The organism is Micromonospora pallida, from assembly GCF_900090325.1.
In the GTDB taxonomy this organism is placed as follows: domain Bacteria; phylum Actinomycetota; class Actinomycetes; order Mycobacteriales; family Micromonosporaceae; genus Micromonospora; species Micromonospora pallida.
The window spans coordinates 6,112,735-6,224,939 of record NZ_FMHW01000002.1 but is presented as its reverse complement, the minus strand read 5'-3'; the positions used below and the strand labels follow the sequence as shown (position 1 = coordinate 6,224,939).

Here is a 112,205-nt window from a genome sequence, read left to right as displayed (position 1 = left end):
CCGCAGCCGGCCTTCATCATGACCACCGCGGCCGGATACGTCGCGCACCTGGGCACCGACCGGATCGGGACCGTGATGCCGTTCCGTACGCTGATCGACCACGGCCTGCCCGTTCCGGGCAACTCCGACGCGATCGGCATCACCGAGGACCAGCACCACCCGTTCCCGGCGATGCAGGCCGCGGTCACCCGGCGTACCAACGACGGGGACGTGCTGGCTGCCCAGGAGGCGGTCACCGTCGAGGAGGCGCTGCGGATGTACACCGAGTGGGCGGCGTTCTCGATCGGCTGGGAGGACCGGATCGGCTCGCTCGAGGTGGGCAAGTTCGCCGATTTCGCCGTCCTGTCCGGGGACCCGTTGGAGACCGAGCCGACGGAGCTGGCCGCCCTGACCGTCACGCAGACCTGGATCGGCGGAACGCTGGTCTTCGAGCGGAGCTGAGCCGCTGGACGCGCGAACTCACCCGGTGACGACACCACTTACCGCCGATCAGAGCCCCGCAGGTGACCCGAGACGCCTGCGGGGCTCGACCTGTGCTGCTCCGGACGGCCTCACCGGGGACGACGCGACGACGTCCAGCCCTGTTGTTGCAGCCGTTCAATGCCGTCCAGCAGCAGGTCCAGCGCGAACTCGAACTCGAACTGGTCGTCGCAGCCCTGCCCGACGACCGACGCGTCGTCGTGGGACGCCGCCGTGGCGATCTCCGCGAGGTGGGGGAACCGGGCCGCGGCCTCCGGCGGTAGGCCCGCCGGCGGGTCCGGGTTGCTCGGGCCGGACCGGCCGACGCGCCGGGCGGTGTCGAACAGTTCCTGGCTGAAGCCCAGGATCCGGCTGCCCATCGCGTGCATCACGTGGTGGGCGAGGTCAGCGGAGAACCCGCCGGCCCGGAACGTACCGACCATCGAGTCGAGGTAGGCGAGGACGGCGGGCGTCGCCATGTCCCGCGACTCGATCGCGAGCGGCGCCCAGGGGTGGCGTCGTAGCACCTGCCGCGCCGAGAGGATGCGCCCCCGAACCACGGACTTCCAGTCGGCGTCGGGCACCGCCGGATCGATCTCGCCGACCACCACGTCGATCATGCCGTCGAGCAGTTCGTCCTTGTTGGCCACGTGCTTGTAGAGGGCCATCGGTACGACGCCCAGATCCTGGGCGAGGTTGCGCATGCTGAGGGACTCGATCCCGGCCTCGTCGGCGAGCGCGACGGCGACACGCAGGATCCGGTCCCTGCTCAGCGGCGTCCGCCGCAGCGTCTCAGCCTGCTCAGCCATCGTGGTCCCTCGTCTTCCAGCGGCGGTTGACACCATAGCCACCTTGACAGGTGTACGGCGTACACCTACCGTGGTTCTCATCAGGTGTACGGCGTACACCACGAGGGAGGGCACGATGAAGGCGATCGTCCAGGACCGATACGGCCCACCGGAGACGCTCACGCTCGCGGACGTCGACACGCCGGTGCCGGCCGCCGACGAGGTGCTCGTACGGTCGAGGCCGCCGCAATCAACGCGTACGACTGGCATGCCATGCGGGGCGATCCCCGGATGGCCCGGTTGGCCATGGGCCGCTCGAAGCCCCGGGCGCGCATCCGTGGCCGCGACTTCGCCGGCCGGGTCGAGGCCGTCGGCAGCCAGGTCCGACAGGTACGCCCCGGCGACGCCGTCTTCGGCGACCTCGGCGACGCCAACGGCGCGTTCGCCGAGTACGTGTCGGTGCCCGAGGCCCTGGTCGCGCCGCAGCCGGCGAACCTGACGCCGCAGCAGGCAGCCACCCTGCCGCTGGCCGGGGTCACCGCGCTGATGGGGCTGTGCGACGTCGGGCAGGTCGCGCCCGGCCACCGCGTCCTCATCAACGGCGCGTCCGGCGGCGTCGGCACCCTGGCCGTCCAACTGGCCAAGGCGCTCGGCGCGACCGTGACCGCGGTCTGCCGCACCCGCAACGTCGAGCTGGTCCGCTCGCTCGGCGCGGATCACGTCGTCGACTACACCCGCGACGACTTCACCCGCGACGCCCGCCGCCACGACCTGGTGTTCGACCTGGTCGGCAACCGCTCGCTCACCGCGCTCCGGCGGGCGCTGACCCCGACCGGGACGCTGGTGCTCTCCGGCGGCGGCGTGTACGGCGGCGGCAGTCTCGTCGGACCGGTCTGGCTGATCGCGCGCGGGCGACTGCTGGCGCCCTTCGTCCGACAGCGCATCGCCGTCCTCACCACGGTCACCAGCCGGCAACACCTCGACACGCTCCGCGCCCACGCCGAGGCCGGCCGCCTGGTCCCGGTCATCGACCGGACCTACCAGCTCCACGAGGTGCCCGAGGCCATCCGGTACCTCGAGGGTGAGCACGCCCGGGCGAAGGTTGTCATCACCATCTGACCCCAAAGGTCCCACCGCGCCAATTTCCGCGATGCCCCGCCGGCCCGACTCCCGGTCTTGAAGGATGTGAGGGGCGGGCCCACCGGAGGGGGCGGCGGCATGGACCAGGAGGCGCGCGAGCAGGGGCTGCTCACCGCCCTGACCACCGAGCACTTCGTGCTCCAGACCTCGCGCAGCGCCACCATCACCGAGTCCGTCGGGCGGGCGACCGTGTTCCTGTCGCTGCTCTCCGCCGCGCTGATCGGGCTGGGCTTCGTCGCCAGCAGCGGCGAGCTGATCAAGCCGTACCTGGGCGCGGTACTGCCGACCCTGGTGATCACTGGGCTGCTCACCTTCGCCCGGCTGGTGCAGAACATGGCGGAGAACTCGCTGTACCTCAAGCGCATCCAGCACATCCGCGCCTACTACCACCACCAGCTCGCCAGCGGGCACGACTTCTTCGCCGACGCGGTGACCGGCGGGGGTGACACCCGGACGATCTCGGCGGCGGTCGGCAGCGGTGCCTCTCGCTGGCAACTGCTGTTGACCACGGCAGCCATGGTGGGCGCCGTCAACGCACTGCTGATCGGCCTGGGCGCGACCCTGCTGACCGGTCTGGCCAGCGGATCCACCACGTTCGCGGTCGGGCTCGGCGCAGCGGTCGCCCTGGTCGCCTTCGCCGCACAGCTCGCGTACGTCAAGCGCGCCTCGATCTGGCTGAAGGGCTCCCCGTCAGCGCGATCAACTCGGCCGGGAGGATACCGAGACGGTCGGACATGATGCCGCGCATAACGGCGCATTTTCGGATTCTTCGCGGTCAGAAAGTTGCCCGGCGCAACGATTCAATGTTTCAAATCGACCAGACGGCATGCTGTAACAGCAGGAGCCTCCCCTGCGCTGACCGGATGGCACCAGAACCGTTGTTTGGAGCAAACGGTCAGAACAACATCGTGCCCGTCGCTGACGAGCAGTCGATCGGGTGTGGACATAGCGGGAAAACTCGGACCGGAGGCATATATGATCGCAGATTTGGCATTCGAAACGCAGGAGCGAAAGGTGCTGGCAACCGTTGCCGACGGCATCGTCACGGCGGCAGCAGGACGGGCACTGCGCGTGGCGATCGCCTGCCCCCCGGCGCACCTGACGTTCGCCGGGCAGCTGACCAGGGCCCTGCACGCCCGCGGTCGTGCCTGTCATTGCATCGCGCCTGCGTCGACCAGCTCACCGTCGGACGACCTCGCCGCGCCACGGTCGACTTCCGTCGACCCGACCATCGCCGTGATCGTCGGTGGATCCGCCTCTGCGGACGACGAGGTGTACCGAGTCAGCGTGTGCCTCACCGAGGACCACCCGAAATTCCCAGCCGCCACGTCCGGTGACCCCACAGAAGAGAGTCACGACGAAACCGTTCCCGCCACAGACATCGTTCTCGACTACGGCGACCCCAACGGACCGGCCATTCGGCAGTTCATGACCCATGAGCAGGTCTTCGCCTGACAGGCTCGCCCCATAACCGTCCATGGAGGCCTGCCACAGCAGGCCTCCTGACAGGGCACGGCAGGGCAGCGGCCCGAGTTCCCATTACGGACACACAGGCCCGGCGACCAGTGGTGACCGTCCGAGGCCGCCGGGTGGGGCGATATTCGATCTCGCCCCACGGCACCCGTCGGCACAATGAACGCCATGCTCGCCGCCACCCGTAGCCTGCTGACCTCGCTCGATCCGCTGCCATATCGGAAGCGGACGAACCGCCTCGCGGAGTGGGCCTGCACCGCGCCCGACCGGGCCCAGGTCTGCGCCGACCTGCGCGAGCAGGGTCCCTACGAGCGGCGGCTTGCCCTGGTCGCCGCGTTGGTGACCCGGGACGGCGACGGCATCACCGTCGCGGCGCACGACCCCCAGCCGTCGATCAGGAACGCCGCGCTCACTGCGGCGCTGCGCGCCGGCATCCCGATCGGCGACGTCACCGACCGGCCGGCGGTGGAGCGGCGGCGGGTCTATCGCACGCTGCGCCGTCGGCATGCGCCGGCTGTCGCCGACACGTTGATCCGCGAGGTCCGTGCCCAGTTCGGTGACGGGGAGGCCGCCGCGCTGCTGCCGGCCTGCGGCGCCGACACGGTACGGGCGTTGCTGCCCGACCTGGAGCATGCGCTCGACCTCGAGCGGCTGGTCCGGTGGCATCCCGGCCCGTTGCTGGACCGGGTCCGCGAGCGGCTGGCCGGGGCCCCACCCGAGCTACGGGGCAGGATCTGGGGCGAGGCCGCCAGTGCGGTGTTGCGGTGTGACCCTGCTCAGACGCTCGACCTGATCGAACGGTACGCACCCGAGGAATCGCTGCCCGGCTCGCTCGACGCGTACGGGGTGCTCGCCGCACATGACGCGAGTCGCGTCGTCCGCCTGCTCACCGCGCCCGGTCGCGCGGCCTGGCTGCGGGGGAACGCGCTGCCGCCGGCCCTGCTGCGCCGGTTGGCGACGCTGCCGACCGACGAGCTGGCGCCGCTGGCCAGCCGGTTCCGGGAAAACAGCCGGACGCTGGCAGCGCTGCTCGACGCGGTCGCGCCGGCCCGGCGCGGGGAGCTGTACGACCGGGCGCTGGCCGAGGTCGACACGGAGGTGCTGACGCCGGCCGCCGAGATCATGGAGGTGCTGCCGGCTGCGGTCCGGATCCGTGAGGCGAGGCGGGTGCTGGGCCTGGCGAAGACCCGCGAGCGGGAGACCGAGGTACTCAACTGGAGTGCGTACCTGGCCTGGCCGGACGCATCGGCGGCGCTGCACGTCGCGCTGCGCTCCGGTGACGCCGACGAGCGGGCGCACGGCTACGTGCTGTTGGTCGAGGCCGCTCGCCGCTCCCGGAGCCGGCAGGCGGTGGCCGAAGTTGTCGTGCGACTCGGCCGGCTGCGCAACGAGCAGGATCCGGTACGCGCCGCCGCGCTCACCGCGCTGGCGAAGGTGGCACCGCTGCTCACGGCAGAGACAGCAGCCGGGCTCACTCAGCTGACCACCGACGCGGTCGACGCCCGCGACGCCTCCGCTGCCACCACGACAGCGCTGAGCACGCTCGCCGTCGACGTCCTACGGCACCACGTCGACGTGCCGCAGCTACGCGAGTGGGCGCTGCTCACGATCGACCTGGTGAGCAGTGGCGCAAGCGTGCCGGTGCTGCGCCGGTTCGACACCGTGCTGCGCCGGGGGCAGGAGACGATGGTCTTCGAACGGCTGCGCGGCTGGGTCGAGGCCGGCATCGCCCGTGGCCGGTACGGCCCGCTCTTCGCGCTCACCCACGCGCTCGGCAAGCGGGCCTGGCGGCTGCCACAGCTCCAGGAGCTGCTGCGGCGGGCAGCCGGCCCGAACACCCTGCCCTCGGTGGCCCGAACGGCGATCGGCCTGTGGCTCGACAACCCGCGTACCCGCGCGGACCGGGTCGCCGAGGTGCTCGAGACCGACCCGACGGCGGTGACGATCCACCAGGTGTGGGCCACGATCTGCGCGTCCCGCACCGACCTGCTCGACCCGGCGCTCGCTGGCCGCCCGCACGGCCGGTTCCTGGAATCGGGGACGCAGTGGGTGCCCGCCTGGGCGTTTCGCGCCGAGCGCTGGCTGCCCCGCCAGCAGGCCCGCTTCGTGAAGCTACAGGAGCTGGTCATCGCCGACACCGGGCAGGGGGTGTGGCCGCGCGCGGCGGCGGTCCGGTCCGCTGCCGGCATCCCCGGTGTGGGCCGTGACCTGGTGCTACGCCAGCTCGATGCCCCCGAGGTGGCGATCGCCGAGGCGGCGTTGGGCGCGCTGGTCTGGACCGACCGGCCGGACGAGGCGCTGCCGGTGCTGCTCCGGTACGCCGACGGCGACCGGGCGCGGGTCGCGCTGTACGCGGCCGGCCGGGCGGCCCGGCACGTTCCACCGTCCCGGCTGGCCGACGTGCTCGCCGAGGTGCTGGCCGGTCCCGTGAAGATCATGAGCCGCAAGGAGGCGGCCCGGCTGCTGGCCCGCTACGGGCCGCCGCAGGTGATGGCGACCCTGCTCGACGCGTACACGAACCCGGACGCGCACCGCGACGTGCGCGCGGCGATCGTCTCCGCCGCCCGGCAGCGGTTGCAGAGCGAGACGAGCTGGACCATCCTGCGGACTGCGGTCGACGGCAGCCGGGAGGAACGACGCGCGGTTTTGAACGTGTACCCGTACACGATCCCGGAGCGGCACCGACCGCGTTACGCCGCGCTCGTCGTCGAGGCCTGTCGGGCTGCCGACCGGGAGGTCCGGCGGGCCGCGTTCGGTCAGCTCGGGGAGTGGTCGCCGTGGCTGGCCGGGGTCACCGAAATGGTCGTGGAGCGGCTCACCGACCTCGACGAAACGCTGGTGTCCATCGGTGTCGCCAACCTGCTCAGGGCCGGCGGCGACGCGGTGCTCGGCGCCGCGCTGGCCCGACTGGTGGAGTGCGACGCGAACGACGACCACCCCGGCCACCCGGCTGCCGACCGCCCGGCCCGACGCCGGATCGACCTCCTCGTACGCGGCGCGATCGTCCGCTCCAAGGGCCGGCCGGCCAGTGCCGACCGGACCGCGCTGGTCGAGTCGGCGAGGTGGCTGGCCGGTCACCCCGCCTTCGCCGGCACCGCCACCGGGCTGTTGGTCGATCTCGGCCGGCTGGACAACCTGGACGAGGTCGCCGGACGCTGCGCGGGCCGGCCCGTCCTCGCGGTCCGTACCGCCGAACGCGTCGGCGCCCGCCTGCGCGGGCTCCGCGAGTGGCCCGAATCGGCGGCCCTCGCCGACACCGTCGCGCGGCTGGCGGGGCGCGGTGACCTGGCCAGCGGGCTGTTCGCGGTGGCACTGGTCCGGCACGGGGCCAGCTTCGGATGGCAGACGCCGTGGCGGGACCTGCTGATCGAGCTGCGCCGGCACCCGGACCCCGACGTACGCGAGGAGGCCTACGCCGTCCAGATGAGCTGACGGGTCGACCGGAGGTCCACGATCACCCGGCGCGGCAGCCGTCAGCCGTCAGCCGTCAGCCGTCAGCCGGTAAAGCAGACCTCAGCCGGCAAAGGCGAGGCCACGCTCGGCCAACGCGTCGGCCAGAATGCTGACCGCCTTCGGCCCGACCCCGTGCATGGCCAGTAGGTCGCGGCGGCTGTGGGCGGCGACCTGTGCGAGCGTCGTGACGCCGGCCGCAAGCAGGGCGCTGTTGGCGGGCCGCCCGATCGGGGGCAGGTCACCGATCTGCGCCGGCACGTCGCGGGTACTCACGCGATCACGATAGTCCTGCCGCCGTGCCACCACCGGTCCGCGAAGGGCGTCCGCGGCTTACCGGCCAAGGCGCAGGGATGGAAGGGGGCAGCTTCCGAAGCCCGGCTCGCTGGACGAAGATCTCCCGCCGGGCGACCGCATCACCCTTCTTGTCCACCTGGTACCCGTCGAGCCACAGCCATCCGTCGAACGTCGGCAGGTCGAGGACGCGGATGAGGCGGAACGCGATCGGTGTGACGAACTGGACGCTGGCCGCGCGGGTGATGTGGAGCAGGTCGCCGGCCCGGAGCGGGCTCACCACCGTTGGTTCACCCGACGCCAGGCCAGGATCCGGGCACGCGCCACCGCCACCCGAGGACACCAGCCGTCCGGATGGCACCGCCGGCACCGCTGGATGCGGTGGTAGTCGATCACCGCCCAGGACATCTCCACCAGGAACGGCACCTCGCGCCACTCATTCACGACCACGGCCCCGCCCGACGCGTCCCCGCAAGGGTCAACAGCGGCGGTTCCGGCGGGTAGACCACCCGAGCAACCCCCACCGCCCGGTACGCCCCGGCCCGCTCGGGGTAGGCGGTAGCCGGCCCCACGCAGTCGAGCGGGGGCGTACGGCGACGGCGTTTGAACGGCCAGAACTTCCAGAACAGACCGGAGTACGTCGGGTCCTTCGCATGCCGAGCCATCGAACCTCCCGAGATCGATTCAGTCTTTTAATTTAGGAGTCCAGAATCGATGCTACGGGTAGCACTCCTGGTTTGGGAACTCATGGCGTGTCGCCGTGCTGACGGACAGTCAGGCGGGATACTCGCCGCATGGTGACCCCGACGATCCAGAGGCGCCGCCTCGGCAATGCCCTCAAGCGAGCCCGAGAGGCGGCAGGGAAGACCCAGGACGAGGCCGCAGAGGTCATCGACTCAGCTCCCAGCAAGGTCAGCCGGCTTGAGCTGGGCCAGTCCGGCATCCGGCTCACGGACCTGAAGCTGCTGCTCGACTTCTACGGGGTGACCGGGGAGGAAGCCGAGCCGCTACGGGACCTCGCTCGGGCGGGACGACAGCGGGGACGGTGGAGCGGATACCGGAACGTGGTGCCGGACTGGTTCCGGCAGTACCTCGACTTGGAGGCCGACGCGACCGAAATCCGCTGGTACCAGGCCGAGGTCATCCCCGGCATCCTCCAGACCGAGCCGTACATCCGGGCGATCATCGACGGGGAGGACGTAGACCGGCAGACCGCAGTACGCCTCGAACGACAAAAGGTCATCGATCGCCCGGACGGGCCGGAGCTGAATCTCATCCTGAGCGAGTCAGCGCTACGGCGGAGGTTGGGCGACAAGGCAACGATGCGGGAGCAACTATCCCATATAGCCAAGATCGCCAACCGCCCCAACGTCACAATCCAGGTCTTTCCGATGGATGCTGAGACTTATGTGATTTCCTCATATAATTTCATCGTCCTCCGGTTCGGGGAGGAGGTGGCATCAGACGTCATCTACCTGGAGACGTTCACCGACGCTGATTACCTCGACAGCCCGGACGCCCTCCGGGCCTACAATCGCCTGTGGGACCGCTTGAGAGCTGCGGCCCTGGGACCGGCAGAGTCCCGCAAGCTCATCCTGCGTATGGCAGACGAGATCAAGTAGAGGTTGACATGACGACCCCAGACCTCACCGGCGTGGCGTGGCGGAAGTCCACCCGCAGCGACGGCAACGGCGGCGCATGTGTCGAGGTGGCGGACCTCCGCGACGGGGTCGCCGTCCGCGACAGCAAGGACCAGAGCGGCCCGACCCTCGCCTTCACCTCGCAGGGCTGGCGCAGCTTCGTCAACTCCCTCAAGGCCAGCTAACTACATGGCGTAGGCATAGCGGTAGGAAACTGCCCCGGCTTCCATCTCGGGAACCGGGGCACTTCGCTTCCGGGCAGCGGCCAGGCCAGCCGCATATGGCCAGCCAGAAAAAGCCCCTCCAGCCGTGCAGGCTGGGAGGGGGCTATCTGCGGCCTGCGGCCCGAAGGGCTGAGCGAAAGGAGCACCCGGCGGCGCTCGCACCGTACCGACAGATCCCACGGTTGCTAGGCTGGCGGGGCGGCGGAGACCGCAGCGAGGAAACCAGGGAGCGGATCATGGTGACGGGGGACGACGACATCTCGGGGTGAGCGACCCCACCGCCCGCCAACCAATGCCCGGGCGGTCTGTCTCGTCATGCTCCCGTCTGCCCGACCGGGGCGCCCTGTCGCGTTCCCGGCTTCTCCCCGAGGTCTCTCGATGCCCGACGCCTGCGTCATCTGTACGAATCTGTCCTTCTCCTGGCCGGACGACACCCCGGTCTTCGCCGACCTGTCCTTCACCGTGCCGCCCGGCCGTACCGGCCTGGTGGCACCGAACGGTGCCGGCAAGACCACCCTGCTCCGTCTGATCGCCGGCGACCTCACCCCGACCGGGGGCACCGTGACGGTCGGTGGCGTGCTCGGCTATCTGCCACAGAACCTCCCCCTCGCCGGTGACCTGACCGTCGCCGAGGTGCTCGGTATCGACGCGGCACTCACGGCACTGCGGGCCATCGAGGCGGGCGACCCGGCGGAGGAGCACTTCACTGCCGTCGGGGACGACTGGGACGTCGAGGAGCGCAGCCGGGCCGAACTCGACCGGCTGGGCCTCGGTGACGTGGCGTTGGACCGGCACCTGCACACTCTCAGCGGCGGGCAGGTGGTCTCCCTCGGCCTGGCGGCCCAGCTACTCAAGCGTCCTGACGTGCTGCTGCTGGACGAACCGACCAACAACCTCGACATCGACGCCCGGCACCGGCTGTACGCGGTACTGGCGGACTGGCCCGGGTGCCTGCTACTGGTCAGCCACGACCGGCTCCTGCTGGACCGGATGGACCGCATCGCCGAACTCGACCATGACGGGGTGCACCTGTTCGGCGGGAACTTCACCGCGTACGAGGAAACGACCCGGACGGCGCGCGAAGCGGCAGAGCGTACTGTGCGCAGCGCCGAGCAGGAGGTGAAGCGGGAGAAGCGGGAGATGCAGCAGGCCCGGGAGCGGGCCGAGCGGCGGGCCAGCAATGCCGCCCGCAACCTCGGCAACGCCGGCCTGGCCCGGATCGTCGCCGGTGGGCTCAAGCGCAGCGCCCAGGAATCGGCCGGCCGGGCACGGCAGGCGCACGCCAACCGGGTCAGCGAGGCCAAGGCGCGGCTCGACGAAGCCAGCCGGTCACTCCGCGACGAGCAGATCCTCACCCTGGACCTGCCCGACACGACCGTTCCCACCGGCCGCACCGTCGTCGCTGCGGAACGGATGCAGATCCACCACGGCGGCCGGCCCGTCTTCACCGGCGACGGTGTCGACCTGACCATCCGGGGGCCCGAGCGGATCGCGCTGACCGGGCCCAACGGTGCCGGCAAGTCCACTCTGCTGCGTCTGCTGCACGGTGACCTCGACCCGGACACCGGGCAGGTACGACGCGCCGAGGGCCGCTTCGCCTACCTCTCGCAACGCCTGGACCTGCTGGATCTGGACCGGACGGTCGCCGAGAACTTCGCCGCGTACGCCCCCGACCGGCCTGACGCCGAACGGATGAACCTGTTGGCCCGCTTCCTGTTCCGCGGCACCCGCGCGCACCTCCCGATCGGCGTGCTCTCCGGTGGCGAACGACTGCGCGCCACCCTGGCCTGCGTCCTCTACGCCCAGCCGGCGCCTAACCTGCTGCTGCTCGACGAACCCACGAACAACCTCGACCTGGTCAGCGTGGGCCAGTTGGAGAGCGCCCTCACCGCGTACCGGGGTGCGTTCGTGGTGGTCAGCCACGACGAACGGTTCCTCACCGCCATCGGCGTGCAGCAGTGGCTGCGCCTCGACGGCGGCCAACTGCGCGAGGTCCCCCCACCTGCCGGCGCACCAGGCGAGATCAGGTAGGTGTTCTGAATCTCGGGGAGGACGGACTGACGGGCCTGTCGGCGACAGGCCCGTCTGGAGGGTCGCGCGGCGGAGTGGGTGGAGGAGCGGTGGAAGTGACGACCCGTACGGCTAGCAACGAGCAGCCGGTGACCACAAGTACGGCGAGCCGTGGCGTACTCGCCTCGGTCGTGGCGTCGGTGCTCTTCGGGGTCCTGTTCTTCCTTCCGCCGTTGCTTGCGCCGCTGAGCGGAAACGAGGTGTTCGGCGCGCGGGTGATCCTGACGCTCCCGGTCGTCGCCGCGATCTTCATGGCCACCGGACAGTGGCGGGACGTCGTGGACGTAACCGCGCGTGTCCGACGCAGACCCACGCTCGTCCTCGCGGTCCCCCTCAACGGGCTCCTGCTGGGGGTGCAGGTTTGGCTGTTCGGTTGGGCACCGCAGTCCGGACACGGCCTCGATGCCGCCCTCGGTTACCTGTTGCTGCCCCTGGTCATGGTCGTCGTCGGCATCCTCGTCCACCGCGAAGGACTCTCGTTCCTGCGAGGTGCGGCGGTGGCGGCCGCTGCCGTCGGAGTGCTCGCTGCGCTGATCGCCAACGGCGGACTGTCCTGGGTCACGCTCGTGGTGGCCCTCGGGTACCCGCTCTACTTCACGCTCCGTAGACGCTGGCGACTGGACACCAGCGGTGCGTTGTGCCTCGAACTCGCCGTCCTCGTACCTGTCGCGGTGTGGTTCGTGACGGCGGAGTCCACGATCACGACGCTCGTGGAAACTCCGTCCCTCCTCCTCAAGGTCGTGCTTCTCGGCATCGTCAGCGGCGTGGCGCTCGTCCTCTATCTGGCGGCCAGCCGCCTCCTCCCGTTCGGTCTCTTCGGCCTGCTCACCTACCTCGAACCCGTCCTGCTCGTGGCAGTCTCGATCGTTCTGCTCGGGGAACGGGCGACGCCGTCAGACGCTCTCGTCTACGGCCCGATCGCCCTCGCGCTCGTGCTGCTCGCCGTCGAACCCGCACGCAACGCCGCCCGGCAGCAGCCGCCAAGCCATGCTCGTCATCCTGAGTAGGGTTGCGCTCCGGACGACAGCCAGAGGCCGGGCAGCTCCATGCCCTCGGGTACGCCATCGAGGACCAGGGAGGCGTTGACGCCCGCCGGCGCAACCCGTGGGTCGAGAGACCTGGCGCAGAGGTGCCGGATACCGCGCACGGTCACCTTGTGCCGCACCTCGCCCTCGTTCAGCCAGAGGAGATCGCCCTCGCGGATGTCCCCCAACTCCGGGCGCCCGGCGACCACGAGGCCCACCCGAGGAACCGTGAAGGAGTCAGCAATGAGCATCCGAGCCATGGGCGCCTCCTTCCTGTCCTGACTGAACGCTAATGGCACGCCACAGACCGCTTCTGGACGGTCGGCGTAGGCGTTCCCACTGCGGGTCGCGCAGCCCGCGCAACCGCAGGTTCGAGGGCGAAGTCGGCGTAGCCGGGCCGGGCCGTGTCATGACCTTGACACGATGTGGCGTCAAATAGCCTTGACGTGACACCACTCCGACACCATCATGGTGTCATGGACCTTGAGCGGTATGTCACGGAGCTTCGCGCACAACTTGCGGCCACAGCAGGGGCTGGCGACGCCGACGCGCAGGCCCTCGCTGAGCGGCTCAGTCTCGCGCTCGAGGCCGCAGCACGGTTGATGGTGCTCGAGGTGCTCAGCGACGCCGCAAGTGAGATCACCAGGGAGATCGCGCCCGGCTCGGTCGACGTCGTCTTACGGGGCCGCGATCCGCACCTCCTGGTCACGCGGCCGGCAGAGTCGGCGTTCTTCTCGGAGAGCACCACGGGAATGGCCGCCGTACCCCAGGACGCGGTGGTCCCGGCCGAGCCGCACGACGACACCGTCACGTCCCGCACCACGCTCCGGCTGCCCGACCGCCTCAAGGCCCGCGTCGAGGAGGCCGCGGCCGAGGACGGGCTGTCGGTGAACTCCTGGCTCGTCCGCGCGATCAGCACCGCACTCGAACCGAAGATCCGCCGCGCAGCGAAGCGCGAGACGCGTGGCGGAGACAACTTCACCGGCTGGGCCCGCTAGTCCCCGTCCCACTTCGTCGTCCCGCCGCGCGGCGGGACTGACCCGGCACGCCCTGCGGAGGTCAACTGTGCCCACTTATGACGTCTCCGGCCCGATAGACGTCGACGTCCATCTCAGCGTCGGCTACGTCGAGCTGATCGCCTCGGACCGCGACGACGTCTCCGTCGAGGTCTCGCCCAGCAAGCCCGGCCGCTCCGGCGACGTCTCGCTCGCCCGCGACGTCGTGGTCTCGCTCGACAGCGGCCGGCTCCGGATCACTGCGCCGCGCCGGCTCAAACTGTTCGGCCCGAGCGGCTCGGTGGACGTCCGATGCGAGCTGCCCACCGGGTCGCGGATCGCGGTCGAGACCGCCTACGGCTCGGTCGGTGTCCGCGGCAGGTTCGGGGACTGCCGCATCACCGCGAAGTACGGCAACGTCAACGCCGACACGGTCGACGGCCTGCTCCTCGAAGCCCCCTTCGGCACGGTCGACATCACCGAGGTGACCGGCCGGCTCGACGCCACCGTCGGCCACGGTCTGGTGCGCATCGGTCGGGTCGGGGGCGACACCCGGCTCCGCGGTTCCCACGGCACGATCGAACTCGACACCGCCGGAGGCGACGTGGAGGCGGCCACCTCCGGTCCCCTCACCATCGGCCGCGCCCTCGGCAACGTGGCCGCGCGCAGCGCCCACGGCCCGATCCGGGTCCGTGAGGTGAGCGGCGGAACGATCCGGCTCGAGAACGGCCACGCCAACGTGGAGGTCGGTGTACCGGCTGGCGTCGCTGCCTGGATCGACGCCGCCTCCACCCACGGCCGCGTCCGCAACGACCTCACTCCCGACCCCGACGCCGCGAACACCGGCCGGCACGTCGAGCTACGGCTACGCGCGAACCACGCCGACGTCGTCATCCGACGCGCTCCCGACGCACCGAGAAGGGAAACGACGCCATGAACAGCGCCATCACCGCCGTCGGACTACGCAAGACCTACGGCGACCAGACCGTCCTGGACGGCATCGACCTGACCATCGCCGCCGGCACCGTGTACGCCCTGCTCGGCCCGAACGGCGCCGGCAAGACCACGACCGTACACATCCTCTCGACCCTCGTCGCTCCGGACGCCGGCACGGCCATGATCGCCGGGCACGACCTGGCCCGCGATCCCGACGGCGTCCGCGCCGCGATCGGCCTGACCGGCCAGTTCGCCGCCGTGGACGGACTGCTGACCGGCGAGGAGAACCTCCGGCTCATGGCCAGGCTGCGCCATCTCGGTCCACGCACCGGCCGCCGCCGGGTGACCGAGCTGCTGGAACGGTTCGACCTCGTGGAGGCCGCCCGTAAACCGCTCGCCACCTACTCCGGCGGGATGAAACGTCGGCTGGACCTTGCCATGACCCTCGTCGGCAGTCCGAAGGTCATCTTCCTCGACGAGCCGACCACCGGACTCGATCCGCGCAGCCGTCAGACGATGTGGGACATCGTCCGCGAACTCCTCGCCGACGGGGTCACCATCCTGCTCACCACCCAGTACCTCGAGGAGGCCGACCGGGTCGCCGACCGCGTCGCCGTCCTGCACCGTGGACGCCTCGTCGGCGAGGGATCCCCGGCCGAACTCAAGGCCCGCGTCGGATCCGAGGTGCTCATCGTCCACGGCCCGGACGGAGCACCCGTTCGCGAGATCCCCACCGACGGCACCGCCGACGGGCTCCGCCACGCCCTGGCCGGCATCGGCGACGTCCGTTCCGCCAACGTCAGCGTGCGCGCGCCCAGCCTCGACGACGTCTTCTTCGCGCTCACCGAGGCCACTACCACCCCGACCAGGGAGAACGCATGAGCACCGTGACCACCACCGTCTCCGACTCGGTGACCATGCTCCACCGCAACCTGCTCCACATGATCCGCTATCCCGGACTCACCGGCTTCGTCGTCGGTGTCCCGGTCGTCCTGCTCCTGCTGTTCGTCTACGTCTTCGGCAACACCCTCGGCGCCGGCCTGCCGGGTGCCGGCGCCGCCAACGCAACCCAGGACTATCTCGCCTACGTCGTACCCGGCATCCTGCTCATCGGTGTCGCCGGCATCGCGTCCGGCGCCTCCATCGGGGTGGCCCAGGACATGACCGAGGGCATCGTCGCCCGGTTCCGGTCGATGGCGATCTCCCGCGCCGCCGTGCTCACCGGACACGTGCTCGGCAACACCATCCAGGGCATCATCTGCCTCGCCTTCGTCCTCGGCGTCGCCCTCCTCATGGGCCTGCGCCCGGCTGCCGGCCCGCTCGACTGGCTCGCCCTCACCGCCTTCCTCGGCCTGGTCTGCTTCGCGGTCTCCTGGGTCGCCATCGCCATGGGTATGAGCGCGGAGACGGTGGAGACCGCCAGCAACACCCCGATGATCTTCACCCTGCTGCCCTTCCTCGGCAGCGGTTTCGTCCCCACCGAATCCATGCCGGCCGGGCTGCGGTGGTTCGCCGACTGGCAACCGTTCACGGCCTTCATCGAGACCGCCCGCGCGCTGCTCGCCGGAACCACCCCCGGTCGGCCGGGCTGGCTCGCCCTCGCCTGGTGCGTCGTCATGATCGCCGCTGGCTACGCCTGGGCCCGCGCCCTCTACGTACGTAAGTCCGTCCGTTGACCTGAGCAGCGGAGGCGACATGACGCCGGCCGGGGGATCAGCCGCCGACGTGGATGCCGGGTCGGCGTGCCGGGTCCCGTTCCGCCTTGCGGAGGATCTCGCGCACGACCGGTGGGGTGTCACCGCGACCGAGGATGAGGTAACGCATGAGGTGGGCGATGGGGCTGCCTTCGGACCACTCGAAATGCGCGTGCGGGCGCACACCGGTGGCGTCGCGCAGGGCGAGCAGGACGGCGGCGATGGCGTTCGGCGCGGCCGGGCTCTGCGTACGCAGGACCCGGTGCCCGTCCACGTCGACGCCCTGCACCCGTAGGACGTCGCTGAAATCCGACGGGTCGATGACCTCGATCTCGAGGAAGAGCACGTCCGCCGCACCGGGCACCGGGTTCATGCCGCGCTGCGCGCGTTCCTTGGCCCGGTACTCGGCGCCGGTGCACACCTCGGGACGGTGGGCGATGATGTCCAGCCGTCCGTCGTACTCGATCGAGTCGGCGACGAATCGCCGCGCCGGCTCGTCGAACTCGATGCGTTCGGCGCGTAGTTCGGTGGTGCGGGAGACGCGGGACACCAGGGACACGGCAATGATGCCGGCGACGAACAGGCCGGAGATCGCGAGGCCGTCGGGTTTCTCGATGACGTTCTCGGCCAGCGCGTACAGCAGGACCACACTGAGCAGCGCGAACCCGGCGGTGGCGGCGCGTTGCCGACGGCGTAGCGCGGAGATGGTCACCGCGACCGCCCCGGAGACCATCATGGCGAGGATGCCCGTGGCGTAGGCGCCGGCCTGGGCGTCGACGTCGGCCCGGAACGTGATGGTGATGGCGATGCTGATGAGGGTGTAGACGATGACGACGGGGCGTACGGCCCGGCCCCACTCCGGTGCCATGCCGTACGAGGGCAGGTAGCGGGGCACGATGTTGATCAGTCCGGCCATCGCGGAGGCACCGGCGAACCACAGGATCAGCACGCTGCTGATGTCGTAGACGGTGCCGAATGCCTCTCCCAGGTACTCGTGGGCGACGTAGGCCAGTGCCCGGCCATTGGCCGCGCCGCCGGGTTGGAACTCGTCGGCGGGAATCAGCACCGTGGTGACCAGGGTGGTGCAGACCAGGTAGGCCGACATGACCAGCGCGGCGGCGGTCAGCAGCTTGCGGGTGTTGCGGATCCGGGCGGCGAGCCGGGCCTGGGCGTCCGGCCCGTCTCCCCGAACCAGGGGCATCATGCTCACCCCCGTCTCGAAGCCGGACAGGCCGAGCACCAACAGCGGGAAGGCCAGCACCGCGGGGCCGATGATGTCGCCGATCCCGTCGGTACCGGTGGTCAACGCGTCGGTCCATCCCGCGAGCAGGCCGGGGTTTCGCATCACCTCGACCATGCCGATGGCCACGACCACCGCGTTGAGCAACAGGAACACCGCGACCAGGGGAATCGCCACGCCGACGGCCTCGCTGAAGCCGAGCAGGAACACCCCGCCCAGGACGAGCAGCAACACGACGGTGACCGCCACCGCGGCGGTGGTGCCGTGCGGGAAGCCGTCGGGCAGGATCGGGTTCTCCAGCAGGTGCACGGTGGCATCGGCGGACGACAGGGTGATCGTGATGATCCACGAGGTGGCCACGAACCCGAGCAGCACCAGGACGAATATCTTGCCTTTCCAGAACGGCAGCAGGCGCTCCAGCATGGCCACCGAGCCCTGCCCGTGCGGGCTCTCCCGGGCCACCCGCCGGTACATGGGCAGCACCCCGAACAGGGTCAGCGCCACGATCAGCAGGGTCGCCAGCGGGGACAGCGCTCCGGCGGCCAGCGCGGCGATGCCCGGCAGGTAGGACAGGGTGGAGAAGTAGTCCACGCCGGTCAGGCACATCACCTTCCACCACGGGTGCGGGGCGGCGTGCGACTCGTCGGTCTCCGGTCCCGCCACCTGCACCCGGTGCCGCAGCAGCCACTGCGCCAGTGGGCTCGACACCGGGGTGCCGACGGACGGCGTGTCGACGCACTCCGGCACCTCCGGCCGGGCCGCGCCGGGCAGTCGCCCGTCGCCGTTCACGCTCCCGCTCGCCGCACCGCGTCTGGTGGCACGACGCGACCGTCCGCCGCTCATGCCTGTCGCCCCCGTCGGAGGGGGCGGCGCGGTGGGGTCCGGTTCAGCAGACCCGCACCGGCGGCCACGGTGAGGAAGATCGTTCCTACGAGAATGCCCACGTTGTCCTGCCGTTTCATGGCTGGTAGCGGTAGCCCATGCCGGGTTCGGTGATGAGGTGGCGGGGCCGGGCCGGGTCGGGTTCGAGCTTGCGGCGTAGCTGGGCCATGTACTGGCGCAGGTAGCTGGTCTCGGTCTCGTACCCCGGGCCCCAGACGTCATGGAGGAGCTGGCGCTGGCTGATCAGCTTGCCGGGGTTGCGGAGCAGTGTTTCGAGGACGCCCCACTGGGTGGGGGTCAGTTTGATCTCGGTGCCGTCGTCGCGGGTGACGGTGTGGGCGGCGAGGTCGACGGTGTGCCAGCCGAGCCGTGCGGTGGGGCTGGCCGCGTCGGCGCCTGTCATGTGCCGGCGGGTGACGGCGCGGATGCGGGCGAGGAGTTCGTCGACGCCGAAGGGTTTGGTGACGTAGTCGTCGGCGCCGGCGTCGAGGGCGGTGACCTTGTCGTCGCTGCCGGCGCGGCCGGAGAGCACGATGATGGGGACGGTGGTCCAGCCACGGAGCCCTTGGATGACGTCGACGCCGTCGACGTCGGGCAGACCGAGGTCGAGCACCACGAGGTCGGGTGGGTGACTGGCGGCGGCCTTGAGCGCGGCGGTGCCGGTGGCGGCCACGTCGACGTCGTAGCCGCGGGCGCGCAGGTTGATGCGCAGGGCGCGCAGGATCTGGGGTTCGTCGTCGACGACGAGGATCCGGTTCATTCCTGCGGGCCCTCCGTGGGTTCGGTCGGTGTGGTGGCGGGCAGCCGCAGCACCATGGTGAGTCCTCCGCCAGGGGTGGTCTCGGGGGTGATGCTGCCGCCCATCGCTTCGGCGAGACCGCGGGACAGGGCGAGGCCGAGGCCGACGCCGGTGGTGTTGTCGCGGTCGCCGAGGCGCTGGAACGGCAGGAACACCCGCTCCCACTGGTCCTCGGCGATGCCGGGGCCGGTGTCGACGACGCGTAGTTCGACCTGGCCGGAGTGGGCGCTGGCGGTGATGGTGGGCGGTCGCCCGGGTGGGCTGTAGCGCAGGGCGTTCGCGACGAGGTTGACCAGGACCCGCTCCAGCAGGCCCGGGTCGGCGGTGGCCGCCGGCAGGTCGGCGGGGATGTCGGTGGTGACGTCGGCGGCCTGCGGGCCGAGTTCGTCCAGGGCCCGGGGTACGACATCCTCCAGGCCGATGGGGATGGGGTGGACACCGAGGGCGCCGGCCTGCAGGCGGCTCATGTCGAGCAGATTGGCCACCAGCCGGCCGAGCCGGTCGAGGGACTCGTCGGCGGTGGCCAGCAGTTCGTCCCGGTCCTCGGCGTCGAAGTCGACGTCGCGGCTACGCAGGCTGGACACGGCGGCTTTGGCCGAGGCGAGGGGGGTGCGCAGGTCATGGCTGACGGCGGCGAGCAGCGCGGTGCGCATCCGGTCGGCCTCCGCCAGGGGCCGGGCGGCGGCGGCCTCCTCGGCGAGGCGTTCCTGCCGGAGCGCGACGGCGGCCTGTGCGGCGAACGCCTCGACGATGCGACGGTCGGCGGCCTCCAGCCGTCGGCCGGAGAGCACGACGGTGAGACGTTCGTCGACGGGTACCGCCGTTTCGCCTGCGCTCGGGCTGCCGGCTGGCGCCTCGCCGACACTGGCGACGACTCGCCAGGCGTCCTCCTCCCGGTCCCGGCCGGGGCGTCCGGCAGCCTCGGCGGCCAGTTCCAGGACGCTGACCGCACGCAGTGCGAAGGTCTCCTGGAGCTGTTCCAGCAGCGCCGGCAGGGGGCGCTGCCCGCGCAGGACGTTGCCGGCGACTGCGGCGAGGGTCTGCGCGTCGGCGGATGCGCGGGCGGCCTCCCGGGTGCGCCGGGCGGCGACGTCGACGACCCAACTGACCGCGACGGCGACGCCGACGAAGACGCCCAGGGCGAGCAGGCTGTCCCCTTCGGCGATGGTCAGGGTGCGGAACGGTGGGGTGAAGAACCAGTTCAGCAGCAGGGACCCGCCCAGCGCGGCGAGCAGCGCGGGCCACAGCCCACCGACCAGGGCGACGCCGACGATGGCGGCGAGGAAGATCAGAATGTCGTTGGCCAAGGTGAGGTCGGGCAGCGCCGCCAGCAGCAGGGTGAGCAGCGGCATACCGAGCAGCGCGAACCCGTATCCGAGCAGCCGCCGGCGGCGGGACAGCGCTGCCGGCACTCCCACCGTACGCCGGCCGCGTCCGGCCTCGGCGTGGGTGACCAGGTGGACGTCGATAGGACCGGACCGGGCGGTGGTGGTGACGCCGACGCCGCGGGAGAGGATCTGCGCGAAGCGACCGCGACGGCTGGCGCCGAGCACCAACTGGGTGGCGTTGACGCCACGGGCGAAGTCGAGCAGGGCGGCCGGGATGTCGGTGCCGAGGACCTGGTGGTAGGTGCCGCCGAGGCTCTCCACCAGCACCCGTTGTCGGGCGAGTTGCGCCGGGTCGGTGCCAGCGAGGCCGTCGCTGCGGGCGACGTGCACCGCAAGGAGGTCGGTGCCCTTGCTGCGGGCGGCGATCCGGGCCGCGCGCCGGACCAGGGTCTCTCCCTCGGGTCCGCCGGTGAGCGCCACGACCACCCGCTCGCGGGCCTCCCAGGTCGCGGTGATGCCCTGCTGGGTCCGGTACGCGTCGAGTTGCTCGTCGACCTTGTCGGCGAGCCAGAGCAGGGCCAGCTCGCGCAGGGCGGTGAGGTTGCCGACCCGGAAGTAGTTGCCGAGCGCCGCGTCGATCCGGTCGGGGCGGTAGATGTTGCCGTGTGCCATCCGTCGGCGAAGCGCCTCGGGGGTCATGTCGACGATCTCGACCTGTTCGGCGGCGCGGACGACCTGGTCGGGGACGGTTTCGTGTTGGGTGGTGCCGGTGATCTGGGCGACGACGTCGTTGAGCGATTCCAGGTGCTGGATGTTGACCGTGGTGAGCACGGTGATCCCGGCGTCGAGGAGTTCCTGGATGTCCTGCCAACGCTTGTCGTTGCGCGAGCCGGGCACGTTGGTGTGGGCGAGTTCGTCGACCAGGGCAACCTCGGGGGCGCGGGCCAGGACCGCGTCGAGGTCCATCTCGGTGAGCTCAGTGCCCCGACAGGTGATCGTGCGGCGGGGGACGATGTCCAGTCCGCCGATCATGGCGGCGGTGTGCCTGCGGCCGTGGGTCTCGACGAGTCCGATCACCACGTCCGTGCCGCGCTCGGCGCGGCGCCGCGCCTCCTCGAGCATGGCGTAGGTCTTGCCGACGCCGGGTGCGGCACCGAGGTAGACGCGCAGTTCCCCTCGTGGCACAGCAGGAAATCCTCTCCACAGCGTGACCGGCGGGTCGGGCGACGGGTGCCGCGCCGGGACGGTGCCAGCGTCCCAGCCACCTGTCGGCCGCGCCGAGCAATCACAACGCCATCCGCCCCGGCGACGACAGGGGCCATAACGCGACCATCACGGCGAGCCGGCGATTCTTAACGCCTTCTTCACGCTGCCCCTCGATCGGGTGACCCCGGTCACCGCTGGGTACGGCAGACCGGCGGCCGACGGCCCTGACGGTCTGTCCAACACGGCGGCGAGCGCCCCGATGTGCTGGGAAAATGCGACGACCACACCGATACGTCGAAGGAAGGTTCGTCGTGACGGACGCGCAGGGACCGCGCGGGCGGGACAGTGAGACCGCGTCGCGGTCCCTGGCGGTCCGCAATCCGCGCGTCGACGCGCCCGTGCCGGTCCCGCTCGTGGTGGGCGCACTCGGAGTGGTGTTCGGTGACATCGGCACCAGCCCGATCTACACCATGCAGACCGTGTTCAATCCGGGCGACCCACACCCCGTCCCGATCAGCCCGGGGGTCGTGTTCGGAGTCGTCTCGCTGGTGTTCTGGTCGGTGATGATCATTGTCACCGTCACCTACGTGCTGCTGGCGATGCGCGCCGACAACCAGGGCGAGGGCGGCATCATGGCGCTGATCACCCTGCTGCGGCGGTCGGCTGCGGAACGCGGCCGGGCCGCTCCGGCACTTGCCGCCCTGGGCATCTTCGGCGCCGCGCTGTTCTTCGGCGACAGCATGATCACCCCGGCGATCTCGGTGCTGTCCGCGGTGGAAGGGCTGAAGGTCGTCGAACCGTCGCTGGCCGGACTCGTCGTGCCGATCACCGCGGTGATCATCGTGCTGCTGTTTCTGGTGCAGCGACGGGGAACCAGCGCCGTCGGTCGGCTCTTCGGCCCCGTCATGATCATCTGGTTCGTGACCATATCCGCGTGCGGCGTGGCTGGCATCACGCAGCACCCGGACATCCTCCGAGCGCTGTCGCCGACCTACGCGCTCGAGTTCCTGGCCGGTCACTTCGGTGTGGCGTTCTTCGCCCTGGCCGCGATCGTGCTCGCGGTGACCGGTGCGGAGGCACTGTACGCGGACATGGGGCACTTCGGTCGCCGGTCGATCACCCGGGCCTGGCTGGTCCTGGTGTTCCCGGCCTGCGTACTGAGCTATCTGGGTCAGGGAGCACTCATCCTGCGGGACCCGGCGAACGTCAGCGGACTGTTCTTCCGCCTCGTGCCCGACTGGGGACGGCTACCGCTGGTCGGGTTGGCCACCGCGGCGACGGTGATCGCCTCCCAGGCGGTGATCACCGGCGCGTACTCGGTCGCGTCGCAGGCCGCCAAGCTGGGCTACCTGCCTCGGCTGCGCGTCACGCACACCTCCGCATCCGTGATCGGCCAGGTCTACGTACCGTGGATCAACTGGCTGCTGATGGTTTCGGTGCTCACCCTGGTGTTCGCCTTCCGGAGTTCAGCGGCCCTGGCGTACGCGTTCGGCATGGCGGTGACCGCGACGATCACCATCAGCACCCTGATCTTCTTCTACATCAGTCACTGGAGGTGGCGCGTCCGGCCATGGCTGCTCGCCCTCGGCGCTGTCCCGCTGCTGGTGGTGGACCTGTTGTTCGTCGCGGCCAACACGACCAAGCTGATCCACGGGGCGTGGCTGCCGCTGCTCATCGGCCTGACCGCGTTCACCGTCATGACCACCTGGCAGCGTGGTCGCCAGATCGTCGCCGCCGAGCGACAGCGCCGCGAGGGGTCACTGCACGACTTCGTCGAGGAACTACGCGACAACCCGCAGAACGTACGGTGCGTCGCGGGCACGGCGGTCTTCCTCAACCCGGGCAAGCAGACCGCGCCGCTGGCCATGCGCGCCAACGTCGAGCACAACCACGTACGCCACGAACACGTCCTGATCCTGTCGATCCTGACCGAACCAGTGCCCCGCGTCCCCGCCGACCAGCGCATCGTCGTCGACGATCTCGGTTACGCCGACGACGGGATCGTCCACGTCACGGCCCGCTTCGGCTACCTCGAGAACCCGAACGTGCCCGAGGTGCTCCGGAAGGTCGACCCGGCCGCCACCGAGGGCCGGATGGGGCTGGACCAGGCGTCGTACTTCCTGTCGAAGGTCGAACTCCGGCCAGGTCCCCTGCCGACGATGCCGCTCTGGCGCAAGCGGCTGTTCGTCGCCACGTCCTACCTCACCGCCGACGCCGCCGAACACTTCGGCCTGCCCCGCGACCGGACGGTGATCATGGGCTCCCGCATCGAGGTGTAGGAAGCTCTCCTGGAGCACGGGTGTCGGCTCCGGATGGCGGAGAAGATGGTGTCATGGACCTGGATCTCTGCTCGCTGCCGGTGATCGCCGCGCCGATGGCGGGAGGACCGTCGACCCCTCGACTCGTGGCGGAGGCCGCGCGGGCGGGTTCGCTGGGCTTCCTGCCGGCCGGCTACCGCACCCCCGAACAGCTCGCGGCCGACATGACGGCGGTACGCGCCGGCACGGACGCCTTCGGGGTCAACCTGTTCGTCCCCGACCGTGGACCGGTGGACCGCAGCCGGGTGCTCACGTACCGCGATCTGATCGCGCCGACGGCCGAGCGGCTCGGCGTCGAGTTGGGCGCCGCACGCTGGGCGGACGACGACTACTGGCACGCGAAGGTGGACCTGCTGGCCGCTAGCCCGGTGCCCTGGGTGAGCTTCACCTTCGGGCTGCCGGACGTCGACACCGTTACGCGCCTACGACGAGCCGGCACCCGTCTGCTGATCACCGTGACGAGCCAGCAGGAGGCCCAACTCGCCACGGACCTGGCACCGGACGGCCTGGTCGTGCAGTCGGCGGAGGCCGGTGGTCACCGTGGCGTCTTCGACCAGCACCGCGCGCCGGGCGGGGAGCCCTTGCCCGATCTCGTACGCGGCATCCGGGCGGTCACCGGTCTCCCCGTAATCGCCGCCGGCGGCCTCGCCACATCCGCGCAGGTCGCCGGGGTGCTCCGGGCGGGAGCGGAGGCCGCGCAGGTCGGCACGGCACTCCTGCTCGCCGACGAGGCGGGCACCCGACCGACGCACCGCCGCGCGATCGCCGACCCCTCGTCCACCACCGTGCCCATGCGTGCCTTCACCGGCCGGATCGCCCGTGGCGTCAGCAACGCCTTCAGCAGCCGGTACGAGCCGGCCGCACCGGCCGGCTACCCCGCCATCCACCACATCACCGCACCACTGCGACGGTGGGCCGCCGACCACGACGACCGCGACCACCTCCACCTGTGGGCCGGCACCGGCCACCGGCAGGCGCGCACCGGCAAGGCCGCTGACCTGCTGACCGCGCTCGTCCCGTAGCGCCGGAGCCGATGGCGGCCGTCCGGCGGTGCTCAGCAACGCGGCGGGCACCGGTAGCCTGACCGCCGTGGCTCGCACCGTCTACCGCACCGGGCGCCCTCGCTGGGCCCTCGTGCCGGCCGGGTTCGTACTAACCGCGATTCTGGTGGGCTGTGGCGGCGGCGCTCCGGAAGGTGGTGTCGACAACTCCGCGCCGTTCTCGCCGCCCCCGCCGCCGCCGGTCTACTACGTGGACCCGGACAGCGAGGCCGCTCAGCAGGTCGACCGGTGGAAGAACGCCGGCCGGACCGCCGACGCGGAGACACTCCGCCGGATCAGCGCCCGCCCGAGCGCGAAGTGGCTGGTCGGCGGCGATGCCCCGGTTCGCGAGGAGGTCGACGCCTACCTGACCCAGGCGACGGTCGCGGGCCAGATTCCGGTCCTGGTCATCCACAACGTGCCGGACCGGGACTGCGGCCGGCAGGACTCCGACTCCGGGGGAGCCGCGACCGGCCAGGAGTACCAGCGCTGGATCCGGGACCTGGCCGGCGGGATCAAGGGCCGGCCGGTTTCCGTGGTCCTCGAACCCGGCGCGGTCCCGGACGCCGTGGGTCGGTGCGTCCGCAACCGTACGGAACGGCTTCTGCTGCTGCGTGACGCGGTCGCCGTACTCAAGAGCACCGGCGCGGCCCGGGTCTACCTGGACGCCGGGCACCCGGGCTGGATCAGCGACACCGCAGCACTGGCCACGACCCTGCGCCAGGCCGGCATCGACGACGCCGACGGCTTCGCGCTCAACGTCGCCAACTTCGTCCGTACGCCGGACAACGTCCGCTACGGCCAGCAATTGTCCGACGCCCTCGGCGGCGATGTCCGGTTCGTCATCGACACGAGCCGCAACGGCACCGGCCCGGTCGCCAGCGCCACCGTGAAGGGCGCACCGAGCTGGTGCAACCCGCCGGGCCGGGCGCTCGGCGAGGAACCCACCGACGCTCCCGGCCTCGACCGGGTCGACGCGCTGCTCTGGATCAAGTACCCGGGCGAGTCCGACGGCGCCTGCCGCCCCGGCGAGCCCGAGCGCGGCGTCTGGTGGCCCGAGTACGCTCTCGCGCTCGCCCGCAACGCGGCCCGCTGACCCGGGACCCGCCGCGACGCGGCCGCCTGACCGGGACTCGCCGCAACGTGGCCCGCTGACCCTGGATCCGCCGCAACGTGGCCCGCTGACCCGGGATCCGCCGCGACGCGGCCACCTGACCCGGGACATCAGCCCAAGTCAGGCGGCACGGAACCTTACTTCGAAACCGGCCCTGCCAGGCTCGGCGGCGCGAGCCCGGTCCGGCGCAGCTTCTGCCAGCCCAGCCGGCCACCGGTCAACGCGGTGACCACCGACTGGAGCAGCACCACGTACATCAACTGCCGGTAGGCGAACTGCTGCAGCGGAAGCACCCAGAGCACGCCGAGCTTCTCCCGGTCCAGTCGGAACGCGGTAATCGCGGTGACGAACTGTAGACCGAGCATCGCCAGCCAGGCCAGGACGGTCTCCGTCCGGTCGAGGAAGATCAGGCCGTACACGGCGAGCAGGTCGATCACCGGCGCGCCAAGCGGCAGCAGCACCCCGTACAGCGCGAGGAAGCCCAGGCAGCGCCGGCTGAACCGGCCCGAGTCGCCCCGGTCGAAGACCGAGCGCGCGTGCTTCCACATCGCCTGGATGGTGCCGTAGCTCCAGCGGTACCGCTGCTTCCACAGCTGCCCGAGGGTGGTCGGCGCCTCGGTCCACGCCCGGGCCGTCTCCTCGTACACGACGTGCCAGCCGGCCCGGCCCAGCGCCATGGTGATGTCGGTGTCCTCGGCCAGCGTCTCGTCGGTCATCCCGCCCACCTGGTTGAGCGCCTGTCGGCGGAACGCGCCGATCGCGCCCGGCACGGTGGGCATGCACCGCAGTGTCTCGTACAGACGGCGGTCCAGGTTGAATCCGATGACGTACTCGATGTGCTGCCACTTGGCGATCAGGCTGCCGCGATTGCCCACCTTGACGTTGCCGGCCACGGCTCCCACGCGAGGGTCGGCGAACGGCTGGACCAGTCGCCGGACCGAGTCCTCCTCGAAGATGGTGTCCCCGTCCACCATGACGATCAGGTTGAACCGGGCCAACGCGACGCCGGTGTTCAACGCGCTCGGCTTGCCCCCGTTCGGCTTGCGCACCACCCGTACGTTCGGCAGCCGCAGGGCCTCGGCGATGTCGGCGGTGCCGTCGGTGGATCCGTCGTCGACCACGACGACCTCGATCCCGCCGGGATGGTCGCCGCCCGCCAGGGACCGCACCGCCGCAGCGATGCCCTCCTTCTCGTTGTACGCCGGGACGACCACCGAGACCGGTTCGGTCACCGGCGGACCCCACGACCAGTTGTGCCGCCGACGCCGCCTCGCGTGCCGCAGGGCGAGCAGGAACAGCAGGAGGGTACGCCCGAGGGTGAGCACCCCGACGACCACGAAGAGCACACCGAAGAAGCTGAACATGGCGTCGGCACTACGCACCGCCAGCGCCAGCACGTCACCACGCCACCGCTCACCGAACCCGACCGGGGTGTGGCCCGCCACCACGACGCCCGCGTCGGCCAACGTGAGGTTCAGCCCGCCGGTCACCGTGGTGAAGCGGTAACCGCGCGACTTCATCAGCGGGATGTACCGGTCGAGGGCGGCGACCGTACCCGACCGGTCGCCACCGGCGTCGTGCCACAGCGAGACAGCTCCCGCGTAGCCCAGCGGCGTGACGTTCGCAATCATCGTCTCGATGCTGGGTTTCGCCCAGTCCCGGCTGTCGACGTCGTTGACCACCGTGAGGTAGCCCAGCTCACCGGCCTGCCGCAGCAGCGGCCAGTCACCGTCCTTGTACGCGTCCGCTCGGGACGAGTACGGGAAGCGCAGCAGGGAGGTCCGGACCCCGGTGGCGCTGGCGATCGCCATCTGGGTCTGCTCGTACTCCAGTCGACGTTGCCAGGCGGGGAGGTCGGCGAGGTTGGCGTGAGTGAACGTGTGCACGCCGAGTTCGTGTCCGGCCGCCACCATCGTCCTGGCCAGCTCGGGATGCCGGACGACCTGCGTGCCCACGACGAAGAAGGTGGCCGGCACCTCGTGCCGGGCCAGCACCCGGAGCACCTCCGGCGTCCAGCGCGGATCCGGTCCGTCGTCGAAGGTCAGCGCCAGGGTCCGGGGCGGCAGGCGGTGCGACTGGGTACGTCCGTCCGCGCCGACGTTGAGGATGGGGCCGCCGGTGCGTACCTCGACGGGCACCTCGCCCTGGCCCTGCGGGGTGGCCTTGTGATCGGGCACGAAGGCGGCGTTGGCGTACGCCTCGATGAAGAGCAGCCCTCCGAGCAGCACGAACACCATCGCGAGCACCCGCCAACTGGGACGCGGCACGATGCGCCGGTACGGCCGGCGGGCATGCCGGAAACGGCCGTCCGGCCGCACGCCACGGCGGTTACCCACCGGCCGGCTGCTCGGTCAGGTCCGGCGACTCAGGACCCGGATTCTCTGGCTCGGCCTGCAGCGGCTCGGTCGACGGCGAATCGTTCGACGGCAAATCGGGCGACGGCGAATCGGGCAGGAGGGTGGGCGGTGGCTGCCAGGTCGGGCTCACGGTGGCCTCGACGAACGGCACGATGGTCTCGGGACGCGCCGGACCGCCGGCGAAACTCACCCCCACCATCAGCGTGTAGCCGACGCCGAGCACACCGAAGCCGTACGCGAGACGGCGCAGCCACCGCCGCCGCCGCCCGCTCGGGTCGACGAAGACCGGGGGTGGCTCGGGTATGACGGGAAAGAGGGCGGTTTCGTCCACTCGCGGGAGTGTAGTTGCGGGAATGGTTCGCCTTCTCCTCCCGTACGGGTCCGCCCGCCCCTTGCGGGGGTCGGAGCGCACCGGACGCGTCTGTCGGCCGGGGCCGTCCAGCGCCGGGTTGGCGTGGACGGCCCCGGCACCTGCGGTTTTACCGGCAGGCCGCGGTCACCTGAGCGACGGCCTCCGCATGAGCGGACTTGGCTGTCGCCAGCGTGACCTCGGTCTCCTCGAGCTGTGCCTTGGCCTTGGTGACCTGCGTCGCGCGGTCGGCCGGCCGCTGGCGGCACCGAAGTACGCCGGGCCGTTCGGGGGAACGTTGGTACGAGCCGCGAAGTTGGTGAAGTACGGATCGGGCGACTCCCAGTCGAGGTAGCCGTCGCTGCATCGACACCGGTCCGGACCCCTCCGGGCCGTACAGCATCGAGATCTGCGACGGGACGTCCGACGCGGGGAAGGGGCTTTCGGCCGCCGCAGCAGGAGGCTGGGCAACGAGCGCCGACGCGGAGAGGGCGTTCGCCATCGAAATGGCTGCTCCCCATCCGCTGTATCGGCGCCTCGATCGAGGGGCAGGCACGGTTCGGTCTCCTTGCACGGTAAACGAGCGCCCACTGCACTCGTCAGTACATGCCTCCACCGAAAGGCCAGGCCAGGTAAGCACGCCACCCCACACCATCGCGGTCCTACCGCACAGTAGGCGGCACCGGAAGGTGAACAGGCGTTGTCCAGTCCGGCAACGAGAAAGCGGGGGGTCGCCGGACAACCGGCCAGCAAAGCCGCAGGCGGGGCGGAGGCCCCGCGGACCTGCCCGAACACACCAGACACGCCGATACCCGAGCTACGGCGGCGATAGGCTGCGCCGATGCGCCTGGCCGTTCTCGGACCACCCGGCTCCGACCGGGAGACCATCGCCGGCACCATCGCCGCCCATCTCGGCGTTCCCTCCATCAGGCTGTTGGACGTCTTGCAAGCCGGGATTCGGGCGAGCGCCCCGGCCGCGCTCCAGGCCCTGCAGCACATGAACGCCGGTGAACTCGTGCCGGACCACGTACTCCTGTCCATGATCCGCGACCGTCTCACCCAGCCCGACGTCGTCGCTGGCTTTGTCCTCGACGGCTTCCCCAACCACCCCGTCACCGCCGTGGCGCTCGACGCCGTGTTGTCCGACCTCGGCACACCCGTCGACCGGGCGATCGACCTCGTCCTGCCCGACGCCGAGGTCCTGCGCCGGCTGGCCGGTCGCCGTACATGCCGTGGCTGCGGCCGACTCTGGCACACCGAGTTCGCCGCCCCGGCACGCCCCGATGTCTGCGACCGCTGCGGAGGCGAACTGTTCCAGCGCTACGACGACAGCCCCGAGCGCATCACCGCAGGCCTACAGTCCTACCGACCAGCCGCGGCAGTCACGCTCGACCACTACGGCTCACTCGGCAAGCTGATCTCCATCGACGCGACCCGCACACCGGCGGAGATCACTGCCAGGGCACTCGCTTGACCCAGTGGCGCGCTCGCCCGCCGGGACCGGGACCGGCTCGATAATCGGGTGGGGCAGCGCAGCGGTGCGACCGGGGAGACGCCATGCGAATTCTGATCGTGACAGCGGGCTCGCGAGGTGACGTCGCGCCGTTCACGGGCCTGGGCCAACGGTTGCAGCAGGCAGGCCATCAGGTGGCGCTGGCCGCACACGACCGGTTCGCGGATCTCGTACGCGACTGCGGCCTGGAGTACCGGGCCCTCCCCGGCGATCCGGTCGAGCTGGTACGCGCACGGACCGCCGCGCCCTCCCCGGAGGCCGCCGGAGCGGTCTTCGCCGCGTTCCTCGACGAGTTGGGCGAGGGTGTGCTGACAGCCACGGCCGCCGGCACCGACATCCTGCTCACCGCGTTCGGCCCGGCCCCGCTGAGCCGGGTCGTTGCCGAAGGCTTCGGCATCCCGAGCCTCGGCGTCTATCTCGCGCCCGGGGTCCCCACCCGCGAGTTCCCGCCACCTGGCTGGCCCGACGCCGGGCACCTGTCGCCGGCCGACAACCTCGCCGCCGGCCGCGAACTGCTCGCCCGGACCGGCGTCCTCTACGCCGACGTGCTGCGACGGTTACGCGCTCGGCTCGATCTCCCCGCCTCCACCGGAGAGACGCCGAACCCGCCGGACGACTGGCTGATCTGCCACGGCTACAGCTCGGCGGTGGTCCCCCGACCCACGGACTGGCCCACGAACGTGCACGTGACCGGGTACTGGTGGCCGGCCGGTCCGCCGGGATGGCAGCCTCCGGATCTGCTGGTCGACTTCCTCCAGGCTGGCCCTCCTCCGGTGTTCGTGGGCTTCGGCAGTATGACCCCGACCCACGAGCGGCTCCATGAGGTCGTCGCGGCCGCCGTGAAACGTGCCGGCGTGCGCGCCGTCGTCCAGTCCGGCTGGGCCGAACTCGGACCCGCCGGTGACGACACCCTGCTCGTCGGCGACCTGCCACACGACTGGTTGTTCCCCCGGACGGCTGCCGTGGTCCACCACGCCGGAGCGGGCACCACCGGGGCCGGGCTACGCGCGGGAGTACCAGCGCTCCCCGTGCCCGTCCTGGTCGACCAGCCCTTCTGGGCGGACAGGCTGCACCGCCTCGGCGTCGCGCCGCCCCCACTGCCGATCCACGAGCTGACCACCGACACCCTGACCGACGCGCTGCGGTCCTGCCTTGGCCGATCGACCTACCGCGACCGCGCCACCGAACTCGCGCACCAGGTCCGTGCCGACGACGGGCCAGCCGCCGTGCTCTCGCTGATAACGCAACTCGACGGCGAGCGGCCGGCTTCGTAGGTCTGGTCAGCGACGACCTCTAGGCAGGGGACCTACCACTGCGCGGGGTGGCTAGCGGCCGGGCAAAAGCCCTCGACAGACGGTCGGCCTCGACGGCGGGGCGGCGGGCGGGGTGGGTCGGCCGTACAGTGTGCTCCACCCTCAACAAGGAGAGTGCCGTGACGCTGCCACCGGCGCCCCGATCGTCCACAGAAGACCCGAAGGGCGGCAGCATGCCGCCGTACCTGCTGGCCATGCCGGCGGGCGAGGAAGCCCCCGGCGCCATCCTGTGGCCGGAGGGCCAGCCCGCGTGGGCGATCCCGGTCGAGCTTCCGCCCGGCACGCGGGGGTACGCCGTGTTCATCCCACTGGTGCCGGTGGCCGGCTCCAGCCCGGCTGCCGCGACGGTGGCCGGGTCCGGCGCGGCTGCCATGCCGGTGACCACCGCGTCCTCGCCAGCCGCCGGGGCGGCCACGCGCGGCGGGCTGCCGGGGCCGGAGTCCGCAGCGAGCGGTCGGACCGCCACGCCAGCCAGCAGTGCCCCACCGCCGGCAGCGGGTACGACCGCGTCGAGCGCGGCCCCGGCCGACGCTACGCGGCCAGTGCCGGCGGCGACGGTGAACACGCCACCCGTCGGTGCTCCGGCGAGCGGGTCCGGACCGGCCGCCACCGGATCCTCGGCAGCGTCCGCCCCGGCGGCACTGGTCGCCGCGCCCGCTGGCACCCCGGCGAGCACGGGCACCCCGGCCGCACCGATCGCCGCCCCCGCCACCACGGGCCCTCCGGCGACCACCGCGTCCGGCCCTGGTGGCCCGCCCCGGCCCGCTGCGACACCCGCCACCGGCGGCACCGCACCGCCCGCCGGGACCTTCCGTCCTCCGGTGCACCCCGCCAACGTCGGCGGCCTGCCTGGCGCTCCGACGTACCCGGGGATGGCCGGTGGCTTCTACCGGCCGAAGCCGCCCGAACCGTCGTTCTTCCAGCGGCACTGGCCCGGACCGAAGCCGGCCCGTGGGCGAACGGTGCCCGCCGCGGTCCTCGTCGGCGCGCTCGGGCTGGCGTTCTTCGTGCCGCTCAGCCGCACCGGAATCGGGTGGTTCCTCGGCTGGCTGGCGCTGACCGTGGCCGTGGTGTTCGCGGTCCGGCGGGCGGTGACGGAGCTGCCGCGTACCGAACGGTGGGTTCGGGCCGGCTGGGCGGGGGCGGCGCTGGCGCTGCTGGCGGTGCCGGCGTTCCGCAACGCCTGGTGGCTGGTGACGTTCTGCGTCCTGCTCGCGCTGGCCTGCGCGGCGCTCGGCGTGGTCGGGGGGCGACGCATCCGGTCGATCCTGTTCAGCCTGGTGGCCGCGCCGACCGCAGCGTTCCGGGGGCTGCCCTGGGTACGCGCCCACTTCCGGTCCGGCGCCGACCCGGGGCTGCTCCGTCGCATGGTCGGCTCGGCCGCGGCCACCATCGCCGCGCTGGTCGTCTTCGGTGCCCTGCTCGCCTCCGCCGACAGCGCGTTCTCGGCACTGCTCGGTGTGATCGTGCCCGAGGTCGACATGGGTACGGTGCTCCGCTGGATCTTCCTCGCCACGGTGGGTGCGCTCTGCGTGGTGGCCGCCGTGTGGACCCTCGCCGCGCCACCGGACCTGTCGACGGTGGACCGGCCGGCCGGCCGCAGCCTCGGCATGATGGAGTGGGCGCCGGCCATCAGCGCGCTCACGCTGCTGTTCGGCGGTTTCGTGGCGGTGCAGTTCACCGTGCTGTTCGGTGGAGATCAGCACGTACTGCGCACGGCGGGCCTGAACTACGCCGAGTACGCCCGCAGTGGCTTCTGGCAGCTCGCCGCGGTCACCCTGCTGACGTTGGCGGTGCTCGGCGGCGTGGGTCGCTGGGCGCGACGGGAGAGCCGGGCCGAGCGGATCGTCCTGCGTGTCCTGCTCGGTGCGCTGAGCGCGCTCAGCATCGTGATCGTGATCTCGGCACTGTCCCGGATGTACACGTACCAGCAGGTCTACAGCTTCACCGGCGAGCGCATCTTCGTGATGGCGTTCGAGCTGATGCTCGGCAGCGTCTTCCTGATGATCCTCGTCGCCGGACTGCGGCTGCGGGGCGGCTGGATCCCGCGTGGGACGGTGGCGCTCGCCGTGGCGATGCTGCTCGGCCTGGCGGTGCTCAACCCGGAGGGGTACGCCGCCGGCCGCAACATCGACCGGTACCAGGAGACCGGCAAGATCGACGCCTGGTATCTGCGGGCGCTGTCGGCCGATGCGACCCCCGCCCTGGCCGGCCGCCTGCCCGACCCGGTACGCCGCTGCACGCTGAGCTGGATCGCCGAGGATCTCGACGAGCCGGACCCCTGGTACGCCTGGAACCTGGGCCGGCTCCGCGCCCGGCAGGCCCTGGACCGGGCCGGTCCGGACGCGGTCGGCGGCCCGAGCGACTGCCGGGCGGCCGACCAGTTCGACCTGCCGAAGACCCGCCAGCCCCGCTGAACGGGGGTCTCCCGTCACCTGCTGCCAGCTGACTCGTGAGTCAGTTAGGGTTCGCGCATGTCAACAGCGCCGTCGGGAACGCAGTGGACGATCAGCTACGCCGACCAGACCGCCGTCGTCGTGGAGGTCGGCGGAGGGCTGCGGACCTACCAGGCCAAAGGCCGCGAGGTCGTCGACGGGTACGCCGAGGACGAGATGTGCCCGGCCGCCGCCGGTCAGATCCTCGCGCCCTGGCCCAACCGGCTACGCGACGGGCAGTACACCTTCGGCGGGCACACCTACCAGCTACCGCTGTCCGAACCGGGGACCCACAACGCCGTCCACGGCCTGGTCCGCTGGGCTCCCTGGCGGCTGCTGGAGCAGACCCCGTCCGCTGTCACGGTCGGCCTCGACCTTCCGGCGCAACCGGCGTACCCGTGGAGCCTGAGCCTGACCACCCGGTGGGAGCTGGCGGACGACGGCCTGACGGTGACCCACACCGCGACCAACACCGCCGCCGAGCCGGCGCCGTTCGGCCTGGGCGCCCACCCCTACCTGCTGCCACCGGTCTCGCTCGAGGATGCCTGGCTGTGCATCCCGGCCCGGACCCGGCTGCTCCTCGGCGCACGCGCACTGCCGATCGGGGCGGCGAAGGTCGCCGGCTCGGAGTTCGACTACACCGTCCCGAAGCAGATCGGGACCGGCACCGTGAGCACCGCCTTCGGCGACGTCATCCTGGCTGGCCAGGATCGGCACGCCGTCACGCTCGGCACTGCGGACGGGCCGGTGACCAGCGTGTGGGCCGACGCTGCGTTCGCCTGGTGGCAGTTCTACACGGCCGACAGTCTGCCGGAGCCCCGCCGCCGGCGGGCGATCGCGGTGGAGCCGATGACCTGCCCGCCGGACGCCCTGCGGTCAGGTCACGACCTGATCGTGCTCAAGCCGGGCGAGCCGTGGAGCGCTTCCTGGGGCATCACCCCCCACTGACGCCCTGCGGGCGGCCCGCCCCGCTGGCGGAGCGGGCCGCATGTGACTCGGTGCCTACCTACCGGCTCACGGGGTGACCGTCACGTGGCTGGTGGCGTCGCCGATCTGGACGTCCAGCGTGATGGCGGGGCCGGCACGCAGGGCCTCCCGGGCCGGACCCCGGAAGTTGAGGGTCAGCTCGCGCGTGGCGTCCGCCTCGATGGTGACCTGCTTGGAATCGATGGTCTCGCCCTTGTGGGTGACGGTGACGCGCTCGCGGCACCACGGCTTGTCGGTGCGGCACTGGAGGGTGAGCACGACCTGGGCGACGGCGTTGCCCTCGGCCTGGACGCGCGCCTTAACGGTGGTGTCGCGGATGGTCATCGGCCCGGTTGGCGGCGCCGGCGCATGGTGGCCCGGGCGCCCCACCCAGGCGCCAACGGTCAACCCTGTCGAAGGGGTTGCGTCGGTTCGGCGGGCTGGTGTTTCTCGGCGGTGCCGATGCGATCGGCTTGATCCGGTGGAACCCGGGCGGTCCGGGGTGTCAGGCTTCGGGGATCGGCATGCCGAAGTTGGCGAGGGTGATGTCGGCGGGCTCGGGGCCGCCGCGGCGGCCGGTGTCCAGGCCGTCGATGGCGGCGAGCTGCTCGGCGGTGAGCTCGAAGTCGAAGATGTCGAAGTTCTCCGCGATCCGGGCAGACTTGGTCGACTTCGGGATCGCTGAGCGGCCCTGCTGCAGGTGCCAGCGCAGCATTACCTGGGCTGGGGTCTTGCCGTGTGCCTTGGCGATCTCGCCGATGACCGGGTCCTGCAGGGTGCTGGTGTGGTTGCCGTCGCGGTAGAAGGTGATGCCACCGATCGGCGACCACGCCTGGGACAGGATGCCGTGCTGCGCGCCGAAGGCCTGCACCTCGTGCTGGGTGAAGTACGGGTGCGCCTCGATCTGGTTGACCGCGGGCACGACCGTAGCCTTGTCCAGCAGCGCGGTGAGGTGGTCGACCATGAAGTTGCTGACGCCGATGGCGCGGACCTTGCCGTCGTTCAGCAACGTCTCCAGGGCGCGGTAGGCCTGCAGGGTCTTGTCGAACTCCGTCGGCAGCGGCTGGTGCAGGATGAGCAGGTCGATCTGGTCGACGCCGAGCTTGCCGGCGCTCTTGTCGAAGCCGTGCAGGGTCTGGTCGTAGCCGTAGTCGCTGATCCAGATCTTGGTCTCGACGAACACGTCGGAGCGGTCGATGCCGGCCTTGGCGATCGCCTCGCCGACCTGCCGCTCGTTGCCGTAGGCGGCGGCGGTGTCGATGTGCCGGTAGCCGGTTGCCAGCGCCGCCTCGACGGCGGAGCTGGTCTCTTCCGGCGGGGTCTGGAAGACGCCGAAGCCGATGGCGGGCAGTTCGACGCCGTTGTTGAGCGTCAGGTTCGGAATGGTGGGCATGGGAGCGTTTCCTTTCACCGGCGGAGTGACCTCGCTGGCGTTCTGTCCCGCGACGGAGCCGACGATGGCGGCCCCGTATCGGTCGTATTTGGCACGTAGAGCTGATCGCTGGCGCGCCCGACCCAGATCGTCATGTACGGGCGCAGCGTGCCGTCTTCTCGCAGCCTCGCCAGTTGCAACTCCTCGGCGTGGCCGATCGTCGTCAGCTCATCGGATGTCCAGGACGTCGTCGTTTCGTGTGCCACAGCGTCTCCTTCTCGCTCCGGCCATGCCCCGTTCAAGCTGGATCATGTGTCAGGGCAGAGTCGGCTCGTACCAGCAAACATTGCTGTCCCGGCTTGAGGGAGTTGCTGCTGAAAGGGGTACCAGCAGACTTCCCAACGCAGGTTCAGGCGCCGATGCGCACGAGGGACTTGGTGGCGCGGCGTTCGAGCATGGCGTTGTAGGCGTCGTTGATGCTGTCGAGTTCGGTTTCGTAGTCGAAGACCAGGCCGGGGTTGATGCGGCCGGTGAGGACATCGTCGAGCAGTTCGGGGATGTAGCGGCGGGCCGGGGCGACGCCGCCGCGCAGGCCGACGTTGCGGAAGATGACCGTCTGGATCGGCACCACCGCGTCGTGTGGCACACCGACCGCGCCGACGATCGCCCCGACCCGGGCGATGCCGAAGGCGGTGGCCATGGACTGGCCGGTGCCGACGCATTCCAGGGCGGCGTCGACGCCGATGCCGCCGGTCATGTCCATGATCAGCTTGGTGGCGTCGTCACCGCGTTCGGCGATGATGTCGGTGGCGCCGAACGCGCGTGCCAGGGCTTGGCGGACGGGGTTGCGGCTCAGCGCGATGATCCGTTCGGCGCCGAGGCGTCTGGCGGCGATGACCGCGCACAGCCCGACCGCTCCGTCGCCGACGACGGCGACCGTGTCGCGGGCCTTCACCCCGGCGCTTGCCGCGGCGTGGTGACCGGTGCACATCACGTCCGACAGCGCGAGCAGCGACTTGAGCGTGGTGTCGGAGTAGCTGCCGGCGGGAACCTTGACCAGGGTGGCGTCGGCGTAGGGGGCGCGGACGTATTCGCCTTGGCCGCCGTCGATGCCATGGTTGCCGAAGGATCCCCCGTTGAGGCAGTTGCCGGTCCAGCCGGCGGCGCAGTTGGCGCAGGTGCCGTCGCAGAAGGTGAACGGCGCGACGACCAGATCGCCCGGTCGCAGGGTGGTGACGTCGGCGCCGACCTGCTCGACGACGCCGATGAACTCGTGGCCGATCGGGCCGAGCGCGTGCGGGTTGACCCCGCGGTAGTACCACAGGTCCGAGCCGCAGACGCAGCCCAGCGTGACCCGCACGATGGCATCCGTGGGGTTCTCGAGGCGCGGGTCGGGGCGTTCGCCGACGGTGATGTCGCCGGGGCCGCCGTACAGGGTGGCACGCATGGCAGCGTTCCTTTCAGTGCTGGGCGCCGCGCAGCGTCAGGCTGGCGGCGGCCGTGAGCAGGAGCAGGACCGCGGTGGCGGTGAGGCTGATGTGCAGGCCGGACAGGAAGGTGGCCTGGGAGGCGACGACGGCGCCGTAGGCGGTGACGCCCAGGGAGCCGCCCAGCTGGCGGAAGGTGTTGAATACGCCGCTGGCGGTGCCGGCCCGGTGGGGCGGAACGCTGTCGAGGATCAGCGAGGTGATGGGCGGGACGGTGAATGAGCCGCCGACTCCGACCGGGACCATGACCGCCGCGACCAGCAGCGTCGGGGCGTCGGCGGGTAGCAGCACCAGACCGGCCAGGCCGGCGGCCATCAGCAGCTGACCGCCGATGATCGCCGCGGCGGGACCGAACCGGGTGATGACGCGGGCGACGAGCGGGACGAGCAGCGCGACCAGGCCGGTCATCGGCAGGAACAGCAGGCCGGTGACGAACGGTGACACGCCGCGCAGCTGCTGGAAGTACAGGCTCTGCAGGAACACGACGCCGTAGAAGCCGACCATGCCGAGGAACCCGACCGCCAGCGCTACCCGAACGGTCCGGGACCGGAACAGGTCCAGCGGCACCATGGGGTGCCGACCGCGGGCTTGCGTGATCAGGAACACCACGGCGGCGATCACCGCGATGCCGAACACGGCGAGGATGCGGACGCTGCCGTAGCCGAGGTCGCCGCCTTCGATGACGCCGTAGGTGAGGGCACCCAGCGCCAGCACGGCCGCGACCTGCCCGGTGACGTCGAAGGAGACGACGTGCCGGGGCGAGTCGGCGGCCCCGCGCAGGACCAGCACCGCGGCGACACCAACCGGCAGGTTGAGGAAGAAGATCAACCGCCAGTCCAGCTGCGTCAGCGCGCCGCCGAGGATGGGGCCGGCCGCCGCGGCGATCGACCCGCCCATCGCCCAGTATGCGATCGCCCGAGCCCGGGCGACGCTGTCGGGGTAGGCGGCCCGGATCAAGGCGAGGGACGTCGGCGTCACCAGCGCGGCGCCGACACCCTGCAGGATGCGGGCTGCGACGAGCCAGCCGAGGCCCGGCGCCAGCCCGCACACGGCAGAGGCCACCACGAAGATCATCATGCCGGTGCCGTAGGCGCGGCGGGCGCCGATCCGGTCGGACACCGTGCCGGCGAACAGCAGCAGCGCGGAGAACATCAGCGTGTACCCGGTGACTACCCACTGCAGCCCGGGCAGGCTCCCGCCAAGATCGCGATTGATGTCGGGCAGCGCGACGTTGACGACCTGGGTGTCGAGGGTGACGACCGCGAAGCCGAGCATCGCCACCGTCAGGGACGCTCGGGGCCGTCCCGGGGACGATGCCGCGGTGGGGTCGCCAGGCCTGATCAACATGCGGGTGGAGCTGGACATGTCTCCAGGGAACCCGCAGCCGGGGCGGCCAGGGAGACACCGCCCAAAGGGGTACCAGCAGGGACCCCCTCGTACCGCGCACGCTGCCTAGCCTGGGCATATGGACAACCGCAGCGAGGTCCGCGCGTTCCTCACCTCTCGCCGGGCCAAGATCAGCCCGGAGCAGGCCGGCATCCCCGCGTACGGCAGCCGCCGCGTCGCCGGGCTGCGCCGCGGGGAGGTCGCCGCCATCGCCGGGGTCAGTGTCGAGTACTACACCCGCCTGGAACGCGGCAACCTCGCCGGCGTCTCCGACAGCGTCCTGGACGCGCTGGCCCGCGCCCTACAGCTCGACGACACCGAAACCGCGCACCTGCACCACCTGGCCCGGGCGGCCGGCCCCGCGCCTGCCCGCACCCGCACCCGCCGCGAGAGCACGTCGGAGATCCGGCCCGCGATCCGCCGGGTACTGGACTCGATGACCGGTGTGCCCGCGTTCATCCGCAACCACCGCTTCGACATCCTCGCCGCGAACCCGCTCGGTCTGGCTCTCTACGCGCCTATGTTCGCCGCGAACACGGTGCTGCCGGTGAACTCGATGCGGTTCACCTTCCTGGACCCGCACGCCCAGGCGTTCTACCCCGAGTGGGCGCAGACGGCCCGCTCCGCCGTCGGCGCGCTGCGCATCGCCGCCGCCGCGCACCCGCACGACCAGCAGCTGATGAACCTCATCGGCGAACTGTCCATGCGCGGCGACCCCTTCCGTACCTGGTGGGCCGCCCAGGACGTCTTCGTGCACCGCCACGGGGTCAAGCGCTTCCACCACCCCGCCGTCGGTGACCTGGAGCTCGCCTACGAGACGCTCGAACTGCCCGGCGACGAACCCCTGACGGTCCTGACCTACACCGCCGAGCCGGGAACGCCCTCCGGCGACGGCCTCGAACTGCTCGCCACCTGGGCGGCGACACGCGAGAACGCCGACACCCGCATCGCGCCTCGCTGATCCGTCTTCACCGGCCACGTCGACGCCTCCCCGAAGACGTCCACGACCGTGACGTCGGGCGGGCGCGAGCCTGCCGTACCGCGTCGCACCGGTGCCCGAATGCTGAGGAAACCCAGAAATGACCCACGGCACAAGCCCAAAGTTGGAACGGCGGTCACTGCTACGGCTGACCCTCGCCGGCGTCACCGCCATCGGCGTGGCCGCCTGCGACACCCCGTCCTCGTCACCAACTGCGGAGCCCTCCACCATGCCCGACCCGTCGGCCTCCGGTCAGCAGCGCGTCCTGCTGGCCTACTTCTCCCGAGCCGGAGAGAACTACTACAACGGGGGCCGCCGGACCCTGCAGGTCGGCAACACCGAAGTCGTCGCCGGCATGATCCAGGACGCCATCGGCTGCGCCGTCTACCGCATCAACGCCGCGGACCCGTACTCCGACAGCTACGACGCCACAGTCGCCCGCAACGTGCGGGAACAGGACGCCGACGCACGCCCGGAGATCACCGACCCGCTGCCGTCCCTCGACCAGTACGACACCATCCTGCTTGGCAGCCCCATCTGGAACGTCCGCCCACCGATGATCATGTCGACCTTCACCGACCGCTACGACTTCAGCGGCAAGACCGTCTTCCCGCTGGTCACCCACGCCGTCAGCGGCCTGGGACAAGCGCCGCAGGTCTACACAGCCTCATGCCGCGGCGCCACCTTCGGCGAGGGCCTCGCCATCCGCGGCGAAGAAGCCGCCGACAGCATCGACACCGTACGGTCCTGGCTGCAACGCATCGGCCTGCTCGCGCGATAACCGACGATGGGGATACTGCCCCAGAGGGGTACTGACAGCGTCTTGCCGTAGGCGACCATCAACTGCCCATCCTGCATTGGATGTTGCCCAGCGGGGCCATCGCCTCCCGCCGACCGCCGGTCCGCACGCTGACCCAGGTCGGCTAGCCCGCGGCGTCTAGCCCGGTGAGCCGCACCGCCCGCAGTCCGTCGTAGCAGCTCGGATAGCCGAGGCCGTCGGCGCCCCGGTGTGAAGCGGACGGTTGGGGCCGCTTGCGCCTACATGGCGGGTGAGGGTGGCTCGGGTGACTTTCCGTGGGCGCGAACGGCGTCCGAGACGGCGATCCCGGCTAGCACGAGGGTTCCCGTGAGGGCGGCCACCAGTGAGGGTGCGAGCACCATCGCGGGTGCGGAAACGGCCAGCACGAGCAGCCCGACCAGCCGGGACGGGGACACCCGGCTGAACACCTCGTATTCGAATCGGGCTCGTCCGGCCAGGAACAGGGCGGGTCCGCCGAGGATAACGCCGGCCAGCCAGGGTGTGGTGTGCTCGGAGGGATCGGCGATGACGATTTCGAATCCGGCGGCGGCGGCGACCACACCGGCCACCATGAGCAGGTGCGTGTAGGGTGCCGACCGCACGAATCCACCTGGATCGCGGGAGGCCTCGATGGCGGCTTTTAGCAGGGCCCCGGCACGGTGGACGTAGATCTGCCACAGCAGCACGGTCGCGGCGAACGCGACGAGGAGCGCCACCGTGCGGTCGGCCGTCAGGTCGTGGTCGGCGTAGGTCAGGGCGGTGACGAGAATGAGGTCGCCGAGGGCGAGGGTGAAGAACTGCTGGTAACGCTCTGCCAGGTGGTCGGCTGCCACCCCGTACTGGGACACCGGTACCCGGCCGAGCCGGGGCGTGGGGTAACGAAGCCAGGCTGATCCGTAATCGATGGCGAGCGCAGCCGCCCACAGCAGGCCCCGCGCGGTGCCGGCCACGAGGCCGCCGGTGAGCCACGGTACGGCGGACACAAGGAACCAGAAGACGAACCGCCCGGCGTGCAGTCGTACCTGACGCCCGTGCAACGCGGACGCCAGGAAGAGACCCCGGCCGACGTGGATCGCCACGTACGCCCCCGCGAACACCAGGGCACGGTCGGAGAAGGCTCGGGGCGCCGAACCAGCCATCAGGATGGCGCCGAGCATGGCCCAGAGCGTCATGACAACGATGGGCGGCCGCTGCGGATGGTAGAGGTCGGTTGCCAATGCGGTGACGGACCAGACCCACCAGACCGCCATCAGCAGCACCACAGCCTGGAATACTCCGCTCGAGCTGGGATTCCGGGCCAAGGTCTGCGAGGTCAAGGCGAGCGCGGCGACGAAGGCCAGATCAAAAAACAGCTCCAGCAAGGTCGCGCGCTGTGGGCCCTCGCCCTCACGTGCCAGCCCTACCGCCTGATCGGTCGTCATCGGTTGCGCGTCCTAGTTGACTCCGAGGTCGTAGGGGATCGACGACAGTTTCCGGGCAGCGAAACCGGCCGGACCGAGTGACCCAGAGGCCGTCGTCGTCGACGATAGCCAACCTTCGGCTTGAAGTTCCTTAAACGCCTCAATCCAGACATCGTGCTCCGGCAGAAACTTGACCACCTCAGGTCATGTTGTGCCGCTGGTGAGCCTCGATCTTTCGCCGCAACTCGTTCATTCGCCCGCCCGACGCCGCGACACCGCAGGGCGGCGCCGCCGGCCGCCGATGGTGATGACCACGTCGTCGGTGTACGCGGCGTCGACGCTGACCCCGTCGGGGGGCGAACAGGTGCCGCGGCACCCGACGAAACGCCGCCTCTACCGCAGGCGAGGTGATCCGGTTGTCAGCGAGCAACTGGACGGCCTACCGTTGCGGGCCAGCGCCGGACTTCGACCGGACTTCCCCCACACGTACACGCGTCTTGAGTTGTCGCATCAGTCATGCCACCACCACGGCGGCTGTCAATGCCGGCATCCGACCTCGAGCGTCGGACCTACGGCGCTGGCGATCGACCACCGTCGACGGAATGCCTTCCCGCTTACCGCGGGCCATGGTGACAGGCAGCGTCTCCCCTGGTTAGGGTATGGCCGCCGTGGTGCTCGGGAAGCCGGTGCGAAACCGGAGCGGCCCTCGCCACTGTGATCGGGATGCCGGAGGCCACCGCAAGGTCACTGGGCGCAAGCCTGGGAAGGCCGGCCGTCGGCGCACCACCCGTCAGCCAGGAGACCGGCCACGGCAGGAGAACGACTCCGTCCACGAGGTGCTGGAAGGCGGTTCCGCTGTGCGGTCCCCTGTGTCCTGGCGCGTTGCCGCGCCCCTGTCCGTCCTGCTCGTCCTGCTCGGCGGCTGCTCCGCCCCCGACGACGGCCCGGCCACCGCGCCGTCGGGTTCCGCCGGACCCGTCACGCTGACCAACTGCGGCACACCGGTGACGATCACGAAGCCGCCGGCACGTGCCGTGACGATGAACCAGTCCGCCACCGAGATCATGCTTGCCCTCGGCCTGCAGGACCGCATGATCGGTACGGCGTACCTCGACGACGAGGTGCTGCCCGACTACGCCGCCGCGTACGCCAAGGTTCCGGTCCTGGCCAAGGAGTACCCGTCGAAGGAGAGCCTGCTCGAGGCGGAACCGGATTTCGTGTACGCGTCGTTCACCAGCGCCTTCGGCGACGAGGGTGTCGGCGACCGGGGCGAGTGGCAGAAGCTCGGTGTCGGCACGTACCTCTCACCTGCCGGTTGTCCCAAGGAGACCCGGCCGGCGAAACTGACCATGAATGACGTGTTCGGTGAGATCCGGGAGATCGCCACGATCTTCGGCGTACCCGATCGCGCGGAGAAGCTCGTCGCCGACCAGCAGGCTCGCATCGCCCAGGCCAGAGCCGGCGCGAAGAACGCGAAGGTGCTGTGGTGGGACGGCGGCAGCGACGCGCCCAGCGTCGGCGCCTGTTGCGGCGGCCCCGGCATGATCATGGCCGAAGCTGGGGTCACCAACGCCTTCGCCGACCTGGACGGCAGCTGGGCCAACTCCAGCTGGGAGACGGTCGCCGACCGCAACCCCGACCTGATCGTGCTCATCGACGCGAGCTGGGACCCGGCCTCGGCGAAGAAGACGTTCCTGGCGAAGAACGCGACGCTGAAGGACCTGCCGGCAGTAAAGAACCAGCGGTACGTCGTCATCCCGTTCTCTTCGACGTCGGCGGGTGTGCGCAATATGCTCGCCGTCGAAGCCCTCGCCAAGGCGGCGAGCTGACCACGCTCACCCGCCCGCCGGCAGCGGTGGTCACGCCGCCGGTTCGGGCGGCAAGCACGGTCACGGCGACGCTGCTGCTCGTCAGTGGGCTGCTGCTGTCGGTGGGCGCGGCGGTCACGGTCGGACCGGCCGACCTTTCCCTACGTACCGTGTGGAGTGTCATCGCCGACCACCTCGGCCTGATCGACGCCGACGTGCCGTTGCTGCGTGACCACATCGTGTGGCACATGCGGTTGCCGCGGGTGCTCGGTGCCGCCGTCGTCGGTGCCGGTCTCGCCGCCGCGGGCACGGTCATGCAGACCGTCACCCGCAACCCGCTGGCCGACCCGTACCTGCTCGGGGTCTCCTCCGGGGCCTCGCTGGGCGCGGTCGTCGTCATCACCCTCGGCCTGGGAAGCGGCGTCGCCGCGCTCAGCGGCGGCGCGTTCACCGGGGCGCTCGTCGCGTTCGGCCTCGTGCTCGCGATCGCCGGCCGGGCCGTGCTGCGGCCGACCAGAGTGGTCCTCGCCGGCGTCGCCATCGCCCAGCTCTGCGCCGCCCTGACCTCCTTCGTCATCATCTGGGTGGCGGATCCGCACGCCACCCAGTCGATCACCTTCTGGCTCTCCGGTTCCCTCGCTCGCGCCGACTGGACTGCTCTCGGGTGGGCCACGCCGGTCCTCGTCGTCGTGCTGGCCGTCGTGTTCGGGCACGCGCGGGCGCTCAACGCCTTCACGTTCGGTGAGGAGGCCGCCGCTACCCTCGGCGTCGACGTCAGCCGGGTCCGGTGGCTGCTGCTGATCGCCACCGCCCTGCTCACTGCGGTCCTGGTGGCCGTCAGCGGGGCGATCGGCTTCGTGGGATTGATCCTGCCGCACGCCGCCCGCCTGCTCACCGGCCCCGACCACCGGCGGCTGTTGCCCGTCGTGGTGCTCGCCGGCGCCATCTTCATGATCTGGGTCGACACCGCCGCCCGCGCGGTCTTCGAACCCAGGGAACTGCCCGCCGGTGTCCTGACCGCCCTGCTCGGTGTGCCTGCCTTCATCGTCCTGATGCACCGCCGGGAGGTGCGCGGCTGATGCTCGACGTCTCGGACGTGTCGTGGTCGGTTCCGGCAGCCCGCATCCTCGACCGGGTCACCTGCGCCGTACCGCGCGGCAGCCTGGTCGGGTTGCTCGGTCCGAACGGCTCCGGCAAGACCACGCTGTTGCGCGTGGTGGCCGGGCTGGTCCCCCCGGCCCAGGGCCACGTGACCATCGACGGCGACGACCTCACCGGGCTGTCGCGGCGGGTGATCGCCCGGCGGATGGCGCTGCTCGCCCAGTACGCCGAGACCGACCTGGACCTGACCGCTCTGGAGGTCGTGCTGCTCGGCCGTACCCCACACCGCCGTTCCCGATGGTCCGACGGCGACACCGACCTGGACCGGGCCGCCGAGGCCCTCGCCCGCGTCGACATGGTCGACTTCGCGGGACGGAAATGGCAGACGCTGTCGGGCGGGGAACGGCAGCGGGTGCAGCTCGCCCGCGCCCTGGCGCAGGAGCCGGAACTGTTGCTGCTCGACGAGCCCACCAACCACCTCGACATCGGCCACCAGCTCCAGCTGCTGCACCTGGTCCGCCGCTCCGGCATCACCGCTCTCGCCGCCCTGCACGACCTCAATCTGGCCGCCATGTTCTGCGACCACGTCGTGGTGCTGAATCGCGGTGGGGTCGTCGCCACAGGGCCACCGGTCACCGTGCTCACCCCGGCGCTGCTCGCCGACGTGTACGGCGTCGATGCCGACGTGACCGTCCATGACGGGCGTCCCGTCATCGCGTTCCGGCCGCCGTCGTGACCGTGCTGCTGGTCTCCCGGTCGGCGACCCATCACGGCGGCCACGACGCCATCCACCGACTCGCCGCCGCGACCGCCGAAGCCACGGGCCTGCCGGTGCGGGCGTGCTTCCTCGACGGCGCCGCCCCGTCCCTGCACGCCGCTCTGGAGGCAGTGCCGGACCACGACGAGGTGCTGCTCGTGGCGGTGCACGTGCCACCAGACCGCTACCTCGACACCTGGATCCGCCGAGCCGTCGCCCACTGGCGCACCACCTGCGCCCGTCCGGTACGCATCGCCGTCACCACACCACTGGCGACCCAGAACGCCCTGGTCACCGCCATCGCCGAAGCCATCGCCGGACAGCACACCGAACTCACGGGCAACCCCGGCCCCTTCCGCAGCCCGGCCTGGTCCCAGATCACCCGGCACCACCGGCACGTCCTGATCTGCCGCGGCCCCCGCTGCACCGCCTACGGCGCCAACGAGGTCGCCGCGACCCTCGGCACCCGCCTGCACGAGCACCGCCTCGACGACGACATCCTGGTCACCCCCACCGGATGTCTGTTCCCCTGCAACCTCGGCCCACTCGTCGTCGTCCATCCCGACGACATCTGGTACGAGCAGGTGGACGCCGAACTCGCCGTCCGCATCGCCGACGAACACCTACGCGACGGGGCACCCGTCGACGCCCAACAGCCACGGCGCTCCTGACACAACCCATCACGCGTCCCTCAGTTTCCGTGAGTCAGGCCGCGTTGTCGCGGCGGCGTCGGAGCGTGAGCGTGATGGCACCGACGATGGTCGGGATGCCGAGCAGTGCTCCCCCGGCCACCACGATGACCTCCGGCCCGTCGTCGGTGGTGTCGCTGGCGGCGAGGCCGGTTCGCGGGTTCGGCCCGCAGTCGGCCGGCTTACCACGCGCCAGCGCCTTACCCCCCTGCAGAGGCCAGCCGGGACAGACAGGATCCTCGTCGCACGAGCACCCACCGAGCACCCAGACGTCTACAAGGGACGGCAAAGCGAAGGGGCCTGACGACCCGCGTTTTCGCAGGTCATGCCCATTGTGATCTTGCGCGCCCGAAGGGACTCGAACCCCTAGTACGGCAGCCGCCGTTCGGGATCATGGCTGGAATCCGGGGTTGAGGCGTCGCGTGTAGTGGGATCGTCGGGCTCGGGCTTGATGGCGGCGCCGGAATTGTGACCAGCGCAAACGGTGGGCGAGGTCGCTGATCGGGCGGATGATGAAGGCGTTGATCAGACGGCGGACTTCGTTGACCGTGAGCTTGATCAGCCCGGTGCGCCCCGGGTCGTCGTCGGCTTTGCCTGCGGTGTCGGCGGCGCAGATCGCCAGGACGGCGAGGGCGGCCAGAGCGAGGATGGTGAAGCGGTGCCAGGAGTCCCAGCGGCGGACCTGGTGCTGGTCCAGACCGACCTGACTCTTGGCGGCCTGGAAGGCTTCCTCGACGGTCCAGCGGATCCCTGCCACCCGCACGAGCTGCGCGAGGGTGGCCGGCTGTGGTGTCCAACACCGGTAGAAGGCCAACTCTCCGGTGGAAGTGTTGCGCCTGATCAGGAGGCTGTGCCGGCCACCGTCGTCGGGGTCGGCGTCCGTGGTGACCTGATCGAGCCAGGCCCAGTCGTAGTAGCGGGGCCCTTTCGACCCGGCCCCAGCGCTGCGGCGCTGCCACGCCGAGGCGGGTAGTTCGGCGGCGATCCGGTCGGCACGAGCCTTGACCTTGCCACCGTCGAGCGGCACCAGATGGCTGCGGGACACGGCCAAGACGTAGCCCAGCCGTTGTCCGCGCAGCCGGTTGCGGAAGACGCTGCTGTTGCCGTACGCCTCGTCCGCTGCGGCCCACGCCACCGGCACGCCGGCGTCAACGGCTGCGGTGATCATCTCGGCGGCCAACTCGGACTTCGTGGCGAACCCGATCTCGTCCGGGACACCGGCGGCCTGGCAGCGGCCCCGGTCCTCGGTCCACGACACCGGCAGGTAGACCCTGCGGTCGATCAGGGTGTGCCCGTCCCGGCCGGCGTAGCCGACCAGGACCGCCTCCGGGGCGCCGAACCGGCCGACGATCACCTGGCGCAGGTCGTCACGGACGGCCTCGGCGTCCCACACCGCCCGGAACAGCAGCCGCTGCATCGCATCCGGGCGGGCGTGTCCGGCCTGCTCCGCCAACTGCCAACACGTCTTGACCTCGATATCCGACAGCAGCCCGGTCACGAACGCCGCCGCCGTCCGACGCGGCTCGACCCGCCCGAACCGGCCCGCGAACGAGGCGAGCACCCCGGCCAGAACCCGCTCCCACCCACCAGGGTTTACGCTGTGGCACGCGGCCACCGCCGAATCTGAAGTTATGTCCACAACATACAGACGATCACGCGGTGGCCGCCTCGCGTCCACCCCGCTCTACCAGCGGAATCTCAAACGGCGGCTGCCGTACTAGGACCAGGGCGGCCCAGTCGCCGTAACCCCCGCTACGAGGTTCACGGCGCGGCTCGAAGGTGCTCCGGATCCGGGTCCCGACGGCACCTTGTGGTTGCTTCGGGACACCCCGCCCGGCCACCTGGGTGGTGGTGGGCCGGGGGTGGTTGTTCGCGGGGGTTGCAGGTGCCGCGGTGCCGGTGCTGTGGACGCCACCCGACATCTCGTTCGGGGCAAGGTTGTTCCTGCTATTGCCAGCGGTGCTGGTGGCGTTGGGCGGATTGCTGGCCACGGAAGTCTTCGGCGTCACTCAACCTATCTGATGGCAATCGGCGTTGTTCTAGGTACGAGCCCCACACGAGGAAGAGGGCCCGATGCCAGCCCAGGATCGTTACAGTGGCTTCCGGGAGTTTGTGGTGGCCCGGGGCGCAGCGCTGTCCAGCGCGGCCTACCTGCTTACCGGCAACCACCAGACGGCCGAAGACTTGCTGCAGGAGGCGCTGGCAAAGACGGCGGTGCGGTGGCGCCGGGTGGAGTCAGGAGGTAACCCGGAGGCGTATGTCCGCCGGGTCATGCTCAACCAGCTGCGGTCCTGGTTGCGTCGTCGCCGGTATCCCCAGGTCCCGCTCGACTCAGCGGCAGACCCTGCCGCTGATGTCGACATGGCGGGCCGGGTGGCGCAGCGGATAGCCATGTCCCAGATCCTGGCGTCGCTGCCCCCTCGGCAGCGTGCGGTTCTCTACCTGCGTTTCTACGAGGATCTATCCGAGACGGCCACCGCCAACCTGCTCGGCTGCAGGGTCGGAACGATCAAGCGGCACGCCCATGACGGACTTGCCGCCCTCCGCCGGGCATACCCACACCTGTCTGACACCTCTACAACGTCGGAGGTCGTACCGTGAGTGACCCGATCCTGTCCGCGTACCGAGAATTGGGCACCGAAGCCCGCAGCTACGCCGATCCCGACCGGGCGCTCGCTGCGGCCCGGCGACGCCGGCGCACCAGGCTGACCGCGAGCGCCGTGGTCGCCCCGTTGGTAGCCGGCTCGCTGGCGGCTGGCATGACGATGACGCTACAGCCGGCTGCGGATCCGGAGGTGCCACCGACCGCCATCGTCGCTGTCTCCTCTCCTGGCCTGCTCCAAGCACCCGCGACCACCCGCCCGCTGCCGACCGGTGCGGTCCGTCCCGCTGTGCTCGCATACGCGCCTTGTGCCCACGGCTGCAACGCGTTGGCGGTGCTTACCGACGGCCGGCAGTTTGAAGTGCCGCCCGACCCCGACGGCGTGTTCACCGGCGCGCTCTCGCTGTCGCCGGACGGCACCTGGCTCGGATACCCGTCCAGCGGCGAGTACCTGATCCGAAACCTCACCAGCACCCAAGTGCGCCGCCTCGGACCCCCGTCGGAAGGACGCCGAATCGGTGCCGTGGCGTGGTCCGCCGACTCCAGCAAACTCCTGCTCTTCGACGAACCACGGCTCGGTGGCGACGCCACCTACACCATGCTCGATGTTGCCACCGGCAAGGTGACAACTCCCCGCGTGCCTGCCGGTGACCGCGCGGTTGGGATCCTGCCCGACGGCGCGGTGCTGCACCGCCCGGGGACCCCTACCGGCCAGACCTTGGCCCTGTCCGCCACCGATGGTCGAGCCTTCCCGATCGACCTGGGCGACCACCTGAAGGGCGGCGAAACCGTGCAGGCCGTCCGGGTGGCCCCTGACGGCACCAGTGTGTACGTCACCGTCGGCACCCTCCTACCAGGAGGCGTGTCCATTGCGGTCATCGCGGCCACACTGGCAGGTGAGGTCCGGCCCCGTCAGGACCTCGCTGGCCCGGCCGGCTACTGGGAACTGGCCGGCATCGGTCCCGACGGCCCCATGTTCAGTCTTCACGCCGACCGCATCGACGCGAAGCAAACCACCCTGGTCACCATCACCGAGTCCGGCCCACGACAGGGCCTGGTGATCACCGGCACCGGCCCGGCGGAAGCAGGTGCCCCGGTGGTCCGGACCCCCGGCTGATCCCCGGGCAGAAAGCCGGACGGTTGCGGGTAGGCAGCGCGGAAAGTTCGCGACGGGCTTGTCGTCTGGAAGCCTGAGCTGAACAGGTCCCTCAGAGGACGTCTGATTCACGTACTTTGCGTGTAATGGCGGTTTAGTCGTCTCGCCCCAGTTGAGTCGGCCTGGAGCGCGGTGCCGCGTTGCCGCTGGTCCGTTTCTCCAGGCCGCTCGCCGAACCCGCCGTGCGCGTCTCCGCGCAACGGGCTCTCCACGGTTGCTGTCGTCAGGCGTTGTCGGGTGCAGGCCAGGGGCTGGGGATCGAGCGTTGCCGGTAGCGGGTCACCGGGGTGGCCGCGATCGGCTGGTGCTCGGTCCCGTCCGCGGTGATGGGCAGCCACCGGCCGGTCGGCGTGGTGAACTGTCTGCGGACGGCCTTCCAGTTCCAGCGGTGCCGGTGCATGAGCATCCTGATCAGCCGTTGCCAGGCGAACCGGTCCAGGGTCTCGTCGATCAGCAGGACGCCGTCGGGGTGCCCGAGACGGGCCACGACGAAATCCCGCACGTCGGCACGGACCAGGGTGTCGTCCCACCTGGCCCGACCGATCAGATCCTGCATACCGCCCGGACCGTCGTTACCGGCGTGCTCCGCGATCGTCCAGCAGTTCTTGACCGGCAACGGCGCCAGCAACCCGGCCACGAGGCGTCGAGGCTCGGGCCGGCCAAAACGCGCCCCGATCGTGTCCATCAACTCGTTGAACAGCCCGGACCACCGCTGGACGTCTACTCTGTACGCGGCAGCCACCGCCGCATCCTGTTTGGTCCACACAACCTCAGGCTCGACGGTGGCTGCTTGCCGTCCACGGACAAAACCACACCGTCACCGCAGGCCAGAACGGATCTCCTGCTGGAGTACTAGTGGCGGACGCCAGCGGGCCGGCACGACCACCCCGCGACACGCCGACCCGAGGCGGGGCGTCAGCCGCGCAGACCCCGGCGGCCGGGGAGCAGCCGCCGGGGTCTGCGCGGTCAGGACTCGGAGGTCCTGCGGCGGTAGAGGAGAAGCAGGGCCGCGCCGGTGGCGACAGCGACGCTGCCGAGGGCCGTCAGGAGGGGTGCCAGCGCACTGCCGCCGCTACCGCCGGTCACCGGCAGGTGCGTGTGAGTCGGCAACCCGGTCGGACCTCCTGTGGGTTGACCGGTTGGACCTCCTGTTGGGCCGCCGGTGGGCTGGCCCGTGGGTTGGCCCGTGGGTTGGCCGGTGGGTTGGCCCGTGGGTTGGCCGGTGGGCTGGCCGGTGGGGCCATCCGTCGGAGGGAGGCAGACGGGGGCGGTGATGACGTTGGTGTCGAGGGTGACGGCACCGGTCTGGGCCAGGGCCCGGCCCTGGAGGGTCGCGCCGGTTCTCATGGTGATCGAGGTCTGGGCCAGGATGTTGCCGACGAACCGGGTGCCGGTGCCGATCGTGGCCGAACTGCTCACCTGCCAGTAGACGTTGCAGGGTGAGGCGCCGTTGATGAACACGACGCTGCTGTTTGCCGCCGTGATGAGGGTGGAGTCGATCTGGAAGATGAACACCGCCGCCGGGTCGCCCTGGGAGTCCAGCGTCAGGGTGCCGGTCAGTTGGGCGGTAGGGAGTCGATAGACCCCGGGACTGAGCGTGGTTCCGCCGAGTTCCGTAGGGAGGCTGGTGAACGGGGTTCGGCCGGCGGCGTCGTTGTAGGCGTCGGTCAGGTCGTTCTTGGCCTGTAGGGCGACGGCGTCGCCAAGGTGGATCTCGCCGCCGACCATGATCGGTAGGAAGCCGGGGGCGGTGTTGCCGGGGTGGACGCCGAGGCTCTGCCCCAGGAAGCTCGGGCCGGTGTTGGTGGCGGTGGAGCCGGCCAGTACGGAGAAGTCGGCCGCTGTGCCCAGGCCGACCGGCGCTACCGCCGCGCTGGCGCCGGTTCCGCTGAAGATCAGCACGGCGACGGCCGCGCAGCCGGCGGTGACGGCCGCGAGTACCGGCAGTACGGCGCGTCGGCGCAGATGGAGTCGACGATGACGGATTGAAGTGACTGTCACGATGTGGCCCTCTCATGGTGCGTCTCCGGCGGCGCCGCCACGACAGCGGGCCGAAGTCACACGGAAGCGCAGGTGTCCTTAATCGGACTTTTGCACACATATGGGTTCGTGACGGACAAAAGCCCCGAACGCTAGCCGCTCGGGCTGGTGTTCGTGGTGGGAGCGCTGGCTTGAGTCCGCAGGTCCCCTCACCGGATCGGGACAGCTTCGGGGTCGCGCTCGCGCTCCGGTCGCCCACGCCGACCGACGCCCCTTTGTACAGCGCTGGGGCTCGCGGTGGCCGTGGCGGAGGCTGAGGGGCACGAGGTGTTCATGATCAGGTTCCGGGTCTGCCCTTTCGCGTGGGCGGTGGTGACGGGCCGGGAGTTGCCCATCGAGGTGGGATGCGCTGGTTGCCGGGCGCGGCGAGGACATAGCCGATGCGCTGCTCCTGGACCACACCTGGCACCTATCGGTGCAGCAGACCCGAGGTCACATGCTTCTCGTCCCAGCAGGTCACTTCGGCGGCATCGCCCGAGAAGGCGGCCCCATGCTCATCGGTCAGCGCTTCCCGCTGGAGCATGCCGCCGAGGCGCATCGCGATGGAGGCCCGCGCGGCTGTCGGAAAGCCGCTGCTGGCCGTCTGACCAGGCGACCCACGACAGAAATGGCCCGGACCAGAAGGTCCGGGCCATTTTGCTCGATGTTGCTCAGCGAGTCAGCAGCTCGCGGATCTCCCTGGCCACCAGGTTGGGGGCCTCCTCGGCCATGAAGTGGCCGCACTGGACCGGGACGTGGTTGAGGTTCGGGGCCCACGCTTTCCACAGCCCGGCGGCGTCGAAGCCGAGTATCGATCCCCAGTCCTGCTGCAGGACGGTGACCGGCATGGTCAGGGTGCGTCCGGCGTCCCGGTCGGCCTGGTCGTGTTCGACGTCGATGCCGGCCGAGGCGCGGTAGTCGGCGACGATCGACGGGATGGCGTCACGGGAGGCGTCGAGGTAGGCGCGGCGGATGTCGGCGGGGATGGCCTGCGGGTCGTTGGTCCAGAGGTCGAGGAAGTAGCCGAAGAATTCGTCGGAGGCGCCGGCGATCATCTTCTCGGGCAGACCGGGCGGCTGGGCCATCAGGTAGAGGTGGAAGCCGACCGAGGCGCTGACGCCGTGCATGACATCCCACATGTCCAGCGTCGGCAGCACGTCGAGCGACGCCAGGTGCGTGACGTTCTCCGGGTGGTCGAGCCCGGTCCGGATGGCGACCAGCGCACCTCGGTCGTGCCCGGCGAGCGCGAACCGGTCGTGGCCCAGCGCCTTCGCGACAGCCACCACGTCGGCGCCCATCGTCCGCTTGGAGTACGTGTCCGGGCCCGCCTCGGCCGGCTTGTCGCTGGCGCCGTATCCGCGCAGGTCCGGGCAGATCACGGTGTGGTCGGCCGCCAGGTCGGCGGCGACGTGCCGCCACATCAGGTGCGTCTGCGGGAAGCCGTGCAGCAGGACGATCGGGCTGCCCGAGCCGGCCACCGCGGTGTTGAGCTCCACGCCGTCGGCCACGGGGACGCGTACGTAGTCGAAGTTCATGATTCGTGCCTTTCGCTCGGTGTTGAGGACTACTGTCCGGGGTTCGGATGAGCAGCGGATGAGCGCCGCGATAGCGTGGCGTCGTGCACGACGGGCTGATCACTTTCGGCGTTCTCGGGCCGGTGATCGCCGAGGACGCGCAGCGGCGGCCGGTCGCGCTGAAGGGCCCGATGCACCGTGCCGTGCTGGCCCGGCTGCTGGTGGCGCGCCGTCGGGTCGTACTCGTCAATGATCTTGTTGATGACTTGTGGGTGTCGCCTCCGGACGGCGCGGTGGCCGCCGTGCGGACTTTCGTTGCGGCGCTGCGCAAGGCGATCGAGCCGGGCCGCCCGGCGCGAGCGCCGGCGACGTTGCTGGTCACCCAGGGCCTGGGGTACGCGTTGAAGTGCGAGCCCGATCAGGTGGACGCCTGGCGGTTCGAGCAGGCTGTCACCGAAGCCGGCACAACGGACCCGGCGGCGGCCCTGGTCCGGCTGGACGAGGCCCTCGCCTGGTGGCGTGGTCCCGCGTACGCCGACTTCCCGGACGCCGCCTGGCCACGTGCCGACCGGTCCCGCCTGGCCGAGCTGCGCCTGCAGGCAGTCGAACGGCGGGCCGAGGCCCGTCTCGACCTGGGCCGGGCAGCCGAAGCCGTCCCGGACCTGGACGAGCACGTCACCGCCCATCCCTGGCGAGAGCAGGGGTGGCAGCTGCTGGCCCTGGCCCTGTACCGGTCGGGCCGGCAGGGTGACGCTCTCGCCGTCCTGCGCCGCGCCCGTGAGCTGCTCGCCAGCCACCTCGGCGTGGAGCCTGGCCCGGCTCTGCGCACGCTGGAGACCGACATCCTGCGACAGGAGCCGCGCCTGGACGGCCCCGGCCGGCCGGATCCGGCCAGCGAGGTGTTGATGCGGGCCGCTTCCGCCTACGATCGGGTGCTCGCCGGCGGCGCCCGGGTGCGTCTGGAGTCGGCGGTCGGCCTGCTGCGCAACCTCGCGGTCACCGGCCCCGGCGGGCTGGAGGTGGCCCGGGAGCAGCGGGCCGCGGCGGTCGCCGCTGCCGAGGAGCTCGGCGACCCGGAGCTGACCGCGCGGGTGATCGGCGCCTACGACGTGCCGGCGATCTGGCCCCGCGCCGACGACCCGGAGCAGGCCGCCGGCATCGTCGCCGCCGCGGAACGGGCACTCGCGGTCCTCCCACCGGCCGGCCACGACCCGGCCCGGGCCCGGCTGCTGGCCACCATCGCGCTCGAGTCTCGCGGCACCCATGACCCCCGGCCGCGCGAGTGCGCCCGGCAGACCGAGGCGATCGCCCGCGAGATGGACGACCCCGCGCTGCTCGCGTTCGCGTTGAACGGCGTGTTCATGCAGAGCTTCCACCACACCGGCGGATCGGTGCACCGCGATCGGATCGGCGCCGAGCTGGTGAGCCTGGCGAACCGGCACGGCCTGGCCACCGTGGAGGTGCTCGGCCACCTGATCCGGCTGCAGTCAAGTTGCGCGGTGGCCGCGTTCGACCGGGCCGACCAGCACGCGCAGGCGGCCGACGACCTGGCCGGCCGGCACGAGCGGCCCCTGGTCGGCGTGTTCACCCAGTGGTACCGGGCACTGCGCGCCGACGTGGCCGAGCAGGCGCCGGCCGCGCAGGCCGAGACGCTGTACCGCGCTGCGGCGGCCCGGCTGGATCAGGCGGGGATGCCCGGCATGCGTGACGGCCTGCTGCCTCTGGCGCTGCTCGGCATGCGCCTGCGCCGTGGTCTGCCGCTCGCCTCCGGGGACGACGGGTGGGGGCCTTACGAGCCGTGGGTACGTCCCCTGCTCGAACCGGGCCGGACCGCGCTCGCCGACGTGCCGGACCCGCCCGCGGACCTGCTCGCCGAGGCGCTGTGGTGCCTGTTCGGGCGGGCCGCGATCGCCGCCGGAGACCAGGCCGCAATGGTACGGGCCAGGGAGGCGCTCGCCCCGGCGGCGGCGGAGTGGGCCGGCGCGGCGAGCGGGGTGCTCACGGTCGGTTCCGTCACGGATCACCTGGCGGCGCTGGACACCGCCCTGCGATCCGGCTGACCGCACAAAGCGCGTATGACCCGGATGCGTTCCGCCTTGTGACGCTCACCGGCCTCGTCGGCTTGGTTCGCGGGTGGCTTCGGTTCTCAGGCGGCTTCGGTTCTCAGGCGGCTTCGGCGATTCCCGCTGGCAGCGCCGGACCCAGCAGCAGCCCGCCGTCGAGCACGAGCTCGGTTCCGGTCGCGAACGACGCCTCCGGCGAGGTGAGGTAGAGCAGCGCTGCGCTGACGTCGGCCGGGTCGCCGAGCCGGGGGATCGCGAACGGCTCCGGGTCGTAAAAGTCCGAGATCGGCCGCTCACCCGGCGCGGCCGGCTCGTTGATCAGCTTGGTCGAGATGACCCCGGGGTGGATGGCGTTCACCCGGATGTTGTCCCGGCCCAGTTCGAGTGCGGCGCTGAGGGTCAAGCCCCGGATCGCCCATTTGCTCGCAACATAGGAGGCGTAGAGGGCCGTGCCGCCGTACGCCATCGTCGAGCCGATGTTCACGATCACCCCGCCGCCGGCGCGCCGCATCGCCGGGGTGGCGGCCTTGATTCCGAGGAACTGCCCGGTCACATTGATCGCGAATGTGCGGTCCCAGAGGTTCAGGTCGGTGGACTCGATCGTGGTGGCGGGATTCTGTACGCCCGCGTTGTTCACCAGGATCGTCAGCTTGCCGAAGGTCTGCTCGGCTGCGGCGACCGCGGCGGTCCAGTCGTCCGCGCGGGCGACGTCGAGGCGGATCGCGAGGGCGCGCTCGCCCAGTTCCGCGGCGAGCGCCGCGGCCTTGCTCAGACCTCCCGCCGTGCTGCCGATGACGACGTTCGCGCCCTTGGCATGGTAGGCCCGGACGTGGCTTTCGCCGAGCCCGCCGGTACCGCCGGTGATCAGGGTGGTCTGGTTGGTGAAACGTGGCATGGGTTCGTCCCTCGAAGAGTGTAGTGAGCTGACCGACTCACCTCGCCATCAAAGACTACGGGTCAGGGAAAGGTAGGTCAAGTGACTCACCTCGCCATCAGGCATACTGGAACCCATGAGCACCGAACCCTCGGCGTACCACCGGCGCGTGGCGGAAGAGAAACGTGCGGCCATCCTCAAGGCCGCCACCGGCCTGTTCCTGGCATCCGGCTACGACGGGACCTCGCTTGCCAAGATCGCGGAGGTGGCCGGGGTCTCGAAGGCCACCCTCTTCAAGCAGTTCCCTACGAAGGCGGCACTCTTCGACGCGATCGTGACCGAGTCCTGGCAGGTCGACGACGCCGGCAGCCCGGAGCCGCCGGCCGAGGACCTGCGGGCCGGCCTGACCGCTATCGGTCACCGGTACGTCGAGCTGCTCACCCGCCCCGGCATGACCGCACTGTTCCGCATCGTCATCGCGGAATTGCCGCGCTTCCCCGAACTCGGCGAAGCCCAATTCAGCCGGGGAAAGATGCCCTACTTCGAGTCGGTCAGCCGCTACCTGGCCGCCGCGCACAGCGCCGGCTCCGCGAAGGTGGACGCCCCCGATCTCGCCGCGACCCAGTTTCTCGGGATGATCTCCAACTTCGTCTTCTGGCCCACGCTCCTGCTCACAGACTGGGCGCCCGATCGGTCCGCAATTGAGCAGGCCGTGGATGAGGCAGTGAATACCATGAGCGCCCGTTATCAGGCCTGACTGTAGATTCCGACCTTCGTGCGCTTACCGTCAGCGACGGATAATGGGGAGGGCTGGGCGGAGATCCGCAACAAAGCATTATCACTAATCGCGCACCGCCGCACCGGAATCCTGACGATCACAGATACTGGCCGATCGTGGGCGGTTTGTCCTGGTCGCCGAACTCGGTCGGCAGATCCTCCACCAGTAGCTTTCGAATGACCTCCGCTGGCGCGTCGGTCAGCTCGATGATCCGTGCTGCCTGTTTGGCGATGGTCGCCTCCAGCAGGTTGCGCACGGTGCGGCCGTTGCCGAACGACGACCCTCGGGAAAGGCGGGCCAGCGTCGCGCGCACCCGATCCCGTACGTTGTCAGCGAGTTGATAGCCGGCGTCGTCGGCGAGGACTGTGAAGATCTGCACCAGTTCGTCGACGTCGTAGTCGGGGAACTCGAGGATCTTCGGGAAACGAGATGCCAGACCGCTGTTCGCCTCGAGGAACCGCCGCATCTCACGGTCGTAGCCGGCCGCGATCACCACCAGGTCGTCGCGATGGTCCTCCATCAGCTTGAGTAGCGTGGCGATTGCCTCGTGACCGTAGTCCCTCGGCGAGTCGGACATCGACAACGAGTACGCCTCGTCGATGAAGAGCACCCCACCGAGTGCCCGCTCGAACGCCGCGTGGACGCGCGGACCGGTTTGCCCGATGTACTGGCCGATCAGGTCTGTCCTGGTCACCTCGACCAGATGACCGGAACCAAGCAGCCCGAGGTCGGCGTAGATCCGGGCGATCATCCGAGCCACTGTTGTCTTCGCGGTGCCCGGATTGCCGACGAACACCATGTGCCGGGATCCTCCGCCCACCGCGAGCCCGGCCCGGGTCCGCAGGCTCTCCGCCCGAGCCTCCGCGACCAGCAGCCGCACCTGCGCCTTGATGTCGGGTAGCCCGATGAGCGCGTCCAGTTCCGCCATCGGGTCGCCTTTGCGGGCGGGTGCGAGCACGATGGACGCCGGTGCCGTGATGTCCTCTACCAGCAGCTCGGCCAGCTGTTCGACCGTGGGTGTGGCCGACCGGCTGATCCGCAGCGCCTGGTGCGACGCGGACTCGTCAACGAGGTTGCGGACCACCCAGGCATTGTCGAAGCCGGCGGCGCGCGGCATTCGCGTGACCAGGTTCCGGACCCGGTCGAGCACGCCGTCGGCGGGCGTGAACCCTGACGTGTTGGCCTCCAGCTCGAAGAGCCGCACCAGCTCGTCATCGGTGAAGTCGACGAAGTTGAAGGTGTTCGGAAACCGCGCCGCCAGGCCGGCCTCGCTGGACAGGAACTCCGCGACATCCTTGGGCTGACCGGCGATGACGACCACCAGATCCTCGCGGTGCTCCTCGATCATCCTGGTCAGCGTGGCGATAGCCTCGCGCGACGCAGGGCTCTCCTGGATCGCCCGGCCCACGTTGATCATCAAGATGCCACCGAGCGCGTTGAGTACGGCAGCGGTCACCTTGGCGCCGTTGAGCAGCTCTGCCCTGGCCACCTCGACCAGGTGGCCGGAGGCCAGCACGCCGTACGTGGCATAGATCTGGCCGATGATCGTGGCGATGGTGGTCTTCCCGGTGCCCGGATTTCCCGCGAACACCATGTGCCGCCGGTTGCGGGCTGGCGGCAGACCGGACTCGCGGCGCAACGCCTCGACTCTGGCCTCGGCATTCAGCCGGACGACACGTTGCTTGACCGGGGACAACCCGACCATGTCATCGAGGAGGCTTACGGCAACCTGCTTCGCGTGATCGCTCGGGGCGCCGCCGGGTCGGGCCGGCCGGGGTAGGGCGGAGGTGGGCTGCGCTGGTCTCGGTGCATCGGCGAGGGCGGATACGAGCGGGTTGATGACGGCGGGCCGTGGCTGGCCGAGCATTCGCAGGCTACGCAGGTACCTCAGGCAGAAGAAGAGTCCGCTCGTCACGTCCTTGTGCGGGCCCGGCCAGCCGTTCAGCGCGGTGGCGCAGCTCCACTCCAAGCCCACCCAGATGCGCGCGGTCTCCGCCTCGCCAGCGATGATCGCGCGGTCCAGCCACGCGAACACTCCCTTGCACCAGGCCTCGTAGTCGAAGCTGGGCTTGAGCGTGTCGAACGCGCGGACGATGGCGTGGAAACCGTCCTGGCCCAGCCCGGTCGTGGCGATGACCGCGGGCACCGGCTTGCCGAGCTTGAGCAGCATGGCGGCGACCAACTCGTCGAAGCTGCCGGCCTCGGCGCCCACGGTGTTCACCAACCGCTGGTGAGTGGCGCGGAGGCCGGTCAGGGTCCAGGAAAGGTAGTCGGCTGGTCCGGCGTAGTCGGGGAGGGTGGCGCGCTCCGCGTCACCGAGTAAGGACAATCGCCAGTGGGCGGCGAGTTGCTGCCTCGACCCCGTCCGGTGCTGTTCCCGCAGCGCTGGATCCTCAGCTATCCGGGCGTACAGCGCGGCCAGTGCGTGCCCGCGGTCCGCGAACGGTGGCGCCTCGACGAGTACCGTGAGGCAGTCGCGGTAGTAGCGGATGATGCGGTCCCGGCGCTCTGGGCTGTCGGAGTCCGCGAAGAGGCGTCCGGGCGGGGCCGGCCTGACCTGGGTCTGCCAGGTCGCCTCCGGGTCTGTTGTCGGAGTGAGTGGCCCTTGCAGGTGGTCGGCTACCAGGAGGTCGCCGAGCCGCCACAGCGAGCCCGACGCACTCGTGGACGCGCCGAGCGCGCCCTGTGCCAGCCACTTCACCTCCTCGACCGCCATCGACGTGCCTGGCTTGAGTCGTGGCGCCTGGGCGGGCAGGTCGGTGAGCCCTTCGCGCGAGGCGATGGCCATCAGTCGTGCGCGGGTATCCTCAAGCCACCCCTCGGGCGGCACCCATGGCCTGATCGGCCCGAACACGTTGAGGTGCGGCGATCCGGTCAGCAACGGCACCAGATCGTCAGGCAGATCGATCCGGCCACTGGTCGGCCGCGAGGCGACCGGGGCGGGACTGACCGGGGGCCAGGCGTTCATGCCCGAACCCTAAGGCTGACCACCGACACTCTTCTGTCAACGCCGGCTGCTTCAGGGCTGCCCCCTGAACCGGCCTGGTCGGGCTACTCGGGGGCGCGCGAAAGGACCTGCTTGCGGGGCTGGTCACCCGAGCCCGGATCAGAGGCGGCGACCACGGGTTTTGAAGTCGGCGCCGGCTTCGTGGGCGAGGGACGCGGCACCGTGGCGTAGGTCGTGCAGCCGTACCTGTGGGACACCTGCGCGCTTGATTGGTAGCCGGAATCGGCCGCTGGCGTAGCGGGTAGTCCGCCGTGCCCCATTACATCGCTCGGACGAAGGGCTCGGACTGGATCTCGGAGATCGCGTAAAGGGCCAAGCGTGCTTGGCCTAGCCTGATAGGCTTACGGCCGTGGGCCGGTTTTCCGATGATGATCTGCGCGCGGTCGTCGCCAGGTACGAGGCGACCAGGGCAGCCGCGTTGACCGAGCGGGATGAGCAACTACGGGCGTTCCACGCGGCCGGTTGGCGGCCGGTGGACCTGCAACGGGTCACCGGGTACAGCCGGGAGACGATCCGCCAGGCACTGCGGCCGGAGGTCCGCCGGGCGACCAACGTCAGCCGGCGCAAGACACCACCCCAGCCGCCTGCGGACTACCGTCCCTACGGTGACCGAAGGCCCTACGTCGTGGCCGAGACCCTTGCCGCGCTGAACGGCCCGGCCGAAGGCCTGGTCGCGCTTCCGCGTCATCTCGACTGGTCCGGTCACGCCGAGTACGACCTGAGTCGACCCGCACGCCTCGAAAGCATGTACAAGGTGGTGCTCACCGAAGCCGGCACCGTCGACGACCTGAACACCTGGCTCAACGCCGATTTTCTCCGGCGGCTCTGGCCCGCTCTCTGGCTGCCACCCCAGCTACGACGACGCTGGGAGGAAGCCTTTCCCGAACTCGCCGCGACCCGCACGGAAGCCGCGTAGCGGTGGACCCGTTCCACGAACGACTCGCCCGCACCGGACTCGAGGCCGCCCATCGGTACGGCTTCGCCTTGGCCGGCGGTTACGCGGTCCAAGCCGCCGGCTTTCTCGAGCGGCCCAGCGACGACGTCGACCTGTTCACCTCCTGGGACCGCCGCGAGGAGTTCACCGACGCGGTCGCGGCCGTCGTGCACGCCTACCGCGACGACGGCCTGAGCGTCGACATCGAGCGACAGTACGACACCTTCGCCCGGCTGGCGGTCGCCGATGGGCGGCGTGTTTCCAAGGTCGAACTCGGCGTGGACTGGCGCGCCAACGAACCCGTTCTCATGGCCATCGGACCGGTACTACACCCTGACGACGCGGTCGCGAACAAGATGAGCGCGCTCTACGGGCGAGCGTTCGCCCGCGACTTCATCGACGTCGACGCCACGCTTCAATCCGGCCGATACACCCGTGAAGCCGTCCTCAACCTCGCGCAACGCGCCGACCGCGGGTTCGTCCGGCGTGTCTTCGCTGACGCCCTCGGGCAAGCCAACGTGCTCGATCCTGACGACTTCGCCCAGTACGGCGTCACCGGCCCGGCCCTGAACAACCTGCGTGGCCGGTTCGCGGAATGGCGTCGCGAGCTACTCGACGAGGAAGATGTCGCCCGACCTGACGGCTTCGTCGGCTGATCGCGTGCTCCGTGGCTGCTCGGACGTCGGGTAGCTGGTCCGGACGCGCAGGGAGTCGCCGGGATTCTGAGCATGAACTGGCGGCGAGCAGGGATCGACGAAACCCAGCGCCGGTTCTGAACCTGCTGGCACGCGGTGGGACTGACGCGGACCGGGCGGGACTGGGGTGTGCGGTTGACCATTCCGATCATGTCCATAGGCAGGCTTCGCTGCTGATCAGAAGGTTAGTACGGCAGCCGCCGTTTGAGATTCCGCTGGTAGAGCGGGGTGGACGCGAGGCGGCCACCGCGTGATCGTCTGTATGTTGTGGACATAACTTCAGATTCGGCGGTGGCCGCGTGCCACAGCGTAAACCCTGGTGGGTGGGAGCGGGTTCTGGCCGGGGTGCTCGCCTCGTTCGCGGGCCGGTTCGGGCGGGTCGAGCCGCGTCGGACGGCGGCGGCGTTCGTGACCGGGCTGCTGTCGGATATCGAGGTCAAGACGTGTTGGCAGTTGGCGGAGCAGGCCGGACACGCCCGCCCGGATGCGATGCAGCGGCTGCTGTTCCGGGCGGTGTGGGACGCCGAGGCCGTCCGTGACGACCTGCGCCAGGTGATCGTCGGCCGGTTCGGCGCCCCGGAGGCGGTCCTGGTCGTCGACGAGACCGGTGATCTGAAGAAAGGCGTGCACACCGTCGGAGTGCAACGCCAGTACACCGGCACCGCCGGCAGGATCGAAAACGCGCAGGTCGGGGTGTTCCTCGGCTACGCCGGCCGGGACGGGCACACCCTGATCGACCGCAGGGTCTACCTGCCGGTGTCGTGGACCGAGGACCGGGGCCGCTGCCAGGCCGCCGGTGTCCCGGACGAGATCGGGTTCGCCACGAAGTCCGAGTTGGCCGCCGAGATGATCACCGCAGCCGTTGACGCCGGCGTGCCGGTGGCGTGGGCCGCAGCGGACGAGGCGTACGGCAACAGCAGCGTCTTCCGCAACCGGCTGCGCGGACAACGGCTGGGCTACGTCTTGGCCGTGTCCCGCAGCCACCTGGTGCCGCTCGACGGCGGCAAGGTCAAGGCTCGTGCCGACCGGATCGCCGCCGAACTACCCGCCTCAGCGTGGCAGCGCCGCAGCGCAGGGACCGGATCGAAAGGGCCCCGCTACTACGACTGGGCCTGGCTCGATCAGGTCACCACGGACGCCGACCCCGACGACGGCGGCCGGCACAGCCTCCTGATCCGCCGCAACACCTCCACCGGAGAGTTGGCCTTCTACCGGTGCTGGACCCGACACCCGGCCACCCTCGCGCAGCTCGTGCGGGTGGCAGGAATCCGCTGGACCGTCGAGGAAGCCTTCCAGGCCGCCAAGAGTCAGGTCGGTCTGGACCAGCACCAGGTCCGCCGCTGGGACTCCTGGCACCGCTTCACCATCCTCGCTCTGGCCGCCCTCGCCGTCCTGGCGATCTGCGCCGCCGACACCGCAGGCAAAGCCGACGACGACCCGGGGCGCACCGGGCTGATCAAGCTCACGGTCAACGAAGTCCGCCGTCTGATCAACGCCTTCATCATCCGCCCGATCAGCGACCTCGCCCACCGTTTGCGCTGGTCACAATTCCGGCGCCGCCATCAAGCCCGAGCCCGACGATCCCACTACACGCGACGCCTCAACCCCGGATTCCAGCCATGATCCCGAACGGCGGCTGCCGTACTAGCCGGGAAAGTTCGGGAGCACCGGACGGACATCTGGCTCCGAAGGTGCCGAACCCTGGGCGGACGCGGGTGTGCGCCACAGGCAGAAGCTCCGCTCGGTGTCCCCTCGTCCTCGGCCGTGCGGTGTCCTAGACGCACCGCTAGGCCATTCGTGTCTCCCGACTAACCGATACCCCTGTCGGCTCTGCCGCCGAACCGCCAGCCAACGATTCGCCTCTCGCTGAATGCGCCGATGGTCGGAGGCACGGCTGGCGAGTATCGGCTGACGGATCCGTATCAGCAGGTGGACCGGCGTCGATGGGAGAGGTAAGTCCACAAGAAGGGGTGCTGTCATGGCGACGTTAGGTGTGATCTTCAAGCGATGCGGGTGCCGGGACAACCACGGTCGGCGGCTGGAGCGGCGCTGCCCGCGCCTGGGCGACCGCTTCCACGGAACCTGGTACTTCCACTGCTGCGCCAGCAACGTGCTCGGCCGTTCCGAACGCGTCCGTCGAGGCGGCTACCCATCGCAGGCGGCGGCGCGCAGAGCGCGGGACAAGTGGCTGGCCGCGACCGAGGCGCAGCGCACCGCCAGCGGCTGGACCGTCGAGCGGTGGCTGCGGCACTGGCTCGACCAGCACACTCAGATCCGGCCGACCACCCGCCTGCACTACACCCGCGACGTCGAACGCGTCCTGATCCCCCACCTCGGCCAGTACCGCCTCGCCGACCTCGACGCCCGACTGCTGCGCACTGTCTTCGACCAGATCGCCCGGACCACCAACACCAAAGGACTGCCCCAGTCCGCCTCCGCGATGCAGCACCTACGGACCACCCTGCGCGCCGCGCTCAACCTCGCCGTCAAACAGGAACTGATCGAGGGCAACCCGGCCCGGCACATCACCGTCGCCGGCTACCGCAAACCCCACGCCCAGGTCTGGACCGACGACCGCGTCCGCGCCTGGCAGACCACCGGCGAGCACCCGACAGTGGCCGTGTGGACCGCCGAGCAGCTCGGCACCTTCCTCGACACCGTCACCGACGACCCACTGTTCGCGTTCTGGTGGCTCACCGCCCTGCGCGGCCTGCGCCGCGGCGAGGTATGCGGGCTGCGCTGGACCGAGGTCGACCTCGACCGCGGCGTGCTGTACGTCGAGCGCAACCGCACCACTGCCGGCTACCAGGTCATCGAGGGGAGCCGAAAACCGCCGCCGGACGCCGACCCGTCGCCCTGGACAAACGTACCGCCCAGGTCCTGCGCCAACACCGACGGCTCCAACGAGATCAGCAAGCCCGCCGCGAGGCAACGGGGAAACCCTGGGTCGACTCCGGCTACGTATTCGTCCGCAAGGATGGCAGCCCCATCCACCCTGGCTACGCCAGCGGCCGCTTCCGGCTACTGGTCAAACGCGCAGGTGTCCCGCCGGTCCGACTGCACGACCTGCGCCACGGCGCCGCGTCCCTCGCCCACGAAGCCGGCGCCGACCTCAAGACCCTGCAGGACATGCTCGGACACTCCAGCATCCTGGTCACCGCCGACACCTACACCAGCGTCCTGCCCCTCACGCAGCGCCGCTGCGCCGACGCCACCGCCCACCTCGTCCTCGCCGCCGCCCGCCGCACCCGCGCCAAGATCCGAAAGAAGAGCCACCGCAACCGGCCCAAGCCCCGACCGGCGGCACATACTCCGGCCCGCAAGACACCCGCGAAGCAGAGGGAGCCGCAGGTCAAGAACCCGCTACCGGCCGGACCGTCACGGAACGTGATGACACCCGAGTGGCACCCACGCGACACCCACCGTCCACAGCGGCCAGAAAACACAAGGGGCCTGGCCTGCGTTTCCACAGGTCAGACCCCTTGTGATCTTGCGCGCCCGAAGGGACTCGAACCCCTAACCTTCTGATCCGTAGTCAGATGCTCTATCCGTTGAGCTACGGGCGCTGGTGCTCGGCCAGTCTACACACCGGCTTTCGCGCGGAGACTCCGGGATTCGAACCCGGGAGGGGCTTTAAGACCCCAACCGCATTAGCAGTGCGGCGCCATAGACCAGACTAGGCGAAGTCTCCTCGGTGGCCCAGTAGACCACCGCCGACCGAGAATACAACCCCGCCCCGGCAGGGAGCAAAGCGACTTCCCCCTCCAGCGACCTCAGTCTGCCAACGTCCCTTCCTGAGCAGGAGTTTCCTCCTGCGCGCCGCCACGATCGGGACTAGGCTTCGTCGATATGCAGGAGCAGCCGCCGAGCGATCCGCCTCGCCGCGAGCCGCGCACAGCAGCACGTCGCGGCCGTTCCCCCGAGCCGACCTTCACCCCGCCGGCCATCCCGGCCGCCGAGCCCGACCCGGTCACGGACCAACCGGACGGCCCGCCCCGGAGCCGGCCTCGACGGAAGGCATCCGCCCCCACGGTGCTCTTCCAGCCTCCGGAAACGGGCGGTCCGACCGACACCGAGCAGCCAGCGGCACCCCCGCGGCGAGCCCCGCGCCAGAAAGTGGTCCGGGCGGGCCGACGCGCGGGGGCGATCTCCGAGGGCTCCGTCGGGCCGTCGACGCAGGGTACCGACTCCGGTGCCGCCGCCCAGCCACGGAGCACACCGGCGCCCCGCCGTCGCCCGAAAGCGGCCGCGGACGCCGACGGCACCGCCGCGCCGGGGCGGGCGACATCCCCTCCTGCCGTGAGTGATTCGAAACACACTCCACCAAACGATGCCGCAACAGGGCCCGCCGACGCTCTGAGCGCCGAGGACACTGGCCCGCACCGAGCCACCCCAAAGAAGAGCACCGCCCGGAAGACGACCGGAAAGTCGGCCGCCACTCCCCGGAAGAGCACCAGGAAGGCGAGCGCCCCCGAGGGCGAAGAACAGGCCGACCGAACGGTGCGAGCAGAGGTGGAGAGCCGGTCGCCTGCCCAGGCATCAGGGGCCGCGAACGGGCGTACCGTCGATCTCGACCGGTTGCTGGCGCACCCGGCCTTCGCACCGGAATTGCTGGCGCTGGCCGCAGTGGAGCGGATCGGACCGCAGGCCAACGCCTGGGCGGACGCGTTGCGCACGGCGTACCCGGGGGCGGGTTCCGCCGGCCTGGCCCGGCTCGCCACCCGGCGGTTCTCCCGGACGGCCGGGTGGGGTGGGGCGACCGCCGCCCTGGCCGGTCTCTTCGCTCCCCTGGCCGAACTGGCGGCGGTGCTCTGGGCCCAGGCCAGCCTGGTGCTGCACCTGGCGGCGGCGTACGGGCGCGATCCGGTCGACCCGGAGCGGGCGGTCGAGCTGCTGGTGCTGACCCGGGTGCACCCGGACGCGGACAGTGCCCGGACAGCGCTCGCCGCAGCCCAGGCAGCGGCCGGGTATGGTGATCCGCCGTGGGATCGGGTGGCCGAGGCGGCCTGGCGGCTGGCCACACCGCTCGCCGCGCAGGCCGGCGGCTGGTTGGCGCTCCGGTTGGCGTCCCGCCTGCTGCCCGGCGCGGCGGTGCTCGCCGCAGCGGCGGGGGACTCGGCTGCCGTCGAGCGGTTGGCCGCCCGGACGATCACCGTCTACCGGCAGCCGGGGTTCGGTCGGCCTCAGAGCCAGTCGAACCAGTCTCTCGGCAGAAGGGAGTAGCCGACGAACGCCGCGATGTCGAGCAGGGTGTGCGCGACGACCAGCGGCATGACCCGCCGCGTCCGCAGGTAGAAGAGGCTGAACACCACGCCCATCACCGCATTCCCGACGAACGCGCCGAAGCCCTGGTAGAGGTGGTACGACCCGCGCAGCAACGCGCTGGTGGCGATCACCGCGCCGAGCCGCCACTGGAGCTGCCGCAGCCGGGTCGTCAGGTAGCCGACCACGATCACCTCCTCCAGGATCGCGTTCTGCACGGCGGAGAGGATCAGCACCGGCACGGTCCACCACAGCTCGGGCAGCGCGGCCGGCACCACCGTGGCGTTCAGCCCGAGCTGCGCGGCGGCCCAGAACAGCAGCAGACCGGGTAGCCCGATCAGCGCCGCCAGGCCGGCGCCCCGGGCCAGGTCCCGACCGGGTTGCCGGGCGTCCAGGCCGAGGGTCCGTCCGGCGTCGCCCGGGTCGCGGTTGAGCAGGTGTACGGCGAGCAGCACCGGCACCAACGCGAAGACGATGCCGAGCACCTGGTAGGTCAGGTCCAACCACGGTCGGGGCGACGCCGAGGTGTTCAGCGCGGCGGTCTGCCGGGAGAGTCCCCCTCGGCGGTCAGTTTGGCGATGATCGACACGGTGGCGTAGACCGCGGACTGCCCGAGCGACAGCCCGAGCACCAGCAGCGTCTCGGTGCCGAGGAACCGGTGGGACACCGGTCGGGTGAGCTCAACCGTCACCACCCCACTCTCCCCCATCCCACCCGCCGCTCCACCCCCTCACCTCGTCGATCATGGACTTGTGGCACCTCGCAAACCTCGCCAAACGTATCAATCGGGCACCACAACTCCATGATCGGCGGGGAGTGGTGATCGGGCGGGGACAGACAGCGCGAATCGGTCGCACATTCTGTGCGACCTTCATCGACGCTCCGTGTTCATGCTTGGTTCTGCCCGATGCACGTCCTGCCGAGGGGAGCGCCGATGGAGAACTTCGCGCGGCTGTTGAAGGAGAGCTGGGCCCTCGTCGAGGGGGACCGGGAGCGGCTCAGCGACTACTTCTACGCCCGCCTGTTCCTCCTCGACCCCGACCTGCGGAAACTCTTCCCAGTGCAGATGCGCGGCCAGGGTGACCGGATTCTGGACGCGATCGTCGCCGCCACCCAGGCCATCGACGACCCGGAGAGCTTCGACGAGTACCTGCGCGCCCTCGGCCGGGACCATCGCAAGTACCACGTCACCGCCGGCAGCTACGCCACCATGGGGATCGCCCTGCTGGACGCGTTGCGCACCGCCGGCGGGGACGGCTGGAACCTGGAGTACGACCAGGCGTGGCGGGACGCGTACGCGGCGATCTCGGAGAAGATGCAGGCCGGCGCTGAGGCCGACGAGAACCCGCCGTTCTGGCACGCCGAGGTGCTGACCCACCAGCGGTACGGCCCGGACACCGCCGTACTGACCGTCCAGGCCCTGCAACATCCGCTGCCGTACCGGGCCGGTCAGTACGTCAGCATCGAGGTTCCCCGGTACCACCCTCGGGTGTGGCGGACGTACTCGGTGGCGAACGCCCCGAACGACGACAACATCCTGGAGTTCCACATCCGGACGCCGGGCGCGGGTTGGGTCTCCGGTGCCCTGGTCCGCCGCGTCAGGCCGGGCGACCTGCTGCGGATCGCCGCACCGATGGGCGGGATGACCCTCGACCGTGCCTCCGACAGGGACATTCTCTGCGTGGCCGGCGGGGTCGGGCTGGCCCCGATCAAGGCGCTGGTCGAGGAGTTGATCACGTACAACCGGACCCGCTGGGTGCACGTGTTCTACGGCGCCCGGCAGGCTGACGACCTGTACGCGCTGACCGGGCTGCGGGAGCTGGTGGCCGTACACCCGTGGTTGTCGGTGACCCCGGCATGCAGCGCGGACCCGGACTTCGACGGTGAGCAGGGCGACATCTCCGACGTGGTGACCCGCTACGGCCCGTGGACGGCGCACGACTGCTTCGTCTCCGGGTCGGCCGCGATGGTCCGGGCCGCCCTGCGGGCGCTCGCCGCCGACCAGGTGCCGCCGCAGCATGTGCGGTACGACACCTTCGGCAGCCTCTAGACATTCCTCCCCCCACGCCGGGTCGCGTGCCCCCGCCCCCTGGGGCACGCGACCCGGCCCCCGTCGAGCCACCCCGCGCCGGGCCACCCCGGCCGCCCCGGTCAGTAGCGCCAGGCGTGGCTGGTCTCGCGGTACTCCTCGACCGGCACCAGGGGCACTCCCGGTGCCATCCGGTCGACGTATAGCCGCCCTTCCAGGTGGTCGATCTCGTGCGCGACCAGCCGGGCCATGCCGAACGCGAAGGACGTGATCAGACGGCTGCCGTCGGCGCGGGCGTGTTCGACGTCGAGCCGCAACGACCGGGGGACGAGCCCCCGGTGGTCGAAGAAGGAGAGGCAGCCCTCGTACTGCTCGTCGGTGTCCGGGGAGGAATCGACCACCCGGGGGTTGAGCAGCACCACCGGCTCGGCGCCACGGTCCGGCGGGCGTACCACCGCAGCGGCGCAACTGAGCCCGAGTTGGGGAGCGGCCAGTCCGACACCCCGGCTGAACCGGTGCAGTTCGTCGAGTTCGGCGAGGGCGGTGAGCAGGCGGTCCACCACGTCCCGGGCGACCGCTTCCTCCTCGGGCAGGTCGAACTGCCGGACCGGCTGACGGAGCAGGTCGGCGCCGCGCTGCACGATGCCGGCGGCCCGCATCCGGTCGCTGGGGCGGGGCCGGGCCGGATCGGCCGACGCGCCGTTGCGCCTGGACACCGTGGTGGGCGGATTACGGAACCGCCACTGAAGCCGGTAGCGGGCGTTGAGCGGGGGGTTCTCGGTCGCCCACTCGAAGATCGCCCGGTCGCCGTCGTCGTGGCGCTGCACCGGGGTCCGCAGCGGCCCCTCCTCCGCCGAGAGCGAGGTTTCCAGTCCCCACACCTGGGGTTCCAGCGCGGTGGGTAGGTCCAGCCGTACGTCGAGCGCCCGGGTGGGCACCCGGACGGCACGCTGGAACCAGCGCCCCCACTTCTCCTGCCCGACGCAGTACTCGTACTCGATGGTGGCCCGGTCGCCGGGGTAGAGCGGGAAGCGTCCGTCGGCGTTCTCGAAGAGGAGCCAGAACTCCTTGAACGCGTCCCGGTCGTGCTTGGCCCGCCAGTGCATTGGTTCGCGTTCGCCCCGATCGTCCCGGTACGCCCGCAGTTGCAGCTCGGCGAAGGTGAGCGGGTGGTCCCGGTGGTGCCGGTTGGACCGGCCGGGATCGTTCGGGTAGCGGTCGACGGCGACCCGGGCCAGGTAGCGGGTGACCGGGTCGGTGCCGGCGTTGTAGAGGTCCCGCCGGACGACGCAGTGGTACTGCCCGTCGCGGTAGGTGAGGCTGGCGAGCTCGTGCTCGACGATGAGGCCCGTGCCGGGCGGCAGCCACTGGCCGGGGACCGGCGGGTCGCGGTGCGGCGGCGCGGTCCGCGCGTGCCGCAGGTCGTCGTACTCGCGGAAGCGCTGCCAGATCGCGCCGCCGGCCTCCAGGACGGCTTCCGCGCGCCGGGCGAAGTCCTCGGTGGGGCGGTGCCGGCGGCTCTCGACGTGACTGACGTACGACGGATCGAACCCCATCAGCGTAGCGAGCTGTTTCTTGGACAGCCCTCGCTCGACGCGGTGCCGGCCGAGCTCGACTGCGAACGAGTCGGCGGCCCGTTCGAGGGGCGAGGTCGTCATCAGCTTCCTCATGGCCGGGAGTATCAGTTTCACGTTTGGTCGGCGGGATTCCACAGAAGTGGCACGTTGCCGACTCTGACCTTGACAAAACTCATCGAGCCGTTCTCGGGCCGCCCGATACGTCCTCCTTGTCGGGGCGTTTTTCCTTCTGGTGGGCGGGTACCTCGCCGGACCAGGTCACAGAACACCCCACCCCTCCCCCTGCGGCGCCAGTTAGGTTAGCCTTAGCTCATAGGGCAGGCCGGTCGACGGGGGGAGCACGACAGTGACAGCGGTGATCCCACCCCGTACCGCCGCCGCCCCGCTCGCCCCGGTCGTCACGACGCTGCGGGCCATGTTCGGCACCGACGACCTGCCGGAGTTCGCGCCCGGCCTGGTGGTCGCCGACGAGTACGGCTGGTCCCCGGCCACCACCCTGGTGGACGGCACCCGCCTGCCCGAACTCCTGGCCGCCGCCGCCCAGCGCTGGGGCGGTACGCCGCACGCCTGCGCCGCCCTGGCCTGGAAGTCGTACAGCTACTGGCTGGCCCTGCCGGCGGTGCTCGGCTGGGCGTCCGCGCGGCGGGTGCCCCTGCTCGATCCGGCCGACGTGCTGATCCACTTCGAGGACCACCGCCCACTGATCACACTCGGGCTGCGCCGGTCGACCACCGTGGCGGTGCTGCCGAGCGACCCACTGGCCGTGGCCGTTCCGCCCGGGGTGCGGGTGGTCGCCGACGAGGCCGAACTGCTCGGCCTGCTCCGCGCGTCGCTGCTCGACGCGCACCTCACCCCGCTGGTCGCGGCGATCCAGGCCGAGGTCCGCATCGGTGCCCGTACGCTGCTCGGCTCGGTCGCCTCCGGCGTCGCCCACGGAATCCTGCGGGCCGCCGACGCGCTCCCCGGCTCGGCGGTGGAGTCGGTCGACACCCTGCTCGGCGCGCTCGGCGTCCAGGACCTGGTCGAGTTGGTCCCCGGGCCGTCCGGTCAGCCCACCGTCCAGCGCCGGACCTGCTGCCTGGCGTTCACCCTGCCGAAGCCGAAGTACTGCCGGGGCTGCTGCGTCCGCCCCTGACCCCGCCAGTCGGTCCACTGACCCCGCCAGTCAGTCCACTGCCCCAGCCGGTCAGTCCACCAGGGGGCGGACGTCCCAGAGCCACACCCCACCGGCCCGTACCGGGTCGACGCCGGTGAGTTCGGTCATCCCCCGACGCAGGGCGTCCTCGTGCCGCTGCGGGGCGAGCACCACCGCCCCGGCCCGCCAGTACCGCAGGTCGTCGACGGCTGCCACCCGGTCCTGCGGGGTGATCGGCGGCACCGCTCCGGTGCGCCCGATGGTGGTGAAGAAGCTGCTGGTCGGACGGGGAGTGGCGCCGAACAGCGCGATTCGCCCCTCGGGCGCGTCCGGCCGTCGGTCCGGGCCGAGGAAGTAGCCCCGCGCGATCGGCATCTCCAGGCCGGTTACCGCCGACCAGCGCAGCGGGTCGGCGTAGTCGGTGTCGGGCAGCGGAAGGGCGACCAGGCTCCGCCCACCGGCCAGGTACGGTCGCCACGCCCCGGACGTGACGAACTCGGGTACCGGTTCCAGCCGGGCCGTGGACAGCGGGGTGGGTAGCAGGGGCAGCAGCGCCATCGCCAGCACGGTGCCCGCGCCGAGACGGATCTGCCGGCGGGCGGTCGGGTGCCGGCGGGTCAGCTCACCGACCCGTGCCACGCCGTACGCCAGGAGCAGCCCGACCACCGGCGTCAGTGCCAACGCCCACCGGGTGGGCACCACCGAGTGCAGGATCGGCAGGTTCTCCAGGGCGCCCCAGGGCGCGGGGACGCCGGTGTCCCGGCCGTTGTAGCGAATCTCCCGGCCGAGGGAGAGCACGGCGAACAGCAGCCCCACGGCGGCCAGGCCGAGCACCTCGGCGCGGTCCCGAAGCCACCAGACCAGGACGGGTACCAGCAGCGCCAGCGGCCAGCCGAAGAAGGCGTTCTCCTCGGTCGGGTTCTTGGCCAGCCGCTCGGTGTCGCGGGGATCACCGGCCAGCGACTCACCAGGCCAGGCGAAGAAGGAGGCGAGGTCGCTGCGGTAGCCCCGGATCAGCCGGGAGAGGCCCTCGTACGCGCCGGGACCGAAGAACTGGACGTACAGCGGGTACGCCAGCACGACGAGCGCGCAGCCGGCGGCGACGCCGAGTCCGGCGAGGAAGGGCCGGGCGTCCCGCCACAGGTCGGGCCGACGGACGACCAGGACGGCGATCACCACGCCGAGCCCCACCGCGGCCATCAGCAGGATCTCCAGGTTGAGGAACGCCTGCCAGACGACGAGGAGCCCGAGGATCAGGCCGTTGCGCCGCCACCGGCCCGGTTCGCGCAGGGCGAGGGTTCGCCAGACGATCAGCGGGACGACGTACTGGGCGACGATGTTGGGGTGGGCGTTGGCGTGGGACACCATCGCCGGGGAGAAGGCGCAGAACGCCGCCCCCACCCAGGCCGCCGGTCGGGAGCGGATCAGCACCCGGGAGAGGACGAGGTACCAGGCGACGCCGGTGGCGACCATCGCGCCGGTGAGAAAGAGCAGAAAGGCGGCTCGCGGACCGAACAACACGGTGACCGGCGTCATTGGCAATGAAACGGATAATACGGACGTATTCGCCATGAGGTTGACGCCCTCCGGCACGTTCATCCGGTCCGAACCGAAGGGGTAGGCAAAATCGGTCAACACCCGCGCGCCGTGCGCCAGCATCCACTCGAACTGGGCCTGGTCGGTAGGATTGACCCCGCTCTCGTGGTCGGGGTTCACCCAGAATCGGGCGGTCACCCAGAGCGCCAGCAGCACGAATCCCGCCGACGCCGCCGCGTCCGGAAGCCACCGGCCAGCAAGGCGTACACCGCCGTCCGGCCCGCCCGGATCGCCTCGCCGCGCCGCACTGGAGGACCCCGGACGGAGCAACCACTCCCGACCGACCTCCGACTCCGGAGTAGTCATGACAATTCAGAGCGTAGTCACGCCCAGACGGCGAGGTGTGCGTTTCGGAGTTCCGGCGTAGTATGTGCCAGGTTCGCCCAGTAGAAGATCTCCGCACCCCCGATCGAACGTTTTCCGGCCACCCCCCGGTGGCCGATTTCCCCACCGCCAACGCCAGGTGGTTGACTCTGTCGGGTCCGGATGCGGGTCGAGTCATATGGTGAGGAATCGACGCATGGCAGAAATCACCGGGGACCAGCGCGTGCAGTCCGAGGTGCTGGAGGGCCTCGCGACAGCCGTCAACCACCGCCGATGGTTCGTCGAGCTCGCCATCCCGTACCTCGGCGACAACCCGATCGAGATCGGCAGCGGGCTCGGGGACTACGCGCTGGAGTGGGCACCGCACCTGCCCCGCTTCACCGCCACCGAGGCGGACCCGGACCGACTGGTCGCGCTGAAGGAGCGCCTGGCCGACCACCCCACCATCGAGGTACGGCAGATGCTGCTGCCGCACGACGAGGCGGGCGCTGAGTACAGCGCGGCGGTCTCGTACAACGTCCTCGAGCACATCGAGGAGGACGTCGCCGCCCTGCGCAGCATGCGGGACCTGGTCCGGCCGGGCGGAGCGGTGATCATCATCGTGCCGGCGTTCCAGTTCGCGATGAGCCCGGCGGACATCGCCACCGGCCACGTCCGCCGCTACACCAAGCGGACCCTCGGGGCTGCGATGACCGAGGCCGGCCTGCGGGTGGAACGGATCCACTACGCGAACGCGCTCGGTCTGATCGGCTACTTCATGGCCACCAAGGTCTTCCGACTGATGCCGAAGGAGGGCCCGATGGTCAAGGTCTACGACACCACCGTCCTGCCGGTGACCAAGGCCGCCGAGCAGGTCGTCCGACCACCGTTCGGCCAGTCGGTGTTCGCCGTCGCCCGCGTCCCCGGCTGACCGGCGCCCACGGAGAAGGGCCGCGCCCGTTGCCCGGGCACGGCCCTTCGGCTCACCGGTGGTTACTCCTTGACCTGGTACGTCGGGCGGATGACCGCCCGCGCCAGGGTGTGGAACGCCAGGTTGAAGCCGACGTACGCGGGCGTGGCGTCCGGCGAGAGATCCAGCCGCTCCACGTCCAGCGCGTGCACGGCAAAGAGGTACCGGTGCGGCCGGTCCCCGGCGGGCGGAGCGGCCCCGCCGTACCCCTGCTGGCCGTAGTCGTTGCGGACGCTGAACGCCCCGCCGAGGGCGCCCTCGACGACTGCCCGGGGCAGTTCGGTCACCGAGGCCGGCAGGTTGACCAGCACCCAGTGCCAGAAGCCGCTGCCCGTGGGCGCGTCCGGGTCGAAGCAGGTGACCACGAACCCCTTCGTCTCCGCCGGGAAGCCGGACCAGGCGAGCTGCGGCGACACGTTGTCGCCACCCACGCTGCCGTGCGCGTACGCGGCGTCCATCGGCTCGCCGTTGTGTACGTCGTCACTGGTCAGGGTGAACGACCCAACGGTCGGCAGCAGCTCGTACGGATCCGGGGCGATCGGTCGTTCCAGGGTCATCGGTGATCCCTCTCACTGAAGGTGGTTTCCACCATTCTTCCTACCCTGCTGGGGGCGGGTGGCGAACGTCCGCCCCGGTGCGCGGCGTGGCTCAAGCCGCCGAGGCGGGAACCAGTACGGACGCTGGCCAGTGGGGAACATGACGCATGTATGCGACATGTCCCTCACTCCGGTCGCAAGGGAAAACGTGACCTACGCTCTTTGCAGCAACGCCAGGCCCCGTACGCGGCGTGGGGCTGGTGACGGCCAGGGAGGCGGGGGCATGTCCAGCGGGCAGTTGTACGACACCATCGGAGCCACCTACACCGTGACGCGGCGCACCGAGCTGCGGATCGCCGCAAGGGTCTGGGCTGCGCTCGGCGATGCGCGGACGGTATTGAACGTCGGGGCTGGTACCGGCTCCTACGAGCCCACCGACCGTGACGTCACCGCAGTGGAACCGTCGGCGCTCATGCGTGCACAGCGTCCCGCAGGCGCAGCGCCGTGCGTGGCTGCCAGTGCGGACAGGCTTCCGTTCGAGGACCAGTCCTTCGACGCGGCGATGGCTTTTGCCACCATCCATCACTGGCCGGACCCGATCGCGGGCCTGCGCGAAATGCGGCGTGTTGCTCGCCGCGTGGTGGTGTTCACGCACGACACCAGTGATACCGGGTGGCTTCATCGGTTCTGGCTTACTCGCGACTACCTTCCCGAAGCCGCTGACCTCGTTGCCGCCCGGCCTTCTGTGACCGAGCTGGCCGACGCGATCGGCGCCCGCCTGGAGCCGGTGCCCATCCCCTGGGACTGCGTCGACGGCTTCTTCGAGGCCTACTGGCGCCGGCCCGAGGCATACCTGGACGAGAACGTCCGTCGCGGGGTGTCGGTCTGGGCCAGGGTCGGGCCGGACGTCGAGCAGAGGGTGGTACGCAGCCTCCGTGACGACCTCGCCTCAGGCCGGTGGGCAGAGCGCAACCACGACCTCGTCGGTCTCGACGCGGCAGAGCTCGGCCTTCGCCTGCTCATCGCCTGAACCCGCCTCATCCAGGTACGACTTCGCCGCCTCGACGCGACGCGCCCCGAACTGCGCCACACCCTGCGGGCAACCGGCCCTGCTGGCGGCCAAGACCAGGACTCGCGCAAGCGCGCAATTGTCACATTGACGTGGGTCGAAGACGGTTGCAAGCCATCCGAGATATCGAGTAACCATTGACAGCAACCCCGATGATCGGCGAACATCACTACGTTCAGGGTCATCGACCCTGTAACGCAAGCCAACGGGGGAGGACAAGTGAATCTCAGAAGGAAAGTACTGTCGCTTGCGCTTACGGCGATAAGTGTGGGCGTCTCCTGCCTGGTTGCCGCAACACCGGCTCAGGCTGCCGCCAGTTGTCGCGCTTGGTACGACGTAAAACCCTGGCATACCTCGACGTGCATCGACGACCAAACCGGCTATTTCGTGGGCACAGGACTTATCAGCGTGGACGGTCATCCGTCGAACTGCCACAGGTACCGGGTGTACCTGGTCGATATTTACGGTGCAGAGCGATTTTCCACTGGCGCCTGGGCATGCAGTACAACCAGCATTACCGTAAGCCAGCCGGTGAGCTATTTTTCCGACAGCTTCGCCTTCAGCAGGCTCAAGGCGTTCGACACTGCCGGAAACGTCATTCTCATCATCGACAGTCCGGTTCGCCAGCTGTAGGCCGCCACCGCACGCAGCCAAGCCGCCCTTCGGTGTCCAGCGATGCGCCCCCTGGCCAGCGTTCGCGCCGGCCAGGGGCGTTCTTGCTACTCACGGGCGGAGGGTGTGGGATTCGAACCCACGAAGACATCGCTGCCTTACCGGTTTTCAAGACCACGAAGCTCACGGCGCTGACCTGCTGGTCTGCGAGCCGTGACCCACCTTGCGACACAGATACGGCACGAGAACTACGAGGTGAGGTCTCTACCGCCTCGGCGAGCTAGACCTAAGTGCCGCAGGCCCGGAACAGTCGATCTTACCCTGATACACCATCGCTATAGCTTCTCGATATCACCGATAAGCCGATCGAGTTTCCTGGCCGTACGCATGGTCATCTTCCTTACAATGGCGAAGAGATCATCGACGTCATGATTGATTCTCATGTATCTGGGATCGGCAGAGGTCACAATCCCTCCGGCGAGGTAATCGAGCACCTCGTTGCCCTCTTCATCTACTATCCGAATCTCCGGAGCACCTATTCTATCCGATCGGCGGAGGTGTACGGTGAAGTTCGGAGTCGAGAGACTGAATACCGGCTCAGAGTCTAGAGGCGTCTTCCTTATCCGCCACTGAGCCGCCCCCTTGGAGGTTCGATCAACTAGCAGCGCAACTAGTCGCTCAAGCCGATCTAGCGTGGGGCCATCCACTTCCAGGCTCACTGACTTCCTCCCGCCTGAATGCCCTGCATGCTAGCAACGGCGCTCAGTTCGTTCGTCACTCTTGCTATAGCTTCGCGCACAGGTTTGGTCAGCTCGGCCAAGTCAACATCAATCGAACCAACGAGCTCACTAGCGATCTCCGACGCTCCGGAAACTGAGATCTGAATGTCGGTGAGCAGATCATCTCCAGCGAGCCCGCCGAACTTCAGCAACCCCCGCATCTGCCCTGCCTGCCAACGCCAGCTTTGCAGATGAGAGCGAATAAGCGGCTTCGACTTTGCAAGCACCGCTCGCTCCAGTTCCTCTTCAGTGCGCTGCAACTGAGGAATCAAGACGAGCACATTGCTCCTCGATATAGCCGCTTGTGCCGTTTTTGCGGCATCTCTGGCAGCTTCCGCCGCTTTACGCGTTTTGCGAAGCTGCCAGAGCGTCAATCCAAATCCAGTTGCTGCTACTGGTATCGCGGAGACATCTGCGGCGTGGCCAGCCAAGTCAAGGAACGCCAACCCGTGACTCCGATCCAGTAGAGAGCGCCACTCAGGATGATAGGGGACGACCACCATGCTGGCTAAGAGCTCGCCTCCACTTGCGATCACCAGATCCGTCCGGGCAGCCTGGAACGTCTCGACCTTCGCGCGCCGACGACCGGACTCAATGCAGCTCCGCGCCACCACGCCGACTCACAGCCCACCACGAAGGCTGTAGGCGCCGCGATACCGACAGGAGCTGTGGCAGCGCGCGGCGCGCCCCCTGTTCGGCCCCGCGACCGCCCATGCCGAGCGCCCCACAGGAGGGCGGCGGACCCACGGCTGTCGCCCCCATCACGTAGGATCACCTGGACGCAGGCCCGGAATAATATTCCTGACCCGCCCTGAACAGGAGGTTCATGTGCTCAGTGAAGCCGAGGCGCGTAAGATCGTGGGGGTCGCGGGGGCCGAAAGGCTGATCGAGGTCGTCGAGGGGGCATGGCAAGATCACCTCGACGAAGGTCGACGGCGGGGGTTTCGGGCGCGCGCCTCGATCGTCTGGGAGTACATGATCCGAAGGGCCGACGAAGCGTTGGTCGAGGGGATGGAGGGCGTACGACGCACTGAGCTTCAGGGCTCGGCCGGGTACGTCCTGCGCGAACGGATGCTTCTCCGGTTCAAGAAGCACAGCCGCGCTCTGGCACCGAGGAACTACCCCACCCGGACGCAGGTCCGCCTGGCCGGGCAGGGCTTCCTCGACGGCATGCCGCAGCTTGCACATGTGACCTGCGGCTACGTCCTCGACAAGGTGGAGGCAGGGGTCGACAAGATCGTGTTGGTCCGCAAGGTGGCGGGTCAGGTTGAGTGGTTTATCGATCTTCGCGAACTGGCGGCGGGGGTCCTTGCGCCTGTTACGCCGATCCTGCCTTCGCTCCCCGGTTCAGGCTCGGCCGAGATCGCTGCGCTTCCCAGCATTGCCCGTGTAGCACGCAAGGAGGATGGTGATGGCCGATGAGTTTAATGCTCGCATGGTTACATTGGCGCGAGAATCAGAAGGCCTGACGCAAAGCGCCCTTGCGCATCTTGCTGGCATTTCTCAAAGCCAGATTTCGAAGATTGAAAACGGATTCGAAAAACCTCAACGCGATGTTTTGGAACAACTCGCCAAGGCATGCGGGGTTCCTATCGAATTTTTCTCTCAAAGAGAAGAGGTGCTTGGTGAAGGCTTCGTCGATTTCTACCATAAGAAGCGTCTAACGCTTCCAGTAAAGCCGCTCAAGAAGGCTAACGCACTGGCGAACGTCCGACGACTTGAGGCCGTTCGCCTACTTCGTACGCTGGAATTTGACTCGGCCGCGCCATTCCCGTTCTGCCCAACCGACGAGTCGTGGGACCCGCAAAGTGCGGCACAGTTCGTTCGTGCTACATGGCGCATTCCACCCGGCCCTTTGCCGAATCTCGTTGCATTGATTGAGGCGACCGGGATACCTGTCTTCGTGACAGACCTTGGCCATGAGAAACTGTCCGCAGTTTCGATGCCTGGCATGGCAGGGCGACATGTCATTGTTCTGAACGGAATGCTTCCGGCATCCGCACGTCGCTTCGCTTTGGCACATGAACTGGGCCATCTGGTAATGCACAACGGGTCAGCGTCCGACGACATGGAGCGTGACGCCGATGCTTTCGCATCAGCGCTGCTCATGCCTACACAGGACATCCGACCTGACTTGCGAGGGCTCCGATTCCGCGAACTCGGAGCCCTCAAGGCAAAATGGCGCGTATCGCTCGCCGCCCTGGTCAAGCGCGCGAACGACCTGGGGACCATCACCGAACGCCAGTACCGAACATTCTACATTCAACTGTCGAAGCTGCCAGGCGGAAGAAAGAATGAGCCAGGCGAATTCGATTCGGAAGAACCCAGACTGATGCGGTACCTCATTGAGCACTACTTAAGCAATCTCAAATATTCGCGAGAAGAAGTAGCAAAGCTCATGGTATTGAATGAGCACAAGCTCGCAGAAGTCTACTTCGGAGAAGCGCCAAGCAAGCTACGCACCGTGGAGCCGAAGCGGCATCTACATGCCGTTTCAATGCCTCCAGCGGATGCCCGGCTCTGGTAATTCCAGCGGCGGGGGCAGGATTGATCCTGCCCCCGCTGTTCCTGTTTTGCGAACGCCATCCATATAAGGTCAGGGGCGTTCCATTAACGCCTCGGCCACCATTCCCATGCATGTGATTACGGCGTCCGCCCCGGCCATACGGAAGGCATCTTCCTTGGACGGCCGATTTGCATATCCGATCACGCTGGCTCCTGCCGCCCGCGCCCCCTCGATATCCGAGAGTGAGTCGCCGATCAAAACGCAGTCACTCGGAATCGCACCAAGCGCGCGGACGGCATCCAGAACAGGTTCCGGATGAGGTTTCATGCGAGCTGGCTTGGCGTACACGCGCCCAACGACTGGCGACACGTATCCGGCCAGCCGATGCGCTGTTAAATAGGCGGTCACCGCGTCGGCGGAGTTGTTACTGACCACCGCCACCGGCACGCCAGCCTGCCGGGCCGCGACGATGACCTCACGGCCGTACGGCGTGGGTTCGGCAGTCTCGACGGCGCGGCGCTCGGCTGCGCAGAGTGCGTCCTCTACGGCCCGCGTGGCGTCCTGGTCGCCGGTCGCACCGGTGCGCCGGAGCACCTCTAGCGGGTCCGGCTCGCTGGCCAGGTCGGGCGGCACGTCGACACCGCGCCGCCGGAGCACGTCGACCAGTTCGGCGGCAACCTTCGGCGCTGGGTAGTTGGCGAAGATGCTGCACACCGGCCCGTCGAAGTCGAGCAGGATCGCACCGATACCGGCCATGAGCCGGTGAAGGTCGGCGCTCATCCGTCGTATCGGTAGGCGATGGTCGACCACACCGAGTCGAACCACTGGCGGGACGCTTCCACGAACTGTGTGCCGTGGGAGGTGTCGTCGTCAGTCACCGCGTAGTGGAACAGCGGTACGTCCTTGCCCATCAGGTCGTAAATAGCCATGGGCTCGCCCTTAACCGAGACGGTGCGCTCAACGACCGGGTAGAAGCCGTAGAACACCTCTTCGCCGTTGAGGATGTAGAGCTTGAATAGCGGAGATGCCCGGTGCATCCGTACCTCGACGGTGGTCGACCGGATAAGGCCGAGGTCGCCCAGCTCGGTGACCTGGTCGATGATGCCGTCTGCCGCACGGCGGGTGATGCGCTCGGCGCGTTCGCGTACGGCCGGGTCGTCGGCTTGCGTCTCGGCCCGTGCAGGTAGCGCCATCGGGACGGTCATGTCGGAGATCAGAACCCGCACGGCGATCGTCTCCGGCGCCAGCCGTCCGACACGGACCTTGTCGAGTGCTTCGGCGAGCGCGTCTCGCAGCGTCTCGCCGGAGAAGCCGGCGAAATCGATGGTGACGTGGGGCCGCTCAAACGTGGCTTCGATGTGCGGACGCAGCTCAACGGCCCGTTGCGTCTGCGCGCGGACGAACGCGCCGCTCCCCTGCCGGGACACGATCAGTCGCTCTGCCCTGAGTAGGTCTAGGGCACGCTTGACGGTCTCCCGTGCCACGCCGTAGCGGGCTGCTAGTTCGGGCTGTGACGGCAGCTTGTCGCCGGGAGCGAGTCGGCGCGTGAGGATGGCGGCCCGCAGCTTGTTGGCGATTTGCTGCGATGCCTGTTTCGGGTCGTCGGGGTCTAGCTGACCGAGGAAGTCAAGGTCTTGGCTCACTCGTCCACGGTAGCTCTGACTAGCCAAGTTGGGAAAGTTTGCCGCGCAGGCTTGACCTGACTAGCCAAGCACCCCTACCGTCATCTCATCGAACCTGGCTAGCCAGGAACGACAAGCCGGTTGGTTGTCGGCGTCGGCGTTGCGGCTTCGGCTGCGGCGTTCGCGTACGGGCTGCCGCGCACTCGTTCATTGAGAACTTCACAGCAGAAGCGCCGCGTAGATCCGTCTGCGGTATGCCCGCATTGAGCCACATGGTGGTCGACCCCGGTATGTCCCGGGCGAGCGGGCCGAGTGGACGGGTCCGGCGCGCGGTTTCGCTTCTGCCACCGATCCAGCAGCCACGGCTACCCGCCGACCCGGCGGGCTTCCTGCCCTGGCTATCCACCTGATCTGACCTGGGGAGAGGTGATCCCGCTATGACCGTGCTCGCCGCGTGTGTGCGTGTCACGACGAAGTCCAGCGCCGTATGGCGCACCTGCAACGGGTGCGGACACCCTGCCCCGCTGGCTACCGATGAGCGCCGCTGCCGGTCCTGCCGGCAGCCGGCCCGCTCTCGCCGTACCGGAAGGAACCGAGCGAAGTGAACCACGACCAGGGACCGTCGGCCGCTGACCTGGACGCGATCGACGTCGAGTGGCCGCTGATCGCCGCCGAACTCGACGTGCTCGACGCTGCGATCAGCCTGATCTACGCCGAGGACCACGGTGGCCCGTCCGCGATGGACTGGCGACGGGTACGCCGCGCCGAGGCCCGAGTGACCCGGACCGCCGCCGAGTTGACCGCTCGCCAGCACGGGCACGTCTGCCGGCTGGTCGAGGTGGCCCTGACGACGGACTGCGCGTACGGCTGCAAGGTCCTGCGCTGCCGGGACTGCGGTGGTGAGCAGGTGTCGCACCGGGCCGTCTACGGCTGCCCCGTCGGCTCGTCCCGCGCGGCCTGATGGGCCGCATCCGCGCCGCCTACTGGGACCCGGACGGGTCGCGGTACGGCATCCCCACCTACTGGTGGAGAGGTGCCCCGCCCGGCTACGCCACCCGCCGCCAACTGCGTGCCGCCGGCCTACGGCCCGCCGGTCAGCCGGTGGCCGCTCAGGTTCTCTGGCGCGGCATTGGCGGCACCCGTGCCGCCTACCTGTACCGGCTGGACCTGGCCCGACCGAAGCGCACCGCCACCCCCGCGCAGATGCGCGCCGTCCGGGCCGCGCTGATCGCCCGGCGGACGTGTCCGACGTGCCGCGATGTGCGGCCGTACTACATCCCGCGCTCGCTCGGTGAGTGCACCGACTGTGCCTACGGAGGTACCTCGTGATCCTGCTGTTGATCCTGCTCGGCGGCCCCGCCGTGATGCTCGCCCCGTTCGCCCTCGCCCACGCCCTGAACACGCCTGCCCCGACGATGAAGGAGACGCTTCGATGACTGCCCGCAGGAGCCACCGCGCGGTGATGGCTGAGCTGCTGTTGCTCGCCGCCCCGACCGGCATCCGCGTTCATGGCGACCACGCGTCCATGGCCATCACGTTCGCCACGGTCGCGGAACTGCGCACTTGGCTCGACGCCGCCGGGCTGAACGCTCCGGACTTGCTGACCGCCGAGCGGGAGCGCACCGACAGCGAGGGTCGCCCGGTCCGGTCGATGTACGCCTACCCGACGTGGCACGGCTGGGAGATCTACGCCGACGCCACCGAGGCCGTCGACGTGTCGCCTCTGGACGCGTCCACGGTGGCCGCGCTGACCGATGTGGCGGTGGCCTGATGACCGCTCCCGCCATCAACGGCACCCGTTACCCGCAGCCGGTGGAAGACCTGCTTCCGGCGGCCCGGAAGCTCGCTCACGAGTTGGGTGGTCTGCCGTCGCGGAATCGGCTGATGAAGCGGTTCCGGATCGGGTCGGAGAAGGCCAACGAACTGCTGACCCTGTTGCGCGACGAGCGTGACCAGCAGGCCCGGACCGACCGCATGCACGCCGCGATGGTGGTACGCGGCAGCCTGGCAGAGCGGCCCACGCTGTTCCCGATCGACCCCGCCCCGGACACCGACACCACCGAGACGGACCCGGCCACGCCCGACCGGACCGACCCGCCCACGCCGGACCCGGAACCCGCCCTGCCGGTGGTGGCCGTCGAGCCGACCGAGCAGATCAGCACGGTCGAAAGCCCGGACACGAAGATCAGTCCCGCCCGGTCGCGGCGGGCGGTGGTGTGGCCCGTGATCCTCCTCGCGCTCCCCGCGTTCGTCGCGATCTGGGGCGGGTGGGTTGGGCTGGGGAAGCTCACCGGGTTCGGGAAGGTCAACCTGCTGCCCGGTATCGGGTCCGGGTGGGTCATCGACACCGCCATCACCCTCCCCATCGGGGTGGAGACGTACGGGGCGTACGCGCTCTATGTGTGGCTGTCCGGCCGGGTGCCGGTCCGGGCGGCCCGGTTCGCGAAGTGGTCCGCCCTCGGTTCCCTCGGCATCGGCGCTCTCGGCCAGGTGGCCTACCACCTGCTCATCGCCGCCGGGGTCACGTCCGCCCCGTGGTGGATCACCACCCTCGTGGCCTGCCTGCCCGTGGCCGTGCTCGGCATGGGCGCGGCCCTGGCGCACCTGATGCACGCGGACCAGTAGCTACGCCCGGCGGCACAGCACTCGGCCTAGACAACCCGCTGTGCCGCCGGCCTTGCACCCAACCCTGCGATGAGAGGAGGGCACCTCTGATGGTGCCAGTACCCGATCCGGAATGGTTCACCGCCCGACAGACGGAGGTACGGGCCGAACTGGTCCGCGTCGACAGCAAGGCATCCACCCTGATGGCCGTCGCCGGAGCGGCCGTCACCGTCGGCGTAGCCGTCCTGGCCCGCGCTGACCTGCCCGCATTGGCGATGGCCGCCGGGGTGGTCACGGTCGCCCTGGTCGGCACCGCCGTCGCGCTGCTGGCCTGCGCCGTCCGGCCGTCCCTCGGCGGCAGTCACGGCCTGGTCCACTACGCCACCGCCGTGCCGGGGGACCTCATGACCGAGGCCACCGCCCCGCCCCTGGTCACCACCGCCGAGCAGGCCCGCCATCTGGTGTGGCTGTCCCGCACGGCGATGCGCAAGTACCGGCGGGTTCGCCTCGCCGTGGATCTGCTGGTGGCCGGGCTGGTCGGCACCGCCGTCACGGCCCTGCTCGCCCTCATCCTGCGCTGACCGCCGGTTTCCCGGCCGTGCCCACCGACCCGCGCTGCCGGGTGGGTGGGTGCGGGGGCCAACCGGCCCACCCCTGTTCGCGCCGGGCGCGGTGCACGCCTCGACAACGACCCGCGCCCGGCCCTCCCCGGAAGGGAACCATCAGCATGGCAGGCATCAACGATCAGCGCGGCATCTTCACCGGTGCCGACGCCCTCACCGACAACGTCTCCCTCTCGCACTGGTTCAACGAGACCCGCCGCGTCCTGCACGCCGCCGCCCTGGAACTCGGCGTGACCGCCTCCGAGCTCGACGCGCGCCTCCGTGCCGTGTCCGGTGGGGTGGTCATTGGTGGTTTGACCGCGCGGGCGCGGGCGCGGCAGGTGGCTAAGCCCATCACCCACGCCTCCGATGCGCTGGTGGTGGCGTCGCAGTACATCGTGACCGCGTCGACCCGCTTCGAGGCCGTCTACCTCCCCGAACTGGAGGCCGTCGGCCACCGACCGAGGAAGTCTGACTTCCGGTTTACCAACGGCGGGGGTGGTGGTCGATGAAGCGGCCACGATCGTCCCGCATGCCCCGCAACGGCGGGCTCTCCCCGATGTCGTACTCCGTCGACCTGCGCTCGGCTGCTCTGCCGTACCTGGTGTGCCCGGCTGGGTGTCTGCTGGCGTGGCCGGCGGCTGCCGCGTCGCACCACTGGTGGGGCACCAACCCGTGGGCCGCCGCCGGCATCACCGCCGCCGGAGGAGGCTTGACCGCGCTCACCTGGGCCGCCGGCCGTGCCCGTGGCGTCATCCGGCAGCGGGTGGCGACCCTGCTCACCGCGTCGGGGTCGGTGTGGGCATTGGGCGCCACGATCGGCGCGCCGTGGGAGCGGCCGTGGCTGGACCTGTGGGCCGGCGGCACCGTCGTCGCGTCCGTCGCGGTCGCGGTCATGCGGCTGATGGCGAAGGCCAACCCCGACGAGCAGGCCACCCACACCACCGGTGGTGGCCTGGCCGAAGCGGTTGCCGCGTTGAAGGACGCGCGGATCGGCCGCCCGAAAATCGACGGGGCGAAGGTCAAAGCGTCGATCACCATGCCGCACGGCGAGACGCTGTCGGAGGTGGAGGGCTCGCGCGATTCCATCGCGTCGGCTCTCGACGTCGCGCCGTCGGCGGTGCGGGTGCACCGCGACCCCGACAGCGTCCGTACCGGGCGGATCGAGGTGGTGCCGGTCGACCAGCTCCGCGACACCATCCCCTGGGCCGGCCCCTCCGCGCCCGGCCGCTCCGTGGGTGACGCGCCACTGCGGTTCGGCATCGCCGAAGACGGCGAAGCGGTCGCGCTGTGGCTGACCGGCCGTCCCGGTGTCCGCCCGGCCACCCACGTCCGCGCCACCGGCATGACCGGCTCCGGCAAGACCGAATGGGCACTGGTCGTAATGACGGACTACCTGACCCGCGCGGATGGTGCGCTGGTGGTGGTGGACACGGTCAAACGTGACCAGACCGTCAAGCCGGTCAAGGACGGGCTCACCCTGCTCATCACCGAGGACGAACACGCGGAGGCGTTCTTCGACATCCTCGCCGAGAAGGTCATCCCCGCCCGCACCGAGGCGTTGGGGCGGGAAGACCTGACGGAGTGGATGCCGGGCTGTTCGCTCTCGCATCTGATGGTGTGGGTGGAGGAATCCGCAGCGTGGTCCGGTCACCCCGCGCTGGTGCAGGTGGCCGAACGCGCCCGATCGGCCGGGATCTCGCTGGTGCTGTCCCAGCAGCGGTGGACGCACGACCGGGCACCCACCTCGCTGCGGTCGCAGTTCGCCACGAACGTGTGTTTCGGCATCGACAGCCGCGACGATCCGACCCTCGCCCTGTCCGGCGAAACCGTCGACGCCGGAGCGTCGCCGGAGACGTGGGGAAGCAGCAAGCCTGGCTACCTGTACATCGAGTCGCCCGGCATCCCCACCAGCCGGTGGCCGATCCCCTGCCGCAGCGAACTGGCCCAACGCTCGGACCTGGCCGCCGCCGTGGCCGGGTGGGCAACCGTGCGGCAGCCCCTCGACCCGGTCACCGCTCGCGCTCTCGCCCCCGTCATGCCCACCGACACCGTCAAGCCGTCACCCGGCCCCCGCCCCACCACCGCCGGTGGTGGTGAGGCTGAGCAGGAGGTACCCGCTATGGCCGCACGCCCCGGCGTCAACCCCAACGACCCGCCCGACGACGTCGACCCCTCCAAGGAGTTGGACACCACCCCGACCCCGCGCCGGTTCTCCCTCGCCCTGCCGAAGCCGACCAGCCCCGAGCAGGCCCGCACGATCCTGCGCGACCACATCACCGCCCTCGCCGGACAGGGCCACACGGAGGTACGGCCGGCTGACCTGGGTGACGTGCTCGCGGCCACCGGCTACGGCGCGCCGTGGCTCACCAAGGCTCTCAAGGAACTCACCGTCGGTGACCAGCCGCTGCTGATGGCCGTCAACCGCAACGGCCGCTACCGCATCCTGCGCACCGCCTGACCGAGCGCACCACGGGCCGTGTAATCGCCGTGAAGTTCACGCCGATTACACGGCCCCTGACCTAGAGAAACCGGCCGTGAAGTACACGTGTAATTCACGGCCGGCCTACCCTGCCCCACAACAGGAGTCGACCCATGAACCTGGCCGCCGTAGCGCTCATCGCGCTCGCCCTCGGCACCATCCTCGGCATCACTCTCGGTATACCGCTCGGCCGTCGCGTCGAGCGCGTCGCGTGGCACGCCGACGCCGCCGTGGCCCGTGCCCGCGTCACCGGATGGCTCATCCGCGACCTCACCGGACTCGCCGGCACCGCCGCCCTCGTGATCGCCGTCGCGGGGTTCGTGATCTGGGCTCTGCTCACCCACCGCCGCTAACCCAACCCCGCTGCTGTCGCTCGCTCTGGGAAGGACACCCGATGCGGACCACGCTCGCCGCGACCGCCCTCGGCACCGCCACCATCGGACTCGCCGCCGGATGGCTCACCGCCCACCACCGGCTACGCGCCCAGCTCGACGCCGCCCGCCACGACGCCACCCACGACCCGCTCACCGGAGCCCACAACCGCGCCGGCCTCACCGCCACCGCCGACCCGCTCATCACCACCGCCCACCACGCCGGCCGCCCCGTCGTCGTCGCCCTCATCGACCTCGTCGGCTTCAAGCAGGTGAACGACACCCACGGCCACGACGCCGGAGACCACATCCTCACCACCGTTGCCGCCCGACTCGCCACCATCGCCGGCCCGGTCGGCATCGCCGCCCGCCTCGGCGGCGACGAATTCGCCCTCATCACCACCGGCCCCGCGCCCCGCCACCACGACGCCGACGTATGGCTGAACGGATGGCTGCCCCACATCCACGCCCGACTCACCACCCCCGTCAACCACCACAGCCGAACCCTGGCCGTCGGCGCGACCATCGGAGCCACCCTCGCCCACCCCGACCAGCCCATCAACGTGTGGCTCACCACCGCCGACCAAGCCATGTACGCCGCACGCGCCCGGCGCACCACCACCGCCACCGCGACCGGCCCCGCGCCCACCACCGCCCGTGCCATCAGCCGGCCCCGTGACCGCGCCCGCCCTACTAGCCGACTCGGCACCGTCCCTCTCGCCGCCTGACAACCCCACAACTGGCGCGCTGCGCGCCCTCACCACCAGATGGCCAGTGCCCGCCCGGCGCTGGCCATCTGTACGCCACACCGGGAAGGAGCGGCACCGGCTGATGAACCCGCCCACCGTCCGGTGCGGGCACTGGATCGGCGTTGACCGGCGCTACTGCCACAGCCCGAACGGTGTCCGCGCCTACCTGCAAGGCCCCCGCTGCCCCGACCACACGCCGTCGGCTCTCGCCGGCCGACCGGAACCCGACTCGACACCCGTCCACCCGTACGGAAGGAGTCTCATGCCCGACCCGTCTCCGCTGCTCGCCGCCGCCCTGGACTACGCCGCCCGTGGCTGGCCGGTGTTCATGCTCGCCCGGTCGAAACGGCCCGTTGCCAACTGCCCGTCCTGCGCCGACCCCGATCCCGGCCACGACCGGGAAGCCTGCCCGTGCCTGACCTGTCACGGGTTCTACGCCGCCACCACCGACCCCGACCGGGTCGCCGCCATCGTTGACGCCGTGCCCGCCGGGCAACTTGCCCTGCGGACTGGTGCCGCGTCCGGCACCGTCGTGGTCGACGTCGACCCCGCCCACGGTGGCCGGGACACCATGAACGCGCTCATCGAGCGCGGGTTGCTGCCGCCCACCGCGTACGTGGCGACCGGGTCCAATGGCCTGCACCTCTACTACCGCCACCCCGGCGGCCCGGTGCCATGCAGTCAGGGCAAGCCAGGACAGGGACTCGGTCCCGGCATCGACGTGAAAGCCGACGGCGGGTACGTGGTACTTCCGCCCAGCGTGCACCCGCGCACGGGCCGCCCGTACCGGTGGGCACCGGACAAGGCGATGGAGGAGATGCCCTCCGCGCTGGTGACGGCCTGCCGACCGGCCGCGCCGACACCACCGCCGACCCTGCCGCACTCACCGACCAGCACTCGCCCGGCGGGGGCATCTCCTTCCCTGACCGGCTGTTGGCCGCGCACCTGCAAGCGGTCGCTGACGCCCCGGAGGGAAGCCGCCGCACCACCCTCTACGGCGCGGTACGCGGCGTAGCCCGCATGGTCGCCGCCGACGCGATCAGCCGCGCCGACGCGATCACCGCCCTCACCACCGCCGGCCGCGCCGCCGAGCAGACCGACCGGGACATCCGCGCCGCCATCCGTGGTGGCTTCCGCGCCGAAGGACTCGCCGCATGAACCAGCCCATCAGCACCACCGACCAGCCCAACGACGGCGCAGCGATCCTCGACGCCCTACACGCCTGCCTCACGAAGTACGTGATCCTGCCCTGCGCGGAGGCGGTCGACGCCGTGGCGCTGTGGGTGGCCGCGACCCACGCCCAACCCGCGTGGGCACACGCGCCCCGACTGGTCATCCGCGCACCCGAGAAACGGTGCGGGAAGTCCCGACTGCTCGACGTGGTCGAGGCAACCTGCTACGCGCCGCTGATCACCGTCAACGCCAGTCCCGCCGCTGTATACCGGGCGATCGGGACCGACGATCCGCCGACCCTGCTCGTGGACGAAGCGGACACCATCTTCGGTGCCGCCGCCGACACGAACGAAGACCTACGCGGCCTGCTCAACGCCGGTCACCAGCGCAACCGGCCCGCGATCCGGTGGGACGCCGCCGCGCAGAAGGTCGAGAAGATCCCCACCTTCTCCATGGCCGCACTCGCCGGTATCGGCGCGATGCCCGACACCATCGAAGACCGCGCCGTCGTCATCCGCATGCGCCGCCGTGCACCCGGCGAAACCGTGGCCCCCTACCGGCACCGCCGTGACAGCCCCGCCCTACGCGAACTCGCCCGACAGCTCACCGGGTGGCTACGGGCGAACATGCGTGACCTGGAAACCGCGGAACCGACCATGCCGGTAGAGGACCGGGCCGCCGACACCTGGGAACCCCTCGTGGCCGTGGCCGACCTCGCCGGGGGAACCTGGCCCGACCGGGCACGCCGTGCCTGCGAAACCCTCACGGCCGAACGCGACGGAACCGCCGTGCCCTCCGACCGGATTCGCCTGCTGGCCGACTGCCACACGGCGTTCCGGACGGCCGGGGTGGTGGACAACCAGGGACGCCGGGCGATCCCCAGCACCATCCTGCTCGACAAGCTGCGGGCCGACCCCGAAGCGCCATGGGCCGAGTACGGCAAGAACGGTGCCGGACTCACCGCGATGAAACTCGGTCAACTACTGGCCGAATACGAGATCCGCTCCACCAACATCCGCTTCGGCACGCCATACGGGCAGGTCAAGGGCTACTACCAAGCCGATTTCACCGACGCGTGGCGACGCTACTGCCCCGGCCCGGAGATGGTGCCCGAGGAGGACCCGTCCCAGCCGTCCCAGCCGTCCCCGCCCAGCTCAGCCCCGGGACGGGTCATCCCCCTGGGACGGCTCAAGCCGTCCCACCCGGCCGAGCACACCACCACCGCCGGGACGGCTTAAGCCGTCCCACCCGCCAAGCCGTCCCGGCCCTGACCTGCATAGGGACGGCTGGGACGGCTGGGACGGCTACCCCCGCCCCCTCGCCACTACCCGACCGCCGCCCGGAGGAAGGACAGCCGCCCGTGACCACCCGCCCGAAGCGCACCACCCCCACCGGCAACCTTCTCACCCTCGCCGAAGTCCTGGACGAACTCCGTGTACCCCGGTCGACCTTCTTCCGCTGGAAGGCCACCGGCCGCGCACCCCGAACCATCAAGTACCCGAACGGCAGCCTGTACGTCCGCCGCCGCGACCTCGACACCTGGCTGAACGATCACGAGGAGGCCGCTTGAGCAGTTACAGCGTCCGGATTCACGCGATCCTGACCAACGAACTGTCCGGCAAGAAGAAGTCATACACGGTCCGGTGGAAGGTCGCTGACAAGCCCTTCCGGAACACGTTCGCAACCCGGGCACTCGCGGAAAGCTTCCGGTCAAAACTGGTCGTGGCGCAGCGGGAAGGTACGGCGTTCGACGAAAAGACCGGGCTGCCCGAACCGATGGCCCGGGAACTGAACAGCCGGAGTTGGTACGACCTGGCCGTGGCGTTCGTGGACATGAAGTGGCCACGTGCCGCCGCGACTCAGCGCAAGAGCATTGCCGACGCGCTCACCACCGTCACGCCCGCACTGCTCGCCACGTCGCGTGGGGTACCCGACGAAGCGGAGATACGCCACGCTCTCTACACCTGGGTCTTCAACAAGCAGCAGCGAGACCGGGACAAGGGCGTACCGCCGAGCGAGCTTGCGCCGGCTGTGCGGTGGCTCGCCGCGAACACGCTGCCACTGACGGACGTAGCAAATCCGGCGACCATCCGGAAGGCGCTCGACCTGCTGACCACCAGGATTGACGGTGGTCCGGCCGCCGCTAACACGGTGGCAAGAAAGCGTGCAGTCTTCTACAGCGCGTTGAAATACGCCGTCGAACTGCGCTATCTCGACGCACACCCGATGGACTTCATTCAGTGGCGAGCACCGAAGAACACCGACCAGGTCGACCGGAAGGTGGTGGTTAATCCCGAGCAGGCCCGGTCACTGCTCGCAGCGGTTCGGGAGCGGGACCCGCGCTTGGAAGGGTTCTTCGCCTGCATGTACTTCGCCGCCCTGCGCCCTTCCGAGGTGATCCACCTACGGGCCGACGAATGCGACCTACCCGAAGAGGGATGGGGGTGGCTTCACCTCAGCGGATCGACGCAGCAGGTTGGCGAGGATTGGAGCGATGGCGGCACGTCGCTCGAAGACCGCGAACTGAAGCACCGAGCAAAGAAGGCGACCCGCGACGTACCGGCCTGCCCCGAGTTGGTTCGCATCCTGCGGCACCACCTACGGGAGCACTGCCGGAACGCCAACGGCCGGATGTTCAATGCCGCTGGTGCCAGGGTGGCCCCGGTGTCGAAGAGCACCTACCTGCGCGCCTGGCGGCAAGCGCGCGAGGCAGCGCTGACACCCGCGCAGCAGCGGTCACCGCTGGCGCACCGGCCGTACGACCTGCGGCACGCCGCTGTGTCGCTCTGGCTCAACGCTGGCGTACCGGCGACGCAGGTAGCGCAGTGGGCCGGGCACAGCGTGCACGTGCTGTTGAAGGTCTACGCCTCGTGCATCGACGGACAGGATGAGGCAGCCCGGAAGCGCATCGAGGGGGCGTTGGGCACCGAGGAAGCCGAGTAGCGCCGACACGGATACGACACGACCAGTGAGACGCGACGGCTACCAGCGGGACGAAGTGAGACCGGTTCGCGAACCGTGAAACGCCCCCTGACTGGCGTTCGCGCTGGTTAGGGGGCGTTCCTGCTGTTCAGGAAGCGGAGGGTGTGGGATTCGAACCCACGAAGACATCGCTGCCTTACCGGTTTTCAAGACCAGCGCCATCGGCCACTAGGCGAACCCTCCCGGCGCGCCCCCGAGAGGTACGCGTCCCTGCCTAGTTTGCCATGACCGGCCGTCGCCGCGAGTCGGCGTCCCGGGTCGACGTGGGATCATCACGGCGTGTGGGACACCCCGTCGGTGGTGCTGATCACCGGAATCATGGCGGCCGGTAAGTCCACAGTGGCCGAGCTGCTGGCCCGTCGGCTGCCGCGCGCGGTGCACCTGCGCGGGGACGTCTTCCGCCGGATGGTGGTCAGCGGGCGGGCGGAGATGACCGCCACCCCGTCCGACGAGGCGTGGCGGCAGCTCCGGCTCCGCTACGACCTCGCCGCGTCGACCGCCGACCGGTACGCCGCCGCCGGGTTCACCGTGGTCTGCCAGGACGTGATCCTCGGTGCGGACCTGGCGGCCATGGTCGAGCGGATCCGGCATCGGCCGCTGGCCGTCGTGGTGCTCGTGCCCTGTCCAGAGGTGGTCGCCGCCCGCGAGCGGGATCGGCCCAAGAAGGGGTACGGCGACTGGCCGGTCGCCGACCTGGACGCCGAGTTCCGGGCTGACACGCCTCGCATCGGGCTCTGGCTGGACACCTCCGAGCAGACACCGGAGCAGACGGTTACGGAGATCCTGACCGGGGCGTGGGCCGAGGGGCGGATCGGGTAAGACAGGATCATGCGTGCGATCACGATCCCGGAGCCCGGTGGACCCGATGCCCTGCGCTGGACCGAGGTGCCCGACCCGGAGCCCGGCCCCGGCGAGGTGGTCGTCGAGGTACGGGCCAGCGCGGTGAACCGGGCGGACCTGCTGCAACGGCAGGGGCACTACCCACCGCCGCCGGACGCGTCGGCGTACCCGGGTCTGGAGTGCTCCGGGGTGGTCGCCGCGACCGCTCCGGACGTGACCGACTGGCGGGTGGGCCAGGAGGTCTGTGCGCTGCTGGCCGGCGGCGGGTACGCCGAGCGGGTCGCCGTACCGGCCGGGCAGCTCCTGCCGGTGCCGGCCGGCGTCGACCCGGTCGACGCCGCGGCGCTGCCCGAGGTGGCCTGCACGGTCTGGTCGAACGTCGTCCAGCTCGCCCGGCTGGCGGCCGGCGAGACGCTGCTGGTGCACGGCGGCGGCAGTGGCATCGGTACCTTCGCCATCCAGCTCGGTGCGGCGCTCGGCGCGACGGTGGTGGTGACCGCCCGCGCCGCCAAGCACGGGCGGCTGCGCGAGCTGGGGGCGGCGCACACCATCGACTACCGGGAGCAGGACTTCGTCGAGGAGGTGCGTCGGATCACCGACGGCCGGGGCGCGGACGTCATCCTCGACATCATGGGCGCGGCCTACCTCGGGCGGAATGTAACGGCGCTGGCGACCGGCGGCCGGCTGGCGGTGATCGGTATGCAGGGCGGGCGGAAGGCCGAACTCGACCTGGGCATGCTGCTGGCCAAGCGGGCCTCGGTGACCGCGACGGCGCTGCGTTCCCGGCCGGTCGCGGAGAAGGCGGCGATCGTCCGGGGCGTACGGGAGCAGGTCTGGCCGCTGGTGGAGTCGGGCCGGATCCGACCGGTGGTGGACCGGCGGATGTCGATGTCCGACGCGGCCGGGGCACACCGGCTGGTGGAGTCCAGCGACCACCTGGGCAAGGTGCTGCTGGTCACCGGCTGACCGGTCAGCGTTGCCAGGTGGTAGCAGGGGTCCCCTATTACCGCTTTCTGCCGAGCAAGGGTCCCCTGCAACCACCGCAAGCAAGCACCTCGGCAACCCACCGCAAGCAAGCGCCTCAGGGGCGGGGCAGCAGCAGACGTGCGCCCGACCCCTCGCCGGCCAGCCGGTCCGACGGGTTGTTCAGAGTGCAGCGCTGCAACGACAGGCAGCCGCAGCCGATGCAGCCGGTGAGGTCGTCCCGCAGCTTGCTGATCAGTCGGATCTTCTCGTCCAGCCGGTTGCGCCAGGTGGCGGAGATCCGGGCCCAGTCCTGCGCGCTCGGGGTACGCCCGTCGGGCAGCGAGTCCAGTGCCTCGCGGATCTCGTCGAGGGAGACGCCGACCTGCTGGGCGATCCGGATGAACGCCACCCGGCGAAGTTCGGCACGGGGGTAGCGGCGCTGGTTGCCGCCGGTGCGTTCGGCGTGGATGAGGCCGAGCCGCTCGTAGTAGCGCAGGGCTGAGGCGGCCACCCCGCTCCGGGCGGAGAGCTGGCCGATGGTGAGGGACTCCTGCATCACGTCACCCTTGAGTTGAAGTGAGCTTTAGGTTGCAGGCTAGCGGCATGACCGTCACCGTCGCCAGTGCCCCCGTCGTCCCGGGCCCGGTCGCGCCGCTGCTGCGCCGGATCGCCGCCGCGCAGGAGGGCGACCTCGGCCCGAAGACGTACTCCACCATCGATGTCCTCTGGGTGCTCTACGACCGGATCCTACAAATCTCCCCGGAGCGGCTGGACGACCCGGACCGGGACCGCTTCCTCCTCTCCAAGGGGCACGCTGTCGCCGGCTACTACGCGGTGCTGGCCGCTAAGGGGTTCGTCCCGCCGGACTGGCTGGACGACGCCTACGGTCCGGGAAGCCGCCTCGGCGGCCACCCGGACCGGGTCCTGGTACCGGGTGTCGAGATCGGGTCCGGGTCGCTCGGCCACGGGCTCGGCCTGGGCGTGGGCACTGCGCTCGGCCTGCGCGCGCAGGGCCTGCTCACCCCGAGGGTGTACGTGCTGCTCGGCGACGCCGAACTCGACGAGGGCGCCAACCACGAGGCGATCGCGTACGCGGGGGCGACGGGGCTGGCCGGGCTGACCGCGATCGTGGTGGACAACCGGTCCGCCACGCACGGCTGGCCCGGCGGGATCGCCGCCCGGTTCACCGTCAACGGCTGGCAGGCGACCACCGTCGACGGCCGGGACCACGACGCCCTGTACGCCGCCCTGACCGGGCACGACCACCACCGGCCGCACGTCGTCGTCGCGGTCATCGACGAGAAGGAGTAGGACGTGGCAGCAGTGGCCGAGGCGGAGACCGTGATGCGGGACAGCTTCGTCGACACCGCGTACGAGTTGCTGGCCGACGATCCACGGACCGCCGTGGTGCTCGCCGACATCTCGGCGGAGAGCTTCCGCGAGGCGGCGCGCCGGCACCCCGACCGGGTGATCAACGTGGGCATCCGGGAGCAGTTGATGGTCGGGGTGGCCGGTGGACTGGCGCTGGCCGGGCTCCGTCCGGTGGTGCACACCTACGCCCCGTTCCTGGTCGAGCGGGCGTACGAGCAGATCAAGCTGGACCTCGACCACCAGGACGTGACCGCGGTGCTGGTCAGCGTCGGGGCCTCCTACGACCGGCCGGAGGCCGGGCGCACCCACCTCTCCCCGGCGGACGTGGCGCTGATCGACACCCTGCACGGCTGGACGGTGCACGTGCCGGGGCACCCCGACGAGGTGCCATCCCTGCTGCGCGCGGCGGTGGCCGGCGACGGAGCGTTCTACCTGCGGCTGTCGACCATGGCGAACCGCCGGCCGTACGGCGGGGACGGCGCGCTACAGGTGGTCCGGGACGCCGGGCCGGGCGCACCCCTGCTGGTGGCGGTCGGGCCGATGCTGGACGAGAGCCTGGCGGCGGTGGCCGGGCTGGACGTGACGGTGGCGTACACGCACCGGCCGCGCCCCTTCGACACCGCCGGATTGCGGACGCTCGCCGGCACCGAGGTGATCCTGGTGGAGCCGTACCTGGCCGGCACGTCGAGCCGGGTGGTCGGCGAGGCGCTCGCGGACCGGCCGCACCGGTTGCTGGCCCTGGGTATCGGCCGGCGTGACCTGCGCCGCTACGGGACGGCGGCCGACCACAGCCGCTGGCACGGACTGGACGCGGCCGGGCTGCGCCGGTCGATCGAGGCGTTCCTGGGCTGACGCCCGAGGCGGTGGGAAACGGGAAGGCGGAACCAGGTCGGTACGGTCAGGGCTGGGGGCGGCGGCGGGTCCGCTCCCGGCCGAGGATCCAGAGCGCCTCCACCCCGTCCCGCCAGGTGATCTTCTTGCCCTCCTCGCGGCCCCGGGCCCGGTAGCTGATCGGCACCTCGTACGGACGGATCCGGCGGCGCAGCAGCTTGCCGGTCACCTCGGCCTCCATGCCGAACCCCCGGGACCGTACGTCGAGCGAGCGGTAGAGGTCGACCGGCATCAGCTTGAAGCAGGTCTCCAGGTCGCCGATGTAGGAGTTGAACAGCACGTTCGCCAGCGTGGTAACGCCCTTGTTGCCCATCACGTACCAGAAGCTGTAGGCGCTGTGGCTGCCGAAGGTGCGATTGCCGTAGACCACCGTGGCGCGGCCCTCGAGCACCGGGGCGAGCAGTTTCGGGATGTCCTGCGGGTCGTACTCCAGGTCCGCGTCGAGGATGACCAGGTAGTCGCCCTCGGCGCGGGCCACCGCCGTCCGGATCGCCGCGCCCTTGCCCAGGTTGCGCGGGTGGGTGATCGTTCGCAGCCGCGCGTCGTCCACCCGACCGAGGATCTCCGCCGTCCCGTCCCGGCTGCCGTCATCGACGACGAGGAGTTCGATGTCGCACGGGTACTCGACCGCCAACGCCTGCTTGACGGCGTCCGCGATGCGTTCCTCCTCGTTGTATACCGGCATGAGGATCGAAAGCTTCACGGGATTCTCCACGGTGGCGACGGTGTGTCGGGCCTAGCCTAGCCTGACAGGTCAGCGCGGCGGCGGTCGCCGCCGACACGCTCCATCCCGCATTGACAGGCTGGTCAAGCAGGCCCGACACCGGTTCGCCGGTCTCCCGCCCGCCGGCGGGAGACCGTGCCGGGCGGGAGAACCGTGATCACTTCGCCCGGGGTACGACGACCAGGCGGGCAACGCCCGCGTCGCCGTCCTTCGTCCCGGCGACGCCGACCTTGCTGCCGACCTTCACCTGCTCCGGCTGCACCGTGCTGCGCCGCTCCACCACCCGCAGGTCGTCGCCGAACCGCCAGGTCATGGTGAAGCCGTCGGTGGACTTCACGGTCATCGAGTCGCCGTCGATCGCGGTGACCTCGCCACGCTGGACGAGCACGGTCTTCGTACCGCCGTCCTTGGTCCGCACGACCGCCTCGCCGTGCAGGGTGCCCTTGCGCAGCAGCACCCGGGCAGGCCGCTTCTTCCGCCACTGCTCGGCCCGTTCGCGGCGTGGCCGGTCCCCGGCCCGCTCCGGGGCGGTGGAACCCTCGGGCGCGGCCGACGGGGACGGGGCGGGTGCGGCCATCGGCTCGACGTCGACGTCCAGGTCATCGGTATCCAGGCCCAGCGCGGCGAGCGCCTGCCCCTCGGGGCCGAGTCCGGCGATCACGTCGATCGTGTCGGTGACCGTGCCGCCCGCCGTCCCGCCGTCGGCGGTCCGGGCGTCGGTCGGGCCGCAACCGGTCAGCCCGAGCGCGGCCGCCGTCAGCAGCGTGGCGGTGGTGATTCCCCAGCGTGGCATCGACCTTCCTCTCGTTCGTGGGAGCCCAGGCTCCCCGGGCCGACTCGTTCGTGGGAGCTCAGCATCTCCCGGGCCGACTCGTTCGTGGAAGCCCAGCGTCCCCCGGCCCGGCGAGCGGACCGTCAGGCCGATGTTCGGGTCCGGTAAGGATCCGGCGGCAGCAGGACGGTGAAGACCGCCCCGCCCTCCGGGGCGTGCCCGGGGGTGATCGTCCCGCCGAGTCGCCGGACCAGCCCGGCGGCGAGCGCCAGCCCCAGCCCGCTGCCGACCTTCCGGATACCCCGGTAACGCTGGTGCAGGGCCCCGCGCTCGAACGCCACCGCCAGGTCGTCGTCGGTGAAGCCGGGCCCGCCGTCCCGGACCTCCACGATCCCGCCGGCCGCCGGGCCCGGTCCGGCCGGCCGGACCGCGAGCACCACCGGCGCCCCCGGCGGTACGACCCGCAGCGCGTTCTCCAGCAGCCCGTCGACCACCTGTCGGATCCGGCCCGGGTCGGTGTACGCGGGCACCGGCTGCTCCGGCACCTCGGCGCGGAACTCCAGCCCCGCCGCCGCGCACCGGCCCGACCAGGTACGGGCCGCCGCGGTGACGAGTTCGGCGAGGTCGACCGGTACCGGGTCGAGGGCGAAGTCGGCGGCCTCCAGGCGGGCCAGCGCGAGCAGGTCACTGACCAGCCGGTCGAGATGTTCGGCCTCGGCGAGCACGGTCCGCCCGGTCTGGGCCGCCTCGGCCGGGCCGAGGACGCCGTCGGCGAGTGCCTCGGCGTACCCCCGGACGGCGGTCAGCGGCGTGCGCAGCTCGTGCGAGACGGACAGCAGGAACTCCCGCTGTCGGCCTTCGCTGGTGGCGAGCGCGGCGGCCAGCCCGTTCAGCGCGGATGCCAGCTCGGCGACCTCGTTCGGCGGTTCGACCGGCACCCGGACCGCCCGGTCCCCGGCGCTGAGCCGGGTGGCGGCGGTGGCCGCCTGCCGGATCGGCCGGGCCAGCCGCCGGGCGAGCAGCGATCCGGCAGCCACCCCGGCGGCGAGCCCGGCGAGCAGCGGCAGCCAGATGCTCGGGACCACCTGCCGCCAGAGCCCGGTGGTCCGGGGCCGGGTCAGCACCACACCGTTCCCGCCGGGCAGGGCGCGCCCCTCGACCAGCACCGGCCGGCCGTCCACCAACCGTCGACCGGAGACGTTGCGACCGGTGGCGATTCGCTCGACCACCTGCGGCGGCAGGCCCGGCCGGTCGACCGTCCCGCCCTCCACCAGGTACGCCTCGATGTCCTGGTTGCGCAGCAGCCGGAGCAGGCGGTCCTCGTCGGCGGGGCGTCCCCGGTTCAGCCGGACCCGGAGCATCTCGGCAGTGAGCCGGGCCTGGGCGGCCAACGCGTCCTGTGCCTGCCGCTCGGCTGTGCGGATCGCCAGCGGCACCGCCACGACCGTCGTGCCGAGCACCGAGACCAACGCCACCGCGCAGGTCACCAGCACCGCGCGGGCGGTCAGCGTACGGCCGAAACGGGACCGTACGGGTGTGACCGGCCGCGTCCCCACCAGCGGCAACGCCATTGTCGGCTGCTCAAGTCGCGCCGCCCCGGACGGCGGGACACCGACGGCCGGGTTCGGCTGGTCGGCGGATTGGTCAGCCATCGGCGGCGTACCCGACGCCCCGGTGGGTACGGATCACGCTGGCGGCGCCGAGCTTGGCCCGTACCTGCGCCACGTGCACGTCGACCGTCCGGGTGCCGGCGTGCGCCGCGTAACCCCAGACCCCGGCGAGCAGTTCCTCGCGGGTGAAGACCCGGCCGGGGCGGGCCATCAGATGGGCGAGCAGGTCGAACTCGGTCGAGGTGAGCTGGACCGGCGCACCGGAGACGGTGACCGTGCGCCGGGCCGGGTCGAGGGTGACCGTGCCGACCCGGCGGGGCCGGTCCGCCCCGTCCGGGACCCCGGCCGCCCGGCGCAGTACCGCCCGTACCCGGGCGACCAGCTCGCGCGGGCTGAACGGTTTGGTCACGTAGTCGTCGGCCCCCAGCTCGAGGCCGAGAATCCGGTCCACCTCGTCGTCGCGGGCGGTGAGGAAGATGACCGGGGTCCAGTCGCCGGCCTCCCGCAGCCGACGGCAGACCTCGGTGCCGGCCATGCCGGGCAACGCGATGTCCAGCACGCAGGCGACCGGCCGGAGCCGGCGGGCGGCGGCCAGCCCGGTCGGGCCGTCCCGTTCGACGTGGACACCGAACCCGTCGCGGGCCAGGTAGAGCCGGACCAGGTCGGCGATGGCCGGTTCGTCCTCGACCACGAGGACGAGTCCACGATGGTGCGCTCCGTCTACGCTCACCGGGTCATGATTCCTGACTGGCCGGTGTGGAACACGGCAGGTCCGTGTTTGGGTTCGGTAAGGACTCACCGACCGGTGGCAGAGCCGGACCCGGGGGTCAGCTCCTTCCGGTGGAACGCCGGAGGGGGCTGACGGGTCTACCGGTGTCGGTGACCGCTCGGGGCAGCCGCAATCGGGACCGGAAGGCGTGGTCGATCAGGGTGTCGACCTGCCATACCTGCTTCGGCGACTCCGTCCGGATCAGGAAGCGTTCCCGCACCCCGTCGATCACGGTGACGGCCAGCTCCACCCGCTGAAGGCGGGGGTCGGGATTCCAGGTGACGTTGCTCAGGTATCGCAGTTCGGTGTTCAGGTGCAGGTGGAGCCGGTGCAACAGTGGGCTCTGCCGGGTGACCACCAGCCGCTGGTAGGTCATCAGGAGCAGGTGCTCCCCGGAGACCGGGCGGTCCGGGCGGGTGCAGCGGGTGACCAGGATCGTCGGGTCGTCGGCCCGGACGCAACGGCGGAAGACCGGCATGTGCCGGCTGATTGTCTGTACGGCGAGCCCGGTCTCGGCGGCGGCGGGTAGGAACGTTCGGTCGAAGACGTCCATGCCCTGCCCAACGACGCACCGGCGGCTCCGGAAATTCCACGGAGCCCGCCGGCGCACCGGCTGTCCGACACCGGGCCCGCCACCTGGGCCGACGTCTCGCCTACCGCGACTCGGCTGCCTCTCTACAGCAACTCGACGATGGTGGCGTTGGCCATGCCGCCGCCCTCGCACATGGTCTGGAGGCCGTAACGGATGCCGTTGTCCCGCATGTGCTGGAGCATCGTGGTCATGATCCGGGCACCGGACCCGCCGAGCGGGTGCCCGAGAGCGATCGCCCCGCCGCGCGGGTTCAGCCGCTCCGGGTCGGCCTCGGTCTCCGCCAGCCAGGCCAGGGGCACCGGGGCGAACGCCTCGTTCACCTCGTACACCCCGATCTCCTCGATGCCCAGCCCCGCGCGGCGCAGCGCCTTCGCGGTGGCCGGTATGGGGGCGGTGAGCATGGTGACCGGGTCGTCCGCGGCGACGACAGCGGTGTGCACGCGGGCCAGCGGGCGCAGGCCGTGCCGGCTGGCCCACTCGGAGGTGGTGACGGCGAGCGCCGCCGCGCCGTCGGAGATCTGCGAGGCGGACCCAGCGGTCACCACGCCGTCGGCACGGAACGGGGTCTTCAGCTCGCCGAGCTTCTCCAGCGTGGTGTCCCGTCGGATGCCCTCGTCGGCGGTGAACTTGCCACCGTCGGCGAGCGCCACCGGGGCCAGTTCCGCGTCGAACGCCCCGGCGTCCTGGGCGGCAGCGGCCTTCTCGTGGCTGGCCAACGCGAACTCGTCGAGCTGCGTACGGGAGAAGCGCCACCGTGCGGCGATCAACTCGGCGCCGACGCCCTGGTTGAACGGGAGGGGCTCGTCGTCGGCGAATCCCTCGACCCCCCGGTAGCGCTCGCGGACCTGGTCGCTGACGGGCATGCCCCCGGCCGCGCTGGAGCCCATCGGCACCCGGGTCATCGACTCGACTCCGCCGGCGACGACCAGGTCGGCCTGGCCGGAGATGACGGTGGCGGCGGCGAAGTGCAGCGCCTGCTGGCTCGACCCGCACTGCCGGTCGAGGGTGGTGCCGGGCACCGACTCGGGCCAGCCGGCAGCGAGGACGGCGTTGCGGGCGATGTTCCAGGACTGGTCGCCGACCTGGGAGACGCAGCCCCAGACCACGTCGTCGACATGGGCCGGGTCGATGCCGGTCCGCTCGGCGAGGGCCCGCAGCACGTGGGCCGAGAGGTCGACCGGGTGGACGCCGGCCAGGCTGCCCTTACGTCGGCCGACAGGGGTCCGCACCGCGCCGACGATAACCGCGTCACTCATATCTACTCCCCGGTAACCTGAGATGCCTCGATCCTACGTCCCCCACCCCGACCCCGTCCGCCCCTGCCCCACCCGCGCCCCTGCCCGCCTCCGCCGGCCCGCCCGCGCTGCCGCCCCCGTCGGTCTGCCCGCGCCGCTGCCCCGCCGGCCGGCCCGCGTTGATCAAGAGGTTTGCGTCATCGGGGAGTCGGATCCTGACCTGAATCTCTTGATCGACCAGCCGCGGGGAACGGTGGGAGGAGGGGTTGCAGGAGCCTGGCCACCTCGGCGGGGTCGGCTCCGAGGTCGTGCCGGCTGAGCAGGTGGAGCGACTCGCCGGTATCGATCTCCAGGAACTGGTTACGCAGGCCGAAGCGGGGACGGTCGTCCACCGAGATGGACTCCACCACCGACCAGTCGAGCCTGCGGCGACCGGCGAAGCCGGTCACCACGGTCAGCCCGGCCGGGTCCACTGCGAGCCGTACCGGGGCCAACAGGTCACGTGCCGCCCAGAGGGCCAACGCGGCCGCGCCGAGCCCGGCGAGGGCCACCCGCACCGGATCGCCCTCGGCGAAGAGCAGGCCGAGCGCCACCAGGAACGCCGCCCCGGCCAGTTTGACCAGCGGCAGCGTCACCGGTACCCGCCACTGCCGGGTGGTCGACTCAGGGTGCATCCGTCCAGCATGCCCCAGCGCCTGCGGGAAGGGGTACGGGCCGGTGGCACCGCCCCGGGCGGTGACCCGGCGAGGGAGCAGGGCCCGCTGACCTGGCAGGCAGGTCAGCGGAGCGGCCCGGCTACGGGACGGGTCAGCCGAGCAGGGTGGCGGTACGGAGGATGACGAGGGCGAGCAGCGCCACCAGGATGACCGCGCCACCGGCGACCTGGAAGGTCGAGCGACGCATGCGCGGGGCGTAGGCCAGGACCAGGGCCATCAGCGCCCCGGCGACCAGGCCGCCCAGGTGGCCGGCGATGGAAATGCCGGGCACCGCGAAGGTGAAGACCAGGTTGATCACCAGGATGGGCACCACGGCCGAGGTGTCCCGTCCAAGCCGACGCATGATCACGAAGAGCGCGGCGAAAAGACCGAAGATGGCGGTGGAGGCGCCGGCCGTGGCGGCGTTGGGCGCACTGAACAGGTACGCCGCGACGTTGCCGCCGAAGCCGGCGATCAGGTAGAGCGCCAGGAAGCGCAGCGGCCCGAGGACGGCCTCCAGCGACCGGCCGAGCACCCACAGTGCCCACATGTTCAGCAGCAGGTGCACCACGCCGTAGTGCAGGAACATCGCGGTGAGGAAGCGATACCACTCGCCCTCGGCGACCCCGTGGACGGCCCCGTCCGCGAAGAGCGCCCGGCCGAGCACCGCCCCCACTCGGTCAGCGGGGTGCTGCCGCCCAACAGCCCGCCGAAGCCGGAGCCGCCGGCCGAGTCACCGCCCCGGTCGGAGGCGATGGAGAGCAGCATCATGACCAGGTTCAGCCCGATCAGGGCCTTGGTCACGTAACCCTGGCGACCGGCGGCACCGCCACCGAAGGCGGTGCGCGCCGGTCGTACCGAACGTCGGCCCTCGTTCACGCACTCCGGGCACTGGTGGCCCACGGAGGCGTCCCGCATGCACTCCGGGCAGATCGGACGGTCACAGCGGGTGCACCGGATGTAGGTCTCCCGACCGGGGTGCCGGTAGCAGGCGGGGATGGTCGGCGGGGACTCGCTCACGGTCTCGCCCTTTCGTCCGCGCACCTGCCGCGCTCAGTCGTCCGAGCGTCCGTGCGCCTCCGGCGCTCAGTCATGCGAGCAAAGGTACCCCGTACGGGGGGTCAGGCCGGGGAACGCTCGATCTGGACCCGCTCGATCACGACGTCGGAGAGAGGACGGTCGCTCGGGCCGGTCGGCGTGTTGGCGATCGAGTCGACGACCTTCGCCGAGTCCTCGTCCGCCACCTGGCCGAAGATGGTGTGCCGGTTGGTCAGGTGCGGCGTCGGGCCCACGGTGATGAAGAACTGCGAGCCGTTGGTGCCGGGGCCGGCGTTCGCCATCGCCAGCAGGTACGGCCGGTCGAAGCGCAGGTCCGGGTGGAACTCGTCGGCGAACTTGTAGCCCGGACCGCCGCGACCGGTGCCGGTCGGGTCGCCCATCTGGATCATGAAGCCGCTGATCACCCGGTGCGAGATGGTGCCGTCGTAGTACGGCCCGCTGCCCGGCTGGCCGGTGCGCGGGTCGGTGTACTCCTGGGTGCCCTCGGCCAGCTCCACGAAGTTGCGGACGGTCTTCGGGGCGTGGTTGGAGAAGAGCTCCAGCCGGATCGGGCCATGGTTGGTGTGCAAGGTGGCGTAGACAGCCTCGGCCACGGGTACTCCTCACTTGTCGGTCACTTCCATGCGGATCCTCCCATGTGCCCGATCTGGCAGTGCGGAGGCATCCGAAGGTGGAGGATGACGAAGGAACAACTCCCAGGAGGTGGGACCGTGTTTGGAATCGGGCGACGCAAGTCCCAGGGACAGCTGGCCAGGGCCGAGCTCGACCGGGGCGTCGGTCACCTGATGCAGGCGGCCACGTACGCGTCCCGGGGCGTCGGCCAGTCCGTCGGCCCTCGCGTACAGACGGCCCGGGCTGCGGTGGCACCACGCGTGGTGCTGGTCCGTGACTCCGCCGCCCGCGGCTGGGGCTCGACGGTCGCCACTCTCGCCCCGCTGGCCGTGGCCGCCCGTGGCGGTGCGGCACAGGCCGGCACCATGGCCCGGAAGGCGAAGGCGAAGAACATGCGGATGGCCAAGCAGAAGAAGAAGGCCCGTCGGCGCGGCGGGATAATGACCGGTTTACTCGCGGCGGGGGCGGTGGCCGGGTTGGCCGGCGCGATGGCGATGCGGCGCCGCCGGGACCGGCAGGAGTGGGCCGAGTACGACCCGAGCGGCAACCTGGAGCCGATGCGCGACGAGGTGGAGACCTTCGAGGTGCGTACGGCTACGGCCAACGGTTCGACCACGGCCAACGGCCGGACGTCGAGCGGCGGGATGACCGGGGCTGGCAGCTCGGCGGTGTCCGGTGCCGGCGGTACCCCGGCCGCGAAGCCGGTCACCCCGACCGACAGGGTGCCGTCGGTGGCCGAGGGCGCCCGGGACGTCTCCGGTCGTCCGGCCGACGACGTCAGCCGGGCGATGGGGGCACCACCAGCCCCAGCGGCGGTCGTCACTGACGCCGCGCGGACGGCGGCGCCACGGCGCGTCCGTCGGGAGGAGGCGCCGGCGAGGCGGGGGACGACCCCGCACCGCCGGCGCTCCCGTCTCCCGCGAGGACTGCCGTCGCCGTCGCCCGGGGCGCAGGGGCGGTCAGAGCCAGCCGTTGCGGCGGAACCAGCGGTACAGAGCGACCGAGGCGGTGAGCATCAGCGCGAACACCCCCGGATAGCCGTACGTCCATTTCAGCTCGGGCATGTTCTCGAAGTTCATGCCGTAGACCCCGGCGATCGCGGTCCACACGGCGGCGATGGCGGCCCAGGCCGCGATCTTGCGCATGTCGTTGTTCTGGTCGACGGTCACCTGGGCCAGCCGCGCTTGGAGGATCGAGTTCAGCAGGTCGTCGTAGGAGTTGACCTGCTCGACGGTACGGCTGAGGTGGTCCTGCACGTCCCGGAAGTAGCGCCGGATCTCCTTCGGCACCTCCCGGTTGACCTGCGCGGTGAGCGTCAGCAGCGGACGCTGCAACGGCACCACCGCCCGCTTGAACTCCACCAATTCCCGCTTCATCTGGTAGATCGACTGAATCCGGCCGTGGCTCTGCCGGTCGAAGACCTCGGCCTCCAGCGCGTCCAGGTCGTCCTCGATCTGGTCGGCGACCTCCAGGTAGAGGTCCACCACCCGGTCGGTGACCGCGTACGCCACCGCCCAGGGTCCGTGCACCAGCAGGTCGCGGGTGTTCTCCAGGTCGGCGCGGACGGGAGCGAGCCGGCAGGCGTCCCCGTGCCGGACGCTGATCACGAAGTCGGGGCCGATGAAGAGCATCACCTGACCGGTCTCGACCACCTCGGAGGTCTCGGTCAGCTCGGTGTGCTCGCAGTACCGCGCGGTACGCAGCACCAGGAAGCTGACCTCGCCGAAAAGCTCCAGCTTGGGCCGCTGCTGGGCCTTGACCGCGTCCTCGACGGCGAGTTCGTGCAGCCCGTACGTGGTCGCGATGCCGCTCATCTCCCGCAGGCCCGGCTCGTGCAGTCCCAGCCAGACGAAGGCGTGCGGCTGCCGGCGGGCCGCCGCGAGCGCGTCGGCGTAGTTCCAGTCGCCGGGCTGCCGGACGCCCTCGACGTAGAGGGCGCAGTCGACCACAGCGCTGCGGGCCGGGCCGGTCTCACTGGGCGGGCGGGGACTGTCCTCGGTGTTCAGGATGCGGCTCATCGCCCGGACCGGCGCTGTCCACGATCGGGGCCGGAGGACCCGGCCGGCGCCGAGCGGTGTGTTCCGGGCCCGATCGATCCGGTCAGACATGACGGTGCCCCCTCCCACCCACGGCTGCTGCGGCTTGCAGGGTACGCCGCCGGCCTGCGCCAGGCTGGGTACGAGTGCTCAGGGGGCGCGGGCGGGCCGGCCACGTGCGGTATCGGGGGCATCGGCAGGCCGGTTACGTGCGGTATCGGGAAGGCGTCGGGCGGGCCGAGCCGCGTCGAAGGGGGTGAGGTGCGACACGGCCCACCCGACGCCCATGGGGGCGGGGGTTGATGCTCAGGACGCCCGTCCCGTCGGGTCCGGCAGGGCCGGCAGCGGCCCTCACCAGGGCCGTTCGACGTGAAAGGCGCTCGCAGCATTGTGGGCCGTGGGCCGGCCCGAGGGGAGCCCCGAGCCGGCCGACAATGACCTACTGTCGGATATCTGACAGTAGGTCTGGCACAGATGGCGATCGTCACCCTCGGACGGAGGCCATGGCCTCCGCCAACCGGCGCACGCCCTCGTCGATCCGGTCCGCGGTGACTGCGGAGAAGGCCAGCCGAAGCGCGTGCCGACCGCCGCCCAGCACGAAGTCGCTCCCCTTCACCACGGCGACACCACGGTCGGCCGCCGCCGGGGCGAGCCGGTCCACCTCGACGTCCTCCGGCAGCTCCACCCAGAGGAAGTAGCCACCGTCCGGCTCGACGAAGCGGGCCTCCGGGATGTGCCGGCGCAGCGACTCGGCGAGCACCCCGGCCCGCTCCCCGAGCGCGGTGCTGACCGTCTCGATCGACCGCTTGATGTCGCCGGAGACGCAGAACTGGTGCACGATCGCCTCGGAGACCATGCCGGGCGAGATGTAGAGGTTCGTCGCCTTCTTCGCGATGTCGCCGATCAGGTCGGCCGGCCCGATCAGGTAGCCGACCCGCACCCCGGGGCAGACCGTCTTGGTGAAGCTCGAGGCGTGCACCACCACGCCGTGCTTGTCCAGCGAGAGCATCGACGGCAGCGGCTCGCCCCGGAACCGGATGTCGGCGTACGGGTCGTCCTCGAAGATCGTGAAGTCGTACTCGACCGCCAGATCGAGCAGCTCACGCCGCTTCTCCAGGGAGAGCGTCACACCGGCCGGGTTCTGGTAGTTCGGGATCACGTGGGCCAGCCGGGGACGTACCCCGGACTCCAGCAGCTTGCGCAGCTCGGCGGTATCCAGGCCGTCCGGCTGGATGGTGATCGCGTGCAGTTCGCTGCCCTGACGCTGGAGGTTCAGCAGCGTCCGGTCGTACGTCGGCCGCTCCACCACGACGGCGTCGCCGGGGCGTACCAGGTGGTCGAAGAGGAACGCGTCGGCCTGGAGCGACCCGTTGGTGATCAGGACCTGGTCCGCCGCCACCCCGTGCTTCTCGGCGATCCAGTTCCGCAGGGGCGGGTAACCGACGGAGGTGCCGTACGCCGTCACCCCGGCGGGGTCGGCGTCGAAGGCGCGGACGGCGGCGGCCTTGAGCCCCTCGACATCGACGATGTCCAGCGAGGGAGCGCCACGGGCGAAGGAGATCAGCTGCTCGGCGGTCATGGCTACTGAGCGTACGGGCGGCCGGCTGCCGATCGTCGACGGCACGACGATGTCCGCATCCTGAGCCACCGGGACGGGTGATCCGAACCCACGTTCCGGCGGTCAGGCGGCGAGCGGGGTGTCGGCCACCGGTTCGGGCCGCCAGCCCAGGTCGGCCAGGAGCAGTCCCCGGTCCAGGTAGGAGTGCCAGGAGGCGATCAGACCGTGTCGGGCCCGGACCACGTCGACCACGTCCCAGCTCACCGCCCGGCCGGTCGGGGCGACCGCACCGATCGGGGTGTGCAACGCACCGGTGTGCGTACCCGTCATCCGCTGCTCGACCACCACCCCGCCGGCAGTCTCGACCAGCCCGGTCAGCTCGGTGCGCAGGTCGGGGAAGGCCGCCGACCAGGCCCGCAGGAGCGCGGGCACCTCGCTCGGCCGGGCCGTCAACCCCGGCATCGAGTAGTGGGCGTCAGCGGCGTACAGCTCCGGCAGGCGGGCGAGATCCCGCTGTCGGAGCATGGTGTACTGCGACTCGACGAGTTCCCGTGCGCTGCGCATCGCGTACCTCCTGGCGGCGCGGGTACCGGTCCCGCATCCACACTCAATCTCTACCCGTCGATCCGCGGTCCACACCCGATGCCGGGACGAGAAGTCGGGCATCGCCGGAACGCCGATCCCTCGCTAGGGTCAAGGCGTGTCCACCGAGCCCCTACGCTGCGCAGGCGCCCTCATCATCGACGACGCGGGCCGCCTCTTCATCCAGCGCCGGTCCCCGGAACGACGGCTTTTCCCCGACACCTGGGACATCGTGGGTGGTCATCTGGAGCCGGGTGAGGAAATCGAGGACGCGCTGCGTCGCGAGGTCCTCGAGGAGACCGGCTGGACCGTCTCGCAGGTGCTCGGGCTCGTCGGCGAGTACCGCTACACCGGCGACGACGGGATCGAGCGGGTGGAGACCGACTTCCTCGTACGGGTCGACGGCGACCTCGACCGTCCCCAGCTCGAGGCCGGCAAGCACACCGAGTTCCGCTGGATCACGGAGCAGGAGGTGGCGGTGCTGGACGAGCACCGCGACGTCAACGACGGGCTGATCCGGCGGATGGCGGAGAACGCGTTCGCCGCCGTACGTTCGATCGGTCTGTGACCGACGGAGTCGAGCTCCCGCCGCACCGGTTCGCGGGGCTGGTCGCCCCGGCGATGGACCGGGTCTTCGTCGCCGGCATGCTCGCCGGCCGCGAGGGTGGCGGCACCGAGCTGAGCCAGCGGTACGGCGGGCCGGCCGCCACCGGTTTCCTGGTGGAGTTCCGCACCCGGCTCGCCGCGCCCGGCGGGACGGTCACCGCCGCCGGGTTCACCGCGGTGACCCGGTACCGGGACCCGGCCCAGTGCCAGCGCGCCCTGGACAAACAGGTGGCGCACGGCATGATCCACCGGCGGGCCGACGGCTCCTGCGCGGCGACCGACCGAGGGGCCGCCTTCCTCGCCGAGATCCACCGGCTGCACGGAGAGGTCACCGGGGAGCTGTGGGCCGGGCACGACGACCGGGTGCTCCGACTGGTGGAGACGCTCGGCCGGCTGCTGGCGTACGCACTGGTGGTGGTCGAGGAGAACGACGACACCGCGCCGAGCGAAGCGTTCCGCGCGATGGCCCCGCCGTACGAGCCGGACGGCACCCCGCCGGGTGTGCTGCTGCTCAACCGGCTGGGCACGCTGCGCTACCACCGGGCCGACGCGCACGCGGCGGCGTGGACCGCGGCGGGGCACACCGCGGCGAGCGTGAGCACCCTGCCGGACGGACCGGAGCGGCTGGCCATCGAACAGGAGACCGACCGCCGGGCGGCCGGCCCGTACACCGTCCTGTCCCCCGACGAGCGGCTCGCCATGCTCGCCGACCTGGCCGCCCTGCCCGGCTGAGGCAGTACGGCGCGGCGCGCTTGGGCGGTTGCCGCGCGGCGGGCTTGGATGGTTGCCGCGCGGCGGGCTTGGATGGTTGCCGCGCGGCGGGCTTGGATGGTTGCAGGGGTCCCCTGTTCGGCAAAAAGCGGTAACAGGGGACCCCTGCTACCACCCGAGGGGCGCGACTATCCTCCAGCGGGGGACGCCACGTCGTACGAGGGAGGATGTCACCGATGATCGGGATGGTGCTCGCGGCCGGGGCGGGACGTCGGCTGCGTCCGTACACCGACACGCTGCCGAAGGCGCTGGTGCCGGTGGACGGGGAGACGACCATCCTCGACATCGCGCTGCGCAACCTCGCCGAGGTGGGGCTGACCGAGATCGTGATCGTGGTCGGCTACGCCGCCGACGCGGTCGTCACCCGGCAGCGGGCCCTAGAGGAGAAGTACGGCGTCACGATCACCCTCGTGCACAACGACAAGGCCGAGGAGTGGAACAACGCGTACTCGCTCTGGCTGGCCCGGGAGCACTTCGCCCGGGGCGTCCTGTTGGTGAATGGGGACACCGTGCACCCGGTGAGCGTGGAGCGGACCCTGCTCGCCGAGCGTGGTCCGGGCATCCTGCTCGCCGTCGACACGGTCAAGAAGCTCGCCGCCGAGGAGATGAAGGCCACCTTCGACTCCGCCGGCCAGCTCACCCGGATCACCAAGCTGATGGACCCGGCCGAGGCGTACGGGGAGTACATCGGCGCGACGCTGATCGAGCCGGCGGTGGCCGACGCGCTCGCCGACGCCCTGGAAACGACCTGGCGGCGCGACCCGAACCTCTACTACGAGGACGGCTACCAGGAGTTCGCCGACCGTGGGGGCGAGGTCCGGGCCGCTTCGATCGGCGACGTCGCCTGGGTGGAGGTCGACAACCACGACGACCTGGCCCGGGCGCGGGAGATCGCGTGCCATTACTAGCCCGGACCGTCAACACGCCGCTGGTGATCGAGGTCCGACGCGGCGCGGTGGCCGACCTGGGCCCGCTCCTGGCCGACCGGCGGATCTCCGCCGGGGGTGACGTGGCGGTGGTGGTCGGACCGGGTCAGGGCGAGAAGATCGCCAACCTGTGCCAACCCAACCTGGGCTCTGCCGACGTGTT

Annotated in this window: 104 protein-coding genes, 4 tRNA genes, 6 pseudogenes and 1 riboswitch (2 of these 115 only partly in view); of the genes and pseudogenes, 66 read left to right on the top strand and 48 right to left on the bottom strand. The window is 70.5% G+C overall.

The window, feature by feature from the left end; genetic code table 11:
• Positions 1 to 441, top strand: the end of a protein-coding gene (locus tag GA0074692_RS26285; RefSeq protein ID WP_091648695.1) for an amidohydrolase. 1,137 nt of this gene lie to the left of the window's left edge; only the last 441 of its 1,578 coding nucleotides appear in the window; its start codon lies beyond the left edge, outside the window; its stop codon occupies positions 439 to 441.
• Positions 442 to 551: 110 nt separating this feature from the next.
• Here the strand turns inward: GA0074692_RS26285 and GA0074692_RS26280 are convergent, their stop codons facing one another.
• Complete coding sequence (locus tag GA0074692_RS26280) at positions 552 to 1,268, bottom strand: TetR/AcrR family transcriptional regulator (RefSeq protein WP_091648692.1); 717 nt, start codon at positions 1,266 to 1,268, stop codon at positions 552 to 554.
• 115 nt (positions 1,269 to 1,383) lie between these two features.
• Between GA0074692_RS26280 and GA0074692_RS26275 the strand changes: the two are divergent.
• From GA0074692_RS26275 to GA0074692_RS26260, 4 genes and pseudogenes are all read left to right on the top strand, one after another.
• Positions 1,384 to 2,366 (top strand): annotated as a pseudogene (locus GA0074692_RS26275) (NAD(P)-dependent alcohol dehydrogenase).
• A gap of 99 nt (positions 2,367 to 2,465) precedes the next feature.
• Positions 2,466 to 3,125, top strand: coding sequence for a hypothetical protein (locus GA0074692_RS26270; protein WP_091648689.1), 660 nt, complete (start codon positions 2,466 to 2,468; stop codon positions 3,123 to 3,125).
• A 237-nt stretch (positions 3,126 to 3,362) separates the two neighbouring features.
• On the top strand, positions 3,363 to 3,842 hold the full coding sequence (locus tag GA0074692_RS26265) for a hypothetical protein (RefSeq protein WP_091648685.1): 480 nt from the start codon (positions 3,363 to 3,365) through the stop codon (positions 3,840 to 3,842).
• 186 nt (positions 3,843 to 4,028) lie between these two features.
• Positions 4,029 to 7,292, top strand: a complete 3,264-nt coding sequence (locus GA0074692_RS26260) for a hypothetical protein (protein WP_245730471.1) — start codon at positions 4,029 to 4,031, stop codon at positions 7,290 to 7,292.
• Between the two features lie 81 nt (positions 7,293 to 7,373).
• On the opposite strand, the gene GA0074692_RS26255 is transcribed toward GA0074692_RS26260, so the two are convergent.
• From GA0074692_RS26255 to GA0074692_RS34270, 4 genes are read right to left on the bottom strand one after another with little or no spacing between them, the layout of a single operon-like run.
• Positions 7,374 to 7,586 carry a helix-hairpin-helix domain-containing protein gene (locus GA0074692_RS26255; RefSeq protein ID WP_091648679.1) on the bottom strand — a complete coding sequence of 71 codons (213 nt, stop codon included), beginning with the start codon at positions 7,584 to 7,586 and terminating at the stop codon, positions 7,374 to 7,376.
• A gap of 4 nt (positions 7,587 to 7,590) precedes the next feature.
• Positions 7,591 to 7,884, bottom strand: a complete 294-nt coding sequence (locus tag GA0074692_RS26250; protein ID WP_245730751.1) for a hypothetical protein — start codon at positions 7,882 to 7,884, stop codon at positions 7,591 to 7,593.
• Positions 7,881 to 8,048 carry a hypothetical protein gene (locus tag GA0074692_RS35000; RefSeq protein WP_176738581.1) on the bottom strand — a complete coding sequence of 56 codons (168 nt, stop codon included), beginning with the start codon at positions 8,046 to 8,048 and terminating at the stop codon, positions 7,881 to 7,883. The genes GA0074692_RS26250 and GA0074692_RS35000 overlap by 4 nt, the downstream gene beginning before the upstream one ends.
• Positions 8,045 to 8,269 carry a hypothetical protein gene (locus tag GA0074692_RS34270; protein ID WP_141725414.1) on the bottom strand — a complete coding sequence of 75 codons (225 nt, stop codon included), beginning with the start codon at positions 8,267 to 8,269 and terminating at the stop codon, positions 8,045 to 8,047. The genes GA0074692_RS35000 and GA0074692_RS34270 overlap by 4 nt, the downstream gene beginning before the upstream one ends.
• Positions 8,270 to 8,398: 129 nt before the next feature.
• On the opposite strand from GA0074692_RS34270, the gene GA0074692_RS26245 reads away from it, so the two are divergent.
• From GA0074692_RS26245 to rarD, 4 genes are all read left to right on the top strand, one after another.
• Positions 8,399 to 9,226 (top strand): helix-turn-helix domain-containing protein, encoded by an 828-nt coding sequence (locus GA0074692_RS26245; protein ID WP_091648674.1) that lies wholly within the window; start codon positions 8,399 to 8,401, stop codon positions 9,224 to 9,226.
• Between the two features lie 8 nt (positions 9,227 to 9,234).
• The gene (locus GA0074692_RS26240) at positions 9,235 to 9,429 is read left to right on the top strand and encodes a DUF397 domain-containing protein (RefSeq protein WP_091648670.1); all 195 of its coding nucleotides are present in this window, start codon (positions 9,235 to 9,237) and stop codon (positions 9,427 to 9,429) included.
• A gap of 417 nt (positions 9,430 to 9,846) precedes the next feature.
• Complete coding sequence (abc-f, locus tag GA0074692_RS26235) at positions 9,847 to 11,499, top strand: ribosomal protection-like ABC-F family protein (RefSeq protein WP_091648667.1); 1,653 nt, start codon at positions 9,847 to 9,849, stop codon at positions 11,497 to 11,499.
• A 128-nt stretch (positions 11,500 to 11,627) separates the two neighbouring features.
• Positions 11,628 to 12,545, top strand: a complete 918-nt coding sequence (rarD, locus tag GA0074692_RS26230; protein ID WP_176738580.1) for an EamA family transporter RarD — start codon at positions 11,628 to 11,630, stop codon at positions 12,543 to 12,545.
• On the opposite strand, the gene GA0074692_RS26225 is transcribed toward rarD, so the two are convergent.
• Positions 12,533 to 12,823: a hypothetical protein gene (locus GA0074692_RS26225; protein ID WP_091648661.1), complete on the bottom strand. Its 291-nt coding sequence runs from the start codon at positions 12,821 to 12,823 to the stop codon at positions 12,533 to 12,535. The two genes, rarD and GA0074692_RS26225, sit on opposite strands and share 13 nt — an antisense overlap.
• A 216-nt stretch (positions 12,824 to 13,039) precedes the next feature.
• On the opposite strand from GA0074692_RS26225, the gene GA0074692_RS26220 reads away from it, so the two are divergent.
• The 4 genes from GA0074692_RS26220 to GA0074692_RS26205 all read left to right on the top strand — a co-directional run bounded on the left by GA0074692_RS26220 (position 13,040) and on the right by GA0074692_RS26205 (position 16,170).
• Positions 13,040 to 13,561, top strand: a complete 522-nt coding sequence (locus GA0074692_RS26220; RefSeq protein ID WP_091648657.1) for a toxin-antitoxin system HicB family antitoxin — start codon at positions 13,040 to 13,042, stop codon at positions 13,559 to 13,561.
• Between the two features lie 67 nt (positions 13,562 to 13,628).
• Positions 13,629 to 14,495 carry a DUF4097 family beta strand repeat-containing protein gene (locus GA0074692_RS26215; protein ID WP_091648653.1) on the top strand — a complete coding sequence of 289 codons (867 nt, stop codon included), beginning with the start codon at positions 13,629 to 13,631 and terminating at the stop codon, positions 14,493 to 14,495.
• Positions 14,492 to 15,376 (top strand): ABC transporter ATP-binding protein, encoded by an 885-nt coding sequence (locus tag GA0074692_RS26210; RefSeq protein WP_091648650.1) that lies wholly within the window; start codon positions 14,492 to 14,494, stop codon positions 15,374 to 15,376. Before GA0074692_RS26215 ends, GA0074692_RS26210 begins: the two co-directional genes overlap by 4 nt.
• Entirely contained in the window at positions 15,373 to 16,170 is a 798-nt protein-coding gene (locus GA0074692_RS26205; RefSeq protein WP_091648647.1) for an ABC transporter permease, read from the top strand. Before GA0074692_RS26210 ends, GA0074692_RS26205 begins: the two co-directional genes overlap by 4 nt.
• 37 nt (positions 16,171 to 16,207) lie before the next feature.
• Here the strand turns inward: GA0074692_RS26205 and GA0074692_RS26200 are convergent, their stop codons facing one another.
• From GA0074692_RS26200 to GA0074692_RS26190, 3 genes are all read right to left on the bottom strand, one after another.
• The gene (locus tag GA0074692_RS26200; protein WP_245730470.1) at positions 16,208 to 18,271 is read right to left on the bottom strand and encodes an APC family permease; all 2,064 of its coding nucleotides are present in this window, start codon (positions 18,269 to 18,271) and stop codon (positions 16,208 to 16,210) included.
• 115 nt (positions 18,272 to 18,386) lie between these two features.
• Entirely contained in the window at positions 18,387 to 19,070 is a 684-nt protein-coding gene (locus GA0074692_RS26195; protein ID WP_091648644.1) for a response regulator, read from the bottom strand.
• The gene (locus GA0074692_RS26190) at positions 19,067 to 21,622 is read right to left on the bottom strand and encodes a sensor histidine kinase (protein WP_091648642.1); all 2,556 of its coding nucleotides are present in this window, start codon (positions 21,620 to 21,622) and stop codon (positions 19,067 to 19,069) included. The genes GA0074692_RS26195 and GA0074692_RS26190 overlap by 4 nt, the downstream gene beginning before the upstream one ends.
• 332 nt (positions 21,623 to 21,954) lie before the next feature.
• Between GA0074692_RS26190 and GA0074692_RS26185 the strand changes: the two genes are divergently transcribed.
• The 3 genes from GA0074692_RS26185 to GA0074692_RS26175 all read left to right on the top strand — a co-directional run bounded on the left by GA0074692_RS26185 (position 21,955) and on the right by GA0074692_RS26175 (position 26,097).
• The gene (locus GA0074692_RS26185; protein WP_245730469.1) at positions 21,955 to 23,922 is read left to right on the top strand and encodes a potassium transporter Kup; all 1,968 of its coding nucleotides are present in this window, start codon (positions 21,955 to 21,957) and stop codon (positions 23,920 to 23,922) included.
• 53 nt (positions 23,923 to 23,975) lie between these two features.
• Entirely contained in the window at positions 23,976 to 24,983 is a 1,008-nt protein-coding gene (locus GA0074692_RS26180; protein WP_091648635.1) for a nitronate monooxygenase, read from the top strand.
• 67 nt (positions 24,984 to 25,050) lie between these two features.
• A complete protein-coding gene (locus GA0074692_RS26175) occupies positions 25,051 to 26,097 on the top strand; it encodes a glycoside hydrolase family 6 protein (RefSeq protein WP_245730468.1) in 1,047 nt (348 codons plus the stop codon).
• Positions 26,098 to 26,252: 155 nt separating this feature from the next.
• Here GA0074692_RS26175 and GA0074692_RS26170 read toward each other — a convergent pair whose 3' ends face one another.
• Positions 26,253 to 28,352, bottom strand: coding sequence for a bifunctional polysaccharide deacetylase/glycosyltransferase family 2 protein (locus GA0074692_RS26170; protein ID WP_218106807.1), 2,100 nt, complete (start codon positions 28,350 to 28,352; stop codon positions 26,253 to 26,255).
• A 91-nt stretch (positions 28,353 to 28,443) separates the two neighbouring features.
• A complete protein-coding gene (locus GA0074692_RS34995) occupies positions 28,444 to 28,803 on the bottom strand; it encodes a hypothetical protein (protein ID WP_176738231.1) in 360 nt (119 codons plus the stop codon).
• Between the two features lie 859 nt (positions 28,804 to 29,662).
• On the opposite strand from GA0074692_RS34995, the gene GA0074692_RS26160 reads away from it, so the two are divergent.
• From GA0074692_RS26160 to GA0074692_RS26145, 4 genes are all read left to right on the top strand, one after another.
• A complete protein-coding gene (locus GA0074692_RS26160; RefSeq protein WP_091648629.1) occupies positions 29,663 to 30,295 on the top strand; it encodes an adenylate kinase family protein in 633 nt (210 codons plus the stop codon).
• Between the two features lie 83 nt (positions 30,296 to 30,378).
• A complete protein-coding gene (locus tag GA0074692_RS26155) occupies positions 30,379 to 31,608 on the top strand; it encodes a glycosyltransferase (RefSeq protein WP_091648625.1) in 1,230 nt (409 codons plus the stop codon).
• Between the two features lie 158 nt (positions 31,609 to 31,766).
• On the top strand, positions 31,767 to 34,064 hold the full coding sequence (locus tag GA0074692_RS26150; RefSeq protein WP_245730467.1) for a DUF4153 domain-containing protein: 2,298 nt from the start codon (positions 31,767 to 31,769) through the stop codon (positions 34,062 to 34,064).
• A 57-nt stretch (positions 34,065 to 34,121) separates the two neighbouring features.
• The gene (locus GA0074692_RS26145) at positions 34,122 to 35,030 is read left to right on the top strand and encodes an aldose 1-epimerase family protein (protein ID WP_091648619.1); all 909 of its coding nucleotides are present in this window, start codon (positions 34,122 to 34,124) and stop codon (positions 35,028 to 35,030) included.
• Between the two features lie 66 nt (positions 35,031 to 35,096).
• Here the strand turns inward: GA0074692_RS26145 and GA0074692_RS26140 are convergent, their stop codons facing one another.
• The 5 genes from GA0074692_RS26140 to GA0074692_RS26120 form a co-directional block, all read right to left on the bottom strand.
• Positions 35,097 to 35,393: a hypothetical protein gene (locus GA0074692_RS26140; protein WP_091648615.1), complete on the bottom strand. Its 297-nt coding sequence runs from the start codon at positions 35,391 to 35,393 to the stop codon at positions 35,097 to 35,099.
• Positions 35,394 to 35,553: 160 nt separating this feature from the next.
• Positions 35,554 to 36,441, bottom strand: coding sequence for an aldo/keto reductase (locus GA0074692_RS26135; RefSeq protein WP_091654111.1), 888 nt, complete (start codon positions 36,439 to 36,441; stop codon positions 35,554 to 35,556).
• A gap of 14 nt (positions 36,442 to 36,455) precedes the next feature.
• The gene (locus GA0074692_RS26130; RefSeq protein WP_141725413.1) at positions 36,456 to 36,686 is read right to left on the bottom strand and encodes a DUF2255 family protein; all 231 of its coding nucleotides are present in this window, start codon (positions 36,684 to 36,686) and stop codon (positions 36,456 to 36,458) included.
• 143 nt (positions 36,687 to 36,829) lie between these two features.
• Positions 36,830 to 37,867 carry a zinc-dependent alcohol dehydrogenase family protein gene (locus tag GA0074692_RS26125; protein ID WP_091648612.1) on the bottom strand — a complete coding sequence of 346 codons (1,038 nt, stop codon included), beginning with the start codon at positions 37,865 to 37,867 and terminating at the stop codon, positions 36,830 to 36,832.
• A gap of 13 nt (positions 37,868 to 37,880) precedes the next feature.
• Complete coding sequence (locus tag GA0074692_RS26120) at positions 37,881 to 39,182, bottom strand: DHA2 family efflux MFS transporter permease subunit (RefSeq protein WP_245730749.1); 1,302 nt, start codon at positions 39,180 to 39,182, stop codon at positions 37,881 to 37,883.
• 190 nt (positions 39,183 to 39,372) lie between these two features.
• On the opposite strand from GA0074692_RS26120, the gene GA0074692_RS26115 reads away from it, so the two are divergent.
• Together GA0074692_RS26115 and GA0074692_RS26110 are read left to right on the top strand one after the other, a co-directional pair.
• On the top strand, positions 39,373 to 40,254 hold the full coding sequence (locus tag GA0074692_RS26115) for a helix-turn-helix transcriptional regulator (protein ID WP_091648607.1): 882 nt from the start codon (positions 39,373 to 39,375) through the stop codon (positions 40,252 to 40,254).
• A 118-nt stretch (positions 40,255 to 40,372) separates the two neighbouring features.
• Positions 40,373 to 41,053, top strand: a complete 681-nt coding sequence (locus GA0074692_RS26110; RefSeq protein WP_091648604.1) for a flavodoxin — start codon at positions 40,373 to 40,375, stop codon at positions 41,051 to 41,053.
• Positions 41,054 to 41,310: 257 nt separating this feature from the next.
• Here the strand turns inward: GA0074692_RS26110 and GA0074692_RS26105 are convergent, their stop codons facing one another.
• Positions 41,311 to 42,492 carry a low temperature requirement protein A gene (locus GA0074692_RS26105; protein WP_091648602.1) on the bottom strand — a complete coding sequence of 394 codons (1,182 nt, stop codon included), beginning with the start codon at positions 42,490 to 42,492 and terminating at the stop codon, positions 41,311 to 41,313.
• A gap of 631 nt (positions 42,493 to 43,123) precedes the next feature.
• Positions 43,124 to 43,296, top strand: a riboswitch (cobalamin riboswitch).
• A gap of 44 nt (positions 43,297 to 43,340) precedes the next feature.
• Between GA0074692_RS26105 and GA0074692_RS26100 the strand changes: the two genes are divergently transcribed.
• From GA0074692_RS26100 to GA0074692_RS26085, 4 genes are read left to right on the top strand one after another with little or no spacing between them, the layout of a single operon-like run.
• Positions 43,341 to 44,300, top strand: coding sequence for an ABC transporter substrate-binding protein (locus GA0074692_RS26100; RefSeq protein WP_218106710.1), 960 nt, complete (start codon positions 43,341 to 43,343; stop codon positions 44,298 to 44,300).
• A gap of 26 nt (positions 44,301 to 44,326) precedes the next feature.
• The gene (locus tag GA0074692_RS26095; protein ID WP_176738579.1) at positions 44,327 to 45,358 is read left to right on the top strand and encodes a FecCD family ABC transporter permease; all 1,032 of its coding nucleotides are present in this window, start codon (positions 44,327 to 44,329) and stop codon (positions 45,356 to 45,358) included.
• Positions 45,358 to 46,116, top strand: a complete 759-nt coding sequence (locus tag GA0074692_RS26090; protein ID WP_091648599.1) for an ABC transporter ATP-binding protein — start codon at positions 45,358 to 45,360, stop codon at positions 46,114 to 46,116. The genes GA0074692_RS26095 and GA0074692_RS26090 overlap by 1 nt, the downstream gene beginning before the upstream one ends.
• On the top strand, positions 46,113 to 46,808 hold the full coding sequence (locus GA0074692_RS26085) for a (2Fe-2S) ferredoxin domain-containing protein (RefSeq protein WP_091648595.1): 696 nt from the start codon (positions 46,113 to 46,115) through the stop codon (positions 46,806 to 46,808). The genes GA0074692_RS26090 and GA0074692_RS26085 overlap by 4 nt, the downstream gene beginning before the upstream one ends.
• A 409-nt stretch (positions 46,809 to 47,217) precedes the next feature.
• Here the strand turns inward: GA0074692_RS26085 and GA0074692_RS26075 are convergent, their stop codons facing one another.
• Positions 47,218 to 48,387 carry an IS701 family transposase gene (locus GA0074692_RS26075; RefSeq protein ID WP_141725412.1) on the bottom strand — a complete coding sequence of 390 codons (1,170 nt, stop codon included), beginning with the start codon at positions 48,385 to 48,387 and terminating at the stop codon, positions 47,218 to 47,220.
• A gap of 332 nt (positions 48,388 to 48,719) precedes the next feature.
• Here GA0074692_RS26075 and GA0074692_RS36580 point away from each other — a divergent pair, with 332 nt between their 5' ends.
• The 3 genes from GA0074692_RS36580 to GA0074692_RS26065 are packed head-to-tail and all read left to right on the top strand — an operon-like array spanning position 48,720 to position 50,545.
• Positions 48,720 to 48,848 carry a hypothetical protein gene (locus GA0074692_RS36580; protein ID WP_281199020.1) on the top strand — a complete coding sequence of 43 codons (129 nt, stop codon included), beginning with the start codon at positions 48,720 to 48,722 and terminating at the stop codon, positions 48,846 to 48,848.
• A gap of 51 nt (positions 48,849 to 48,899) precedes the next feature.
• The gene (locus tag GA0074692_RS26070; protein WP_091648586.1) at positions 48,900 to 49,427 is read left to right on the top strand and encodes a SigE family RNA polymerase sigma factor; all 528 of its coding nucleotides are present in this window, start codon (positions 48,900 to 48,902) and stop codon (positions 49,425 to 49,427) included.
• Complete coding sequence (locus tag GA0074692_RS26065) at positions 49,424 to 50,545, top strand: TolB-like translocation protein (RefSeq protein WP_091648582.1); 1,122 nt, start codon at positions 49,424 to 49,426, stop codon at positions 50,543 to 50,545. The genes GA0074692_RS26070 and GA0074692_RS26065 overlap by 4 nt, the downstream gene beginning before the upstream one ends.
• A gap of 472 nt (positions 50,546 to 51,017) precedes the next feature.
• On the opposite strand, the pseudogene GA0074692_RS36755 reads toward GA0074692_RS26065, so the two are convergent.
• From GA0074692_RS36755 to GA0074692_RS26050, 3 genes and pseudogenes are all read right to left on the bottom strand, one after another.
• Positions 51,018 to 51,269, bottom strand: a pseudogene (locus GA0074692_RS36755) (transposase); the annotation flags it as partial.
• A 281-nt stretch (positions 51,270 to 51,550) separates the two neighbouring features.
• The gene (locus GA0074692_RS26055) at positions 51,551 to 52,585 is read right to left on the bottom strand and encodes an ice-binding family protein (protein ID WP_245730465.1); all 1,035 of its coding nucleotides are present in this window, start codon (positions 52,583 to 52,585) and stop codon (positions 51,551 to 51,553) included.
• 689 nt (positions 52,586 to 53,274) lie between these two features.
• Positions 53,275 to 54,138, bottom strand: coding sequence for an alpha/beta fold hydrolase (locus GA0074692_RS26050; protein WP_091648579.1), 864 nt, complete (start codon positions 54,136 to 54,138; stop codon positions 53,275 to 53,277).
• An 83-nt stretch (positions 54,139 to 54,221) separates the two neighbouring features.
• On the opposite strand from GA0074692_RS26050, the gene GA0074692_RS26045 reads away from it, so the two are divergent.
• Positions 54,222 to 56,177 carry an AfsR/SARP family transcriptional regulator gene (locus tag GA0074692_RS26045; RefSeq protein ID WP_245730464.1) on the top strand — a complete coding sequence of 652 codons (1,956 nt, stop codon included), beginning with the start codon at positions 54,222 to 54,224 and terminating at the stop codon, positions 56,175 to 56,177.
• Positions 56,178 to 56,280: 103 nt separating this feature from the next.
• Here the strand turns inward: GA0074692_RS26045 and GA0074692_RS26040 are convergent, their stop codons facing one another.
• A complete protein-coding gene (locus tag GA0074692_RS26040; protein WP_091648575.1) occupies positions 56,281 to 57,075 on the bottom strand; it encodes an SDR family NAD(P)-dependent oxidoreductase in 795 nt (264 codons plus the stop codon).
• A 115-nt stretch (positions 57,076 to 57,190) separates the two neighbouring features.
• Here GA0074692_RS26040 and GA0074692_RS26035 point away from each other — a divergent pair, with 115 nt between their 5' ends.
• Positions 57,191 to 57,811, top strand: a complete 621-nt coding sequence (locus GA0074692_RS26035) for a TetR/AcrR family transcriptional regulator (protein ID WP_091648571.1) — start codon at positions 57,191 to 57,193, stop codon at positions 57,809 to 57,811.
• 118 nt (positions 57,812 to 57,929) lie between these two features.
• Here GA0074692_RS26035 and GA0074692_RS26030 read toward each other — a convergent pair whose 3' ends face one another.
• Positions 57,930 to 60,800 (bottom strand): AAA family ATPase, encoded by a 2,871-nt coding sequence (locus GA0074692_RS26030; RefSeq protein ID WP_091648567.1) that lies wholly within the window; start codon positions 60,798 to 60,800, stop codon positions 57,930 to 57,932.
• A gap of 388 nt (positions 60,801 to 61,188) precedes the next feature.
• On the opposite strand from GA0074692_RS26030, the gene GA0074692_RS26025 reads away from it, so the two are divergent.
• The 4 genes from GA0074692_RS26025 to GA0074692_RS36750 all read left to right on the top strand — a co-directional run bounded on the left by GA0074692_RS26025 (position 61,189) and on the right by GA0074692_RS36750 (position 65,996).
• Positions 61,189 to 61,755, top strand: coding sequence for a hypothetical protein (locus GA0074692_RS26025; protein ID WP_091648564.1), 567 nt, complete (start codon positions 61,189 to 61,191; stop codon positions 61,753 to 61,755).
• A gap of 2 nt (positions 61,756 to 61,757) precedes the next feature.
• Complete coding sequence (locus tag GA0074692_RS26020) at positions 61,758 to 62,429, top strand: nucleotidyl transferase AbiEii/AbiGii toxin family protein (RefSeq protein WP_091648561.1); 672 nt, start codon at positions 61,758 to 61,760, stop codon at positions 62,427 to 62,429.
• Between the two features lie 375 nt (positions 62,430 to 62,804).
• Complete coding sequence (locus GA0074692_RS26015) at positions 62,805 to 64,091, top strand: IS701 family transposase (RefSeq protein ID WP_141725486.1); 1,287 nt, start codon at positions 62,805 to 62,807, stop codon at positions 64,089 to 64,091.
• A 384-nt stretch (positions 64,092 to 64,475) separates the two neighbouring features.
• Positions 64,476 to 65,996, top strand: a complete 1,521-nt coding sequence (locus tag GA0074692_RS36750; protein WP_342672873.1) for a tyrosine-type recombinase/integrase — start codon at positions 64,476 to 64,478, stop codon at positions 65,994 to 65,996.
• On the opposite strand, the gene GA0074692_RS26005 is transcribed toward GA0074692_RS36750, so the two are convergent.
• Together GA0074692_RS26005 and GA0074692_RS26000 are read right to left on the bottom strand one after the other, a co-directional pair.
• Positions 65,962 to 66,034, bottom strand: a tRNA-Arg gene (locus GA0074692_RS26005). The two genes, GA0074692_RS36750 and GA0074692_RS26005, sit on opposite strands and share 35 nt — an antisense overlap.
• A 34-nt stretch (positions 66,035 to 66,068) precedes the next feature.
• A tRNA-Ser gene (locus tag GA0074692_RS26000) sits at positions 66,069 to 66,159 on the bottom strand.
• Between the two features lie 821 nt (positions 66,160 to 66,980).
• On the opposite strand from GA0074692_RS26000, the gene GA0074692_RS36575 reads away from it, so the two are divergent.
• A complete protein-coding gene (locus GA0074692_RS36575; RefSeq protein WP_176738577.1) occupies positions 66,981 to 67,691 on the top strand; it encodes a hypothetical protein in 711 nt (236 codons plus the stop codon).
• Here the strand turns inward: GA0074692_RS36575 and GA0074692_RS25990 are convergent.
• Positions 67,652 to 68,421, bottom strand: a pseudogene (locus tag GA0074692_RS25990) (CPBP family intramembrane glutamic endopeptidase). The gene GA0074692_RS36575 and the pseudogene GA0074692_RS25990 sit on opposite strands and share 40 nt — an antisense overlap.
• A gap of 243 nt (positions 68,422 to 68,664) precedes the next feature.
• Between GA0074692_RS25990 and GA0074692_RS25985 the strand changes: the two are divergent.
• A complete protein-coding gene (locus tag GA0074692_RS25985; RefSeq protein WP_091648555.1) occupies positions 68,665 to 69,780 on the top strand; it encodes a globin domain-containing protein in 1,116 nt (371 codons plus the stop codon).
• Between the two features lie 101 nt (positions 69,781 to 69,881).
• Here GA0074692_RS25985 and GA0074692_RS25980 read toward each other — a convergent pair whose 3' ends face one another.
• On the bottom strand, positions 69,882 to 71,417 hold the full coding sequence (locus GA0074692_RS25980) for a peptide deformylase (protein ID WP_091648552.1): 1,536 nt from the start codon (positions 71,415 to 71,417) through the stop codon (positions 69,882 to 69,884).
• Positions 71,418 to 71,694: 277 nt separating this feature from the next.
• On the opposite strand from GA0074692_RS25980, the gene GA0074692_RS25975 reads away from it, so the two are divergent.
• The gene (locus tag GA0074692_RS25975; protein WP_091654093.1) at positions 71,695 to 72,471 is read left to right on the top strand and encodes a (2Fe-2S)-binding protein; all 777 of its coding nucleotides are present in this window, start codon (positions 71,695 to 71,697) and stop codon (positions 72,469 to 72,471) included.
• 51 nt (positions 72,472 to 72,522) lie between these two features.
• On the opposite strand, the gene GA0074692_RS25970 is transcribed toward GA0074692_RS25975, so the two are convergent.
• Positions 72,523 to 74,373, bottom strand: coding sequence for a DUF6311 domain-containing protein (locus GA0074692_RS25970; RefSeq protein WP_245730461.1), 1,851 nt, complete (start codon positions 74,371 to 74,373; stop codon positions 72,523 to 72,525).
• 214 nt (positions 74,374 to 74,587) lie between these two features.
• Here GA0074692_RS25970 and GA0074692_RS25965 point away from each other — a divergent pair, with 214 nt between their 5' ends.
• Positions 74,588 to 75,301, top strand: coding sequence for a class I SAM-dependent methyltransferase (locus GA0074692_RS25965; protein ID WP_091648543.1), 714 nt, complete (start codon positions 74,588 to 74,590; stop codon positions 75,299 to 75,301).
• A 62-nt stretch (positions 75,302 to 75,363) separates the two neighbouring features.
• On the opposite strand, the gene GA0074692_RS25960 is transcribed toward GA0074692_RS25965, so the two are convergent.
• Positions 75,364 to 75,897 carry a YbhB/YbcL family Raf kinase inhibitor-like protein gene (locus GA0074692_RS25960; protein WP_091648539.1) on the bottom strand — a complete coding sequence of 178 codons (534 nt, stop codon included), beginning with the start codon at positions 75,895 to 75,897 and terminating at the stop codon, positions 75,364 to 75,366.
• Positions 75,898 to 76,171: 274 nt separating this feature from the next.
• Here GA0074692_RS25960 and GA0074692_RS25955 point away from each other — a divergent pair.
• Positions 76,172 to 76,906, top strand: a pseudogene (locus tag GA0074692_RS25955) (class I SAM-dependent methyltransferase); the annotation flags it as partial.
• Positions 76,907 to 77,164: 258 nt separating this feature from the next.
• Entirely contained in the window at positions 77,165 to 77,578 is a 414-nt protein-coding gene (locus GA0074692_RS34260; RefSeq protein ID WP_141725411.1) for a hypothetical protein, read from the top strand.
• A 100-nt stretch (positions 77,579 to 77,678) separates the two neighbouring features.
• Here GA0074692_RS34260 and GA0074692_RS34985 read toward each other — a convergent pair.
• From GA0074692_RS34985 to GA0074692_RS34250, 3 genes are all read right to left on the bottom strand, one after another.
• A tRNA-Ser gene (locus GA0074692_RS34985) sits at positions 77,679 to 77,763 on the bottom strand.
• A 129-nt stretch (positions 77,764 to 77,892) separates the two neighbouring features.
• Positions 77,893 to 78,276: a hypothetical protein gene (locus tag GA0074692_RS34255; RefSeq protein ID WP_141725410.1), complete on the bottom strand. Its 384-nt coding sequence runs from the start codon at positions 78,274 to 78,276 to the stop codon at positions 77,893 to 77,895.
• Positions 78,273 to 78,782 carry a hypothetical protein gene (locus GA0074692_RS34250; RefSeq protein ID WP_141725409.1) on the bottom strand — a complete coding sequence of 170 codons (510 nt, stop codon included), beginning with the start codon at positions 78,780 to 78,782 and terminating at the stop codon, positions 78,273 to 78,275. The genes GA0074692_RS34255 and GA0074692_RS34250 overlap by 4 nt, the downstream gene beginning before the upstream one ends.
• Before the next feature lie 382 nt (positions 78,783 to 79,164).
• Here GA0074692_RS34250 and GA0074692_RS25950 point away from each other — a divergent pair, with 382 nt between their 5' ends.
• Both GA0074692_RS25950 and GA0074692_RS25945 read left to right on the top strand, forming a co-directional pair.
• Positions 79,165 to 79,758, top strand: coding sequence for a hypothetical protein (locus tag GA0074692_RS25950; RefSeq protein WP_091648534.1), 594 nt, complete (start codon positions 79,165 to 79,167; stop codon positions 79,756 to 79,758).
• Entirely contained in the window at positions 79,748 to 80,863 is a 1,116-nt protein-coding gene (locus GA0074692_RS25945; RefSeq protein ID WP_176738576.1) for an XRE family transcriptional regulator, read from the top strand. The genes GA0074692_RS25950 and GA0074692_RS25945 overlap by 11 nt, the downstream gene beginning before the upstream one ends.
• A 69-nt stretch (positions 80,864 to 80,932) precedes the next feature.
• On the opposite strand, the gene GA0074692_RS25940 is transcribed toward GA0074692_RS25945, so the two are convergent.
• Both GA0074692_RS25940 and GA0074692_RS25935 read right to left on the bottom strand, forming a co-directional pair.
• Entirely contained in the window at positions 80,933 to 81,622 is a 690-nt protein-coding gene (locus GA0074692_RS25940) for an HAD family hydrolase (RefSeq protein WP_091648528.1), read from the bottom strand.
• Entirely contained in the window at positions 81,619 to 82,485 is an 867-nt protein-coding gene (locus GA0074692_RS25935; protein ID WP_091648525.1) for a GntR family transcriptional regulator, read from the bottom strand. Before GA0074692_RS25935 ends, GA0074692_RS25940 begins: the two co-directional genes overlap by 4 nt.
• Positions 82,486 to 83,065: 580 nt before the next feature.
• On the opposite strand from GA0074692_RS25935, the gene GA0074692_RS25930 reads away from it, so the two are divergent.
• The 14 genes from GA0074692_RS25930 to GA0074692_RS36745 all read left to right on the top strand — a co-directional run bounded on the left by GA0074692_RS25930 (position 83,066) and on the right by GA0074692_RS36745 (position 93,388).
• Entirely contained in the window at positions 83,066 to 83,425 is a 360-nt protein-coding gene (locus tag GA0074692_RS25930; RefSeq protein WP_091648523.1) for a DUF6284 family protein, read from the top strand.
• Positions 83,425 to 83,793, top strand: a complete 369-nt coding sequence (locus tag GA0074692_RS25925) for an RRQRL motif-containing zinc-binding protein (protein WP_091648520.1) — start codon at positions 83,425 to 83,427, stop codon at positions 83,791 to 83,793. The genes GA0074692_RS25930 and GA0074692_RS25925 overlap by 1 nt, the downstream gene beginning before the upstream one ends.
• A 103-nt stretch (positions 83,794 to 83,896) precedes the next feature.
• The gene (locus tag GA0074692_RS25920) at positions 83,897 to 84,235 is read left to right on the top strand and encodes a hypothetical protein (RefSeq protein WP_245730460.1); all 339 of its coding nucleotides are present in this window, start codon (positions 83,897 to 83,899) and stop codon (positions 84,233 to 84,235) included.
• Entirely contained in the window at positions 84,235 to 85,089 is an 855-nt protein-coding gene (locus GA0074692_RS25915) for an ABC transporter permease (RefSeq protein WP_091648513.1), read from the top strand. Before GA0074692_RS25920 ends, GA0074692_RS25915 begins: the two co-directional genes overlap by 1 nt.
• Before the next feature lie 89 nt (positions 85,090 to 85,178).
• Positions 85,179 to 85,649 (top strand): Pycsar system effector family protein, encoded by a 471-nt coding sequence (locus tag GA0074692_RS25910; RefSeq protein ID WP_091648511.1) that lies wholly within the window; start codon positions 85,179 to 85,181, stop codon positions 85,647 to 85,649.
• Between the two features lie 146 nt (positions 85,650 to 85,795).
• Positions 85,796 to 86,182: a hypothetical protein gene (locus GA0074692_RS25905; protein WP_091648509.1), complete on the top strand. Its 387-nt coding sequence runs from the start codon at positions 85,796 to 85,798 to the stop codon at positions 86,180 to 86,182.
• A gap of 20 nt (positions 86,183 to 86,202) precedes the next feature.
• Positions 86,203 to 88,131 carry an FtsK/SpoIIIE domain-containing protein gene (locus GA0074692_RS25900; protein WP_245730459.1) on the top strand — a complete coding sequence of 643 codons (1,929 nt, stop codon included), beginning with the start codon at positions 86,203 to 86,205 and terminating at the stop codon, positions 88,129 to 88,131.
• Positions 88,132 to 88,265: 134 nt separating this feature from the next.
• Positions 88,266 to 88,505: a hypothetical protein gene (locus tag GA0074692_RS25895; protein WP_091648507.1), complete on the top strand. Its 240-nt coding sequence runs from the start codon at positions 88,266 to 88,268 to the stop codon at positions 88,503 to 88,505.
• A 41-nt stretch (positions 88,506 to 88,546) separates the two neighbouring features.
• Positions 88,547 to 89,251, top strand: coding sequence for a GGDEF domain-containing protein (locus GA0074692_RS25890; protein ID WP_091648506.1), 705 nt, complete (start codon positions 88,547 to 88,549; stop codon positions 89,249 to 89,251).
• 283 nt (positions 89,252 to 89,534) lie between these two features.
• Entirely contained in the window at positions 89,535 to 90,287 is a 753-nt protein-coding gene (locus tag GA0074692_RS25885; RefSeq protein WP_425413360.1) for a bifunctional DNA primase/polymerase, read from the top strand.
• Between the two features lie 5 nt (positions 90,288 to 90,292).
• Positions 90,293 to 90,430 (top strand): hypothetical protein, encoded by a 138-nt coding sequence (locus GA0074692_RS37040; RefSeq protein ID WP_425413359.1) that lies wholly within the window; start codon positions 90,293 to 90,295, stop codon positions 90,428 to 90,430.
• Positions 90,427 to 91,683, top strand: coding sequence for a DUF3631 domain-containing protein (locus GA0074692_RS25880; protein WP_176738575.1), 1,257 nt, complete (start codon positions 90,427 to 90,429; stop codon positions 91,681 to 91,683). The genes GA0074692_RS37040 and GA0074692_RS25880 overlap by 4 nt, the downstream gene beginning before the upstream one ends.
• Before the next feature lie 122 nt (positions 91,684 to 91,805).
• Positions 91,806 to 92,015 carry a helix-turn-helix transcriptional regulator gene (locus GA0074692_RS25875; protein WP_091654088.1) on the top strand — a complete coding sequence of 70 codons (210 nt, stop codon included), beginning with the start codon at positions 91,806 to 91,808 and terminating at the stop codon, positions 92,013 to 92,015.
• Positions 92,012 to 93,388: a tyrosine-type recombinase/integrase gene (locus GA0074692_RS36745; RefSeq protein WP_091648504.1), complete on the top strand. Its 1,377-nt coding sequence runs from the start codon at positions 92,012 to 92,014 to the stop codon at positions 93,386 to 93,388. The genes GA0074692_RS25875 and GA0074692_RS36745 overlap by 4 nt, the downstream gene beginning before the upstream one ends.
• Before the next feature lie 135 nt (positions 93,389 to 93,523).
• Here GA0074692_RS36745 and GA0074692_RS25865 read toward each other — a convergent pair.
• Positions 93,524 to 93,610, bottom strand: a tRNA-Ser gene (locus GA0074692_RS25865).
• A gap of 96 nt (positions 93,611 to 93,706) precedes the next feature.
• Between GA0074692_RS25865 and GA0074692_RS25860 the strand changes: the two genes are divergently transcribed.
• Both GA0074692_RS25860 and GA0074692_RS25855 read left to right on the top strand, forming a co-directional pair.
• Positions 93,707 to 94,246: an AAA family ATPase gene (locus tag GA0074692_RS25860; protein ID WP_245730458.1), complete on the top strand. Its 540-nt coding sequence runs from the start codon at positions 93,707 to 93,709 to the stop codon at positions 94,244 to 94,246.
• A 9-nt stretch (positions 94,247 to 94,255) separates the two neighbouring features.
• Positions 94,256 to 95,233: an NAD(P)H-quinone oxidoreductase gene (locus GA0074692_RS25855; RefSeq protein WP_091648503.1), complete on the top strand. Its 978-nt coding sequence runs from the start codon at positions 94,256 to 94,258 to the stop codon at positions 95,231 to 95,233.
• Positions 95,234 to 95,348: 115 nt separating this feature from the next.
• Here the strand turns inward: GA0074692_RS25855 and soxR are convergent, their stop codons facing one another.
• Positions 95,349 to 95,789 carry a redox-sensitive transcriptional activator SoxR gene (soxR, locus tag GA0074692_RS25850; RefSeq protein WP_091648501.1) on the bottom strand — a complete coding sequence of 147 codons (441 nt, stop codon included), beginning with the start codon at positions 95,787 to 95,789 and terminating at the stop codon, positions 95,349 to 95,351.
• Between the two features lie 47 nt (positions 95,790 to 95,836).
• Between soxR and GA0074692_RS25845 the strand changes: the two genes are divergently transcribed.
• Positions 95,837 to 96,544 (top strand): transketolase, encoded by a 708-nt coding sequence (locus GA0074692_RS25845; RefSeq protein ID WP_091648498.1) that lies wholly within the window; start codon positions 95,837 to 95,839, stop codon positions 96,542 to 96,544.
• 33 nt (positions 96,545 to 96,577) lie between these two features.
• The gene (locus GA0074692_RS25840) at positions 96,578 to 97,456 is read left to right on the top strand and encodes a transketolase family protein (RefSeq protein ID WP_091654083.1); all 879 of its coding nucleotides are present in this window, start codon (positions 96,578 to 96,580) and stop codon (positions 97,454 to 97,456) included.
• A gap of 46 nt (positions 97,457 to 97,502) precedes the next feature.
• Here the strand turns inward: GA0074692_RS25840 and GA0074692_RS25835 are convergent, their stop codons facing one another.
• The 9 genes and pseudogenes from GA0074692_RS25835 to GA0074692_RS25795 form a co-directional block, all read right to left on the bottom strand.
• Positions 97,503 to 98,198, bottom strand: a complete 696-nt coding sequence (locus GA0074692_RS25835) for a glycosyltransferase family 2 protein (protein ID WP_091648496.1) — start codon at positions 98,196 to 98,198, stop codon at positions 97,503 to 97,505.
• A gap of 178 nt (positions 98,199 to 98,376) precedes the next feature.
• A complete protein-coding gene (locus GA0074692_RS25830; protein WP_091648494.1) occupies positions 98,377 to 99,012 on the bottom strand; it encodes a hypothetical protein in 636 nt (211 codons plus the stop codon).
• A 122-nt stretch (positions 99,013 to 99,134) separates the two neighbouring features.
• Positions 99,135 to 100,562, bottom strand: coding sequence for a sensor histidine kinase (locus GA0074692_RS25825; RefSeq protein WP_091648492.1), 1,428 nt, complete (start codon positions 100,560 to 100,562; stop codon positions 99,135 to 99,137).
• 73 nt (positions 100,563 to 100,635) lie between these two features.
• Entirely contained in the window at positions 100,636 to 101,331 is a 696-nt protein-coding gene (locus GA0074692_RS25820; protein ID WP_091648491.1) for a response regulator transcription factor, read from the bottom strand.
• A 97-nt stretch (positions 101,332 to 101,428) separates the two neighbouring features.
• Complete coding sequence (locus tag GA0074692_RS25815; RefSeq protein WP_091648489.1) at positions 101,429 to 101,923, bottom strand: hypothetical protein; 495 nt, start codon at positions 101,921 to 101,923, stop codon at positions 101,429 to 101,431.
• Between the two features lie 122 nt (positions 101,924 to 102,045).
• On the bottom strand, positions 102,046 to 103,218 hold the full coding sequence (locus GA0074692_RS25810) for a thiolase family protein (RefSeq protein WP_091648488.1): 1,173 nt from the start codon (positions 103,216 to 103,218) through the stop codon (positions 102,046 to 102,048).
• Positions 103,219 to 103,394: 176 nt separating this feature from the next.
• Complete coding sequence (locus GA0074692_RS25805; RefSeq protein WP_091648486.1) at positions 103,395 to 103,871, bottom strand: PH domain-containing protein; 477 nt, start codon at positions 103,869 to 103,871, stop codon at positions 103,395 to 103,397.
• 133 nt (positions 103,872 to 104,004) lie between these two features.
• Positions 104,005 to 104,912 (bottom strand): annotated as a pseudogene (locus GA0074692_RS25800) (rhomboid family intramembrane serine protease).
• A gap of 101 nt (positions 104,913 to 105,013) precedes the next feature.
• Positions 105,014 to 105,544: a peptidylprolyl isomerase gene (locus GA0074692_RS25795; protein WP_091648483.1), complete on the bottom strand. Its 531-nt coding sequence runs from the start codon at positions 105,542 to 105,544 to the stop codon at positions 105,014 to 105,016.
• Between the two features lie 84 nt (positions 105,545 to 105,628).
• Here GA0074692_RS25795 and GA0074692_RS36190 point away from each other — a divergent pair.
• Positions 105,629 to 106,354 (top strand): annotated as a pseudogene (locus GA0074692_RS36190) (hypothetical protein); the annotation flags it as partial.
• Between the two features lie 168 nt (positions 106,355 to 106,522).
• On the opposite strand, the gene GA0074692_RS25785 reads toward GA0074692_RS36190, so the two are convergent.
• From GA0074692_RS25785 to GA0074692_RS25775, 3 genes are all read right to left on the bottom strand, one after another.
• Entirely contained in the window at positions 106,523 to 107,671 is a 1,149-nt protein-coding gene (locus GA0074692_RS25785; RefSeq protein WP_091648481.1) for a magnesium and cobalt transport protein CorA, read from the bottom strand.
• A 412-nt stretch (positions 107,672 to 108,083) separates the two neighbouring features.
• Positions 108,084 to 109,178, bottom strand: a complete 1,095-nt coding sequence (locus tag GA0074692_RS25780; protein ID WP_091648479.1) for an aminotransferase-like domain-containing protein — start codon at positions 109,176 to 109,178, stop codon at positions 108,084 to 108,086.
• Between the two features lie 102 nt (positions 109,179 to 109,280).
• Complete coding sequence (locus GA0074692_RS25775; protein ID WP_091648477.1) at positions 109,281 to 109,721, bottom strand: ester cyclase; 441 nt, start codon at positions 109,719 to 109,721, stop codon at positions 109,281 to 109,283.
• Between the two features lie 136 nt (positions 109,722 to 109,857).
• On the opposite strand from GA0074692_RS25775, the gene GA0074692_RS25770 reads away from it, so the two are divergent.
• The 4 genes from GA0074692_RS25770 to GA0074692_RS25755 form a co-directional block, all read left to right on the top strand.
• On the top strand, positions 109,858 to 110,307 hold the full coding sequence (locus tag GA0074692_RS25770) for an NUDIX hydrolase (protein ID WP_091648475.1): 450 nt from the start codon (positions 109,858 to 109,860) through the stop codon (positions 110,305 to 110,307).
• Positions 110,304 to 111,077, top strand: coding sequence for a hypothetical protein (locus GA0074692_RS25765; RefSeq protein WP_091648473.1), 774 nt, complete (start codon positions 110,304 to 110,306; stop codon positions 111,075 to 111,077). The genes GA0074692_RS25770 and GA0074692_RS25765 overlap by 4 nt, the downstream gene beginning before the upstream one ends.
• A gap of 215 nt (positions 111,078 to 111,292) precedes the next feature.
• Positions 111,293 to 112,024, top strand: a complete 732-nt coding sequence (locus GA0074692_RS25760; protein WP_091648471.1) for a phosphocholine cytidylyltransferase family protein — start codon at positions 111,293 to 111,295, stop codon at positions 112,022 to 112,024.
• On the top strand, positions 112,012 to 112,205 hold the 5' portion of the coding sequence (locus GA0074692_RS25755; protein WP_091648469.1) for an iron-containing alcohol dehydrogenase family protein. The gene runs 874 nt beyond the window's last position; the window shows 194 of its 1,068 coding nt (coding positions 1-194); the start codon lies at positions 112,012 to 112,014; its stop codon lies beyond the right edge, outside the window. The genes GA0074692_RS25760 and GA0074692_RS25755 overlap by 13 nt, the downstream gene beginning before the upstream one ends.

What these genes read in the sequence shown, in the direction of transcription:
- GA0074692_RS26280 (WP_091648692.1), bottom strand. Translation starts at nt 1,268, where the DNA reads ATGGCTGAGCAGGCTGAGACGCTGCGGCGGACGCCGCTGAGCAGGGAC.
- GA0074692_RS26270 (WP_091648689.1), top strand. Translation starts at nt 2,466, where the DNA reads ATGGACCAGGAGGCGCGCGAGCAGGGGCTGCTCACCGCCCTGACCACC.
- GA0074692_RS26265 (WP_091648685.1), top strand. Translation starts at nt 3,363, where the DNA reads ATGATCGCAGATTTGGCATTCGAAACGCAGGAGCGAAAGGTGCTGGCA.
- GA0074692_RS26260 (WP_245730471.1), top strand. Translation starts at nt 4,029, where the DNA reads ATGCTCGCCGCCACCCGTAGCCTGCTGACCTCGCTCGATCCGCTGCCA.
- GA0074692_RS34270 (WP_141725414.1), bottom strand. Translation starts at nt 8,269, where the DNA reads ATGGCTCGGCATGCGAAGGACCCGACGTACTCCGGTCTGTTCTGGAAG.
- GA0074692_RS26245 (WP_091648674.1), top strand. Translation starts at nt 8,399, where the DNA reads ATGGTGACCCCGACGATCCAGAGGCGCCGCCTCGGCAATGCCCTCAAG.
- GA0074692_RS26240 (WP_091648670.1), top strand. Translation starts at nt 9,235, where the DNA reads ATGACGACCCCAGACCTCACCGGCGTGGCGTGGCGGAAGTCCACCCGC.
- abc-f (WP_091648667.1), top strand. Translation starts at nt 9,847, where the DNA reads ATGCCCGACGCCTGCGTCATCTGTACGAATCTGTCCTTCTCCTGGCCG.
- GA0074692_RS26225 (WP_091648661.1), bottom strand. Translation starts at nt 12,823, where the DNA reads ATGGCTCGGATGCTCATTGCTGACTCCTTCACGGTTCCTCGGGTGGGC.
- GA0074692_RS26220 (WP_091648657.1), top strand. Translation starts at nt 13,040, where the DNA reads ATGGACCTTGAGCGGTATGTCACGGAGCTTCGCGCACAACTTGCGGCC.
- GA0074692_RS26210 (WP_091648650.1), top strand. Translation starts at nt 14,492, where the DNA reads ATGAACAGCGCCATCACCGCCGTCGGACTACGCAAGACCTACGGCGAC.
- GA0074692_RS26205 (WP_091648647.1), top strand. Translation starts at nt 15,373, where the DNA reads ATGAGCACCGTGACCACCACCGTCTCCGACTCGGTGACCATGCTCCAC.
- GA0074692_RS26200 (WP_245730470.1), bottom strand. Translation starts at nt 18,271, where the DNA reads ATGAGCGGCGGACGGTCGCGTCGTGCCACCAGACGCGGTGCGGCGAGC.
- GA0074692_RS26195 (WP_091648644.1), bottom strand. Translation starts at nt 19,070, where the DNA reads ATGAACCGGATCCTCGTCGTCGACGACGAACCCCAGATCCTGCGCGCC.
- GA0074692_RS26180 (WP_091648635.1), top strand. Translation starts at nt 23,976, where the DNA reads ATGGACCTGGATCTCTGCTCGCTGCCGGTGATCGCCGCGCCGATGGCG.
- GA0074692_RS26170 (WP_218106807.1), bottom strand. Translation starts at nt 28,352, where the DNA reads ATGGTGTTCGTGCTGCTCGGAGGGCTGCTCTTCATCGAGGCGTACGCC.
- GA0074692_RS26160 (WP_091648629.1), top strand. Translation starts at nt 29,663, where the DNA reads ATGCGCCTGGCCGTTCTCGGACCACCCGGCTCCGACCGGGAGACCATC.
- GA0074692_RS26155 (WP_091648625.1), top strand. Translation starts at nt 30,379, where the DNA reads ATGCGAATTCTGATCGTGACAGCGGGCTCGCGAGGTGACGTCGCGCCG.
- GA0074692_RS26145 (WP_091648619.1), top strand. Translation starts at nt 34,122, where the DNA reads ATGTCAACAGCGCCGTCGGGAACGCAGTGGACGATCAGCTACGCCGAC.
- GA0074692_RS26140 (WP_091648615.1), bottom strand. Translation starts at nt 35,393, where the DNA reads ATGACCATCCGCGACACCACCGTTAAGGCGCGCGTCCAGGCCGAGGGC.
- GA0074692_RS26135 (WP_091654111.1), bottom strand. Translation starts at nt 36,441, where the DNA reads ATGCCCACCATTCCGAACCTGACGCTCAACAACGGCGTCGAACTGCCC.
- GA0074692_RS26125 (WP_091648612.1), bottom strand. Translation starts at nt 37,867, where the DNA reads ATGCGTGCCACCCTGTACGGCGGCCCCGGCGACATCACCGTCGGCGAA.
- GA0074692_RS26120 (WP_245730749.1), bottom strand. Translation starts at nt 39,182, where the DNA reads ATGCTCGGCTTCGCGGTCGTCACCCTCGACACCCAGGTCGTCAACGTC.
- GA0074692_RS26115 (WP_091648607.1), top strand. Translation starts at nt 39,373, where the DNA reads ATGGACAACCGCAGCGAGGTCCGCGCGTTCCTCACCTCTCGCCGGGCC.
- GA0074692_RS26110 (WP_091648604.1), top strand. Translation starts at nt 40,373, where the DNA reads ATGACCCACGGCACAAGCCCAAAGTTGGAACGGCGGTCACTGCTACGG.
- GA0074692_RS26105 (WP_091648602.1), bottom strand. Translation starts at nt 42,492, where the DNA reads ATGACGACCGATCAGGCGGTAGGGCTGGCACGTGAGGGCGAGGGCCCA.
- GA0074692_RS26090 (WP_091648599.1), top strand. Translation starts at nt 45,358, where the DNA reads ATGCTCGACGTCTCGGACGTGTCGTGGTCGGTTCCGGCAGCCCGCATC.
- GA0074692_RS26070 (WP_091648586.1), top strand. Translation starts at nt 48,900, where the DNA reads ATGCCAGCCCAGGATCGTTACAGTGGCTTCCGGGAGTTTGTGGTGGCC.
- GA0074692_RS26050 (WP_091648579.1), bottom strand. Translation starts at nt 54,138, where the DNA reads ATGAACTTCGACTACGTACGCGTCCCCGTGGCCGACGGCGTGGAGCTC.
- GA0074692_RS26040 (WP_091648575.1), bottom strand. Translation starts at nt 57,075, where the DNA reads ATGCCACGTTTCACCAACCAGACCACCCTGATCACCGGCGGTACCGGC.
- GA0074692_RS26035 (WP_091648571.1), top strand. Translation starts at nt 57,191, where the DNA reads ATGAGCACCGAACCCTCGGCGTACCACCGGCGCGTGGCGGAAGAGAAA.
- GA0074692_RS26030 (WP_091648567.1), bottom strand. Translation starts at nt 60,800, where the DNA reads ATGAACGCCTGGCCCCCGGTCAGTCCCGCCCCGGTCGCCTCGCGGCCG.
- GA0074692_RS36750 (WP_342672873.1), top strand. Translation starts at nt 64,476, where the DNA reads ATGCGGGTGCCGGGACAACCACGGTCGGCGGCTGGAGCGGCGCTGCCC.
- GA0074692_RS25985 (WP_091648555.1), top strand. Translation starts at nt 68,665, where the DNA reads ATGGAGAACTTCGCGCGGCTGTTGAAGGAGAGCTGGGCCCTCGTCGAG.
- GA0074692_RS25980 (WP_091648552.1), bottom strand. Translation starts at nt 71,417, where the DNA reads ATGACGACCTCGCCCCTCGAACGGGCCGCCGACTCGTTCGCAGTCGAG.
- GA0074692_RS25970 (WP_245730461.1), bottom strand. Translation starts at nt 74,373, where the DNA reads ATGACTACTCCGGAGTCGGAGGTCGGTCGGGAGTGGTTGCTCCGTCCG.
- GA0074692_RS25965 (WP_091648543.1), top strand. Translation starts at nt 74,588, where the DNA reads ATGGCAGAAATCACCGGGGACCAGCGCGTGCAGTCCGAGGTGCTGGAG.
- GA0074692_RS25960 (WP_091648539.1), bottom strand. Translation starts at nt 75,897, where the DNA reads ATGACCCTGGAACGACCGATCGCCCCGGATCCGTACGAGCTGCTGCCG.
- GA0074692_RS25945 (WP_176738576.1), top strand. Translation starts at nt 79,748, where the DNA reads ATGGCCGATGAGTTTAATGCTCGCATGGTTACATTGGCGCGAGAATCA.
- GA0074692_RS25940 (WP_091648528.1), bottom strand. Translation starts at nt 81,622, where the DNA reads ATGAGCGCCGACCTTCACCGGCTCATGGCCGGTATCGGTGCGATCCTG.
- GA0074692_RS25925 (WP_091648520.1), top strand. Translation starts at nt 83,425, where the DNA reads ATGGGCCGCATCCGCGCCGCCTACTGGGACCCGGACGGGTCGCGGTAC.
- GA0074692_RS25920 (WP_245730460.1), top strand. Translation starts at nt 83,897, where the DNA reads ATGACTGCCCGCAGGAGCCACCGCGCGGTGATGGCTGAGCTGCTGTTG.
- GA0074692_RS25915 (WP_091648513.1), top strand. Translation starts at nt 84,235, where the DNA reads ATGACCGCTCCCGCCATCAACGGCACCCGTTACCCGCAGCCGGTGGAA.
- GA0074692_RS25910 (WP_091648511.1), top strand. Translation starts at nt 85,179, where the DNA reads ATGGTGCCAGTACCCGATCCGGAATGGTTCACCGCCCGACAGACGGAG.
- GA0074692_RS25905 (WP_091648509.1), top strand. Translation starts at nt 85,796, where the DNA reads ATGGCAGGCATCAACGATCAGCGCGGCATCTTCACCGGTGCCGACGCC.
- GA0074692_RS25900 (WP_245730459.1), top strand. Translation starts at nt 86,203, where the DNA reads ATGCCCCGCAACGGCGGGCTCTCCCCGATGTCGTACTCCGTCGACCTG.
- GA0074692_RS25895 (WP_091648507.1), top strand. Translation starts at nt 88,266, where the DNA reads ATGAACCTGGCCGCCGTAGCGCTCATCGCGCTCGCCCTCGGCACCATC.
- GA0074692_RS25890 (WP_091648506.1), top strand. Translation starts at nt 88,547, where the DNA reads ATGCGGACCACGCTCGCCGCGACCGCCCTCGGCACCGCCACCATCGGA.
- GA0074692_RS25885 (WP_425413360.1), top strand. Translation starts at nt 89,535, where the DNA reads ATGCCCGACCCGTCTCCGCTGCTCGCCGCCGCCCTGGACTACGCCGCC.
- GA0074692_RS37040 (WP_425413359.1), top strand. Translation starts at nt 90,293, where the DNA reads ATGGTCGCCGCCGACGCGATCAGCCGCGCCGACGCGATCACCGCCCTC.
- GA0074692_RS25880 (WP_176738575.1), top strand. Translation starts at nt 90,427, where the DNA reads ATGAACCAGCCCATCAGCACCACCGACCAGCCCAACGACGGCGCAGCG.
- GA0074692_RS25855 (WP_091648503.1), top strand. Translation starts at nt 94,256, where the DNA reads ATGCGTGCGATCACGATCCCGGAGCCCGGTGGACCCGATGCCCTGCGC.
- soxR (WP_091648501.1), bottom strand. Translation starts at nt 95,789, where the DNA reads ATGCAGGAGTCCCTCACCATCGGCCAGCTCTCCGCCCGGAGCGGGGTG.
- GA0074692_RS25845 (WP_091648498.1), top strand. Translation starts at nt 95,837, where the DNA reads ATGACCGTCACCGTCGCCAGTGCCCCCGTCGTCCCGGGCCCGGTCGCG.
- GA0074692_RS25840 (WP_091654083.1), top strand. Translation starts at nt 96,578, where the DNA reads ATGCGGGACAGCTTCGTCGACACCGCGTACGAGTTGCTGGCCGACGAT.
- GA0074692_RS25830 (WP_091648494.1), bottom strand. Translation starts at nt 99,012, where the DNA reads ATGCCACGCTGGGGAATCACCACCGCCACGCTGCTGACGGCGGCCGCG.
- GA0074692_RS25825 (WP_091648492.1), bottom strand. Translation starts at nt 100,562, where the DNA reads ATGGCGTTGCCGCTGGTGGGGACGCGGCCGGTCACACCCGTACGGTCC.
- GA0074692_RS25815 (WP_091648489.1), bottom strand. Translation starts at nt 101,923, where the DNA reads ATGGACGTCTTCGACCGAACGTTCCTACCCGCCGCCGCCGAGACCGGG.
- GA0074692_RS25810 (WP_091648488.1), bottom strand. Translation starts at nt 103,218, where the DNA reads ATGAGTGACGCGGTTATCGTCGGCGCGGTGCGGACCCCTGTCGGCCGA.
- GA0074692_RS25805 (WP_091648486.1), bottom strand. Translation starts at nt 103,871, where the DNA reads ATGCACCCTGAGTCGACCACCCGGCAGTGGCGGGTACCGGTGACGCTG.
- GA0074692_RS25785 (WP_091648481.1), bottom strand. Translation starts at nt 107,671, where the DNA reads ATGTCTGACCGGATCGATCGGGCCCGGAACACACCGCTCGGCGCCGGC.
- GA0074692_RS25780 (WP_091648479.1), bottom strand. Translation starts at nt 109,178, where the DNA reads ATGACCGCCGAGCAGCTGATCTCCTTCGCCCGTGGCGCTCCCTCGCTG.
- GA0074692_RS25775 (WP_091648477.1), bottom strand. Translation starts at nt 109,721, where the DNA reads ATGCGCAGCGCACGGGAACTCGTCGAGTCGCAGTACACCATGCTCCGA.
- GA0074692_RS25760 (WP_091648471.1), top strand. Translation starts at nt 111,293, where the DNA reads ATGATCGGGATGGTGCTCGCGGCCGGGGCGGGACGTCGGCTGCGTCCG.